Annotated in this window: 90 protein-coding genes, 2 tRNA genes and 2 rRNA genes (1 of these 94 running past the window's edge); 48 read left to right on the forward strand and 46 right to left on the reverse strand. The window is 68.5% G+C overall.

The window, feature by feature from the left end; all coding sequences use genetic code 11:
* From ACTIEW_RS01925 to ACTIEW_RS01945, 5 genes are all read left to right on the forward strand, one after another.
* A 23S ribosomal RNA gene (locus ACTIEW_RS01925) occupies positions 1–1,239 on the forward strand; it begins 1,550 nt to the left of the window's first position.
* Positions 1,240–1,321: 82 nt separating this feature from the next.
* Positions 1,322–1,436 (forward strand): 5S ribosomal RNA (gene rrf / locus ACTIEW_RS01930).
* 78 nt (positions 1,437–1,514) lie between these two features.
* Positions 1,515–1,591, forward strand: a tRNA-Met gene (locus ACTIEW_RS01935).
* Positions 1,592–1,761: 170 nt separating this feature from the next.
* Positions 1,762–2,136: a BlaI/MecI/CopY family transcriptional regulator gene (locus ACTIEW_RS01940; protein ID WP_439476210.1), complete on the forward strand. Its 375-nt coding sequence runs from the start codon at positions 1,762–1,764 to the stop codon at positions 2,134–2,136.
* Complete coding sequence (locus ACTIEW_RS01945; RefSeq protein WP_439476211.1) at positions 2,133–3,941, forward strand: M56 family metallopeptidase; 1,809 nt, start codon at positions 2,133–2,135, stop codon at positions 3,939–3,941. The genes ACTIEW_RS01940 and ACTIEW_RS01945 overlap by 4 nt, the downstream gene beginning before the upstream one ends.
* 49 nt (positions 3,942–3,990) lie before the next feature.
* Here the strand turns inward: ACTIEW_RS01945 and ileS are convergent, their stop codons facing one another.
* Positions 3,991–6,999: an isoleucine--tRNA ligase gene (gene ileS / locus ACTIEW_RS01950; RefSeq protein WP_439476212.1), complete on the reverse strand. Its 3,009-nt coding sequence runs from the start codon at positions 6,997–6,999 to the stop codon at positions 3,991–3,993.
* 223 nt (positions 7,000–7,222) lie between these two features.
* On the opposite strand from ileS, the gene ACTIEW_RS01955 reads away from it, so the two are divergent.
* From ACTIEW_RS01955 to ACTIEW_RS01965, 3 genes are read left to right on the forward strand one after another with little or no spacing between them, the layout of a single operon-like run.
* Positions 7,223–7,759 carry a DUF3828 domain-containing protein gene (locus tag ACTIEW_RS01955; RefSeq protein WP_439476213.1) on the forward strand — a complete coding sequence of 179 codons (537 nt, stop codon included), beginning with the start codon at positions 7,223–7,225 and terminating at the stop codon, positions 7,757–7,759.
* A gap of 40 nt (positions 7,760–7,799) precedes the next feature.
* On the forward strand, positions 7,800–8,045 hold the full coding sequence (locus ACTIEW_RS01960; RefSeq protein ID WP_439476214.1) for a hypothetical protein: 246 nt from the start codon (positions 7,800–7,802) through the stop codon (positions 8,043–8,045).
* A 20-nt stretch (positions 8,046–8,065) separates the two neighbouring features.
* Entirely contained in the window at positions 8,066–8,668 is a 603-nt protein-coding gene (locus ACTIEW_RS01965; protein ID WP_439476215.1) for an AAA family ATPase, read from the forward strand.
* Here ACTIEW_RS01965 and ACTIEW_RS01970 read toward each other — a convergent pair.
* The 4 genes from ACTIEW_RS01970 to ACTIEW_RS01985 are packed head-to-tail and all read right to left on the reverse strand — an operon-like array spanning position 8,629 to position 11,240.
* Positions 8,629–9,588: a bifunctional riboflavin kinase/FAD synthetase gene (locus tag ACTIEW_RS01970; protein ID WP_439476216.1), complete on the reverse strand. Its 960-nt coding sequence runs from the start codon at positions 9,586–9,588 to the stop codon at positions 8,629–8,631. The genes ACTIEW_RS01965 and ACTIEW_RS01970 overlap by 40 nt on opposite strands.
* Positions 9,589–9,595: 7 nt before the next feature.
* A complete protein-coding gene (locus ACTIEW_RS01975) occupies positions 9,596–10,057 on the reverse strand; it encodes a MaoC family dehydratase (RefSeq protein WP_439476217.1) in 462 nt (153 codons plus the stop codon).
* Between the two features lie 29 nt (positions 10,058–10,086).
* On the reverse strand, positions 10,087–10,956 hold the full coding sequence (locus ACTIEW_RS01980) for a TIGR01459 family HAD-type hydrolase (protein ID WP_439476218.1): 870 nt from the start codon (positions 10,954–10,956) through the stop codon (positions 10,087–10,089).
* Complete coding sequence (locus ACTIEW_RS01985; RefSeq protein ID WP_439476219.1) at positions 10,953–11,240, reverse strand: hypothetical protein; 288 nt, start codon at positions 11,238–11,240, stop codon at positions 10,953–10,955. The genes ACTIEW_RS01980 and ACTIEW_RS01985 overlap by 4 nt, the downstream gene beginning before the upstream one ends.
* Positions 11,241–12,012: 772 nt before the next feature.
* Here ACTIEW_RS01985 and ACTIEW_RS01990 point away from each other — a divergent pair.
* Complete coding sequence (locus tag ACTIEW_RS01990; RefSeq protein WP_439476220.1) at positions 12,013–12,360, forward strand: glycine zipper 2TM domain-containing protein; 348 nt, start codon at positions 12,013–12,015, stop codon at positions 12,358–12,360.
* On the opposite strand, the gene ACTIEW_RS01995 is transcribed toward ACTIEW_RS01990, so the two are convergent.
* From ACTIEW_RS01995 to tipF, 4 genes are all read right to left on the reverse strand, one after another.
* Positions 12,357–13,049 carry a 2OG-Fe(II) oxygenase gene (locus ACTIEW_RS01995; protein WP_439476221.1) on the reverse strand — a complete coding sequence of 231 codons (693 nt, stop codon included), beginning with the start codon at positions 13,047–13,049 and terminating at the stop codon, positions 12,357–12,359. The two genes, ACTIEW_RS01990 and ACTIEW_RS01995, sit on opposite strands and share 4 nt — an antisense overlap.
* A gap of 57 nt (positions 13,050–13,106) precedes the next feature.
* Complete coding sequence (locus ACTIEW_RS02000; RefSeq protein ID WP_439476222.1) at positions 13,107–13,313, reverse strand: hypothetical protein; 207 nt, start codon at positions 13,311–13,313, stop codon at positions 13,107–13,109.
* Between the two features lie 456 nt (positions 13,314–13,769).
* Positions 13,770–15,155 (reverse strand): SPFH domain-containing protein, encoded by a 1,386-nt coding sequence (locus tag ACTIEW_RS02005; protein WP_439476223.1) that lies wholly within the window; start codon positions 15,153–15,155, stop codon positions 13,770–13,772.
* A 160-nt stretch (positions 15,156–15,315) separates the two neighbouring features.
* Positions 15,316–16,584, reverse strand: a complete 1,269-nt coding sequence (gene tipF, locus ACTIEW_RS02010) for a flagella assembly cyclic-di-GMP phosphodiesterase TipF (protein WP_439476224.1) — start codon at positions 16,582–16,584, stop codon at positions 15,316–15,318.
* Between the two features lie 107 nt (positions 16,585–16,691).
* Here tipF and ACTIEW_RS02015 point away from each other — a divergent pair, with 107 nt between their 5' ends.
* Both ACTIEW_RS02015 and ACTIEW_RS02020 read left to right on the forward strand, forming a co-directional pair.
* A complete protein-coding gene (locus ACTIEW_RS02015; protein WP_439476225.1) occupies positions 16,692–17,462 on the forward strand; it encodes an SDR family NAD(P)-dependent oxidoreductase in 771 nt (256 codons plus the stop codon).
* Between the two features lie 40 nt (positions 17,463–17,502).
* The gene (locus tag ACTIEW_RS02020) at positions 17,503–18,423 is read left to right on the forward strand and encodes a lysophospholipid acyltransferase family protein (protein WP_439476226.1); all 921 of its coding nucleotides are present in this window, start codon (positions 17,503–17,505) and stop codon (positions 18,421–18,423) included.
* Here ACTIEW_RS02020 and ACTIEW_RS02025 read toward each other — a convergent pair.
* The 4 genes from ACTIEW_RS02025 to xseA all read right to left on the reverse strand — a co-directional run bounded on the left by ACTIEW_RS02025 (position 18,393) and on the right by xseA (position 21,698).
* Positions 18,393–18,905 (reverse strand): response regulator, encoded by a 513-nt coding sequence (locus tag ACTIEW_RS02025; RefSeq protein ID WP_439476227.1) that lies wholly within the window; start codon positions 18,903–18,905, stop codon positions 18,393–18,395. The genes ACTIEW_RS02020 and ACTIEW_RS02025 overlap by 31 nt on opposite strands.
* Positions 18,906–19,015: 110 nt before the next feature.
* Positions 19,016–19,846, reverse strand: a complete 831-nt coding sequence (locus tag ACTIEW_RS02030) for a M23 family metallopeptidase (protein ID WP_439476228.1) — start codon at positions 19,844–19,846, stop codon at positions 19,016–19,018.
* Entirely contained in the window at positions 19,843–20,043 is a 201-nt protein-coding gene (locus ACTIEW_RS02035) for a DUF2093 domain-containing protein (protein WP_439476229.1), read from the reverse strand. Before ACTIEW_RS02035 ends, ACTIEW_RS02030 begins: the two co-directional genes overlap by 4 nt.
* A gap of 47 nt (positions 20,044–20,090) precedes the next feature.
* Positions 20,091–21,698, reverse strand: coding sequence for an exodeoxyribonuclease VII large subunit (gene xseA, locus ACTIEW_RS02040; protein ID WP_439476230.1), 1,608 nt, complete (start codon positions 21,696–21,698; stop codon positions 20,091–20,093).
* A gap of 236 nt (positions 21,699–21,934) precedes the next feature.
* Here xseA and ACTIEW_RS02045 point away from each other — a divergent pair, with 236 nt between their 5' ends.
* The 6 genes from ACTIEW_RS02045 to trhA all read left to right on the forward strand — a co-directional run bounded on the left by ACTIEW_RS02045 (position 21,935) and on the right by trhA (position 25,451).
* Entirely contained in the window at positions 21,935–22,528 is a 594-nt protein-coding gene (locus ACTIEW_RS02045; protein ID WP_439476231.1) for a hypothetical protein, read from the forward strand.
* A 91-nt stretch (positions 22,529–22,619) separates the two neighbouring features.
* Positions 22,620–22,778 (forward strand): hypothetical protein, encoded by a 159-nt coding sequence (locus ACTIEW_RS02050; RefSeq protein WP_439476232.1) that lies wholly within the window; start codon positions 22,620–22,622, stop codon positions 22,776–22,778.
* 48 nt (positions 22,779–22,826) lie between these two features.
* On the forward strand, positions 22,827–24,101 hold the full coding sequence (purD, locus tag ACTIEW_RS02055) for a phosphoribosylamine--glycine ligase (protein WP_439476233.1): 1,275 nt from the start codon (positions 22,827–22,829) through the stop codon (positions 24,099–24,101).
* An 86-nt stretch (positions 24,102–24,187) separates the two neighbouring features.
* The gene (locus ACTIEW_RS02060; RefSeq protein WP_439476234.1) at positions 24,188–24,397 is read left to right on the forward strand and encodes a CopG family transcriptional regulator; all 210 of its coding nucleotides are present in this window, start codon (positions 24,188–24,190) and stop codon (positions 24,395–24,397) included.
* A complete protein-coding gene (locus ACTIEW_RS02065; RefSeq protein ID WP_439476235.1) occupies positions 24,385–24,660 on the forward strand; it encodes a type II toxin-antitoxin system RelE/ParE family toxin in 276 nt (91 codons plus the stop codon). The genes ACTIEW_RS02060 and ACTIEW_RS02065 overlap by 13 nt, the downstream gene beginning before the upstream one ends.
* A 131-nt stretch (positions 24,661–24,791) precedes the next feature.
* Positions 24,792–25,451 (forward strand): PAQR family membrane homeostasis protein TrhA, encoded by a 660-nt coding sequence (trhA, locus tag ACTIEW_RS02070; protein ID WP_439476236.1) that lies wholly within the window; start codon positions 24,792–24,794, stop codon positions 25,449–25,451.
* Between the two features lie 7 nt (positions 25,452–25,458).
* Here trhA and ACTIEW_RS02075 read toward each other — a convergent pair whose 3' ends face one another.
* Positions 25,459–26,157 carry a murein L,D-transpeptidase catalytic domain-containing protein gene (locus ACTIEW_RS02075; RefSeq protein ID WP_439476237.1) on the reverse strand — a complete coding sequence of 233 codons (699 nt, stop codon included), beginning with the start codon at positions 26,155–26,157 and terminating at the stop codon, positions 25,459–25,461.
* Positions 26,158–26,289: 132 nt separating this feature from the next.
* On the opposite strand from ACTIEW_RS02075, the gene ACTIEW_RS02080 reads away from it, so the two are divergent.
* Positions 26,290–27,600, forward strand: coding sequence for an amidohydrolase family protein (locus ACTIEW_RS02080; RefSeq protein WP_439476310.1), 1,311 nt, complete (start codon positions 26,290–26,292; stop codon positions 27,598–27,600).
* Between the two features lie 129 nt (positions 27,601–27,729).
* On the opposite strand, the gene lpxK is transcribed toward ACTIEW_RS02080, so the two are convergent.
* From lpxK to ACTIEW_RS02105, 5 genes are all read right to left on the reverse strand, one after another.
* Positions 27,730–28,752 carry a tetraacyldisaccharide 4'-kinase gene (gene lpxK, locus ACTIEW_RS02085; protein WP_439476238.1) on the reverse strand — a complete coding sequence of 341 codons (1,023 nt, stop codon included), beginning with the start codon at positions 28,750–28,752 and terminating at the stop codon, positions 27,730–27,732.
* Positions 28,749–30,044, reverse strand: coding sequence for a 3-deoxy-D-manno-octulosonic acid transferase (locus ACTIEW_RS02090; protein WP_439476239.1), 1,296 nt, complete (start codon positions 30,042–30,044; stop codon positions 28,749–28,751). Before ACTIEW_RS02090 ends, lpxK begins: the two co-directional genes overlap by 4 nt.
* Positions 30,041–30,730, reverse strand: coding sequence for a lysophospholipid acyltransferase family protein (locus tag ACTIEW_RS02095; RefSeq protein ID WP_439476240.1), 690 nt, complete (start codon positions 30,728–30,730; stop codon positions 30,041–30,043). The genes ACTIEW_RS02090 and ACTIEW_RS02095 overlap by 4 nt, the downstream gene beginning before the upstream one ends.
* The gene (locus ACTIEW_RS02100) at positions 30,727–32,562 is read right to left on the reverse strand and encodes an ABC transporter ATP-binding protein (protein WP_439476241.1); all 1,836 of its coding nucleotides are present in this window, start codon (positions 32,560–32,562) and stop codon (positions 30,727–30,729) included. The genes ACTIEW_RS02095 and ACTIEW_RS02100 overlap by 4 nt, the downstream gene beginning before the upstream one ends.
* A gap of 73 nt (positions 32,563–32,635) precedes the next feature.
* Complete coding sequence (locus tag ACTIEW_RS02105) at positions 32,636–33,706, reverse strand: winged helix-turn-helix domain-containing protein (RefSeq protein ID WP_439476242.1); 1,071 nt, start codon at positions 33,704–33,706, stop codon at positions 32,636–32,638.
* Positions 33,707–33,864: 158 nt separating this feature from the next.
* On the opposite strand from ACTIEW_RS02105, the gene ACTIEW_RS02110 reads away from it, so the two are divergent.
* Entirely contained in the window at positions 33,865–34,530 is a 666-nt protein-coding gene (locus tag ACTIEW_RS02110) for a fused DSP-PTPase phosphatase/NAD kinase-like protein (RefSeq protein WP_439476311.1), read from the forward strand.
* Between the two features lie 3 nt (positions 34,531–34,533).
* Here the strand turns inward: ACTIEW_RS02110 and ACTIEW_RS02115 are convergent, their stop codons facing one another.
* The 10 genes from ACTIEW_RS02115 to ACTIEW_RS02160 all read right to left on the reverse strand — a co-directional run bounded on the left by ACTIEW_RS02115 (position 34,534) and on the right by ACTIEW_RS02160 (position 43,253).
* A complete protein-coding gene (locus ACTIEW_RS02115) occupies positions 34,534–34,764 on the reverse strand; it encodes a hypothetical protein (RefSeq protein WP_439476243.1) in 231 nt (76 codons plus the stop codon).
* 85 nt (positions 34,765–34,849) lie between these two features.
* Positions 34,850–35,098, reverse strand: coding sequence for a DUF4170 domain-containing protein (locus ACTIEW_RS02120; protein ID WP_439476244.1), 249 nt, complete (start codon positions 35,096–35,098; stop codon positions 34,850–34,852).
* Between the two features lie 22 nt (positions 35,099–35,120).
* Positions 35,121–35,918: a 3'(2'),5'-bisphosphate nucleotidase CysQ gene (locus ACTIEW_RS02125; protein WP_439476245.1), complete on the reverse strand. Its 798-nt coding sequence runs from the start codon at positions 35,916–35,918 to the stop codon at positions 35,121–35,123.
* Positions 35,915–37,270: a TldD/PmbA family protein gene (locus tag ACTIEW_RS02130; RefSeq protein ID WP_439476246.1), complete on the reverse strand. Its 1,356-nt coding sequence runs from the start codon at positions 37,268–37,270 to the stop codon at positions 35,915–35,917. Before ACTIEW_RS02130 ends, ACTIEW_RS02125 begins: the two co-directional genes overlap by 4 nt.
* A gap of 54 nt (positions 37,271–37,324) precedes the next feature.
* The gene (locus ACTIEW_RS02135) at positions 37,325–37,732 is read right to left on the reverse strand and encodes an MAPEG family protein (RefSeq protein WP_439476247.1); all 408 of its coding nucleotides are present in this window, start codon (positions 37,730–37,732) and stop codon (positions 37,325–37,327) included.
* On the reverse strand, positions 37,729–39,558 hold the full coding sequence (locus tag ACTIEW_RS02140) for a M14 family metallopeptidase (RefSeq protein ID WP_439476248.1): 1,830 nt from the start codon (positions 39,556–39,558) through the stop codon (positions 37,729–37,731). Before ACTIEW_RS02140 ends, ACTIEW_RS02135 begins: the two co-directional genes overlap by 4 nt.
* Positions 39,559–39,608: 50 nt before the next feature.
* The gene (locus ACTIEW_RS02145) at positions 39,609–41,138 is read right to left on the reverse strand and encodes a UbiD family decarboxylase (RefSeq protein ID WP_439476249.1); all 1,530 of its coding nucleotides are present in this window, start codon (positions 41,136–41,138) and stop codon (positions 39,609–39,611) included.
* Between the two features lie 74 nt (positions 41,139–41,212).
* On the reverse strand, positions 41,213–41,452 hold the full coding sequence (locus ACTIEW_RS02150; RefSeq protein WP_439476250.1) for a helix-turn-helix domain-containing protein: 240 nt from the start codon (positions 41,450–41,452) through the stop codon (positions 41,213–41,215).
* Between the two features lie 46 nt (positions 41,453–41,498).
* The gene (locus ACTIEW_RS02155; protein WP_439476251.1) at positions 41,499–42,350 is read right to left on the reverse strand and encodes an aldo/keto reductase; all 852 of its coding nucleotides are present in this window, start codon (positions 42,348–42,350) and stop codon (positions 41,499–41,501) included.
* A 24-nt stretch (positions 42,351–42,374) separates the two neighbouring features.
* Positions 42,375–43,253, reverse strand: a complete 879-nt coding sequence (locus ACTIEW_RS02160) for an alpha/beta hydrolase family protein (protein ID WP_439476252.1) — start codon at positions 43,251–43,253, stop codon at positions 42,375–42,377.
* A 124-nt stretch (positions 43,254–43,377) separates the two neighbouring features.
* Between ACTIEW_RS02160 and ACTIEW_RS02165 the strand changes: the two genes are divergently transcribed.
* From ACTIEW_RS02165 to ACTIEW_RS02180, 4 genes are all read left to right on the forward strand, one after another.
* A complete protein-coding gene (locus ACTIEW_RS02165) occupies positions 43,378–43,614 on the forward strand; it encodes a DUF3297 family protein (protein ID WP_292062891.1) in 237 nt (78 codons plus the stop codon).
* Positions 43,615–43,718: 104 nt separating this feature from the next.
* Positions 43,719–45,152 carry a M20/M25/M40 family metallo-hydrolase gene (locus ACTIEW_RS02170; protein ID WP_439476253.1) on the forward strand — a complete coding sequence of 478 codons (1,434 nt, stop codon included), beginning with the start codon at positions 43,719–43,721 and terminating at the stop codon, positions 45,150–45,152.
* A 74-nt stretch (positions 45,153–45,226) separates the two neighbouring features.
* The gene (locus tag ACTIEW_RS02175) at positions 45,227–45,553 is read left to right on the forward strand and encodes a hypothetical protein (RefSeq protein WP_439476254.1); all 327 of its coding nucleotides are present in this window, start codon (positions 45,227–45,229) and stop codon (positions 45,551–45,553) included.
* Between the two features lie 51 nt (positions 45,554–45,604).
* Positions 45,605–45,689: transfer RNA gene (locus tag ACTIEW_RS02180), tRNA-Leu, on the forward strand.
* Positions 45,690–45,691: 2 nt separating this feature from the next.
* On the opposite strand, the gene ACTIEW_RS02185 is transcribed toward ACTIEW_RS02180, so the two are convergent.
* On the reverse strand, positions 45,692–45,874 hold the full coding sequence (locus ACTIEW_RS02185; RefSeq protein WP_300467388.1) for a DUF3606 domain-containing protein: 183 nt from the start codon (positions 45,872–45,874) through the stop codon (positions 45,692–45,694).
* Positions 45,875–46,027: 153 nt separating this feature from the next.
* Here ACTIEW_RS02185 and pyk point away from each other — a divergent pair, with 153 nt between their 5' ends.
* The 3 genes from pyk to ACTIEW_RS02200 all read left to right on the forward strand — a co-directional run bounded on the left by pyk (position 46,028) and on the right by ACTIEW_RS02200 (position 48,890).
* On the forward strand, positions 46,028–47,467 hold the full coding sequence (gene pyk, locus ACTIEW_RS02190; protein ID WP_439476255.1) for a pyruvate kinase: 1,440 nt from the start codon (positions 46,028–46,030) through the stop codon (positions 47,465–47,467).
* A 15-nt stretch (positions 47,468–47,482) separates the two neighbouring features.
* Positions 47,483–48,523, forward strand: coding sequence for a DNA adenine methylase (locus ACTIEW_RS02195; RefSeq protein WP_439476256.1), 1,041 nt, complete (start codon positions 47,483–47,485; stop codon positions 48,521–48,523).
* 121 nt (positions 48,524–48,644) lie between these two features.
* On the forward strand, positions 48,645–48,890 hold the full coding sequence (locus tag ACTIEW_RS02200; protein WP_439476257.1) for a hypothetical protein: 246 nt from the start codon (positions 48,645–48,647) through the stop codon (positions 48,888–48,890).
* Here ACTIEW_RS02200 and ACTIEW_RS02205 read toward each other — a convergent pair.
* From ACTIEW_RS02205 to ACTIEW_RS02220, 4 genes are all read right to left on the reverse strand, one after another.
* Positions 48,887–49,543 (reverse strand): ribonuclease HII, encoded by a 657-nt coding sequence (locus ACTIEW_RS02205; RefSeq protein ID WP_439476258.1) that lies wholly within the window; start codon positions 49,541–49,543, stop codon positions 48,887–48,889. The two genes, ACTIEW_RS02200 and ACTIEW_RS02205, sit on opposite strands and share 4 nt — an antisense overlap.
* A complete protein-coding gene (locus ACTIEW_RS02210; RefSeq protein WP_439476259.1) occupies positions 49,540–50,127 on the reverse strand; it encodes a DNA-3-methyladenine glycosylase I in 588 nt (195 codons plus the stop codon). Before ACTIEW_RS02210 ends, ACTIEW_RS02205 begins: the two co-directional genes overlap by 4 nt.
* 80 nt (positions 50,128–50,207) lie before the next feature.
* Complete coding sequence (locus ACTIEW_RS02215; RefSeq protein WP_439476260.1) at positions 50,208–50,561, reverse strand: hypothetical protein; 354 nt, start codon at positions 50,559–50,561, stop codon at positions 50,208–50,210.
* A 118-nt stretch (positions 50,562–50,679) separates the two neighbouring features.
* Entirely contained in the window at positions 50,680–51,345 is a 666-nt protein-coding gene (locus ACTIEW_RS02220; RefSeq protein ID WP_439476261.1) for a cyclase family protein, read from the reverse strand.
* 144 nt (positions 51,346–51,489) lie between these two features.
* Here ACTIEW_RS02220 and ACTIEW_RS02225 point away from each other — a divergent pair, with 144 nt between their 5' ends.
* The gene (locus ACTIEW_RS02225) at positions 51,490–51,906 is read left to right on the forward strand and encodes a hypothetical protein (protein ID WP_439476262.1); all 417 of its coding nucleotides are present in this window, start codon (positions 51,490–51,492) and stop codon (positions 51,904–51,906) included.
* A 6-nt stretch (positions 51,907–51,912) separates the two neighbouring features.
* On the opposite strand, the gene ygfZ is transcribed toward ACTIEW_RS02225, so the two are convergent.
* Positions 51,913–52,746: a CAF17-like 4Fe-4S cluster assembly/insertion protein YgfZ gene (gene ygfZ, locus ACTIEW_RS02230; protein WP_439476263.1), complete on the reverse strand. Its 834-nt coding sequence runs from the start codon at positions 52,744–52,746 to the stop codon at positions 51,913–51,915.
* Between the two features lie 48 nt (positions 52,747–52,794).
* Here ygfZ and ACTIEW_RS02235 point away from each other — a divergent pair, with 48 nt between their 5' ends.
* Both ACTIEW_RS02235 and ACTIEW_RS02240 read left to right on the forward strand, forming a co-directional pair.
* Positions 52,795–53,754, forward strand: coding sequence for a glycosyltransferase family 9 protein (locus ACTIEW_RS02235; RefSeq protein WP_439476264.1), 960 nt, complete (start codon positions 52,795–52,797; stop codon positions 53,752–53,754).
* 33 nt (positions 53,755–53,787) lie between these two features.
* Positions 53,788–55,119, forward strand: coding sequence for a dihydroorotase (locus tag ACTIEW_RS02240; protein WP_439476265.1), 1,332 nt, complete (start codon positions 53,788–53,790; stop codon positions 55,117–55,119).
* On the opposite strand, the gene ACTIEW_RS02245 is transcribed toward ACTIEW_RS02240, so the two are convergent.
* The 4 genes from ACTIEW_RS02245 to erpA all read right to left on the reverse strand — a co-directional run bounded on the left by ACTIEW_RS02245 (position 55,116) and on the right by erpA (position 58,094).
* Positions 55,116–56,042, reverse strand: a complete 927-nt coding sequence (locus ACTIEW_RS02245; RefSeq protein ID WP_439476266.1) for an alpha/beta hydrolase — start codon at positions 56,040–56,042, stop codon at positions 55,116–55,118. The two genes, ACTIEW_RS02240 and ACTIEW_RS02245, sit on opposite strands and share 4 nt — an antisense overlap.
* A 22-nt stretch (positions 56,043–56,064) precedes the next feature.
* Positions 56,065–56,742 carry an SdpI family protein gene (locus ACTIEW_RS02250; RefSeq protein WP_439476267.1) on the reverse strand — a complete coding sequence of 226 codons (678 nt, stop codon included), beginning with the start codon at positions 56,740–56,742 and terminating at the stop codon, positions 56,065–56,067.
* The gene (locus ACTIEW_RS02255; RefSeq protein WP_439476268.1) at positions 56,739–57,023 is read right to left on the reverse strand and encodes a metalloregulator ArsR/SmtB family transcription factor; all 285 of its coding nucleotides are present in this window, start codon (positions 57,021–57,023) and stop codon (positions 56,739–56,741) included. The genes ACTIEW_RS02250 and ACTIEW_RS02255 overlap by 4 nt, the downstream gene beginning before the upstream one ends.
* A gap of 693 nt (positions 57,024–57,716) precedes the next feature.
* The gene (gene erpA / locus ACTIEW_RS02260; protein ID WP_439476269.1) at positions 57,717–58,094 is read right to left on the reverse strand and encodes an iron-sulfur cluster insertion protein ErpA; all 378 of its coding nucleotides are present in this window, start codon (positions 58,092–58,094) and stop codon (positions 57,717–57,719) included.
* Between the two features lie 63 nt (positions 58,095–58,157).
* Between erpA and ACTIEW_RS02265 the strand changes: the two genes are divergently transcribed.
* From ACTIEW_RS02265 to lpxC, 13 genes are all read left to right on the forward strand, one after another.
* Positions 58,158–59,348 carry a deoxyguanosinetriphosphate triphosphohydrolase gene (locus ACTIEW_RS02265; protein ID WP_439476270.1) on the forward strand — a complete coding sequence of 397 codons (1,191 nt, stop codon included), beginning with the start codon at positions 58,158–58,160 and terminating at the stop codon, positions 59,346–59,348.
* Positions 59,349–59,613: 265 nt separating this feature from the next.
* The gene (locus ACTIEW_RS02270; RefSeq protein ID WP_439476271.1) at positions 59,614–60,354 is read left to right on the forward strand and encodes an SPOR domain-containing protein; all 741 of its coding nucleotides are present in this window, start codon (positions 59,614–59,616) and stop codon (positions 60,352–60,354) included.
* Positions 60,355–60,526: 172 nt separating this feature from the next.
* On the forward strand, positions 60,527–61,576 hold the full coding sequence (gene nagZ / locus ACTIEW_RS02275; protein WP_439476272.1) for a beta-N-acetylhexosaminidase: 1,050 nt from the start codon (positions 60,527–60,529) through the stop codon (positions 61,574–61,576).
* Entirely contained in the window at positions 61,573–62,391 is an 819-nt protein-coding gene (locus tag ACTIEW_RS02280; protein ID WP_439476273.1) for a segregation and condensation protein A, read from the forward strand. The genes nagZ and ACTIEW_RS02280 overlap by 4 nt, the downstream gene beginning before the upstream one ends.
* A 181-nt stretch (positions 62,392–62,572) precedes the next feature.
* Positions 62,573–63,232, forward strand: a complete 660-nt coding sequence (gene scpB, locus ACTIEW_RS02285) for an SMC-Scp complex subunit ScpB (RefSeq protein ID WP_439476274.1) — start codon at positions 62,573–62,575, stop codon at positions 63,230–63,232.
* A gap of 48 nt (positions 63,233–63,280) precedes the next feature.
* Entirely contained in the window at positions 63,281–64,711 is a 1,431-nt protein-coding gene (gene murC / locus ACTIEW_RS02290; RefSeq protein WP_439476275.1) for a UDP-N-acetylmuramate--L-alanine ligase, read from the forward strand.
* Between the two features lie 151 nt (positions 64,712–64,862).
* Positions 64,863–65,774 carry a UDP-N-acetylmuramate dehydrogenase gene (murB, locus tag ACTIEW_RS02295; RefSeq protein WP_439476276.1) on the forward strand — a complete coding sequence of 304 codons (912 nt, stop codon included), beginning with the start codon at positions 64,863–64,865 and terminating at the stop codon, positions 65,772–65,774.
* Between the two features lie 276 nt (positions 65,775–66,050).
* Entirely contained in the window at positions 66,051–66,986 is a 936-nt protein-coding gene (locus ACTIEW_RS02300; RefSeq protein WP_439476277.1) for a D-alanine--D-alanine ligase, read from the forward strand.
* Complete coding sequence (locus ACTIEW_RS02305; RefSeq protein ID WP_439476278.1) at positions 66,974–67,861, forward strand: cell division protein FtsQ/DivIB; 888 nt, start codon at positions 66,974–66,976, stop codon at positions 67,859–67,861. Before ACTIEW_RS02300 ends, ACTIEW_RS02305 begins: the two co-directional genes overlap by 13 nt.
* A gap of 14 nt (positions 67,862–67,875) precedes the next feature.
* Entirely contained in the window at positions 67,876–69,204 is a 1,329-nt protein-coding gene (gene ftsA / locus ACTIEW_RS02310) for a cell division protein FtsA (RefSeq protein ID WP_439476279.1), read from the forward strand.
* A gap of 211 nt (positions 69,205–69,415) precedes the next feature.
* The gene (locus ACTIEW_RS02315) at positions 69,416–72,736 is read left to right on the forward strand and encodes a TonB-dependent receptor domain-containing protein (RefSeq protein WP_439476280.1); all 3,321 of its coding nucleotides are present in this window, start codon (positions 69,416–69,418) and stop codon (positions 72,734–72,736) included.
* Between the two features lie 237 nt (positions 72,737–72,973).
* Positions 72,974–74,581, forward strand: coding sequence for a cell division protein FtsZ (gene ftsZ, locus ACTIEW_RS02320; protein ID WP_439476281.1), 1,608 nt, complete (start codon positions 72,974–72,976; stop codon positions 74,579–74,581).
* Between the two features lie 292 nt (positions 74,582–74,873).
* Positions 74,874–75,779 carry a UDP-3-O-acyl-N-acetylglucosamine deacetylase gene (lpxC, locus tag ACTIEW_RS02325; RefSeq protein WP_439476312.1) on the forward strand — a complete coding sequence of 302 codons (906 nt, stop codon included), beginning with the start codon at positions 74,874–74,876 and terminating at the stop codon, positions 75,777–75,779.
* Positions 75,780–75,791: 12 nt separating this feature from the next.
* On the opposite strand, the gene pgeF is transcribed toward lpxC, so the two are convergent.
* The 3 genes from pgeF to lgt are packed head-to-tail and all read right to left on the reverse strand — an operon-like array spanning position 75,792 to position 78,514.
* Positions 75,792–76,562 carry a peptidoglycan editing factor PgeF gene (gene pgeF / locus ACTIEW_RS02330; RefSeq protein WP_439476282.1) on the reverse strand — a complete coding sequence of 257 codons (771 nt, stop codon included), beginning with the start codon at positions 76,560–76,562 and terminating at the stop codon, positions 75,792–75,794.
* Positions 76,559–77,638: a class I SAM-dependent methyltransferase gene (locus ACTIEW_RS02335; protein WP_439476283.1), complete on the reverse strand. Its 1,080-nt coding sequence runs from the start codon at positions 77,636–77,638 to the stop codon at positions 76,559–76,561. Before ACTIEW_RS02335 ends, pgeF begins: the two co-directional genes overlap by 4 nt.
* Positions 77,639–77,644: 6 nt before the next feature.
* Positions 77,645–78,514 carry a prolipoprotein diacylglyceryl transferase gene (lgt, locus tag ACTIEW_RS02340; protein WP_439476284.1) on the reverse strand — a complete coding sequence of 290 codons (870 nt, stop codon included), beginning with the start codon at positions 78,512–78,514 and terminating at the stop codon, positions 77,645–77,647.
* Positions 78,515–78,699: 185 nt separating this feature from the next.
* Here lgt and ACTIEW_RS02345 point away from each other — a divergent pair, with 185 nt between their 5' ends.
* The 3 genes from ACTIEW_RS02345 (at position 78,700) to ACTIEW_RS02355 (ending at position 80,372) form a co-directional block, all read left to right on the forward strand.
* Positions 78,700–78,999 carry an accessory factor UbiK family protein gene (locus tag ACTIEW_RS02345; protein WP_439476285.1) on the forward strand — a complete coding sequence of 100 codons (300 nt, stop codon included), beginning with the start codon at positions 78,700–78,702 and terminating at the stop codon, positions 78,997–78,999.
* Between the two features lie 64 nt (positions 79,000–79,063).
* Positions 79,064–79,567 (forward strand): YbjN domain-containing protein, encoded by a 504-nt coding sequence (locus tag ACTIEW_RS02350; RefSeq protein ID WP_439476286.1) that lies wholly within the window; start codon positions 79,064–79,066, stop codon positions 79,565–79,567.
* Between the two features lie 4 nt (positions 79,568–79,571).
* Complete coding sequence (locus ACTIEW_RS02355) at positions 79,572–80,372, forward strand: pyrroline-5-carboxylate reductase family protein (RefSeq protein ID WP_439476287.1); 801 nt, start codon at positions 79,572–79,574, stop codon at positions 80,370–80,372.
* Here the strand turns inward: ACTIEW_RS02355 and ACTIEW_RS02360 are convergent.
* The 3 genes from ACTIEW_RS02360 to ACTIEW_RS02370 all read right to left on the reverse strand — a co-directional run bounded on the left by ACTIEW_RS02360 (position 80,369) and on the right by ACTIEW_RS02370 (position 83,125).
* On the reverse strand, positions 80,369–80,863 hold the full coding sequence (locus tag ACTIEW_RS02360) for a hypothetical protein (RefSeq protein WP_439476288.1): 495 nt from the start codon (positions 80,861–80,863) through the stop codon (positions 80,369–80,371). The genes ACTIEW_RS02355 and ACTIEW_RS02360 overlap by 4 nt on opposite strands.
* Positions 80,864–81,041: 178 nt before the next feature.
* Complete coding sequence (locus ACTIEW_RS02365; RefSeq protein ID WP_439476289.1) at positions 81,042–82,385, reverse strand: ATP-binding protein; 1,344 nt, start codon at positions 82,383–82,385, stop codon at positions 81,042–81,044.
* Positions 82,386–82,393: 8 nt separating this feature from the next.
* Positions 82,394–83,125 carry a response regulator gene (locus ACTIEW_RS02370; RefSeq protein WP_292066929.1) on the reverse strand — a complete coding sequence of 244 codons (732 nt, stop codon included), beginning with the start codon at positions 83,123–83,125 and terminating at the stop codon, positions 82,394–82,396.
* A gap of 88 nt (positions 83,126–83,213) precedes the next feature.
* Here ACTIEW_RS02370 and ACTIEW_RS02375 point away from each other — a divergent pair, with 88 nt between their 5' ends.
* Positions 83,214–84,092: a branched-chain amino acid aminotransferase gene (locus ACTIEW_RS02375; protein WP_439476290.1), complete on the forward strand. Its 879-nt coding sequence runs from the start codon at positions 83,214–83,216 to the stop codon at positions 84,090–84,092.
* Here the strand turns inward: ACTIEW_RS02375 and ACTIEW_RS02380 are convergent.
* Positions 84,089–84,985 (reverse strand): DUF4349 domain-containing protein, encoded by an 897-nt coding sequence (locus ACTIEW_RS02380; protein ID WP_439476291.1) that lies wholly within the window; start codon positions 84,983–84,985, stop codon positions 84,089–84,091. The two genes, ACTIEW_RS02375 and ACTIEW_RS02380, sit on opposite strands and share 4 nt — an antisense overlap.
* A gap of 161 nt (positions 84,986–85,146) precedes the next feature.
* Here ACTIEW_RS02380 and ACTIEW_RS02385 point away from each other — a divergent pair, with 161 nt between their 5' ends.
* Together ACTIEW_RS02385 and ACTIEW_RS02390 are read left to right on the forward strand one after the other, a co-directional pair.
* A complete protein-coding gene (locus ACTIEW_RS02385; RefSeq protein ID WP_439476292.1) occupies positions 85,147–86,415 on the forward strand; it encodes a NupC/NupG family nucleoside CNT transporter in 1,269 nt (422 codons plus the stop codon).
* A gap of 16 nt (positions 86,416–86,431) precedes the next feature.
* Positions 86,432–87,052: a glutathione S-transferase family protein gene (locus ACTIEW_RS02390; RefSeq protein ID WP_439476293.1), complete on the forward strand. Its 621-nt coding sequence runs from the start codon at positions 86,432–86,434 to the stop codon at positions 87,050–87,052.
* The last annotated feature ends 65 nt before the right edge of the window (positions 87,053–87,117 follow it).

Raw genomic sequence — 87,117 nt, forward strand, 5'->3', positions numbered from 1 at the left:
TGGTCAGGTAGAGCATACCAAGGCGCTTGAGAGAACTGTGCTGAAGGAACTCGGCAAATTGCACGCGTAACTTCGGAATAAGCGTGACTCACCTAGCGCAAGCTAGACTGAGTGGCACAAGCCAGGGGGTAGCGACTGTTTAGCAAAAACACAGGGCTCTGCGAAGCAGCAATGCGACGTATAGGGTCTGACGCCTGCCCGGTGCCTGAAGGTTAAAGGGAGTTGTGAAAGCGACGAACTGAAGCCCAGGTAAACGGCGGCCGTAACTATAACGGTCCTAAGGTAGCGAAATTCCTTGTCGGGTAAGTTCCGACCTGCACGAATGGCGTAACGACTTCCCCACTGTCTCCAGCACAGGCTCAGTGAAATTGAATTCCCCGTGAAGATGCGGGGTTCCCGCGGTCAGACGGAAAGACCCTATGAACCTTTACTATAGCTTCGCCTTGGCGTTAGCGACCGTATGTGTAGGATAGGTGGGAGACTATGAAACCGGGGCGCCAGCTCTGGTGGAGTCATCCTTGAAATACCACCCTTACTGTCGTTGACGTCTAACCGAGGGCCGTTATCCGGTCCCGGGACATGGCGTGGTGGGTAGTTTGACTGGGGCGGTCGCCTCCTAAAGTGTAACGGAGGCGCGCGATGGTGGGCTCAGACCGGTCGGAAATCGGTCGTCGAGTGCAATGGCATAAGCCCGCCTGACTGCGAGACTGACAAGTCGAGCAGAGACGAAAGTCGGCCATAGTGATCCGGTGGTCCCGCGTGGAAGGGCCATCGCTCAACGGATAAAAGGTACTCTAGGGATAACAGGCTGATTTTGCCCAAGAGTCCATATCGACGGCAAAGTTTGGCACCTCGATGTCGGCTCATCACATCCTGGGGCTGGAGCAGGTCCCAAGGGTTTGGCTGTTCGCCAATTAAAGTGGTACGTGAGCTGGGTTCAGAACGTCGTGAGACAGTTTGGTCCCTATCTGCCGTGGGTGTTCGAAGCTTGAGAGGATCTGTCCCTAGTACGAGAGGACCGGGATGGACATACCTCTGGTGGACCTGTCATGACGCCAGTTGTGCAGCAGGGTAGCTATGTATGGAATAGATAACCGCTGAAAGCATCTAAGCGGGAAACTAACCTCAAAACAAGGCTTCGCTGAGGATCGTGGAAGACTACCACGTTGATAGGCCAGGTGTGGAAGTGGGGCGACCCATGAAGCTTACTGGTACTAATAATCCGATCGGCTTGATCGTTTCTCAGCAAAACTCATTCGATTTTCTCGGCTAACTGCCGAGCTGACAATGTCTTCTCACAATCGTCTATCCGCCTGGTTGACCTGGTGGCTATGTCGGAGGTTCCCCACCCGATCCCATTCCGAACTCGGTCGTTAAGGCCTCCAGAGCCGATGGTACTTCGTCTCAAGGCGCGGGAGAGTAGGTCGCCGCCAGGTCTACCAGACGGATAGAAGATTGTGTTACGGGCCGTCGCCCGATCTCTCGAACAGCTCATCCTTTGCACTACCGTTTGCCGCGGGATGGAGCAGCCCGGTAGCTCGTCAGGCTCATAACCTGAAGGTCGCAGGTTCAAATCCTGCTCCCGCACCCAAGATCTAAAAGCCCCGCCCGGCACAGCCGGCGGGGCTTTTTGCTGTTTGGACCCAGGCGTTCCGCCAGCCGACATCCCCCCTTACCGCGAGTTCACCCCGCCGCCTCAATCTCGCCCCAGTCCGCTACAAACGTAGCGCGACAAATGTAGCGACGACCATAGGAGCCGGTGTGATCGAATCCCTGCCGCGACGCGAGCGAGAGGCCTTTGAGGTCCTGTGCCGTCTGGAGGAGGCCACCACGGGCGCCGTGCGCGTGGCGATGAGCGGCGATCTCAGCGACTCAGCGGTCCGGACCCTGCTGGCGCGGCTCGAGGCCAAGGGACTGGTCGGGCGTCGCTCGGCTGAGGACGGTTTGGTCTATCGTCCGATGCAGCGGCCGCAGGCGCTGGCGGCCGGGGCGCTACGGCGCACGGTCGACACCTTCTTCGCCGGCTCGGCCGTGTCCGCCGCGACCGCCCTGCTGGGCCTGACGCAGAAGCTGAAGCCCGAGGAGCTCGAGGCGCTGGAACGGGCGATTGAACAGGCCCGGGAGCGCGGCTCGTGAGCACCGCCCTGGTCCTTGAACTGCTGCTCAAGTCGGGCCTGATCGCCGGCGCGGGCCTGATGCTTGCGGCCGTTCTGCACCGACGGCCGGCCGCCGAGCGGGTCGACATCCTGCGGGCCACGGTCTGTTTGCTGATCGCCCTGCCGCTGGTCATGGCCATCGCGCCGGGCCTGTCGGTTCCGCTGTTGCCGCCGGCCGAGATCGCGGCCGCCCTGCCGACCCCGATTGTCTGGGCCGGAGCGGTGGAACCGGTCGAGGGCGTGGCCCTGTCCGGCTCAATCCTGTGGCCGTCGGCGGGAGATCTGGTGCTATGGGCCTGGGGCATCGGGGCCATGCTGGTGCTCGGCCGGTTCGGCGTGGGGGTCTGGACCCTGCGACGCTGGACGCAGCGAGGCCGCACCGTGACTGCGCCGGCCTGGACCGCGCCGCTGGCCCGGATGGCGCGCGCCCGCCGTCCGCGCCTGGTGGCGTCGTCGGCGATCGGCGCCCCGCTGAGCTGGGGGACACCGCCCGGCGTGGTGCTGATCGGCGAGGAGCAACTGGCACGGCCCGAGACCGCCCGCGCCGTCCTGGCTCATGAGCTGGCCCATCTTCAGCGCGGCGACTGGATCTACTTGATCCTGTCCCGGATCGCCCTGGGCCTGTTCTGGTTCAACCCGCTGGTCTGGAAGCTCCATGCCGTCCTGTCGGCCCGCAGCGAGGAGGCCGCGGATGCGGTCGCCCTCGGCGAGGTTGATCGCCGGACATACGCCCGCGCCCTTGTCGGCCTCGCCGCCGACTTCAACCCGCCCGCCTCCCTCGGCATGGCCGGACCTGTTGAAACCCTCACCCGAAGGATCGCCTGCATCATGAAGACCTCCGTTCCGCTTCGCCCCCGTCCACTCGCCATGGCCCTGGCTGTCGGCGCCCTGATCGGCGTCGCCACCCCGATCGCCGCGCTGGAATTGACTCCCCGCAGCCAGACCGAGTCACAAGCGCCGGCCGCGCCCGTGGCGGGGTCCGCTTCGGTCGACGCCGTCGATGTTGTTGACGCGGTCGCTCCCGTCGCCCCTGTTGCGGACGTCGATGCGGTCGACGCCGTCGCCGAGGTCGCGCCGGTTTCACCCGTGGCCTCTGACGGTGACTGGTTCGTGGGGCAGGACGCCTATGCGCCGCCGCCCCCGCCGCCCCCGCCGCCCCACCCGCCTCTGCCGCCCGCACCTCCGGCTCCGCCTGCGCCCTACGCGGCGATGGCGGCTCCGCCTGCCCCGCCCGCTCCGCCCGCGCCTCCTGCGCCGCCAGCCCGTGCCCCCCGCGCCTCAGGCTGGGTCCACAACAGCCGGCCGCTGACGGAACAGGAGCGTCAGGCCGTGGCCGAGGCCCGTCAGGCCGCCGTGGAGGCCCGGATCCATGCGCGGGAAGCCCGCCGGGAGGCCGTTGAGGCCCGGGCGCAGGCCCGCGCCCACGTCGCTGCCGCTCCCGAGGCGCGCACTCATTCGAGAGCCGCTATGGCCGAAGCCGACCGGGCGCGCGCCCAAGCGGGAGTCGCCCGCCAACACGCTGCTCGTGAGATGGCCAATGCGCGGGTGCATATGGCCCAGGGCGCGGATCAGATGGTCGCCGGGGCCCAGCAGATGCGCGAGGAATCGGCGCGCCTGCGGGACCCGGCCTATCGCGCGACGCAGATCGAGCGGGCGCGGGAACGCGGCGAGACAGTCACGGACGCCGAACTGCAGGCCCTGTCGCCCCGTTTGGCGAACCAGGCTGAACGGCTTGAGGCGCGGGCCGTGGAGCTGCGCGAACGCGCCGCCCGCCAACCGTCCTGATCCAGGAGGCGCGTCCGTCTGTTCCGGCGTCGCCGGAGCGGGCGGGCCGTCAGCTTCTTTGGGCGTCCCACCAGCGCACGGCGTCCGCATCGCGGGCGCTGAGCTCAGGATAGGCGGGATCGGAGCCGACGTCAGGCACGCGCCGCCATGAGCGGGCGCATTTCTTGTGCTCTGCCGGCTTGAACATGACCCAGACCCAGTCCGTGCCTTCCAATGCGTCGACCGTGACCGGCGTCTCCACTGCGGACTTGAAGCCGTGATTGTCAAACATCTGTTGCGAAAAGTTCTCGGGCACATCGCCCGGAATCACTGCTTCGCTCGTCCGGAAAATCTCGGCGGCATCCAAGTCACTAAACAGTTCTCTGACCCTTGCGTCCTTGATCATCACGACGGGTGCGGCATCGAGCGCCGACCCGATCCTCTTGGCGGCGCGAAGCGGTTCCAAGCTTGATGTGACCACGCGGGTAACCCGTTCGATGGTTTTCCACCGCTCCGCCTCCGCCTCGTTTCGCCACTCCCCCGGCGTTTCCGGGATCACTCGCGCGCAGTTGAAGCCGCCGTCGGGATATCGCGTGCCCCAGGCTTCTTCCATGGTGAAAGGGGTCAGGGGGGCCAGCCAGGCGGTCAGGCGCATGAAGACCTCATGCATCACCGTCCGCGCCGCGCGGCGGCGGATGGCGTCTGGGCGGTCGCAGTAGAGGCTGTCCTTGCGGATGTCGAAATACAGGGCCGACAGGTCGTTGGAGCAGAACTCCAGCACCGGGCGGACGACGTCCTGGAAACGGTACTCGGCGTAGGCCTTGCGAACGTCGCGATCGAGCTCCCACAGACGGTGCAGGATGAATTTCTCCAGCGGCGGCATCTGGTCGAGCGGCAGTCGCTCTTCCTCGTCGAAGCCGACCAGGGCGCCGAGCAGGTAGCGGACCGTGTTCCTCAGCTTGCGATAGGCGTCGACCGTGGTCTGCAGGATCTGTTTCCCGATCCGCTGGTCCTCGGCGTAGTCCACAAGGGCGACCCAGAGGCGCAGGATGTCGGCGCCCCACTCCTTGATGATCGTCGCGGGGTCGGTGGTGTTCCCCTTCGACTTGGACATCTTCTCCCCGTTCTCGTCCTGGGTGAAGCCGTGGGTCAGGACGGCGTCATAGGGGGCGCGGCCGCGGGTGCCGGCGCCTTCGAGCAGGTTGGACTGGAACCAGCCGCGGTGCTGATCCGAGCCCTCGAGATACAGGTCCGCCGGCCAGTGCGAGGGGCGGTCGCCGGTGTAGCCATGCGTCGGGTCGCGCGGCTCGAGGGTGAAGGCGTGGGTGCAGCCGGAGTCAAACCAGACGTCGAGGATGTCCTCGATCTTCTCGTAGCGGGCCGGGTCGTGGGCGCCGAGGAAGTCGGCGTCCGGGCGGGTGAACCAGGCGTCGGCGCCGCCCTCGGCCACGGCCGCGACGATGCGGGCGTCGACATCGGGGTCATGCAGCGGCTGGCCCGTCTGTTTGTCGACGAACATGGCCAGCGGCGTGCCCCAGGCGCGCTGGCGGCTGATCAGCCAGTCCGGGCGTCCCTCGACCATGGAACGGATGCGGTTGCGGCCCGCCTCGGGGTGGAAGGCGGTCTTGTCGATCGCCTCAAGCGCCCGCTCGCGCAGGGTGCCGTCGTTCTCCAGCGGCGTGTCCATGCGGATGAACCACTGCGGCGTGTTGCGGAAGATGATCGGGGCCTTGGAGCGCCAGCTGTGCGGATAGGAATGCTCCATCCGGCCGCGCGCTAGCAAAGCGCCGGCCTCGATCAGCTTTTCCATCACCGCGCCGTTGGCGGGCCCGAACTTGCCGGTCTTCTTGCCCTCGGTCTCCAGCACCTTGAGGCCGGCGAACAGGGGGACGTGGTCATAGTAGGCGCCGTCGGGATCGACCGTGTCGGGCACCTCGTGATGGCCGTGGGCCTTCCAGACTTCGAAGTCGTCGGCGCCGTGGCCGGGGGCGGTGTGCACAAAGCCGGTGCCGGCGTCGTCGGTGACGTGGTCGCCGGCCAGCAAGGGCACGGAGAAGCCGTAGCCGGGCGACAGCTCGGCGAGCGGGTGGGCGCATTCCAGGCCCGAGGGGTTCAGGTCATCGACGCGGGTCCAGGAGGCGATCTTCGCCGTCCTGAAGACATCCTCGGCGAGCTTGTCGGCCACGATCAGCCGGTCGCCCGGTTTGGCCCAGGGCTCGAACTCCAGCCCGGTCTCCATGGCCGTGACCTCATAGAGGCCATAGGCGATTTCGGGGCCGTAGCTGATGGCGCGGTTGGCCGGGATGGTCCAGGGCGTGGTGGTCCAGATCACCACGGCGGGCGTGGCGTGGCGGAAGGCCAGCAGCTCGTCGGGATGGTCGTCAGTCGCGGCGACGACAGGGAATTTGACCCAGACGGTCGGGCTCGTGTGGTCGTGGTATTCGATCTCGGCGTCGGCCAAGGCGGTGCGTTCGACCGGCGACCACATCACCGGCTTGGAGCCGCGATACAGCTGGCCCGAGTTCTTGAACTTGTGGAATTCCGCGACGATCGCCGCCTCGGTCGGGAAGTCCATGGTGGCGTAGCGGCCGGCCCAGTCGCCGAGGATGCCCAGCCGCTTGAACTGGGCCATCTGTACCTCAATCCAGCCGGCGGCGTACTCGCGACAGGCGGCCCGGAACTCGGCCTTGGAGACCTCGTCCTTGCGCTTGCCTTGGGCGCGGTAGCGTTCCTCGATCTTCCATTCGATCGGCAGGCCGTGGCAGTCCCAGCCGGGGACGTAGTCGACGTCGGCGCCGAGCAGGAAGCGGCTGCGGACGACGAAGTCTTTCAGCGTTTTGTTAAGGGCGTGGCCGATGTGGATGTCGCCGTTGGCGTAGGGCGGGCCGTCGTGGAGGACGTAGAGGGGGGCGCCCTCGGCCTGGCGCTGTTTGCGCAGCGCCGAATAGAGGTCGCCCCATTGCTCGATGATCGCCGGTTCCTTCTGCGGCAGGCCGCCGCGCATGGGGAAAGGCGTCTCGGGCAGGAAGACCGTCTCGCGGTAGTCGCGTCCGGTGGGCGTGTCGCTGGCGTCAGCCATGAAATCTCGTCTCGTCGTCTGTGATCGTTCGCGGAGTCTCGATGTCCCGGCGAGCACGGGGCCAGCGGCCCTGCGGCGCTACGCCGGGCGGCGAATCGAAATCGGGCGAAACACGCGGACGGTCATGGTGCGAACGGTCTAGCAGACCGGGAGGCCAGGACGCCAGCCGGGATTGCCAGTCGGGGGCGTCGGCGGGATAGTCGACCATCGCGGGAGGTTTCTGATGCGCCATGTCCTGATCGCCACCGCCATGCTGGCTGGCCTCGGCGCCTGTTCCCCCTCGGGGGAGGAGGCCGTCGAGCCGGCCGATGCACCCGCCGCCCTGCCGCCGGGGCGTCCGGCCATCTATGAGGCTGCGCGGGTCGGGCCCGAGGAGTTCGTGCGGGCCCTTTACGCCGTCCACGCCACGCCGGGCGCGAGCATGGGCGAGCCCCCTGCTCCTGGTCAGGACCCGATCTACGACCGGATGCTGAACGCTATGATCGGCGCGGATTTCGCCAAGGCGGCGGGCGAGGTTCCGACGCTGAACTATGACCCGATCTGCGACTGTCAGGACAGCGGGGGCTTCACCCTGGATTCCGTGACGGTCACCCGGTCGGGACCCGCCGCGGCCGAGGCGGCGGTGATCTTCACCAATGCGGGCGAGACGAAGCGGCAGACGCTGAAACTGGTCAAGGAGGGGCCGATGTGGAAGGTCTCCGACGTGCTGGTCCCCGGGCGGCCGTCGCTGACCGAGCAACTGATGGCCGCCATCAGCTGAACTTGCCAAGACCGCCGCCGGGGCCGATATTGGAGAGACGATGACGGACATCACCATCCAGCGTTCCGACAAGGGCAAACGCGCCGGCAAAAAACCGAAGGGCGTCACCCTGCGCCGCGTCACGGCGGCCAACGGCGAAAAGGTGACCATCCGCGCCATCGACGCCAACAGCCCGACCTTCGGCGAGGATCTGCTGTACGTGTTCAGCAAGAACGTCGAAGCCGCGCGGCGCGAGAACAAGGCGTTGCTGGGATCGCCGTCCGGCGCCCCGAAGCGCGGCGGGTAGGTCTGGCCACCCTCTGGATCGTGGCCGGGCCCAACGGGTCCGGTAAGAGCACCATCTATTCGATGCTGTCCGCGGAAGAGCCTTCCGGCTCGATCTGGATCATCAATCCAGACGTGCTGTCGAAGCGGATCGCCGATCAGGAAGCGTTGCCGCTGAATCCCGACGCCAATCTGGAGGCGGTGAAACGGATCGAGACGTGGCTGAGGGCGTCGATCCGGGCGCATCAGACGATCGGCGTGGAGACGGTGTTGTCGACGCCGAAATATCGCGACGTGGTCGCTGAGGCGCGGCGGTACGGATTCGCAGTCCGGGTGATCTTTGTCTTCCTCGACGAGGCGGATTTGAACGTCGAGCGGGTGGCCATCCGGGTCGAGAAGGGTGGGCATTCGGTGCCGGAGGACAAGATCCGGGATCGGCGCCGGCGGTCGTTCGAGCAGTTCGGCTGGTTTCTGCGGGAGGCCGACCGGGTCGAGGCCTATGACAATTCGGGCGCCGATCCGCGGCTGGTGCTGTCCAAGCATGGCGACGCATTGTGGATCGAGGACGATCTGATACCCGAGCTGGCCGATGCCGTGCATGAGGCCTATCCGGAATGGACGTCGCTGATCGACGGCGAGGACTGAGCCAGAACCGCACGCGCCGCCGCCGCGTCGGCGTTGATCCGTACCTTGAGAGCGTCGAGCCCGTCGAAGGCCATCTCGCCGCGCAGGAAGGCGACCAGTTCGGTCTCGACCGTCTGGCCGTAGAGGTCGCTGTCGAAGTCGAACAACCAGGCTTCGAGCAGGGGCTGGTCGACCTCGAACATGGGCCGGACGCCGAGGTTGGCGACGCCGTCGATCACCCGACCGTCCGGCAGGCGGGTGCGGGTGGCGTAGACTCCATAGGCCGGACGCATGTAGTCGCCCATCGCCACATTGGCGGTCGGGATGCCGATGGTGCGGCCGCGCTTGTCGCCGTGGATGACCTCGCCCTCGATGGCGAAGGGGCGGCCGAGGATGGCGGCGGCGCGGGGCATGTCGCCGGCCTTCAGCGCCTGGCGAACGCCGGAGGAGGAGAGTTTCAGCCCGTCGGGATCGTCGATGCGGTCGACGACGGTGACGCCGAAGCCCAGCGCTTCGCCGTGGCGGCGCAGGCCCTCGGGCGAACCGGTACGGCCCTTGCCGTAGGTGAAGTCGAAGCCGACGGCGGCGTGTGCGATTCCCAATCCGTCCGAGAGCACCTCGCGGGCGAAGGCCTCATCGGTCATCGCGGCCATGGCGGCGTCGAAGGGCAGCAGATAGAGGCGATTGACGCCCAGCGGGGCCAGGGCGCGGGCCATCTGACCGCTGGTCATCAGGCGGAAGGGGGCGGCGTCCGGCTGGAACCAGCGGCGGGGATGGGGGTCGAAACTGACCACGGCCAGCGGAGCGCCGAGGCGGTCGGCGGCGGCGCGGGCCTGGGCGATCACCGCCTGATGGCCACGATGGACGCCGTCAAAGGCGCCGATTGCGACGGCCGCGCCGCGAAGCCGCTCGGGCAGATCGCGCCAGTCGGTGACGATCACGACGAGGTCAGTCCTTTGCGGTGCGCCGGCGGCGGGGGACGCGGACCAGGGCGACGCCGTCCATGGCCAGCTTGCCGTCGACGAAGCCCTCGCAATCCAGCTCGACGCGGGCGCTTTCCGGATCGACGGACTTGACGCTGACCCGCACCAGAACCTCTTCGCCGATCCGCACCGGCATGTGGAAGCCGAGGGACTGGGACAGGTAGATGGCCCCGGCGCCGGGCAGGATGGTGCCGACGACGGCCGAGCCGAACGAAGCCGTCAGCAGGCCGTGGGCGATGCGGCCGCGATAGGCGGTCTTCGAGGCGAAGGCCTCATCCATATGCACGGGATTGAAGTCGTCCGAGGCGTCCGCGAACTGCTGGATGCGCTGTTCCGTGACGGGAATGATCTTCTCCGCCGTCATGCCGACGTGGAGTTCCTCGAGGATGTAGCCGCCGGAGGGGTGCTTCGTCACAATTTCGATCATGGCCCGGCCTTAGCGCGAATTGGGGCTGGTCACCACGTCAGATCGAGCGCGGCGTAGCGGGCCCAGGTGGTTTCAGCCTTCAGCAGATCGGCGGCGCGGGCCGGGTCAAGGCGGCCGTCGGGGCCGCGTGCGGCGTCGCCGTGGATGCCCTGGGCGATGAACAGACAGTCGAGAGCCTGACGGTTGGCGCCCAGAACGTCGGTGACCACGCCGTCGCCGATGCACAGCACGCGGGACCGGTCGACCGGCCGGTTGAGCAGCCGCTCGCCCTCGCTCAGGGCCAGGCCATAGATCGGGTCGAAGGGTTTGCCGGCCATGGTGACGCGGCCGCCGAGGCTTTCGTACAGGTCGGCCAGAGAGCCGCCGCAGTAAATCAGCCGGTCGCCGCGCTGGACCACGCGGTCCGGGTTGGCGCAGATCAGTTCGAGGTCGCGGGCGACTCCGGCGGACAGGCGGTCGCGATAGTCCTCGGGCGTCTCGGTCTCGTCATCGACCGGACCGGTGACCGAGATAAAGGCGGCGTCGGCGGCTCCCTCGGCGATACCGAGGCCGAGACCCTCATAGAGCGGCCAGTCGCGGTCGGGGCCGATGATCCAGGCAGGGCCGGGTGCGCGTTTGGCCAGCTCGGCGCGGGTGGCGTCGCCCGAGGTGACGACCGCGCGCCAGGCGTCCCGCGGCACATTCAGCGCATCGAGCTGGACGACGACGCCCGGCGCCGGGCGCGGCGAATTGGAGATCAGGATGACGTGGCCATGGTCGCGGTTGAACCGGCTCAGGGCCTCGCACGCCTCGGGCCAGCTTTCGCGGCCGTTATGGATCACACCCCAGACGTCGCAGAGCAGGAGGTCATAGTCGCCGACGATGTCGGACAGGCCAGAGAGGGCGTGGGGGAGGGTCATTTGGGGCTGATAGCGGTTTCGGGGGTGGGGGTGAAGGGAGCGTCGTCGGCCTCGTCGGCGTCTTCGTCCAGGTCAAGGAGGATCGCCTCCATCCGGAGCAGCGGCCTTGAAACGATGAAGTCGTTTCGATCGGGACGATGCCCGGCGCGGAACAGCTGCAGATACAGCATCTCCCGATCCGAAACCGGTTCGAACCGGCCCGTCTCCAGACCTTCGAGGCGAATGATCTGGAGGGTGCGGATATAGAGGCTGTCGGTCACTCGTCGGCGGCGGCTGCGGGGCATGAAGGGGCCTTTCGGTCGGGTTCTGAAGCAGAACGGGCATGGGTCATCGCCGCTTGCGGACAAGCGGTCGGGGAGGGCGCGGGGCGGCCGGGCCTCGCCCGGTGCCTTGATTGTTTTACCGTTTCGACGAAGCAGACCTGCCCCGCGCAGCCGTTTTCCACGCGCCCCGCCGGCTGGCGGCCGTTCTCGGGCCTCACCGGCTGCCCGGCCCGCCCTTGCGGGAAGACCGGACGGCGGAACGTGCTGACTGTGTCAGTAGCGGTTCCATCCCCAGGCGCGCGGCGAGCAAGCAGAGGCCATCCATCGACCTCCACGAGGACCCCCGGGCTCTCCTCCGCCCGGGCTTCATCGCTCGACCACAGCCCGCCGACATCGAGGAACGTGGATCCGACGCCCTCCCCACCGACGGGATGGGGCGCATTGTGGGAGGGGCCCTTCCTAAGGCGGGATGGGGACGCTGCAATTTTTTATTGGCCCGCGAAATCAGAGGGTTGGCGGCGGGGAATATGCTGACAATCGGAAAATAGTCAGCAGTCCAAACGCCCCAAACCGCTATCGTCATTCCGGCGAATGCCGGAACCCAGCGGCGCCGAAGGCGAACTGTTGGACGCAGCCGCGCTCCTGACAGGTTCGCGCTCGCGCGCGCCGCTGGGTTCCGGGTCTACGGCTTGCTTCGCTCGCCTTCGCTCGGAATGACGAAAGCGGGGAAGGGCCTCTGAGGAACGCCCCCGCCCGCCCGGCGTTCGATCTCCGGGGCAGAGGGAGAGACGGCATGCGTTCGATTCTGACAATGACGACAGTGGCGGCCTGCGGGCTGGTGCTGACGGGGTGCGCCACCATGCGCGACGACTACGCCTCGGCCTGCGAGCGCGACTATGCCCGCAATCGGGAATTCGCCACCGGAGCCGGGGCGGCGCTGGGCGCGGTGGTCGGGGCGGCGGTGGCCGGGCGCGACAACCGCGAGGAAGGGGCCGCCATCGGCGCCATCGCCGGGGCCCTGATCGGGCGCGAGTTGTCCGAGGAGGACGATCCCTGCGGCTATGGCTTCGGCGGCTACAACAGCGACTACCGCTACGGACGCGAGCGGGTGTACTGGCGCGACGACGGCCGGCGCTACTAGGCCGCGTCGTGGAAGATCAGGCCGAGGGTCATCCGTCTGCCTGACCGGATACGGCTGACGCCGTGGCGCATCTGCACGCGATAGTCGCCGCGCACGCCGGCGGCGGGTCGCTCGCGCACGGCGAAGACGACGCCATGGCCCTGTCGCAGCGGCACGACGTGGGCCTGTGACTGGCTGCGCGGTTTCTGTTCGACCAGCACCAGTTCACCGCCGTCGAAGTCCGCGCCGGGCGCGCTGAGCAGGACCGCGGTCTGAAGCGGGAAGACCAGGTCGCCGTAGAGGTCCTGATGCAGGCGGTTGTAGTCGCCGGGACCGTATTTCAACAGCAGGGAAGTCGGTCGGCTCTGGCCGGCGGCGTGACAGCGCGCGGTGAACGCATCGAGATCGGCGGGGAAGTCGGCGGGGCGGCCGAGGCGGGCGTTCCAGCCGTTGGCGACGGGGGCGAGGCCGGCGTAGAGGCGCCGCCGCAGGGCCGGGAGCGGATCGGGCAGGGGCTCGGCGAAATACTGGTACTCGCCCTCGCCGAAACCGTGGCGGTCCATGACGACGCGGCTCCGAAAACGGTCGGGCTCGGCGTAGAGGGCTTGCAGGGCGAGACAGGTCCGCGGCGTGAGCAGGGGGCCGGTCAGGGCCCAGCCCTGGCGGTCGAGGTCGGCGGCGATGGCCGGGAAGTCGAGGGCGTCGGTCATGGCGGCACAGACCGCGAACCGGGCGCGTCGTCTGGCGGTTTTCGGCGGTCGCGCCGGTCAGTCGAAGCGGAGGCCGACCTCGTCGCCGGACTGCCAGGCGACGGCGCACGGGCGGTCGACGGCGGCGATGCGCAGGATCAGCCGGCCGCTGATGCGGACGCCGCTGGTGGAGACGAGCCGGACTTTGGCGCCGCCCTCAGTGAGGTTGCGGACCACGACGTCGGCGCACTCATGATGGGCCCCGTGCAGGATCTGGCCCTTCATGGCCACGCGCGGGCGGGGCCGGCGTCGCGCGTCAGCGGGTGGGGCGTCGGGAGCGGTCATGACGGGGACAGTGTACGCCGCGCGGGTGGGGGAGGGGTTAAGAGGGTTTGGGAATGTCGAGCCCTGGTCATCCCGGACGACGCAAGGCGGCGATCCGGGACGGCGTTCGCCCATCGCACGGGCCTTCCGGAAATCGCGACGCGATTGTCCGGAAGACGGGTGGCCGCCGCGCTGTATTCTGACCCGTCTCCCGGATAGCTGCTGACGCAGCTTCCGGGAGGGCGAAGTGTGTAGGGCTGGCGTCCCGGCTCTCCGATTCGCTTCGGCCGGGATGACAGGGCGCCAAGGCCGTTGTCGGATTTAGAGCAGGAATGGCCGCTATGGTTGGGAAGCGGAAGTTGAGAGCGGTGCGGCTTACTGACATTCCCGTCGTCGGCCGAACGGACCTGAACAACGCTACTCTTTGGGCTTTGCAGCGCCCTTCGTCGCCCGCTCCACCACGGCCTTGCCAGCGTCCGTCTGAGCCAGCCCCTCCAGCATCGCGCCGAGGGCTTGGCCGCCCCTCGCGCTGAACACGTCAGTGATGCTGCTCATACCCCCGGGCACGTCGCCGCCAGTCACGATCACCTTGATGTCGGCGGCGCGCAGGGCCTCAGCCTGGGCGACACCCACGGCCTGCCCGGCTTTGATTTGCTCCACGCGCACCAGGTAGGTCTGGTAGCCGTCGTTTCCGCCGATCTCCTTGGCGAGTTCGATCTGCGTCGAGACCGGCGCCAGAAGCAGTAGCCGCTCGGCTTCGGCGCGGCTCTGGCCCTGCGCCAGTAATCCTTCGGCGTCGAGCTTCTGCTGTGCCAGCGTTCCTTGCGCGACCAACTCCAGCCGTTGACGTTCACCCTCCGCGGCGATGACCTGCTGTCGGCGCTGCCCCTCCGCCCGGATGATCGTGACCTCGCGCTCCTGAGCGGCCTGCACCTCCGCGACCCCCTTGGCGATGTCGGCGGAGCGCGTATCGGCGACCAGCTTCACATCCATCTCACGTTCGGTGGTGTCCTTCTGGGCGACCAAAACTTCCTGCTCGGCGACCTGCTTGGCGATGCCGACCTGCTTTTCCTGCTCGGCCGTCCGCATTCCGACCTGCTGCAGAGCGTCCTGCTTGTTCACCTCGACGATGCGTTCGGCTTCGATTTCCTTGGTCTGGGCAAATTGGCTGTTCATCGCCACGGCCTCCCGGCTCTCGCGGTCGATGCGGGATTTTTCCTTCGCCATGATGTTGGCGATGACCTGCGAATTGGCGCTGTCGCGGATGTCCATGAACTCGATGTTCTTGACCGTCTCGACGCCCCACGCCTGAAGCTGATTGTCGACCTGGGCGGTAAAGGCCTCGGCCAGGGTTGATCGGGCTTCGAGGATGTCTTCGAGCTTGTGGGTGGCCAGCACGTTCCGGACGGCGCCCTGAAGGATGCCGGACAGCTGGTGCTGCAGCTCGTCGAAATTGGCGACCTTTTCCGCCGCCGTGTCCGACTCTGCGATCCGCATGAACGCCTGCACATCCACGCGGAACGGGAGGCGCCCGGTGTCGTAGGCTTCGTAGTCTTTCAGGTTCACGTCAAATATGGAGACCGGGAACCTGGTCACCAGGACGCCGACCCTGGGCAGGAAGGCCGGCCACTCGTAGTAGACGTTTCCGGCCGACTGACTGGCGCCGTAGCTGACGCGAGACCGCCCGCGCTGGACGATGTGAACTTCGTTGGTCGGGACCACCCGGCGCAGGACAAGCGCGATCAGGAATCCAACGGCAAAGACGCCGAGCGCCACGCCGCCGGCAATGATATACATGTTCATGTGAATCCCCGATATTGGCCGGACTATGTCTATAAACCCCGGGCGCCGCAACTCTTGCGGGAGACTGCGCGCCCGCCGGATTGGCGGCTGGCGGTGGCTGCGGCAGGCCCCAAGGCGGACATCGCGAATGGCCGGGCAGGGTCGAAAGCCGACCCTATGCCTACCCGAACCTTCTCCTGTGGTCGGCACTCCGCAACGTCGAGCGGATGAAGTCCGCCGGCGGGTCGGTCTCGGCGAGGACGGCTTCCTTGATGGCGCGGGGTTCGCCGAAGAGGTGCCCCTGGCCCATGGTGATGTCGAGCTCGAGAATGTCGACGATCTGGCGCTCGCTCTCGCATTTCTCGGCGATCAGCTCGATGCCGTAGCGGCGGGTCACGCCGGCGAAATCGGCGGCGGAGATGTCGCGCAGGGCCGGCAGGGCCGAGGCCGCGTCCATGTCGAGCAGCTGTTCGATCAGCAGGTCGGCCGCCACCTTCATGAACTTTACATCCGATCTCTGCAGGTCGGCGAAGTCGAGGTCGAGGGTCTGGACTTTGTCGATCGAGAAGCGGAAGCCGAGGTCGGCCAGCTTGGCCATGTTACGGGCCTCGACCGCGCCGCGGGCGTCGAAGGTGGCCTGGCCCAGTTCGAAGATCAGGGCCTGGTTGAGGTCGCGGTTCTCCGAGAGGAAGTCGAGGAACTGGGGGAAGAAGGTCTCGTCGCCGAGCGAGGACAGGGCGACGTTGCAGAAGACGCCGACCTTGCGGTCCTGACGCGCGAGGCGACGGACGATCTGGGCGCAGCGGAACAGCAGCAGGTTGTCGATGGCGGGAACCAGGCCCTCGCCCTCGGCGACCGAGAGGTATTCGGCCGGCATCATGATGCGGTCGTCGGCGGCGCGCAGGCGGGTGAAGCTCTCGTAGAAGATGGTGCGGCGCTGGGGCAGGGAGACGACCGGCTGGAGGTAGAGGTCAACCCGGTTCTCGGCCAGGGCGTCATGGATGGTGGCCAGCAGGACGTTGGACTGTTCGCGGTGGCGGGCCTCGTACGGATTGCTCGGCGCCGGCTGGGCCACGCGGTGTTCGAGGGTCTCGCTCATCTGCTGGATCAGGGTCTCCAGCATGCGGACCTCGCCCGACAGGGCCTCGTTGGAGGTCACCGCGCCGGACTCGATGGCCTGGGCCAGTTCGGTCAGGGCGCCCTGCGTCGACTCCATGGCGTCGGCGAGCAGTCGGTGGGCTTCGCGAACCTGTTCGATCTCGTCGCGCAGGGCGGCCTTGTCGGCGCGGCCGGCGATGCCGGTGTGAACCGCGACCATCAGGGCCATGGTGGCGATGGCGCCCGCCGCGCCCGCCCCGGCGCCGAGACCCGCGCGCCACACGAAGGCGCCGACCGTCAGGGCCAGGAAGAGGTAGCCGAAGAACAGAAAGCCCTGGGTGAGTGCGCGCATTGGAAACGGATCGTCCGTCTTCCCGGATGGAATCGCCCGAGTATCAGGGTATCAGAGCAGAACGCCTAGGCTTTCGCACGAATTCTCCCCAATCTTCGAGGTTAACGATGGAATTGTTCGATCTGAGCGGCAAGGTCGCGGTCATCACCGGCTCGTCCAGGGGGATCGGCAAGGCGATCGCCGAGCGGATGGCCGAGCACGGCGCCCGGGTGGTGATCAGCTCGCGCAAGGCCGGGCCGTGCGACGAGGTCGCTTCGGCGATCAATGCCAAACACGGCGAGGGCCGCGCCATCGCCATCCCCGCCAACATCGCCTCCAAGGAGGAGCTGCAGCGGCTGGTGGACGAGACCAACGCCGCCTTCGGCCGGATCGACATCCTGGTCTGCAACGCCGCGACCAATCCCTATGCGGGGCCGATGGCGGGGATCAATGACGAGCAGTTCGGCAAGATCCTGCAGAACAATGTGGTGTCCAACCACTGGCTGATCCAGATGGTCGCGCCGCAGATGCTGGAACGGCGGGACGGGTCGGTGATCATCGTCTCGTCGATCGGCGGGTTACGCGGCAACGCCCTGATCGGCGCCTACAACATCTCCAAGGCGGCGGACATGCAGCTGGCGCGGAACCTCGCAGTCGAGTGGGGTCCGTCGAACGTGCGGGTCAACTGCATCGCGCCCGGCCTGGTGCAGACCGACTTCGCCAAATATCTGTGGGAGAACCCCGAGCTGCTGAAACAGGTCACGGACCCGGCGCCGCTGAAGCGGATCGGCCAGCCGGACGAGATCGCGGGAGCGGCGGTCTATCTGGCGGCGCCGGCCTCGGCATACATGACCGGCCAGACGCTGGTGGTGGACGGCGGGATCACCATTGCCTGGTGAGGCTCCCATCGATCCGTCCATCCCCGGGGCAAGCCCGAGGATGACGGGGGTGGGGAAATTTCGCCAGGACCTGATCTGGCGGCTGGAGGCGGCGGCGTTCGCCGGCTTCATCAGCTTCATGAGGCTGCTCGGGGTGGAGCGGGCCTCGGCGCTGGGCGGCTGGCTGCTGCGGACGCTGGGACCGAAGACGGGGACGCAGCGCACGGTGATGCGGAACCTGCAGATCGCCTTCCCCGACATGCCCGAGGCCGAACGCGAGCGGCTGGCGCTGGCGCAATGGGAACAGACCGGCCGGGCCTTCGCCGAAACGGCGGTGATGGACATTCTGGTCAAACAGAACCGCATCGAGGTGATCGGGCTGGAGCGGCTGCACGCCATTCGGGACAGTGGAAAGCCGGTGGTGTTCGCGGGTGGGCATTTCGCCAATATCGAGACCCTTGCGGCGACGATCACGGGCTCTGGCGTGCCGTGCCAGATCACCTATCGCGCGGCCAACAACCCCTATGTCGACGCCCAGATCATCGCGGCGCGGGCCCGCTACGGCGTCAAGCTGTTCGCGCCGAAGGGCGGGGACGGGGCGCGGGAGCTGCTGGCGGGGATGGCGCGGGGCGAGTCCGTGGCGCTGATGAACGACCAGAAATTCTCGGAAGGACCCGAAGTGAGCTTCTTCGGCCAACCGGTGAACGCGGCGCCCGGACCCAGCCGGCTGGCGCTGCGCTTCGGGACGGTGCTGCAGCCGATGTCGGTGGTGCGGCTGCCGGGGGTGCGGTTCCGGCTGACCGTCTATGAGCCCATTGAGCTGACGCAGACCGGCGACCGTCAGGCCGACATTGCGCGCGGCGTACAGGCGATCACCCGCTTCATCGAGGATCGGGTGCGCGAAAGTCCGGTCGACTGGTTCTGGGTCCACAAACGGTGGCCCGACCGGGTCTATGCCGCGCTGGAGTCGCCCTTGGCCTGATCCGAGGCGCGGCGCAGCGGGCCCCTGTAGTTCGACGCGGTGGAACGACGGCGGTCGGGGCCGAAATAGCCGTCGGTCTTGACGAACGGGCGGGGCTTGAAGATCACCGCCTGGATGCGGTCGAGGATGGCCTTGGCCGTGATCGGCTTGACCACGAACTCCGTCACTCCGGCGTCGCGCGCCTCATAGACGCGGCTCTTCTCCGAATGGCCGGTCATCATGATGATCGGCAGATAGGGATTGACGCTGTCGGGGCTGTTGCGGACCAGGCGGGTGAACTCGACCCCGTCCAGGGGGAACATGTTGAAGTCGACGATGGCCAGGTCGACTGCCTGCTCGCGCAGAATCTCCAGCCCGGCGGCGCCGTCAGCGGCCTCGCGAACCTTGCGCACGCCGGCCGACTGCAACACGGCAGACGTAATCGCCCGCATATGCTGGTTGTCGTCGACCAGCAGAACCTGGAGTGCCTGAAGAGATGACATAAAACGGGGCCGTGCCGGAATCGGCGGGAGGGCGCTCAATTTAGGGGGGGAATCGTCATCCGTCCATGACCGATCAACGTTCAGTCAGAGGGGTAACCGGTTACGCACGTTCAGGGTTTCACCAGCAGCGACGGATCGAGGTTGCGGTCGCGCCACTTCATGCGCCAGCACAGGTGCGGACCGGTCGCCCGACCGGTCATGCCGACACGGCCGATCGGGTCGCCGCGCCTCAATTCCTGGCCCGCCGCGACGTCGAGCCGGGACTGGTGGAGGTAGGCGGTAATCAGCCCCTGGCCGTGGTCGATCAGGACCAGCCCGCCCTCGAAATGCAACCCTGACTGGGCCAGCGCGACCCGTCCGGCGGCGGGCGCGCGGATCACTGTTCCCTGCGGCGCCGCCAGATCGATGCCGTAGTGGGGCCGCGCGGGCGTGCCGTTGAGGACCCGCTGGCTGCCCCAGCGGCTGGTGACGCGGAAGCCTTCCAGCGGCCAGACGAAGCCGTCGCGGAAATGGTCGGCGTCGATGCGGCTGGCGAACCCCTCGGTCTTGAGCACGACCTCGCGCCGGATGCGGGCCAGGAGTTCCGGGTCGGAGGGCTCGACCGTGGAGGGCGGCAGGCCGTTGACGCTGGTCGAAGGAAACAGGCCGCGGGCGATGTCGAGGGTCCGGCGGACGGCGCGGTCTCCGAGACGGGCCTCGATCTGGACGCTGCCGGGCGCGTCGCGGTCGAAGCCGATGAGGAAGGCTCCGTCGGCCGAGGCGGCGGTCAAGGATTCGCCGTCGACGAAAATCAGGGCGCGGGGCCAGGTCCGGCCCAGGGCGTGGCCGCCCTGGACGAAACGGCCGGTGAGGGTCAGCGCCTCGTCATCCTGCGCGCGCGCCGGACCGGCGGCGATCAGGGCGCCGGAGCCGAGAACGACACCCCGGCGGTTCAGGATCACGCGACCTGGCCCAGTCGCTGGAAGGCCTCGTCGGGACCGGCATAGGCCTCCTGAAGACTGACCGACCAGTAGCGCAGGGTCTCCAGCGGGATCGACTTGCCGCTGACCGCGCAGGTCACGAAGCGGCCGGGCTTGAGCACGGCGTATTCGCCGTCGCCATAGTGGAGTGTCGCCTTGGCGGTCTGGGTCCTGGGCATGGACGCAGGCTAACCCGCGGGTGCGGCTCGCGCCACGGCTTTCGCGCTTAAAACAGATCGCCCTGCCCGGGCGGCGGACCCTTGGCGCGGGGCTGGGAGGTCGGCGCTTTCGATGCCTGCGGCGGGGCGTCGCCGCCGTCGATCCGCGCGCCGCGCGATCCGTCGGCGAAGACGAGGCGGACGGCCTGGCCGTCGTGCAGGGCGGCGGCGGCGGCGATCATGGCGCCGTCCCCGGTCTCGACCCGGGCGAAGCCGGGCTTGGGGGTCTTCGGATTGAGACCGGCCAGGGCGCGGGCGAGGGCCGCCAGCCGCGCCGTGTCAGCGTCGAGCCGCCGGGGCAGGGCGACGAGCCGCGTTCCAACGGACTCGAGTCGGGCCGCCCGCTGGTCCAATCGGCGATACAGCGGCTCCGGCGACAGGCGGGAAAGGGCGCGCAGCAGGCGATGCTCATGGGCCTTCACATTGGCGCCGAGACCTGAGCCGAGGCGGGCGGACACGGACTCAAGCCGGTCCCGGCGTCGCTCCATGGCCCGGTCGAGCAGGGCGGGCGAGAGGCGTCCCGCGACGCCGACAAGGGCGCGCTCATGCAGGACGAGATTGCGCGTCAGGCCCGAGGCCAGCCGACTGCCGGCGTGGTCGAGGCGCTGCTGCGGCAGGGCAAGGACGTCCTCGGGCCGGGCGGGCAGACCGCGGGCGGCGGCGCGCAGGCGGGTGCGGCGATCCTCGAGGATGCGACCGCCGGCGCGGGCGAGGCGGCGATCCAGATCGGCGACGGCGTAGCGCAGGTCGGCCAGCACCGGGGTGGCGACCTCGGCGGCGCCCGTCGGCGTGGGCGCGCGGCGGTCCGAGACGAAGTCGATCAGGGTGGTGTCGGTCTCATGCCCGACGGCCGAGATGATCGGGATTGTGGCGGCGGCGACGGTGCGCGCCAGCCCCTCGTCATTAAAACACCACAGGTCCTCGACCGAGCCGCCGCCGCGGGCGACGATCAGGACGTCGGGGCGGGAGATCGCGCCGCCGGGCTTGAGAGCGTCGAAACCGCGGATGGCGTTGGCGACCTGGCCGCAGGCGGCGTCGCCCTGGACCACCACGGGCCAGACGATGACGCGGCACGGCCAGCGCTCGGCGATACGATGCAGGATGTCGCGGATCACCGCGCCGGTCGGGCTGGTGATGACGCCGACGACGGCGGGGAAGGTCGGGATGGGTTTTTTGCGGCCGGGCTCGAACAGGCCCTCGCCGGCCAGCTTCGCCTTCAGCCGCTCCAGCTGGGCCAGAAGGGCGCCGGCGCCTGCGGCCTCCATGGTCTCGATGACGATCTGGTAGGAGGAACGGGCGGGGTAGCTGGTGATCTTGCCGGTGACGATGACCTCCAGCCCGGATTCGGGCCGGACTCCCAGTCCGCGGACCGATCCCTTCCAGATGACGCCGTCGATGGCCGCCTTGTCGTCCTTGAGCGTCAGATAGACGTGGCCCGAGGCGTGGTGATTCACCTTGGAGATTTCGCCGCGCAGCCGGACATGGCCGAACCGGTCCTCGAGCGTGCGCTTGAGGGCGAACGACAGTTCCGAGACCGTCTGGGGCGGATTGTTGTCCCGCGCGGGCGGCGGCGGTTCGTCAGCCGGGCCCTCGAAGACGTAGGAGTCGTCGCTCATGCGGGCAGGGTAGCGGCCGGAGGCGGCGACGGGAATGGGGCGCGGGGCGGATGTCGGCGATGGTGGCGAAGCGGTTCGACCCCGATTGGAAGCAACCCGTTCGATGCCTATGTCTGGCTCGGGCAGACCGGAGACGCCCATGCTCCGGGCGGCCGCGGGGAGCGCCGGTCTCCTGACCGTTCGGGCTCTGAGGTCACGCGTCCGCAGGGCCGGGCGGCGGGGAAGGAAGGCAAGGCATGGCGAACCAGGACGAACGGAGCCGGGGCGAGGCGGGTCAGGGCGGGTCCGTCGGCTCGGGGGGGCGCCCGATCGAACTCAAGATCCGTGACATCGGTCAGCTGTTCCAGTCCCTGGATCCGCTGCCGTTCCGCGAGCGGGATCTGGACGCTGCGGTCGAGGAATATCTCGTCGCCTGGGCGCGCGAACAGGGCGGGTCGGCTCCGATCCGTATCCTGGTCCACCTGCCCGCCGAGGAGACCCGACGAGCGGAGGCCGGGCATATCGCGGATGCGATACGCAACTATTTCGCCTATCGCGCCGAGGTCGCCGGCTGGGAGCTGAACGAGCTGTTCCGCATAGGCCGCGCCTCACTCGTCATCGGCCTGACGGTGCTGGCCTTGTGCGTCGCCCTGGGGGCGGAGGTCAGCAGCCGGGTCGGAGAGGGATATGTGGGCCGGTTCTTCGACGAAGGCCTGATCATCCTGGGCTGGGTCGCCAACTGGCGCCCGATCCAGATCTTTCTGTATGACTGGTGGCCGTTGGTCCGCCGCCGCAGGCTGTATCAGCGCCTGGCCCGGGCGGTTATCGACCTCAGGTCGCTGCGGGCGTGAGGCCGACTACCCGACCCGGCGAACCGCCTCCGGGGGAGTCGGCCGGCCCCATCCGCTGGAACTCTCCGTCAATTGCGGCCATTGTCGTCTCATGGCCGATCCCCGTGACACCGATCCCGCCGACAGGGACCCCAGCGAAAGCGAGATGGGACGGCGCAGCCATGGGACGTCGATCAGCCCGTGGCTGGTCATCGGGGCGATCCTGGCGATCGCCGCGGCGGTCTATGCGATCTCCGCCATATTTGTCTGATGCGAACGGCGACTTGACCGCCTTCGCCGGTCCGGTCATTGCCCGCGCATGAATATCCTGCTGGTCGGATCAGGCGGACGCGAGCATGCCCTGGCGTGGAAAATCGCCCAGTCGCCGCTGACGCGGCGGCTGGTCATCGCGCCGGGCAATCCGGGCATGGAAAAGCTGGGCGAGCTCCGACCGATGAAGGTCACCGACGCTGACGGGCTGGCGGGGCTGGCGCGCGAGATCAAGGCCGATCTGGTGGTGGTCGGACCCGAAACGGCGCTGGAGGCCGGCCTGGCCGACCGGCTGGCGACGGCGGGCATTCCCTGTTTCGGACCGACCGCGAAGGCGGCGCAGCTGGAGACCTCCAAGGCTTTCTCCAAGGCCTTCATGGAGCGGCACGAAATCCCCACCGCGGGCTACGGCGTCTATGAGCGGCTGCACGAGGCGCGGCAGGCGCTGTCGGTGTTCAAGCCGCCCTATGTGATCAAGGCCGACGGTCTGGCGGCGGGCAAGGGCGTGGCCATCAGCCCGACCAAGCGCGACGCCGAGGGCGAAATCGAGCGGATGCTGGGCGGCCGGTTCGGAACAGCCGGGGCGCGGGTGGTGATCGAGGAATTCATGGACGGCGAGGAGGGCTCCCTGTTCGCCGTCTGCGATGGGACGCGCGCCGTGCTGCTGGGCGGGGCGCAGGATCACAAACGGGCCTATGACGGCGACCTGGGGCCGAACACGGGCGGGATGGGCAGCTATTCCCCGGCCCCGGTGTTCACGCCCGAGCTGGTCGAGGCGGCGGACCGGCTGGTCGTGCAGCCGGTGGTCGCGGCCATGGCGGCTGAAGGAATGCCCTATCGCGGGGTGCTGTACGCCGGGCTGATGGCGACCGAGGACGGGCCCAAGGTGGTCGAGTTCAACGCCCGCTTCGGCGACCCGGAATGCCAGGTGCTGATGATGCGGCTGGACGGGGACATCGTGCCCCTGTTGCTGGCCTGCGCGCGCGGCGACCTGACGAAGGCGCGGATGCCGGCGTTCAGCCCGGACACGGTGATCTGCGTGGTGCTGGCCGCCTCGGGCTATCCCGACAGTCCGCTGGAGGGGTCGATCATCCGCGGGGCCGAGCAGGATTTCGGCCCGCATGTGCAGGTGTTCCACGCGGGGACGCGGCGGCGCGCCGACGGCCAGCTGGCGGCGGCGGGGGGTCGGGTTCTGAACGTCTGCGCGCGCGGCAAGGATATCGCCGAGGCGCGGGCGCGGGCCTATGCCGTGGTCAAGAAGATCGACTGGCCGAGCGGGTTTCACCGCACGGACATCGGCTGGCGGGCGCTGGAGCGGGAGTAGGGTTCCGGTGTGGTGGCGGGCTACCCCGTCATCTCGCTAGGGTTGAAACTTGATGCGTCGATCTTCGGCCGTGATAGGATCGCCCAATGGACGAACCACCCAAAGAACTGAGCGAAGAGCCCGGCGTGTTCGATTTTGAGGACGTTTCCGCGGACGAGGCCGAGCTGGACGCGGCGACCCTCAGAGGTCTGGCGGACATCGAGGCCGGCCGCGTTGTGAGCCATGAGGCCGTCCTGCGCTGGGTCAAGTCCTGGTCGAGCCCCAATCCTCTGCCGCGTCCGAAGTGCGGCGAGTAATCTGGTCAGATCAGGCCCTCGCCGACCTCGAGACGATCAGTCTCTACCATGCGGAATCCAGCCCCCATGCGGCGGCGCGTTTTTTCACCCAGTTGAAGGAGGCCGGCGACAGCCTCGCTCTGTTCGCAGAGCGAGGACGCCCGTCAAGCCGAGGCACGCGCGAACTCACCTCGGTGAAACCCTACATCGTCAGATATTGGGTCGCTGAGGACCGGGTCTATATCGTCACAGTCCGCCACGCGGCCCGGCGACCGGAACCGTAGGCCAAGGCGACCGGCAACCGCTCCTGATCATCCTGATCTCATCTATCGCGCCAGTATTCCAACACCTCGGCGCATGCCATGTATCGTGATGATTCCGCCGCTGCGCGCGCGCCCGGAACAGAGGGAACCCCGTGACCGACGCCTTGCCGCCCGAGCCGCCGAGCCATTACCGCGACGGGAAGGAGCGGCTCGCCGATCTGATCGTGCATCTGACCGGGCTGGCGCTGGCGCTGGTGGGTGGGGGGATGTTGCTGGGGCTGGCGATCGGGACCGGCCATATCGGGCGGCTGACGGCGTCGGCCATCTATGCGGTCGGGCTGCTGACCATGCTGGGGCTGTCGACGGCCTATAATTTCGCCGCGCCACGTTTCCAGCCGCTGCTGCGGCGGTTTGACCACGCGGGCATCTTCATCATGATCGCCGGCTCCTATACGCCGTTCACGACCCAGCATCTGACCGGAGCCTGGGCCTGGGGGATGACCTCGGCGGTGTGGGCGACAGCGATCTTCGCCGCCCTCGCCAAGCTGTTGCTGCCGGGGTTGGGCAAGGGATTCTGGATCTTCGTCTATCTGGCGCTGGGCTGGCTGATGGTGATCGCCATCCAGCCGATCATGCAGAGCCTGGGCCTGGCGCCGCTGATCCTGATGGCGGTCGGGGGGCTGCTGTATTCGGTCGGGGTGGTCTTCTACGCCAACAAGGCGATGCGATACCGGCGCGCGATCTGGCACGGCCATGTCGTGGTGGCGGCGGCGGTGCACTGGGTGGCCGTGCTGCTGGCCGTGCTGAAATAGGGCGGCGTCAGGCCCAGGCGAACAGCAGGCGGCCTTCGCCCATGCGCTCGCGCAGGGCCGGCAGGTCGGCGTGGCCGACCGAGAAGCAGCCGTAGCTGCGGCCCAGCTTGCCCTCGCGGGCGAGGAAGGCCGGGTCGGCGTAGTCGGCGCCGTGGATGATGATGGCGCGCTCGCGGGCCATGTTGTTCGAGTATTCCAGCCCGTCGAGCAGGACGTTCGGTCCCTGCTGGGCGCCGTGGCTGGCGCCGGCGGTGGCGTAGGCTCCGACCGAGGACATATGGCTGTCGGGGTCGTTGCCGAAACTGGTGGCGAAGCCCGTGTGCGCCGGGTCGGATCCGCGGCCGTGGCTGGTCCGCATCAGGGTGACGGAGCCGCCTTCAAGGTCGACCTCGTACAGCCGCTCGTCGCCCGAGAATTTCTTGAAGTCGACCAGATACATGCGGTCGCGGCGTGTGATGCGGTGGCCGTGGATGTCGAGCGCTGCGGAAGCCCGTTCCATCAGTTCCTTGCGGACCTGGCCGCGCGGGTCGAGCGGACGGGTGGTGTTGAGCTGGGACGTGATGATCCGGGCCGGACGGGCCGGGAGCTGCGGACCAGTCGTGACGGTCACGAGCGGCTGAACGCTCGCCGTCTGGGCCGCCGCGGTGGCGCAGCCCGACAGCATCGCCACGCCGCCCAGAATGAAGCCTCGTCTCGCCAAGCGCATGCGACGCCCCTCGCACGGTTACAGAACAGGTCACAGGTTGTTTCAGTTCGTGACGGGTGTTTCAACCTGAGCCTTGGTCAAGACCCCCGGATGTGTAAGGTGCAAGCCTTGTTCCGGGAGGATTTCGTGAAGCTGATCACACCATTGCTCGCCGCCGCTACCCTGTTCGCCGCCACAAGCGTTGCCGCGCAAACGCCCGCACCGACAGCCGTTTCCCCTGTGGAGGGAACAACGTTCGTCCATGTGGGGCGGCTTCTGGCCGACCCGGCGACCGGTGTTGTGCAACGCGATAAAACTCTCGTGATCGAAGGGAACCGTGTCATCGAGGTACGCGACGGCTTCGTTGGAGCAGGTCGGATCGTCGATCTGCGCGGCTCCTTCGTGCTGCCGGGCCTGATCGACAGCCACGTCCACCTGACCGGCGAGCAGAACCCGAACAGCCGGCTGGAGGGGGTGACCCAGTCGGACGTCGACCAGGCCTTTGTCGGCGCTCGTTTCGCCCGGCGGACCCTGATGGCCGGTTTCACGACGGTCGCCGACCTCGGAGCAACCAACCAGACGATTTTCGCCCTGCGCGATGCGGTGCGCCGTGGCGATGTGGCCGGACCGCGGATCATCGCCTCGGGCGAGTCGGTCTCGGTCCATGGCGGCCATGGCGACGTCAACGGCTACCGCGAAGACATCATGCATATGTTCACCGGCGAGAGCATCTGCTCGGGCGCCGACGACTGCATGCGGGCGGTGCGGCTGCAGGTCCGGTCGGGCGCCGACATCATCAAGATCACGGCGACGGGCGGGGTTCTGTCGAACACGGCGGCCGGGTTGGGCCAGCAGTTCTCGGACGAGGAGCTGGCGGCCATCGTCGGCGCGGCGCACCGCATGGGCCGCCGGGTGACGGCCCATGCCCACGGGGTGGACGGGATCAACGCCTTCCTGCGGGCGGGCGGCGACTCGATCGAGCACGGAACCTATCTGGACGATGAATCGATCCGGCTGTTCCGGCGCGAGGGGACGTATCTGGTGCCCACCCTGCTGGCCGGGGATTTCGTTGGGCGGATCGCCTCGGGGCCGAACAATTTCTTCACCCCGGCGCAGACGGCCAAGGCGCTGGAGGCCGGGCCGAAGATGCTGGACATGGTCCGCCGCGCCCATGCGGGCGGAGTGCGGATCGCCTTCGGCACCGACTCGGGCGTTTCGGCCCACGGCGACAACGCCCAGGAGTTCGCCCTGTTGGTCCGGGCGGGGATGACGCCGCTGCAGACGATCCAGGCGGCCACGGTGAATGCGGCGGCGCATCTGCGGATCTCGCAGGACGCGGGACGGATCGCCACGGGCATGCCGGCCGATCTGATCGCCGTATCGGGCGATCCGCTGACCGATGTGACCGAGCTGGAGCGGGTCCAGTTCGTGATGCGCGGCGGGGTGGTTTACCGCGAAGAATGATCCTTCTCCCGTTGGGAGAAGGTGGCGCGCAGCGCCGGATGTGGGTCGGCTGGTTGAAGCGGCGAAGCCGCCCCCGGACAGTCGACCCTCACCCTTGAGCGCAAGAACGACGGCTGCGCCGCCGTGCGCTCAAGCCCTCTCCCGGTGGGAGAGGGCGGAGAGCAGCAAATGCTGAAATCCCGCCTCGTCCTCGAACGTCGCCTTGACCGGCCATGAGAGGACTCGCGCCCGCCATTCAGGGGGCAGGCGGAACCAGTCCTTTTCGGTGGTGACCAGACGGGCGTGGTGGCGCCCGGCGTGACTGGCGAGGAAGGCCAGGTCGGTCTCGCGGAAGGCGGCGTGGTCGGGGAAGGGGGCGAAGTCGATCAGTTCGGCCCCGGCGGCGTCGAGGGCGCGCTCGACCTTCCACGGCTTGGCGATGCCGGCGAAGGCGATGATGGGCCCCTTGGGCGGAGGCGCGGCGGGCATCAGCCGGGCGACGTGGACGGGCAGGTCGCCGAAGGCCTCCATCAGCCCGGGATCGACCCCCGGGGCGTCGGCGGGCAGCAGGACGACGACGGCGTCCGCGCGGGCCAGGCCGTGCCGGAGCTTCTCGCGCATCGGGCCGGACGGAAACACCGAGCCGTCGCCGAAGGGCCATTCGTCGTCGCGTGTTTCGCCATCGACGACGACGAGGCTGAGCGTCTTCTTCAGGGTCGGATTCTGGTGGGCGTCGTCGAGGACCAGAACCTGGGCGCCGGCCGCCGCCGCGGCGCGGGCTCCGGCGACGCGGTCATGGGCGATCCAGGTCGGGCCGCCCAGGGCCAGCATCAGGGGCTCGTCGCCGACATCGGCGGCGGTGTGGATGGCGGCGTCGACCTGCGTCGGTTGGCGCAACGATCCGCCGTAGCCGCGCGACAGGCCGTGGGCGTTGATCCCGGCCTCATGCAACAGGCGGATGGCCTCGCGGGTCACGGGGGTCTTGCCCGAGCCGCCGACGGTCAGATTGCCGACCGAGATGATCGGCACGCCCGGATCGACCGGGTCGGCGCGGGCGATGCGGCGAGCTGTGACGGCGGCCCAGATCCAGGACAGGGGCTTGAGCAGGATGCGGGTGACCGCGCCGTGGCGGGCGTCACGCGTGTACCACCAGCGGGGCGTATTCAGCTTCATCGGCGGCCTCGCTGCGGGGCGGGAGGCAGCAGGGGTGCGAGAGTCTCCCAAAGACGGTCCAGGCCTGAGCCTGCTTCGGCGGCGGCGCGACGGCCGCGCTCACCCATGGCCCTGGCGGAGTCAGAGTCGGCCAACAGGGGAGCGAGAATGGCGGGCAGGTCCCACGGGGCCTCGACCACCGTCAGGCCGCCTGACTGAACCAGAGCCTCGGTGACGGCGGCCCAGTTGGTCATGTCGGGGCCGGTGACGGCGGGCTTGCCGAGGCGCGCGGGCTCGAGCGGATTGTGGCCGCCGACCGGAGGCTTCTCCAGCGCGGCGGAGAAGGAGCCCCCCATGACCACCACATCGGCCAGCCGCAGGAACAGGCCCATCTCGCCGAGGGTGTCAGCGAGGTAGAGATCGGTGTCGCGGTCGGGCTCGCGGCCCTGCGAGCGCAGGGCGAAACGGTAGCCGTCGCGCTCAAGGGCGGCGGCGATCTCCGCGCTGCGGGCCGGATGGCGCGGGACGAGGATCAGGCACAGCCGATCGGTCAGCCGGTCGAGCGCGCGGACGAGAGCGATCTCCTCGCCGTCATGGGTGCTGGCCGCGACGACCACGGGCCGGTCGCCGATGGCGGCGCTGAGGCGGGTGAAGGCCGCGGCGTCATGCGGCGGGGCCTCGCCCGAAAGCTTGAGGTTCACATGGCCGTCGATCCGGGCGCCGAGACTGTGCAGCCGGGCGGCCGAGGTCTCGTCCTGCGGCAGGATGCGGTCGAAGGCGGAGAGGATTTCGCGGGCGGCGCCGGGGAAACGGCGCCAGCTGTCGACGGTCTTTTCGGTGATGCGGGCGCTGGCCAGAACCAGGTTCACGCCGCGTTCGCGGGCTTCGAGGATCAGATTGGGCCAGAGCTCGCTCTCGACGAAGACAGCCAGCGACGGCCGCCAATGGTCGAGGAAGGCGGCCACCGCGCCCGGCGTGTCGATCGGCGCGAACTGGTGGATGACGCCAGCCGGCAGCCGCTGGGCCAGCAGGGTCGCCGAGGTCAGGGTGCCGGAGGTGACGAGGATGCCGAGGTCGGGCCGATGGCGGCGCAACCGTTCGACCACGGGCAGGAGAGACAGGGTCTCGCCGACGCTGACGCCGTGCAGCCAGACGAGCTCGCCTTCGGGGCGGGCGACCGAGGCGCGGCCGAGGCGTTCGTCGACTCGAGCCGGATCTTCCTTGCCCTGTTTGGCGCGGGCGTCGAGCAGGCGCGGGGCCAGCGGCTCCAGCAGGCGGGTCAGCAGACGCCAGGCGATCAGGGCGGGGCTCACCGGGACGGTTCCAGCCCGGTGATGGCGTCGGCTTCAGCCTCGACCGCGGTCAGGCGCCGGGCCCAGTCGATCGCGACGTCGGCAAGCTCGGCGCCGTCCGGATAGCGGGTTGCCTCCCAGACGATGGCGCCGCGTCCGAACGGCAGGGGCACCAGAGCACCGTCCCAGCTGTTCAGCCGGATGGCGGGGTTGCACGACAAGCCGATCAGCAGCACCGGGGCGCCGGACAACCGGGCCAACAGCGGGAAGCCTTCAGCCATGACCCGGACCGGGCCGCGGGGGCCGTCGGGAGTGACGCCGAGGGCTCCGACCTTGAGCTGCTTCAAGCCGTCGCGCAGGGCCTGCGAACCGCCCTTGGCCCGGTCCGCCTTGTCCCTGTTGGCCGACGAGCCACGGATGGCGGGGATGCCGAGGCGGCCCACGGCCCGGGCGATGAACTGGCCGTCGGGGCTGAGCGAGATCAGGGCCTTGGCCGGCTGGGCCCGGTCCAGCGGCCAGCAGGCTGGGCTGAGGGCGATGCGAGAGTGCCAGAAAGCGCAGACCACGCCTCCTCCGTCGGCCCAGATCTGTTCCGCCGCGGTTGCATTGACCTGGGTCCAGCGGATGGTGGCGAAACAGAACCGCATCCAGCTGGCCAGCAGCCACGCGAGGACGCCCTGGATGTGAGGGTTGCGGAGGGGTCTCATATCACCGCCGCGACCGGGGCCCCGTCCAGCGACTGCTGCTTCGCAAGGCGCGAATACAGTCCGCCCTGTTTGACCAGTTCAGCGTGGTTCCCGGTCTCGACGACGCGGCCGGCCTCGATGACGTGGATGCGGTCGGAGTTGCGCACAGTCGACAGGCGGTGGGCGATCATCAGGGTGGCGCGGCCCTGCATCAGGCGTTCGAGGGCGGCCTGAACCAGGGCCTCGCTCTCGGTGTCGAGCGCGCTGGTGGCCTCGTCGAGCAGCAGGATGGGGGCGTCCTTGAGGAAGGCGCGGGCGATGGCGATGCGCTGGCGCTGGCCGCCCGACAGCCGCAGGCCCGCCTCACCGGCGCGGGTGGCGTAGCCCTCCGGCAGGGCCGTGATGAACTCATGGGCTGCGGCGGCCCGGGCCGCCGCGACGATGTCCTCCGCCGTGGCGCCGGGGCGGCCGTAGGCGATGTTCGCGGCCAGGGTGTCGTCGAACAGGAAGGGCTCCTGGGTCACCAGGGCGATCTTCGAGCGCAGGTCGTGCAGCTTGAGTTCGCGGATGTCGCGGCCATTGACGGTCACGGCCCCGGCGGTGACGTCATAGAAGCGCGGCAGCAGGCTGAGCAGGGTCGACTTGCCGCCGCCCGAGGGGCCGACGAGGGCCACGGTCTCGCCGGGCGCGACGGTCAGGGAGACGTCGGACAGGGTCGGGGCGCCGCCCTCCGCCGCGGGGGCGTAGGCGAAGGAGACGCGGTCAAAGGCCACGGTGACAGGGCCGTCCGCCAGGGGTGCGGCGTCGGGCGCCTCGCGGATTTCGGGCTCGATGTCGAGGGAGGAGAACAGGCGGCGGGCGGCGGTCAGGCCCTCCGACATCACGGTCTGCAGATTGGTCACCTGACGCAGCGACTGGCCGGCCGCCCCCAGCAGGGCGATGTAGGCGGCGAAGGCGCCGACGGTCATGCCCTCGTCCTGCGCCCGCCACCCGGCGTAGGCCATGACCGCAGCGACCACGATCATGGCCACGAGGTTGGAGAAGGGGCCGGCGAAGGCGCGGGAGTCGGCGCTCTTGATGACGTGGCGCTGGCGGCGGGCGACAACCTCGCCGACGCGGGCTTCCTCGGCCGACTCGCGGTTCTCGATCTTGATCAGGCGGACGCCGTCGAGATTCTCCATCAGGGCGGTGGAGAGGTTGGAGGTCTCGACCATGGCGCCTGTGGTGGCCTTGCGCATCCGTTTGCCAAAGCGGCGCAGTACCAGGGCGCTCAGGGGCGCGCCCAGCAGGACGACCAGGGTCAGCCGCCAGTCGCTCCAGGCCATGTAGGCGAGGACGGCGACCAGGGTCAGGGCGTGCTGGGTGTAGTTGACCACACCGTTGGTGAAGGCCTCTCGTACCAGATTGGCGTCGAACAGCACCGAGGAGACGAAGCCGCCCGAATGCTGGCTGCGCAGCCGGGCCAGGTCGGCGCGGATCATGGCTCCGAACAGCCGCACCTGGATGTCGCCGACGATGCCGTGACCCAGCCGGTTGACGAGGGCCGCCTGGCCGAGGGCGGCGGCGGTCCAGATCAGGCCGGCGCCGATGATGATGGCCGGTATCCAGACGAGCGCCTGCCCGGGAGGGACGGTGATGAAGTACCAGATGGTCACCGCCTCGCCGAGGAACAGGCCGTCGATGGCCGGCTCGAGCAGCTGAATCACCGTGGCCGCCATGATCCCCACCACGGCCGCGCAGGCGATCGACAGGAACAGTGGCGTCCGGTGATGCGAGAGATAGTCGCGCCAGATGCGCGCCAGCAGCGGGCGCAGCGGCTCTCGTTGGTCGGCGGCGGGGACAGGCGGCGTCATTGGTCCGAGGTCGGACGGCTGGGGCGGCAAGTCAAGCGGGGATGGCGCCCGCGGCTCCCCATGACGGCATCTGTCAGGCGCCGCCGCCGGAACGCCGCTGTACCAGAATGATGGTCCCGACGACGAAGCCGCAGAACAGGGCCCCTTCGAGGCCTCCGGTGACGGTCTGGCTGATGGGGCCGAAGTCCGCCTCGCCGAACAGGCCGCCGATCGGATCGAGGCTGAGGCGGGAGGTGGGGAACTGGCGGGCGAGCAGGTCGAGGCTGCCGCCCATCAGCCGCCCGCCGAGCAGGGGGATGAGGACGCCGACGGCTGCGCCGGTCAGCGCGGTGGCGGCGGCGGTGACCCTGAGCCCGAGCGAGCGGCCCGCACTCAGCCAGGTCCCGAATCCGATCGCGGCGCCCAGCAAGGCGCCCTCGCCGGCGCCGGTCATTCCGCCCGGAGATTGGCCGAACAGGAGGTTGAAGGCGTCGACGCCCAATAGCTTCACCACGGCCCCCACGACCAGACCGCCGAAGGCGCCGCCGATGATGCTGCCGAGCGAGGCGCGCCCCCAGGCGGTTCTCGCCGCCGCGATCCCGATGCCGACCCCGCCGCCGCCGATCACCCCGACCCCGGCGGTGAGGGCGATGAGGACGAACACGGTCGAGCTCGCCCCCATACCCGACTGCAAAGGCTGGGCGGCGCCGAGGCCGTAGAACAGGCCGCCGAGAACGCCGGCGGTCCCGCCGCCGATCATCCCGGCGCCGCCGAGCTGGAGAAACAGGGCCGATGACCCGGTCGGAGCCGCGGCGGGCGGTAACGCAGCCGGGGCTGAGGTCTCCACTCCGGAGTCGACAGGGGCGATGAAGCGGTAGCCGTGTTTGGGTACAGTCTCGATGAAGCGGGGTCGGGCCGCGTCATCGCCGAGCTGGCGCCGGATCGTCCGGATGCACTGGGTCAGGGCCTCGTCGGTGACGGGCACGCCATGCCAGACCTCGTCGAGGAACCGGTCCTTGGAGACCAGCTTGCCCTGTTCGCGCACCAGAAGGGACAGGGCGTCGAGATAGCGGGCGTTCAGGTCCACCGGGGCGCCGTCGCGCGTCAGCCGGCGGTCGCCGGGGTCGAGCAGGAAGCGGTCGAAGCGGAAACAGCCGGGGGCCATGGTTCAGCGATACCTCGGGCGTTGCACAGGCCGCTCACCCGGCGCGGCAGGCCGGGGACCGTCACCCATACGTGCGCGCAAGGCAATGGCGCCCGGAACGAACGCGGCAGACGGCGGAGGTGGATGACGGGCCGCCCGTGACCCGCTATCTGCGATCCATGGCGCGTTACGATCTCAGCACCCCGGGCGGCCGGTTCAAGGCGCGGTGGGACTATGTCTGGAAGGACCACGCCTTCCTGCGCCGGTGGTTCATGAACGGCCACTGGTTGGGGCCGGATCTGGTCCGGACCAACCAGCCGTCGCCCCGGCAGCTGGCGTACTGGAAGTCCAAGGGGATCAGGACGGTGATCAACCTGCGCGGGGCGCGGGACGAGGCTTACCATGCGCTGGAGAAGGACGCCTGCGAACGGCTGGGCCTGACCCTGATCGATGCGCCGCTGGACTCACGCGATCCGCCGCAGCGGGACCGGGTGCATCGGGCACGCGAGCTGTTCCGGACCATCGAATATCCGGTGCTGATCCACTGCAAGTCGGGGGCGGACCGGGCGGGGATGATGGCGGTCTTCTATCGCCACTTCCATCTGGGCGAGCCGATCTCCGAGGCGATCAAACAGCTGGACAAGCGATACCTGCACCATCGGGAGGGGCTGACGGGGGTGCTGGACTATACGCTGGAGAAATACCTGAAGGAGATCGAGCCCACGGGGGTGAGCTTCATCGACTGGGTCGATAGCGACGCCTATGACCCCAAGGCGATCAGGGCCGCGTTCAAGGCCGGCTGGTGGGGCACGATCCTGACCGAGAAGCTGCTGAAGCGGGAGTAGGCGTCAGCCCCAGGGACCGCGCGATTCGCCCTTTTCAGATGGCGACCCGGGTTCTCCGCCCCCGGCAGCGATTTCGGCGTCGCGACGCGCCTTGCGCTTGGCGTTCCAGGTCTTGAGCCACTGCGATTCACGGCGGTTGCCGCGCCAGACGCTGATCCACAGCACCAGCACCAGCAACAGCGAGACCAGGGAGGCGATCTCCTGTCCGTCGAAGGTTCGGCCGAAGAGGGTCAAGATCGGAGTTCCTGCAATGGAGCGTCGAGGTCAGACGCGGCAGTATAGTCCTGAAAGCACGCCGGGCCGAAACCCGGTTCCGCCGTCACTGGCCGTGCGCATCGCCGCGCGGGTCGATCATCCGGTGGGCGTGCAGGATGAAGAACCGCATATGGGCGTTGTCGACCGTGGCCTGGGCCCGGGCCTTCCAGGCCTTGCGGGCCTCTTCGTAGTTGGGGAAGGCGCCGACGAACTCGACCTGCGTCAGGTCGCGGAACACGGGGGCGTCGAGGTGGCGCAGCTCACCGCCGATGACGAGGTGGAGCAGCTGTGGGGAGTCGTTTTCGGCGGTCATGGGGAGTCCGGACATGGGGGAGCTAGCGGGGCGCCAGCGGAATAGGCGCTGTCCGCCGCACGATCAACGGGTGAAGCGCCGGAGCGCTGCATACCAGGCTGCTCTGGCGCGGATCGGCCTGGTTGAAGCGCCAGGCGTGGCCGTGGTGGTCGCTGACCCGGCCGCCGGCCTCCTCGACGATCAGGGCGCCGGCGCAGACGTCCCAGTCCCATTTGGGCGTCAGGTTGATCGCGGCGTCAAACGCCCCGGCGGCGACCAGCGCCATGCGGTAGGCGATGGCGTTGCGCTTCTCGAACCGCATGGCGGGCCAGGGTTCGAGCCAGTGCGGCCCCTCCATCAGCCGGGCGTCGGCCAGCACCGAGGCGTCGTCCAGATCGGTGGTGTCGGAGGCGGTGATCGGGCGGCCCTGCAACGAGGCGCCGCCGCCCAGGGTGGCGGTGAAGGTCTCGCCCAGAGCCGGGGCGTGGATGACCGCGGCGACGGGACGGCCGTCCTCGACGATGGCGATGGGAATGCACCACCACGGCTTGCCCTTCATATAGGCGACGGTGCCGTCGATGGGGTCGACCACGAAGATGCGGCGGTTCGACAGGCGGTCGGCGTTGTCGGCGGTTTCTTCCGACAGCCAGCCGTGGTCGGGCCGAGCCGAAAGCAGCGTTTCCTTGAGCAGCTGATCAACGGCCATGTCGGCGGATGTGACCGGAGACCCGCCGGACTTGGACCAGATCTTCAGCCCGGCGTCCCGTTCGGCGAGCGCCAGCCGTCCCGCAGTCTCGGCGGCGTCGCGGATCAGGTCGAGGTCTGCGGCCAGATTGCTCATTTGCCCGCGATGGCGACGCCGTCGAACATCAGCGACGGACTGTTGAAACTGCCGCGGAACTCAAGGTCCGAGCCGCGCTGGAGCCGCGTCCACAGGTCGGCGAGATTGCCGGCGACGGTGACGCCGCTGACCGGCCAGACGATCTCGCCATTCTCGAACCAGAAGCCCGAAACCCCGGCCGACCAGTCGCCGTTGTTGGCGTTCAGCGACGGACCGAACATGGAGGTGACCAGCAGGCCCGTTCGGGCGTCGGCCATCAGCCCGGCCAGATCGCGCTCGCCGGGCTCAAGGTGCAGGTTGTGGGTCGAGACGCCGGGCGGACCGGCGAGGCCGCGCGAGGCGTGGCCGGTGGAGGCGAGCCCCAGCTGGGCGGCGGCGGCGCTGTTGAGCAGCCAGGTGGTCAGGACGCCGTCCTGCACGATCGACTGGCGTGACACCGCCACGCCCTCGTCGTCGAAGGGAGTTGAGCCGAGGCCGCGGAGGCGGAAAGGGTCGTCGATCAGATCGACCCCTGCGGGCAGGATCCGCTGGCCGAGGCGGTCCTTCAGGAATGATGTGCCGCGCGCGATCGACGGACCGGAAATCGCGCCGAGGATGGGCGAGATGACCTGCGCAGCGATGCGGTTCTCGAAGATCACCGGGGCGGTGGTTGAGTCGATCTTGCGTGGGCCCGTGCGGGCGACGGCGCGACGCCCGGCGAAGTCGCCGATGGAGGCGGCCGAGGGCAGGTCGGACAGGTGACGCACGGCGCGATGCTCGCCGCCGCGTTCCATGGCTCCGTCCTTCTCGGCGATGACGCCGACGCCCAGCGAGAAGGCCGAGCCGTGATAGGCGCCGTCGAAGCCGTGCGAGGTGACCAGCCGCCAGCGGCTGGACGAGGCCGAGGCGTGGCCGCCTTCGGATTTTGCGACGCCGGGCACGGCCATGGCGGCGGCTTCGGTCCCGGCGGCCATGGCCTCGAGGTCGGCGGCGCTGCGCTCGGCGGGATCGAACAGGTCGAGGTCGGCGAAGGGGCCGCGGGCGAGGCGGTCCTGCGGCGCCAGGCCGGCCCAGGGGTCCTCGGGCGCCAGCCGGGCCATGGCCACCGCGCGCTCGACCAGACGGGCGCGGGTGGCGTCCGACAGGTCGGAGGCGGAGACGATGGCCTGACGCCGGCCGATGAAGACGCGCAGGCCGAGGTCGCGGCTCTCTTCGCGCTCTACCTCCTCGAGCGCGCCGTTGCGGACGCCGACGGACAGGGAGGCGCGCTCGGCGGAGACGGCCTCGGCGGCGTCGGCGCCGGCCCTCAGGGCGGCGGCGACCAGATCAGGCAGGAGGTCAGAAGGGGCGGCGGACGCGGTACGGTCAGGCATGCCCCGATATGGCCGGGAGGCTGAGTGGACGCAATGGCGCCCCGCGCAACCGGCTCACATCAACGGGCAGGCGATCAGGGCGGCGGCCGCGCCAAGCAGCGGCAGCCAGGTCAGGGTCATGCCGATCACCCGGCCCATGCCGGGGCCCGCGCCGTAGCGAAGCCCGGTGGCGTGGAACAGCCGGCCGACGAAGAAGGTCGCGCCGATCGCGTGCACCGACCAAGCCCCGCAGCCCGTCAGGGCCATCAGAATCAGGGCGCCGATCGCCAGCGGCGTATATTCAGCGGCGTTGCCAAACGCCCGCGTCGCCACGGTCATCGGCTCGGAGCCGCCGTCGCCGAACAGCACCTTGTGCTTGCGGCGGTTCATGACGACCCGCACGGACAGCACGACGAGCAGCAGGATCAGCAGGCCGGTCCAGAAGCCGGCGGCCTGCACGGAAGACATGGTCTGGAAATTCATCGGATTTCTCGCCCCACCGGATAAAGCCGGAAGCGATCATCATGGAACGGGGTTCGCTCATAGAACCACTGCAAGCGCGCGTTGCCGTCGGCGGCGAATTCCGGCTCGGCGGCCAGTTTCGCCTCGAACTCGGCCTTCAGCGCCGGATCGGCGGCCATCATGGCCTCGGCCAGCGGGGCGATGGCGTAGCCCTCGATATATTCGACGCGGCTGAGGACCTCAGGGAACAGGCCCCAGGCGAAGAAGCTCTCGGATGACTGCGGCTCGAGCAGCAGGACGACGATGTCGCCGAGCGGCTGGTCGGTGGGCACGCGGACCGAGCCGGCGGGGAAGGTCCAGTCCCGGCGCTCGGGCGTGACGCCGGCGACGGTGACCGGCACGTGGCCTTCATTGGGGCGGGTCGCCAGCTTGGGATCGACGAGGCGCAGCATGTCGAGATTGACGGTGCGGGCGGCGTCCAGCGTCTCCATCCGGACGCCGTGCAGGCGCAGGCGTTCGATGATGTCAGTGCGGTACGACGGCACCCAGTAGGCCTCGGGACGCTGAAGGGTCAGGGTCGGGCGCGAGCCGTAGAACGGCAGGGACCAGGGCTCGGGGTCAGCCACGCCCAGCCAGCGGATCTCCGGACGGCCCGAGGCGGGGCTGTCGTACATCTCGTAGCGGATGCCCTTGAAGGTCCGGGTGTAGGCCGGGGTCGGGTCGGGCGCGAAATTGGTCGGGATCTCGGCGGGCCGCAGGGCCGTATCGGCGGCGATCGCCGTGCGCAAGGCGGGGCCGTCGGCGGCCAGCCGGCGCATTGCGGCCTCCAGGAAGACGTAGGTCCCGAGCACGCGCTGCTCATAGGGTTTGAGGCTGTGGTTCTCGATCAGGATGGTCGGGACGTGGGCCGCAGAGCCCCAGCCGTTGGAGAAGCGCTCGCCGAGGCCGCCGTCCGACAGGCCGGCGCGCGGATCGGCGTCGACGCCGAAGACCAGCTCGCCGGGGATGTGGCCTTCCGCCTCGAGCGCGGCGTTGATCGCCGGCTTGAAGGCGTCGTCCAGCCAACGGGCGATGGCGGGCGAGCGCGACCAGACGCCGTTCTCGCCGTTGAAGCCGTAGGTGACGTCATACTGGTAATCCATGCCGTCGGTGACGTGGATGTCGACGTACAGATCGGGCCGGTATTTCAGCACCAGGCCGCGCACCGCCCGCATCTCGGGCTGGTCCAGTTTGAGGTAGTCGCGGTTGAGGTTCTGGTTGGTCGCCGTATTACGCCAGCCCTGGATGCGGGGGCCGCGCTGGTTCGGACGGCTGTAAGCGCTGGCGCGCTCGTGGCCGTCCACCGACAGGATGGGGATCAGGATCAGATTGACCCGGTCCAGCAGGTCGGCCTTGCCGTTGAAGGCGATGTCGCGGAGCAGCATCATGCCCGCGTCCTTGCCGTCGATCTCGCCCGGATGGATGCCGGCCTGGGCCAGCAGCACGGGCTTGGACGGGTCGAAGGCTGCGCCGTCCTTCGAGGCGATGACGGCGTAGATCGGACGACCCTCGGGGGAGACGCCGAACTGTTCGATGCGGATCAGGTCCGAGGCGGCGTCCAGCCGGTCGAACCAGGCGCGGGTGTCGGCGTAGTTCGGGCTTTCGTCGTGTCCGGCGTCGGCCTCGAAGGCCGTGACCCAGGGGTCCGGGGTGTCGCGCAGCAGAGCCCGGCTGGCGCCGTTCCAGGCGGGCGCGGGCGGCAGGAAGGACTGGTCCCACGGCGCGGCGCTGGGAACGGACGGGGACTGGGACATGACGGGACTCGATACGAGCGCGGCGAACGCGGCGATGATCAGGGCGGAGCGCATGATCCCCTCATCCGCCGTCTGTGCGCGCGAGGCAAGTCCGCGGGATCCGGCTATTTCCAGATCGGCTTTCCGTCGCCCGGCAGGCCCAGCCGCTCCCACATCTGCGACACCCGTTCGACGACGGCGTCGTCCATGCGGATCTCCTCGCCCCATTCGCGTTTCGTCTCGGGTGGCCATTTGTCGGTGGCGTCGAGGCCGATCTTGGAGCCGAGGCCGCTTTCGGGACTGGCGAAGTCGAGATAGTCGATCGGGGTGTTCTCGATGACGGTGATGTCGCGCGCCGGGTCCATCTTGGTCGAGATGGCCCACATGACCTGTTTCCAGTCGCGGGCGTCGATGTCGTCGTCCACGACGATGACCCATTTGGTGTACATGAACTGGCGCAGATAGCTCCAGACGCCCAGCATCACCCGCTTGGCGTGGCCGGGGTAGGCCTTCTTCATCGACACCACGGCGATGCGGTAGGAACAGCCCTCGGGCGGCAGCCAGAAGTCGGTGATCTCGGGGAACTGGGCCCGCAGCAGGGGGATGAAGACCTCGTTCAGCGCCTCGCCCAGCACCGAGGGCTCGTCCGGCGGGCGGCCGGTGAAGGTGGTCAGATAGATGGGGTCGCGGCGCATGGTGATGGCGCTGACCTGGAAGACCGGGAAGGTCTCGACCGAGTTGTAATAGCCGGTGTGGTCGCCGTAGGGGCCTTCGGGCGCGTGCTCGTCGAACAGGACGTGGCCCTCCAGCACGATTTCGGCGTGGGCCGGGACCATCAGCGGGATGGTCTTGCAGGGAACCAGCTCGGCCTTCTGGCCGCGCAGCAGGCCGGCGAACTGGTATTCCGACAGGGTGTCGGGCACGGGCGTGACCGCCGCCAGAATGGTGCCCGGATCGGCGCCGAGCACGACGGCGCAGGGCAGGGGGCCCTTCTTTCCGGCCTTCCTGTGCCGGGCGTAGTGCTGGGCTCCGCCGCGGTGGGCCAGCCAGCGCATGATGGCCTTGTCCTTGCCCAGTACCTGCATGCGGTAGATGCCGAGGTTAAAGTCGTCCTCGCGGTCGTCGGATGGCCCCTTGGTGACGACCAGGCCCCAGGTGATCAGCGGTGCGGGTTCGCCGGGCCAGCAGCCCTGGACGGGGAGGGCGGTCAGGTCGATCTGGTCGCCCTTGAACACGACCTGCTGCACCGGGGCCGACTTCACCACCTTGGGCCGCATCGACATCACCGTCTGGGCCAGCGGCAGCATCTCCATGGCGTCCGACAGGCCACGCGGCGGGGTCGGGTTGCGCAGGAAGGCCAGCAGTTCGCCGACCTCGCGCAGTTCGGCGGCGGTGGTGCGGGTCTTCTTGTCCATGGTTACGCCCATGGCCACGCGCTTCACCGTCCCGAACAGATTGGCCAAGCAGGGGATGGGGCTGATCGAACCGTCGGGCATGACGGGCTTTTCGAACAGCACGGCCGGGCCGCCGTTGCGCAGCAGCCGGGTCTGGATCTCGGTCATCTCCAGATGCGTCGAGACGGGCTCGGACACGCGGACCAGTTCGCCCTCGGCCTCCAGCATGGCCATGAAGTCGCGCAGGGATTTGTAGGCCAAGGGGAACGCTCCGTCAGAGCATCATGGATTAGGCGGGCGCGGGCGTCGTGTCACGCCATGGGGCGTGCGGCCTTTCAGTAGGCCCGCGTATCCGACACCAAGGCCCACAGCGGCAGGCGCAGGGCGCTGGTGGCGGCGCCGATCTGGGCAGTGGTCAGATGGGCGCGGCCGGCCTCGGCGCGGCGGGCGTCCTCGACCGGCATGCGCAGCGCGGCGGCTACGTCCTCGATGGCCATGCCGCGCGACTCTCGCCACCGCTTCAGCCTCGCGCCGACCGCTGCGTCGAGCGGATCGACGCCGGGAAAACCCAGCACCGAGCCCGTCTGTTCGCTCCTTTACGCGCCGACCAGGGGCGGCGCTTCAGGCCCATTCTTCATCCCAGCTGAACGACTTGTCGAGCCAGTCGCCGAGACGGCCGTCGGGACGGGCGAGGGCGTGGATGCGGTCCATCTCTTCGGATGAGAGCTGGAAGTCGAAGATGTCGAAACTTTCCTCGGCCCGGCTGACCTTGGAGGTGCGGGGAATGGCGATGATGTTCTGCTGGATCAGCCAGCGCAGGGTGACCTGACCGGCGGTCTTCCCGTGGGCGCGGCCGATCTCGATCAGGGTCGCATCGTCGGCGATCTTGCCCTGGGCGAGGGGCGACCAGGCGGTGATGGAGGAGCCCATTTCTCTTGCCGCGGACTTGAGCTTCGAGAGCTTGAGATAGGGGTGGTACTCGACCTGATTGGTGACCAGCTTCGCCTTCGAAAGGGCCTGGGCTTCGCGGAACTCGGCGGAGGGGAAGTTGGACAGGCCGATGGTCCGGGTCAGGCCCTGATCCTGCGCCTGGTTCAGGGCGCCGAGGGTCTCCGCGAACGACGGCTCATGCTTCGGCCAGTGCAACAACAGAAGGTCCGGCGTGAAGCCGAGGCTGGCGGCGCTCTCCCGCGCCTGTTTCAGCAGGCCCTCCCGGTCGAAATGGGCGACCCAGATCTTGGTGGTCAGCCAGATGTCCTCGCGGGCGACGTGGCCGGCGGCGATGGCGTCGCGGATACCGTCTCCGACCGCGGCCTCATTGTGATAGATCCAGGCCGTGTCGATGTGGCGATAGCCGATGCGCAGGGCCTCCGCGACCATGGTCCGGGCGACCTCGGACGACAGGTTCCAGGTGCCGAAACCCAGCAGGGGAATGGCGTGGCCGTCGACGGTGATGGCGGGCTGGTCGGTCATGGGACGCTCCGGAGGGGGAGCGGTTTAACTGGGGGGCGCGGCCGAAGGTTCAACCAGCCAGTCGAACATCTCGTCCCACAGCGGCTCCAGCCCTTTCCGGAAGGCGCCCTTGTGGCCGATGCGAGGGACGCCATAGTCGGCCGGGGCGCGGACCGCGACCTCGCGCGGGGCGTTGGGATAGATCTGCAGCAGGATGGGCGAGGTCTCCGGCGTGGCGATCGGATCGTCGGTGAAGATCCACGAGCGGATCGGGGCGGTCACGGCCTCGAAATGGTGCGGTCGCAGCGAGTCCTTCAGCTCGTCGAGGAAATAGGATTCCTTCAGGCACCAGCGCCGCCAGGTCTTCCAGACGCCAGCCGGCAGGTCCGTTCCGGCCCACAGGCCGCCGCCCTTGATATAGCCGTGCCGGATCAGGCTGAGAGGGCCGTAAGCGAGCCAGAAGAACAGCTCGAGCGGGTTGTAGGACCGGTGGTGACGACCCCACCAGCCGCTGCCGACCGAGACGAAGGCGTGGCGGGCGATGCGGTCATGATTGGGCATGAAGCCAAGGAAATGACCGCCGACGCTGTGGCCGACATGGACGACCGGCAGGCCGGGCGCGGCCTCGACCAGCGCCTCCAGGGCGGCGGGCATGTCGAGACGGCCCCAGTCGGGATAGTCCATCTCCATGGCGGCGAGGTCGTCAGGCCGCGAGCCGGCGATGCCGCGGAAATCATAGGTAAGGACGATCGCGCCCCGCGCCGCCAGATGCCGGGCGAACCGGTCATAGAAGCCCTTGGGAAAGCCGGTGCCCGAACTCACCAGAACCGCGACCGTCGGCGCCGCGGGCGAGACCAGACGCATCGCCAGCGGATAGCCGTCGGCGGCCTCGGTGATGAAGTCGTGGAAGACGGGATCGCTCATGTGAGGTCCGTAGTTATTCGCAACGAACCTAGCCGATTGACGCGGCGTCAGGTCAAGCGCTCTTGGAGCGGACGCCGTCCTCGGCTAAAGCCCGCGCCTTCTCCTGCTTTCCGGGCCTCTCGCCATGACCGATCTCCCCGACCGCCTGTCCGTCGATCCCGACAGCCCGTTCCACGACGCGGACCTGCTGGCGAAGGGAATCGGCGTCCGCTTCAAGGGCGAGGAAAAGACCAATGTCGAGGAGTACTGCATCTCGGAAAACTGGGTCCGTCTGGCCGTCGGCAACCGCGTCGACCGCCGGGGCAAGGCCCTGACCGTCAAGCTGCAGGGCCCGGTCGAGGCCTGGGTCAAGGGCGAGTAGGCCTGCGCGCCCTTATGGCGCTGTCGAAAAAACTCTGGCGCGGACCGCTTGTCCGCTCCCGTCGCAAGGTCCAGGTTCCGGCTCCCTCGAGTCCCGGAGTCGTCATGCGCCTGTCCGTTCGCCTTCTCGCCGCCAGCGCCCTGGTCCTGACCCTCGTTGCGGCGCCCGCCGTGGCCCAGGACGCCGCGACCATCGCGCGGGCCGGGACCATCCGCGACGCGGCGCTGAACCAGAATATCGCGCTGGACTACGTCACCCAGCTGACCACCCGGTTCGGCGCGCGGCCGGCGGGGTCGAAGGCCGAGCAGGACGCCTCGGCCTGGGCGGCCGACTATATGCGGACCCAAGGCTTCCAGAATGTGCGGATCGAGGAATTCCCGCTGGTGGGCTGGGAGCGGGGCGAGGAGAGCGCCTCGATCGTCGGCGCCCACCCGCAGCGGCTGGTCGTCGCCGCCCTCGGCCATTCGCCCGGCACCAACGGAGTTATCGAGGCCGAGGTGGTGCGGTTCGACAGCCTTGAGGCGCTGAACGCGGCCCCGGCCGGGTCGCTGACGGGCAAGATCGCCTATGTCGACGCCGGCCAGATGGTGCGGATGCAGGACGGTTCGGGCTATGGCCCGTTGACGCGCATCCGGGGCGCGGGACCCGCCGCCGCGGCGGCCAAGGGGGCGGTGGCCTTCATCATGCGCTCGGTCGGTTCGGACGATCACCGCATGCCGCACACCGGCACAACCCGATATATCGACGGCGTCGTGCCCCTGCCGGGCTTCGCCCTGGCCGCGCCGGACGCAGACATGGTCTCGCGCCTGATCGCCATGGGCGAGACGGTGCGCGTTCGTCTGTCCTCGACCGCGCATGTCTATGAGACCGTCAGCCAGAACGTCATCGGCGACATTGTCGGCCGCTCGCGGCCGAACGAGATCATCGTGCTGGGCTCGCACATGGACAGCTGGGATCTGGGCACGGGCGCCATCGACGACGGCGCGGGCGGCGCCATCACCCTGGCGGCGGCCAAGGCCATCGCCGGAAGCGGACGACGTCCAGCCCGGACCATCCGCGTGGTCCTGTACGGCTCGGAGGAGGTCGCCCAGCCCACCGACACGGGCAACGGCGGCGGCGCCTATCTGCGCGGCATCGGGACGGCGGTGGAGAACCACATCCTCGCGGGCGAGAGCGATTTCGGCGCCGACCGGGTCTATTCGCTCGGCCTGCCGCCCGGCGCGCAGGGCTCGGACTTCGCCCGGGCCGCGGCGCGGGTGCTGTATCCGATCGGCGTCCTGTCCTCGAACCAGCCGGAACTGAGCGGCGGCGCCGACATCGGCCCGCTGGCGGCTTCGGGCGTGCCGGTGTTCCGCCTCGATCAGGACGGAAGCCGCTATTTCGACCTGCACCACACCGCTGACGACACCCTGGACAAGATCGATCCGGCCCAGATGAGCCAGAATGTGGCCGCCTGGGCGGGGCTGATCTGGCTGGTTGCGGATTCGGACGTGGACTTCCGGGCGCTGCGGACAGCGGCGGCGGCCCCGGCGCCCTGATCGTCCCGCCACAACTTGACCGCCGGCCGTTTCACGTCAGAGTGGAGATGCTCAAAGGCAGGCTGGAGGCTTGGATGACGGACCCGGACACCACCACCATTTCGAACGTCGGGGCGACAAACGTCCACGTTCATGTCGCGCCGCAGGATACGGGTCTGGCGGTCGCGTCGCTGGTTCTGGGCGTCTTCGCCATCTGCACGGTGTGGATCCCGTTTGTCGGCCTGATCGCCTGGATCCTCGCCCCGCTCGGTCTGATCCTGGGCCTGGTGGCGTTGAAGCGTCCGGCCGGTCCGGGCCGGGGCGTGGCGATCGCGGGGATCGTCTGTTCGGCGATCGGTCTGCTGGGCTGCATCGGCTGGATCGTCCTGATCGGCGCGGTGGCCACGGTGGGCGTCGCCTGATCGCGACCACGTGGCCGAACGCCGCTGACGCTGCTAGATCACGCCGCAGCCGCGAGCGTGGCGAAACTGGTAGACGCAAGGGACTTAAAATCCCTCGACTTCGGTCATGCGGGTTCGACCCCCGCCGCTCGCACCAAGCTAGCGCTTCTTGCCCAGCTCTGCGGCGATGTCCTTGATCATGCGGCCGGCCTTGCGATGGGCGGCGGCCAGCTGATCGCGGGTGACGCCCCAGCGCTTCATCCAGTGCTCGACCGCCTGACGTTCGGACATGTCCAGCCGGTCCCGGTCGATGAAGCCGCGCTTGTCTTTCAGGCCCGCCATGGTCCGCTCCGTTGCACGGGGTGAGGTAGCGCGAAACGCGACGGCGCGCGACCGTTCGCCATAACTTCGTGTTTCTCGCAAAGAACCACCCTTAACCCGGCGCGGTTTCATGGGCACAAGGACGAATCGCCCCTCAGCCCCTATGGATATTCGATGAAAAGAGCCCGGCGCGCCCGTATCGTCGCGACCCTGGGACCCGCCAGCCGGGCGCCCGGCATGGTCAAGGCCCTGGCCCAGGCCGGGGTCGACGTCTTCCGCCTGAACTTCAGCCACGGCTCGCATGAGGATCATGCGGCGGCGCTGAAGGCGGTGCGCGGGGCGGAGCTGGCGCTGAAGCGGCCGCTGGGGGTGCTGGCCGACCTGCAGGGGCCCAAGCTGAGACTGGGCCGGTTCGCCAATGTCGAGATCGACGTCAAACCGGGCCACCGGATGCGTTTCGATCTCGATCCCACGCCGGGCGACGAGACCCGGGTGCAGATGCCGCATCCGGAGATCTTCAGGGCGCTGCGCACCGGCATGCTGTTGTTGCTCGACGACGGGCGGGTGCGGCTGCGGGTCAATGAGCGGAGCGACGACTGGGCCGACGTCACGGTTGAGAGCGGCTCGAAACTGTCGGACCGCAAGGGCGTGGCCGTGCCCGAGGCGGTGGTGCCGGTCTCGGCCCTGACGCCCAAGGACCGTGAGGACCTGGCCTTCGCCCTGCGCATCGGCGTCGACTGGGTGGCGCTGAGCTTCGTGCAGAAGGCCGAGGACATGGCCGAGCTGAAGCAGATCGTGAAAGGCCGCGCCGCCTGTCTGGCCAAGATCGAAAAGCCGCAGGCGCTGCTCGAGCTGGAGAGCATCCTCGACTACTGCGACGGGGTGATGGTCGCGCGCGGCGATCTGGGCGTGGAGCTGGAGCCCGAAGAAGTGCCGGTGGCCCAGAAGCAGATCATCCGCGCCGCCCGCCAGCGCGGCGTGCCGGTGATCGTGGCGACTCAGATGCTGGAGAGCATGACCTCGTCCCCGGCCCCCACCCGGGCTGAGGCCTCTGATGTGGCCAACGCCGCCTATGAGGGCGCCGACGCCCTGATGCTGTCGGCCGAGACGGCGTCGGGCGACTATCCGCTGGAATCGGTCGGGGTGATGAGCCGGATCATCGAACGGGTCGAGAAGGACCCGATGTGGCCCAGCCTGATGGACGCCGAACACGCCGGCATGGACGACATCGACGCCGACGCCCTGGTGGCCGCCGCGCGCAAGGCGGCTGAGGCGCAGTCGACGGCCTGTATCGTGGTCTTCACCACCCTCGGCGGGACGGCGCGGCGGATGGCGCGCGAGCGGCCGCTGCAGCCGGTGCTGGCCCTGACCCCCAATCCCGACACGGCCAGGCGGCTGGCCCTCGTCTGGGGACTGGAGACCCGGCTGGGCAAGGAGCCGACCTCGCTGGAGGACGTCACCGAAGACGCCGTCAACAGCGCCGTCGAATACGACATGGCGCAGCCGGGCCAGCGCATCCTGATCCTGGCCGGCACGCCCTTCGGCGCCCCGGGGGCTGCGAATCTGCTGCGACTGGCCCATGCTCCGGCGAAGGGCGCCAAGGGTCGCGCCTGATCCCCAACGGTCCGCATGATCAAATACATCGGCTCCAAGCGCGCCTTGCTGACGCAGATCGCCGCTGCGATCCGCGGGCAGTTGCCCGACGGCGGGACGGTCTGCGACCTGTTCTCCGGCTCCGCCCGGGTCGGCCATGCGCTGAAGGGGGCCGGTTTCCGGGTCTGGTCGAACGACCACAACGCCTATGCCCACGCCCTCGCCACCGCCTATGTGCAGGCCGACCGCGAACGCTGGCTTGAACGGGCCGAGGCGGTGCTGGCCGAGTTGCGGAGCGTGACGCCAGCGGCCGGCTGGTTCACGAAGGCCTTCTGCGAGGACGCCCGCTATTTCACGCCGGAGAACGGCGCGGTGATCGACTCCATGCGTGACCGGATCGCGGCCATGGCGCTGGAACCCGAACTGGAGGCGATCGCGCTCGTCAGTCTGATGGAGGCCGCCGACCGGGTGGATTCCACGGCGGGGCTGCAGATGGCCTATATGAAGCAGTGGGCGGCGCGGGCGCTGAAGCCTCTGGAGCTGCGCATGCCGGACATCCTGCCCGGCGTGGCGGGCGGTCCGTGCAAGGCGACGCGCCGGGATGCGGTGGATCTCGCTCCCGAGGTCGAGGCCGATCTGGTCTATCTGGACCCTCCGTACAACCAGCACTCCTACTTGGGGAACTACCACTGCTGGGAGAGTCTGGTGCTGTGGGACAGGCCCGAGACCTACGGGATCGCCAACAAGCGCATCGATGTCCGCACCCGCAAGAGCCCCTTCAACAGCAAGCCCGGCATCGCCCCCGCGCTGCAAGCCGTGATCGAAGGGCTGAAGGCGCCCAATCTGATCGTCTCGTTCAACGACGAGGGCTATCTGGGCCGCGACCAGCTGGTCGAGATGCTGTCGGGGCGCGGCGAGGTGCAGGTGATCGAGATCGCCCGCCCGCGTTACGTCGGCGCCCGCATCGGCATCCATAATCCGAAGGGCGAAAAGGTCGGGGCGGTGGGCCGGCTGAGGAACGTCGAATATCTGTTCGTGGTCAGCGAACGCCCTGTCCGCCTGGCGGACGCGGCCTAGACGCTCTCTCCTTCACCGCCGTCATCCTCGGGCCTGACCCAAGGATCACGGTCGGGGGAGAGGCGGTGTTGAGGGAACGCGGGTTTGACATTGTCGTTTAGCGGGCATGGAAATGTCATCCATGACCCCCGCCCGCCGTCCTGAAGGCGTCCGCGCCTGTGGCCGCGCCGCCGACGCCTTTGAAACCGTCGCCTGGCGTCCGCCGTCTTCAGCGCGGTTCGATACGCGGGTGGCCAATGATCCGGCGACGCCGGAGCCGACGCTGAAAGAACTGACCGCCGATCTGCCTGGCTGGGTGACGGTCGTGGCCGGCGGCCTGGTCGCGGCGCTGATGGGCGCGATGCTCGGCGGGGTCCTGGCCCTCTAGGCTTCCAGCAGGGCCCGGATCGGCGCCCAGCTGCGGCGGTGCGCAGGGCAGGGACCGAGCGCCTTCAGGGCGGCGGAATGGATCGGCGCGTTGTAGCCCTTGTGCCCGGCGAAGCCGTAACCCGGGTATTCCAAATCCAGCTCGACCATCAGCCGGTCACGCGCCGTCTTGGCCAGGATCGACGCCGCGCCAATCGACAGCGACAGTCCGTCGCCGCCGACAACCGTCTGCACGGCGCACGGCAGTTTGAACCTGTAGTTCCCGTCCACCAGCGCCGCGACGGGCTGGATCGCCATCGCCTCGATCGCCCGGCACATGGCCAGCCCCGTGGCGTGCAGGATGTTGTGGGCCTCGATCTCCTCGACCGAGGCGAAGCCGACGCCCCAGGCGACGGAGCGGGCCTTGATCTCTATCTCCAGCGCTTCGCGCCGGGCATGGGTCAGGGCCTTGGAATCGTCGATGCCCTCGGGCAGGTCGTCGGGGTTCAGGATCACCGCGCCGGCCGACACCGGTCCGGCCCACGGCCCGCGCCCGGCCTCGTCGACGCCGCAGACCGGACCGCCCGCGCTTTCGATCAGCAGGATTTCCAGCGTCAGGGTCGGGAAGGCGCGCGGAGGCTTTGCCGTTGCGGGGGATTTCGAAGGGATTTTCACGACGCGGCCATCGCACGAACCTGCCGGTGACGGAAGCACTCGACGCCGTGGTCGTTGACCATGCCGACCGCCTGCATGAAAGCATAGACGATCACAGGGCCGCAGAAGGTGAAGCCGCGCTGCTTCAGCGCCTTCGCCATGGCTTCGGATTCGAGCGTGGCGACCGGCCGTCCATCGCTATCGGGCCAGGCGTTCTGGATCGGCGCGCCGTCGACGAAGGACCACAGCCATGCGGAGAAGTCCTCTCCGCTGTCGCGCATCGCCAGCCAGATCCTCGCGCCCTTGATGGCGCTGTTGATCTTGGCGCGAGAGCGGATGATGCGTGCGTCGCCCAGAAGCCGCTCGATATCCGCCTCGCCATATGCCGCGATCTTCTCCGGATCGAAGCCGTCGAAGGCGTCGCGCATGCCTTCGCGCTTCCTCAGGATGGTGATCCAGGCCAGTCCGGCCTGGAAGCCGTCCAGCACCAGCTTCTCCCACAGGGCCCGGGCGTCGTACTCGGGCACGCCCCATTCCTCGTCGTGATAGGCGACGTACAGTGGGTCAGTCCCGCACCAGGCGCAGCGAGGAAGTGAGTCGGCCATGGGCGCAGGGTAGCGGATCGGGCGCAAAAAAGGGCCGCGCCCCGGAAGGCGCGGCCCTGATCTTCAGTCGGTCCGGTCGATCAGCCGGCGGTGTAGCGGTACTCGGTGATCTGGCAGACGTTGATCCGATAGCGGATCAGTTCGTCGCCATCGGCGAAGCGGGCCTTGAAGTCATAGAGGCAGGCGCCCGTACCGTCGTCGATGTTGATCCGGACCGAGGCGCCGGAGAGCAGCACGTCCTGTCCGAGAATGTCTTCCTGCCAGTCGGCCTCGCCCGAGTTCGAGGCGTAGAAATGGGTCATGGTGACGCCGGTGGCGTTGATGATGCGAACACGGCGGTCCTGACCGTCGTTGGACTGGAAGCCCATCGTCCCGAAAGCAACAGCCGATATGGCGGCCGCCAGTACGGCGCGGCGTGCGAAAGCCTTGAACATATTGCTGATCCTTTGAGGGATGCGCCCCCTGCGCCCATCCTGCGTATCACCGATGGGTGAACCGCGTCGAGAAGGTGGCGCGAAAATTCCACAGGCGCTGAAAATGTTCGAGTGCTCTTCAGCCCACTTCGGCGAACGCCCGTACCGGAAATGTCCCGAACGCCTTGATCTTCGGCGGGGCGGCGGTGAAGCGGAATCCGGCGTCCGGCAACAGTTCCAGTCCGCGCATGTGCTCGCAGATGGGGATGCCCGCCCTGAGCAGCAGGGTGTGCGCCGGCCGCGCCCGGGTGCGGGTGTCGTCGATATTGTGCGAGTCGATTCCCACGAGGGCCGCGCCCGCATCGACCAGCAGGGCCGCGGCGGCTTCGGTCAGGAAGGGATGATCCTCGAAATAGGCGTCGGTGCGCCAGTGCCGGGCCCAGCCGGTGTGGACCAGCACCGCCATGCCGCGCACGTCGAGCCCGGCGAACCGGTCGGCGTCGATCGCCTGAAGGTCGGGGACGCCGACGACCAGGCCGGGGAGGGCGGCGACGCGAGCGAGACCGACGTCGCTCAGGTCCTCGCCATCTGCGTAGCGGTGGAAGGGCGTGTCCAGATAGGTGCCGGTGTTGCCGACCATCTCGATGCGGCCGATCTGGAATTCGGTCCCGGCGTCGTAGTTGGCGCGCGACGCCTCCCGGCTCAGATGGTCGCAGACCAGCGGCGCGGGGAGGCCCTTGTAGGTGATCATGCCGGCCTCGATGGTGTGGCTGAGGTCGATCAGGCGGCGGGGCGAGTCGGGCATCCCGGCATTCTGACCGCTCCTGAGGCTTTTGTCCTCCGGGCGCGAGCAGGGTCGAATGGCGGGTTGGACGTCCTTCCCACAAACGCGGTAACCCTGTTTTATCGGCGGCCCTCGATCCGCCGCCAAACCCTCGGAGACGCGCTGGTGAAATCAGTGCCGTTCTGTCTGGCGGGGCTGCTGCTGACCGCGTCGCCGACGGCGGCGCAGTATCCGCCGCCCGCCGACTATCCCCTGCCACCGGGCCATGCACCGGTCGGGGTGTGCGAGATTCGGCCTGACGCCCCCTACATTAATCCCAGATTGCCGCTGGGCCGCGCGGCCTACGCCAATCGCCCCGCCTGCCGCACCACCTGGGCGCCGGGGTCCGCTGGGCCGGGGGTTTACGTCCAGGGTCCGCCGATTCAGGTCGAGGGTCCGCCGGTCAGCATAGGCGGCCTGATGATCTATCTGGTCCCGCCCGAGATCGTGGTTCACCCCTCGGAGGTGACCGTCGAGCCGCCGCAGGTCCATGGGGCCGAGGTCACGACGCCAGAGAGCACGGTCCCTGATACCGGCGAGTGAAGCCGGTCAGACCGCCAGCCCCGTCCACTCCGGCCGACGCACCGTGATCGGCCGCCCATCGACCGTCAGCGCGCCCTCCAGACGGTCCAGCCTCAGCAGGGCCATCGCCCCGCCTTCGCGACCGCTCAGCACCTCGCCGGCGCGGAGTTCGCCGTTCAGCACCTCGGCGCCGAAGGGCGGGGGCGGACCGTCGAAGACGATCGGCAGCATGCGGTTCTTGATGCTGCCGCGGCGTTTCATGCGCGAGGTGGTCTCCTGCCCGACGAAACAGCCTTTCTGGAAATCGATCCCGTTCAGGAGGTCGAAATTGGCCTCGATCGGATAGACCTTGTCCGAAGCGGCGTCAGCGGTCGGGTCGGGAACCCCGACGGACAGGCGATGGGCCTGCCAGTCGGCTTCGGTCGCGTCGGTTGCACCATCGCCGGAGAGGCTTCGGCCACCGAGGCTCGATGTCCGCGGGTCTGCGATGAAGCCTTCGGGCAGCGGCCCGTCCCAGGCCGCCAGAACCCGGCGATCGTCCGCTTCGGCCGCGACCTGGGCCCTCAGGCGATACATGGCCAGTCGCTGCAACAGGCTCTCGCGGCGGTCCGCGGCGACGTCCAGCACGACGGCGTCGGCCTCGCCCCACAGGAAGAGGTCGAACAGCAGCCGGCCCGGCGGCGAGAGCAGGGCGCCGAAGCGCAGCTCTCCCGGCTTCAGGGTCTCGACGTCCTGGGTCAGGAGGTTGTGCAGGAAGGGGCGGGCATCGGGACCCGAGACCCGGATCAGGGCGCGGCTGTCGAGGCGGGCGATGCGGGCGGTCATGGCACCTAGATAGGGCGCGTCGCGGCTGTGGGCCATGGCCGCATACCGTCTGCTGCGACGAGAGAATCCGTATACGGTCGATCCATGGCCGGACGGTTCCCCATCCTCTACATCGCCGAAGCGGATGCGAGCGACGCGATCCTGTCGTCGGGGGTGCTCGCCTGTATGGTCGAGGCCATGCCGCAGGCGAGCTTCACCGTGGTGGGCTCGCCGAAGAGCGCGCCCCTGTTCGCCGACACGCCCCGGCTGGACCGGCTGATCGTGCTGGAGCGCGACAGCCGGCTGGACTGGCTGGGTCTGTGGAACAAGGTGCGGGAGACGAAATGGGGGCTGGTCGTCGATATGCGCGGCACCACTCTGTCGGCCAAGCTGAAGCGGCAGAAGCGGGCCGTTCGCGGCGCCTGGGAGGCCGGAGTCCATGCGGTTGAGCAGGCGGCACGGGTGCTGCAGCTCGAGGACGTTCCGGCGCCGAAGCTGTTCGTATCGGAGGCAACCCGCGCCAAGGCGGACGCCTTGATCCCGGAGGAGGGCGTTCCGCTGCTGGCTATCGGCCCCGGCGCGGACTGGATGGGCAAGGTCTGGCCGTCGGAGCGCTACGCCAAGGTGGCGGTGGCGCTGGTCGGCGACGGCGGGCCGCTGGAGGGCGGGCGGGTGATCGTGGTGGGAGACGACAATGCCCGCGACGCGGCCCACGTCATCCGCCTGTCGCTGCCGCGCAATCGGGTGACCGAGCTGCAGGGCCGGCTGGGTCGGCTGGAGACGGTCGCGGCCCTCGGACGGGCGGCGCTCTATGTCGGGGCCGACACCATCTGGACCGATCTGGCCGTGGCCTCGGGGGTTCCGGTTGTGGCGGCCTTCGGGCCGTCGGACGAGGTGGAGCACGGGCCCTGGGGCGGGCTCGCGGTGCGGGGCCCGCGCTCGGTCGACGAGTTCCGCAAGATCGACCCCAACCTCAATCAGGCGATCCAGCATATGAACGATCTGCCCGCAGACCGGGTACTGGCGGCGGCGAAGAAGCTGTTGGCCGAGCGGGCGACGGCCTAGAACCTTGGGCCGCGCGGGGCTAAGGGACGGGACATGACCCAGAGCTATGACTTGATCGTCCGCGGCGGCGAAGTGGCCAATCACGCGGGGCGCGGCATGGCCGACGTCGGCGTCATCGACGGCAGGATCGCCTTCATCGGCGACCTGTCCCAAGCCAGCGCCGGCGAAACCGTGGATGCAAGAGGCCTGACCGTCCTGCCCGGCGTCATCGACACCCAGGTCCATTTCCGCGAGCCGGGGCTTGAGTGGAAGGAAGACCTCGAGAGCGGATCGCGGGCCGCCGCCCTTGGCGGCGTTGTCGCCGTGTTCGAAATGCCGAACACCGAGCCCTCCACCACCGACCCCGACGCCCTGGCCGACAAGCTGACGCGGGCCCGCGACCGGATGTGGACCGACCACGCCTTCTACATCGGCGGCACCCACGACAATGCGAAATACCTGGCCGAGCTGGAGCGGCTGCCGGGCTGCTGCGGGGTCAAGGTGTTCATGGGGGCTTCGACCGGGACCCTTCTGGTCGCCGACGACGACGGGGTGCGCGAGGTGCTGCGCCATGTGAAGCGGCGCGCCACCTTCCACTCCGAGGACGAATACCGGCTGGTCGAGCGGCGGCCGCTGGCCCGCGCGGGCGACTGGACCAGCCACCCCGAGGTCCGCGACGCTGAAAGCGCCATCATGTCGACCCGCCGCCTCGTGCGGCTGGCGCAGGAGACCGGCGCGCGCATCCATGTGCTGCACGTCACCACGGCCGAGGAGATCGCCTTCCTCGCCGATCACAAGGACGTCGCCACGGTCGAGGTCACGCCCCAGCATCTGACCCTCGAAGGGCCGGAGGCCTATGAGCGGCTCAAAGGGCTGGCGCAGATGAACCCGCCGATCCGCGAGGCGCGCCATGTCGCCGGCCTGTGGCGCGGGATCGAACAGGGCGTCGCCGACGTGCTGGGTTCCGACCACGCGCCGCATACGCTGGAGGAGAAGGCCCGGCCCTATCCGGCCTCGCCCTCGGGAATGCCGGGGGTTCAGACGCTGGTGCCGGTGATGCTGACGCATGTGGCGAACGGGCGGCTGTCGCTGGACCGGTTCATCGACCTGACCTCGCACGGGGCCAACCGGGTGTTCGGCATCGCCGGCAAGGGCCGGATGGCCGAGGGCTATGACGCCGACCTGACGCTGGTGGACCTGAAGGCGAAGCATGTCATCCGCCACGCTGACATGGCCAGCCGCTGCGGCTGGACGCCGTTCGACGGCTTCGAGGCGACAGGCAAGGCTGTGGCCACCATCGTGCGCGGCCGGGTGGTGATGAAGGACGGCGAGCTGGTCGGCTCGGCCCACGGGCGGCCGGTGCGGTTTCAGGAGACGCTGGTCTAGCGTGGCTGGAGAATGAAGCCGGCCACGTCGTCGACCACGCCGGGGGCGAGTGGCAGGGTCGGGTCGCTGTAGGTGGCGATGTTGGCGGCGCGGTCGGCGGGCGCGATCTTCAGCAGGTGATTGACTCCCTCCCAGGTCGCCAGACGGGCGTCGGGACGGGCCGCGGCCATGGCCCTCGCGTCGGTCAGGCCGACCTGGATGTCCGTCGTGCCCTGCCCGATCATCACCGGCCCGTCCCAGGCGGCGACCATCGCCGCGGGATCCAGCGGCAGCCACGAGATGATGTAGGGCTGGACCGAGGGGCGGAACAGGGCGGCCAGTTGCGGCGGGACGTCCGTGACCGCGCGTCCGGCCTCGAGCTCGGCGAGGATGGCCAGGGCCTGGCCCCGGAGGGGTTCGGGGGCGTTCGCCAGCTGCTCGCGCAGGACCGCGCCGATCGGCCGGCCCGCTCCGGACAGCAGCACGAGGCCGCAGACGGCGTCGTCTCCCCCGGCCACGGCGGCGAGCGCGACCAGCGCCCCCTCGCTGTGCCCGATCAGCCAGGCGCACGGCTGGCCGGTCAGCCGGGCGGTCTCGGCGGCCCAGGCTCGGGCGTCATCCGAGTAGTGGGTGAAGCGCAGGTCGGCTTCCGTCATTCCGCCGGCGGCGCTTGCGCCGATGCCCCGTTTGTCGGTGCGGACGGTGGCGACGCCCCGTTCGGCCAGCCCCTCGGCGAGCAGGCGGTAGCTGGAGGCCGAGACGCCGAGCGGGCTGTTCCCGTCCCGGTCGGTGGGACCGGAGCCGGCGATGATCAGGGCGGCGGCTTGGGTCGGACCTCCCGGCGTCAGCAGGGTCCCGTGCAGGGGCGCGGGTTCCGACGGCAGGGTGACCGGTGTCGCGACCGGGTCGGACAGGAGGGCGGCGGCGAGGATGAGGCTGAGCATGGCGGTCTCCGTGCGGTCGGGATCAGAAGGGCTGGCGGTCGGGATCGGTGCGCCAGACGCGCCAGCTCTCGACCACGGACCAGACGGCGGCGACGGCGACGGCGGTTAGGAGGGCGTAGAGGCCGAGAGGCGGGGGCGCGAAGGGGGCTGTGAGCAGCCCGACGAGGCCGATGAGGAAGAGGAGACGCCCGGCGAGCCGGTTGGAGCGCTCCCACGCCAGACGGCTCTTGTAGGCCCAGGGCGTGCGAACGCCGACGAAGGGATTGGGGCCGACCCGGCCGAGAAAGGCGCCGATGATCAGGAGGACGAGGCTCGTCATGGCCACGGGCACGGCGCCGTCGATATCGGTCGCGCCGGAAAGGCTGGCCGAGGCGATCAGAAGGCTGATGAGGGGAATGGTCAGGACCACGACGAGTTGGGCGTAACGCAGGGCGCGCCGGCGCGCCGGGTCGTCGGCGCGATCGACCGCGAAGGCCATGCCGCCGCCCAGCAGCAGGGTTAGGAGGGCAAGGCCGACGAGGAGGCCGCCGATCGCTTCTCGCGTGCCCCAGTCATCGGCCTGACCGGACGCGTTCCAGTGAACCGGCATCAGCTCTGTGGGGCCGGCGAAGATGGTCCAGACACCGAGGCCGCCGACCATGAGGCTGAGGACGACGGTGGCCAGATTGAGGGCCGAAAGGGATTTCCGTGGCGCGGTCATGTCTTGTCTCCCGAATCCTGGCGGCCGGAGCCGGTCATGGCCAGCAGGAAGGCGAGGGCCTCCTCCACGGCCGAAATCTCGAGCCGGTAGCGGATCGAGGCCCCCTCGCGCTCGGGTGAGACCAGACCGGCCTCCTTGAGCGCATTGAGATGGCCGGTGATCGTCGGCCAGCTCATGTCGAAGGCGGCGGCGATGTCGCCGGACGCCATCGGCCCCTTGCGCAGCATGTCGATGATGCGGCGACGCACAGGATGCGACAGGGCCTTGAACAGCAGGTTCATAAGGCAAGACGCTAATTAGGAATAACGCTAAATGCAAGAGGCTTTTGCGACGCGGCGAGGGAAGGCGTGCGGAGCGCCGGGCCCGCGCCCGGAGTTGTTTGTGTTTACCGTTTCGACGCAGACAGACGCTCCGCGCGGAGATTGATCGGAAGCTTGCGTCCGGTGGCGGTTTTATCGCCTTACCGCAGCGCCTCCGGCGGGCGGGCCGTGCTTGCGACACGGTCCCCGGACCGGGCGAGTATCCCCCTCGCCCCTGACATCCGTTTGGTTATCAGACCCCGGGCGTTGGCTGCCTTGCTCTGGCAGCCGGGAACCGGGCCCCCGCTTCTCCACATCCCGCCGCCAAAGGACGCAAGGCCTCTGCGCCTCCCCTGCGACGGAACGGGGGGAGTCTAGGAGGGGCTGTTCCTATGGCGGGATAGGGACGCTGTAATTTTTGGAAGGCGCGTGGAGTCAGAGGCTTGGCGGGGCGGGATATGCTGACAATCGGCGGATTGTGAGCGGCGCATTCCTGTCTCCTCCCCGTTCGCGCAGCGAATGGGGAGGTGGCGCGGCGCATCTTGCGCCGTGACGGAGGGGTGGCGGCGGGCGCCCCTCCACCATGCTTCGCATGGTCCCCCTCCCCATCGCTTCGCGACAGGGAGGAGACGCACAGCCAAGACCTTAGCGCACCTGCACCAGCGCCCGCCTCCCTCAGATCGAGAAGCTCACCCCGCACCCGCAGCTGGACGCCGCGTTGGGATTCCGCACTACGAATTGCGCGCCGGCGAGATCGTCGACGAAGGCGATCTCGGAGCCCTTGAGGAAGGGCAGGGAGATCGGGTCAACGATGGCCGTCTGGCCGGCGGCCTCGATGCGGATGTCGTCGGGCTCGGCGGCCTGGACCAGTTCGAACCGGTACTGGAAGCCGGAACAGCCGCCGCCGTCGACGGCGACGCGCAGCATCACCGCATGACCTTCGCTCTCGCCCAGTTCGGCCAGCCGTTTCGCGGCGCTGTCGGACAACGACAGGCCATGCCCGCCGGCGGACGGCGATATCTGGAACAGGGATGCGGATTGGACGGTGCTCACAGGGGGCTATATGAGGCGCGCAGGGCCGATCGGAAAGGCCCGCAGCCGAATGAGCAGCCGACGTTGATCCCCGAACGCGCCGCCTATGCCGAATACCCCGAGCACAGCCGCGGCCGGCTGACGCCCGAGCCGATCAGCCGCACGCGCAACGCCTACGCCCGCGACCGCGACCGGATCATCCACGCCACCGCCTTCCGCCGCCTGAAGGAGAAGACCCAGGTCTTCGTGGCGCATGAGGGCGATCACTACCGCACCCGCCTGACCCATTCGCTGGAGGTGGCCCAGATCGCGCGGTCGCTGGCCCACGCCCTGCGGCTGGACACCGACCTGGCCGAGACGGTGGCGCTGGCGCACGACCTGGGCCATCCGCCGTTCGGCCATGCCGGCGAGGACGAACTGCAGGCCCAGATGGCGCTTTGGGGCGGCTTCGACCACAACGTCCAGACCTTCCGCGTGGTGACCCGGCTGGAGCATCGCTATCCCCAGTTCGAGGGGCTGAACCTGAGCTGGGAGACCGTCGAGGGAGTGGTCAAGCACAACGGGCCGGTGTCGCACCGGCTGGATGAGCCGGCGTGGAAGGCCATCGCCGACTACACTCTGGATCATGGGGCGCCGGCCTGGGACCTGCGGCTGGATACCTTCGCCTCGCTGGAGGCGCAGGCGGCGGCGATCGCCGACGACATCGCCTACAACAATCACGACGTCGACGACGGGGTGCAGGCGGGGCTGTTCACCCTCGAGGACCTGAACGATGTGCCGCTGATCGGACCGGTGCTGCACGGGGTGCGCAGGGACTGGCCCGACCTCGACGACCGGATGATCCGCATCGAGGCGGTGCGGCGCATGATCGGGGCCATGGTCGAGGACGTGCTGGCCGAGACCGAGACGCGGATCGCGGCGGCGGGCGTCCGCTCGACCGAGGCCGTACGCACTGCCGGCCGAACCCTTGTGGCCTTTTCGCCCGGCATGCTGGCCGATCTGGGCGTGCTGCGGAAATTCCTGTTCGAGCGGATGTACCGCCACTATCGCGTCAACCGTACGCGCAGCCAGGCGCGGCGGCTGCTGGGCGAGATGTTCCAGCTGTTCATGGCCGAGCCCGCGACCCTGCCGCCCGAATGGTCGGGCCGGGCGGATGTGGCGGACGAGGCGAAACGGGCCCGGGCGGTGTGCGACTATATCGCCGGCATGACCGACCGTTACGCCATCGAGGAACACAGGAAGCTGTTCAGCCTCGACCTCGCGCTGGATTTGTAGGGGCGCCGCGCCCTCCGGTCGTCATCCTCGGACTCGATCCGAGGATCAGACCGTCCGGTGCGCGGTGGGAGGCGAACAGCGAGGTCGCGGGGCCGTCCCATACGCACAGCCCGGCTTTGCCTCTGGTCCTCGGGTCAAGCCCGAGGATGACGGGGTTGGGGACGACGGTGGAGAGATCGTTCTCCCGGCCTGAAAAAGGACTCGGACCGGGATAGAGTGTCCGTTCCGCGCGTCGATTCGCGCGGACCCGACGGAAGGCGCGGCCATGTCCAACGAAGATCCCTATCGTCCGAACCAGGGCCGCGACCGGGGCGCCTATACGCCGCCGACGGACGACGACCTGCCGTTCAACCGCGGCGGCTATGACGCGCGCCGGGCCGGCGGGGGAGGCGCGGCCAAGGCGCCGCCGATGACGCTGATCATCTCGGGCGTGGTGCTGCTGGTCCTGATCATCGCCGTGGTGGTCTATTACCGCGCCGGGCCGCGGTCTTCGAACGACGCCCCGCCGGCCGTGGGCACGCCGGTCGTGCAGATGAAGGCCGACGCCCCGCTGGAGGCCCAGCCGATCGATCCGGAAGCCGGCATCGACGTCTATGACGCCGCCGAGGCCCCGACCACCGCCCCGACCTTCACGCCGCCGCCCGAAGTCGCCCAGCCGCGTCCCGCGCCGCGTCCGGCCGGAACGACCGCGCCGGTCGCGCCGCGTCCGACACCCGTGACCCCGCCGGCGGCCAAGACCGAACCCCGCGCCCCGGCGACCGTCGGCGGGACCTCAAGCGTGCAGATCGGCGCCTTCTCGACGCCCAGTCTGGCGGATCGTGAGTTCGCCGCCATGGTCGGCCGCTATCCCCAGTTCACCGCCGGCGCCGACAAGCGGGTGCAGGAGGTCACGGCCTCGAACGGTTCAACCGTCTATCGCACCACCGTCACCGGCCTGAGCCGCGACCAGGCGACCGGCCTGTGCGACGCCATCAAGGCCGCCGGCGGCGACTGTTTCGTGCGCTGAGGGTGGGTTCCGATCGAGCCCATGGCCCACCTTCCCGCTCATCCCGGCGAATGCCGGGACCCGGATCACGAACGGGGCTGATGGCATTGAGCGCCGGACCCATTAATCCGGGTAGCGAGACCTCGCATCTGGGTCCCGGCATTCGCCGGGATGAGCGGTCAGGGGTAGCTCTGTGACGGCTGCGATGATCCTGGGCTGTAGCGGCCATCGGCTGACGGAGGCGGAACGGGCCTTCTTCGCCGAGGCGCGACCGTGGGGCTTCATCCTGTTCCGGCGCAATATCGACAGCCCGGAGCAGGTGCGGGCCCTGACGGACGAGTTGCGCGACAGCATCGGCGACGCCCTGGCTCCGATCCTGATCGACCAGGAAGGCGGCCGGGTGCAGCGGATGGGCCCGCCGCACTGGCGGAAATATCCGCCCGGCGAGGCCTATCTGGAGGCGACGAACGATCCGTTGGCGGCCCGCGAACTGGTCCGGCTGGGCGCGCGGCTGATGGCGCATGACCTGAAGGCGGTGGGGATCAATGTCGACTGCCTGCCGGTGCTCGACGTTCCGGTTTCCGGGGCTCACGACATCATTGGTGATCGGGCCTATGCCCGTGATCCCGCGACGGTCGCCCAACTCGGCCGGGCGGCGGCGGAGGGCCTGCTGGCCGGGGGCGTCCTGCCGGTGATCAAACACATGCCGGGGCACGGCCGCGCCTTCGCCGACAGCCACCACGCCCTGCCGGTGGTGCACGCCGATCTGGCGACGCTGGACGGTTGGGATTTCGCGCCGTTCAAGGCGCTGTCGGATATGCCGATGGCGATGACGGCGCATGTGGTGTTCGATGCGATCGATCCGAAACGGCCGGCGACGACCTCGAAGAAGGCGGTCCGGCTGATGCGGGATCATCTCGGTTTCGGCGGACTGATCATGACGGACGACCTGTCGATGAAGGCGCTGTCCGGGACGCTGCGGGAACGCGCCGAAGCGTCCTTGAAGGCGGGTTGCGACGTGGTCCTGCATTGCAACGGCGATCTCGACGAGATGCGGCAGGTCGCCGAAGGAACCGGCAAGCTGAAGGGCCGGGCGGCGAAGCGGGCTGCGGCGGCCATGGCGCGGGTCGTGAGCGCACCGGAGCCGCTGGATGAGCGCGAGGCGCGGGATCGGTTCGCCGCCATGCTGTCTGGCAAGCTGGATGCTGCGCGCGGCCCGGATGTGGGGGAGGCGCAGGCATGACGGATGCGTTCCAGCCCAATCTCGACTTCAGCGCCGCCGAACAGGTCGATGAGCGCGAGGCCTTCGTCGTCGACCTGGATGGTTATGAGGGGCCGCTGCATGTGCTGCTGGCGCTGGCGCGGACGCAGAAGGTCGATCTGCTGAAGCTGTCGATCACCCGGCTGGCGGAACAGTATCTGGCCTTCGTGCACGAGGCGCGGCGGCGGAATTTCTCGTTGGCGGCCGACTATCTCGTGATGGCCTCGTGGCTGGCCTATCTGAAGTCGCGCCTGCTGCTGCCGCGCACGGAGAAGGCGGGTGAGGAGATGCCCGCCGAGGAGATGGCCGCCGCCCTGGCCTTCCGGCTGCAAAAGCTGGAGGCGATGCGCAAGGCGGTCGAGGCGATCACCGCCCGGCCGCGGCTGAAGCGCGACGTCTTCACCCGGGGCGACCCGCAGGCGACGGTGATCATCCCGTCCGACCGCGTCGACGCCAGCCTGTATGAGCTTATGGCCGCCTATGTGACCCAGCGTCGGCGCGAGGAGCAGCGCCACTACAATCCCGGCCAGCGGGTCGAGGCTTTCGCGCTGGAAGCGGCGCGGGACTGGCTGCGGGACATTCTGCCCCGGCTTGAGCAATGGACCCCGCTGGATCAGGTGGCGCCCGCCCACAGCCGGTCGGACGGACCGACCCAGGCCAGCTTTACCGCCTCGACCCTGTCGGCCAGTCTGGAGCTGGTGAAGGAGGGGGCGATGGATGTGAAACAGACGGCCGCCTTCGCGGACCTGTATCTGAAGCGGCGCGGACGGGGTCAGGTGCTGGAGCTGGTGCCGTGATCCAGTTCGCACGCCGTTGTTTTCCGTCATCCTCGGGCTTGACCCGAGGATCAGAGGCGGCCGCGGGCTGTGCGTCGGGGGTGGCCCTCAGACTTGGCCGAACCCCCTGTCACCGCGCACCGGATGGTCTGATCCTCGGGTCAAGCCCGAGGATGACGGTTGGAAGGGTGGGGGTCAGCGTATGATCCAGTTCGCCCCGGACTACGGAGAGATCGAACGCCGCGTTGAGGCCCTGCTGTTCGCCGCAGCAGGACCGCTGTCGGCGGCCGAGATCGCGCGGCGGCTGCCCGAGGGGGCGGATGTCGGCGGGGCCATCTCGGCCCTGCGCGAACGCTATCAGGGGCGGGGGGTCGAGCTGGAGTGTGTCGCGGACCGCTGGGGTTTCCGCACCGCGCCGGACCTGTCCTTCCTGATGACCGAGGAGCGCGAGGAGCCGCGCCGGCTGTCCAAGGCCGCGCTCGAGACCCTGGCCATCATCGCCTATCACCAGCCCTGCACCCGGGCCGAGGTCGAGAGCGTGCGCGGCGTCTCCCTGTCGAGGGGCACGCTGGACCTGCTGCTGGAGATGGGCTTCGTGCGGCTGCGCGGACGGCGGCGGACGCCGGGACGGCCGGTGACATACGGCACCGCCGACCGGTTCCTGGAGCATTTCGGCCTGTCGAACCTGTATGACCTGCCCGGGGTGCAGGAGATGAAGGCGGCGGGATTGCTGGACCTGTCGATCCCGGTGGGGTTCGAGGTGCCGGACCCGTCGCGCGCCACGGACGGCGACGACGAGCCCTTGCTGCCCGGCGACGAGGACACGCCGGAGTTCGCGCAGGATTTTGTGGCTGAGGACTAACCACGTCGAGGTGTCGCAATCACTTCGAACCCTTGCTAAGCCGCTGGGATGATCGCTCGCCTTCGCCCCGTACCGTTCGACCTCGGCCCCGTGCATTTCGTGGGCATAGGCGGCATCGGCATGAGCGGCATCGCCGAGATCATGCTCAAGATCGGCTATTCGGTGCAGGGTTCCGACGCCAAGGCCAGCGCCAATACCGAGCGGCTGGAGAAGCTGGGCGCGCGGGTCTTCATCGGCCATGACGCGGCGCATATCGGCGACGGTGTTTCGGCGGTGGTCTATTCGACCGCGGTCAAGACGACCAATCCCGAGATGGTCGTCGCTCGAGAGCGCCGCATCCCGCTGGTCCGCCGGGCCGAGATGCTGGCCGAGCTGATGCGGCTGCAGTTCTCGATCGCGGTGGGGGGCACCCACGGCAAGACGACCACCACCTCCATGGTCGCGGCCATCCTCGACGCCGGCGGGCTGGATCCGACGGTGGTCAACGGCGGCATCATCAACGCCTATGGCACCAACGCCAAGGTCGGCGACGGCGACTGGATCGTGGTCGAGGCCGACGAGAGCGACGGCAGCTTCCTGCGACTGAAGTCGACGGTGGCCATCGTCACCAATATCGACCCCGAGCATCTCGATCACTACGGCGACTTCGACGGAGTGCGGAAGGCGTTCGTGGATTTCGTCGAGAACATCCCCTTCTACGGTTTCGCCGCCGTCTGCCTCGACCATCCCGAGGTGCAGCGGCTGGTGGCCTCGATCGATAACCGGCGGCTGGTGACCTATGGGGTCAATCCGCAGGCGATGGTCCGGGCCGACAATGTCGAGATGAAGCCGGACGGTTGCCGCTTCGATGTGCTGATCCAGCCGCAGGGGTTGGCCGCGCTGGACGAGCCGATCCGGATCACCGGTCTGCACCTGCCGATGGCCGGCTGGCACAATGTCTCCAATGCGCTGGCCGCCATCGCCGTGGCGCGCGAATTGGATGTGTCGGATGAGGCGATCCGCGCGGGACTGGCCGGGTTCGGCGGGGTGCGGCGGCGGTTCACCACCACCGGCATCGTCGGCGGAGTGCGGATCGTCGACGACTACGGCCATCACCCGGTGGAGATCGCCGCCGTGCTGAAGGCCGCGCGTCAGGTGGCCGAGGGTCGGGTCATCGCCGTGGTCCAGCCGCACCGTTTCACCCGGCTGGAATCGCTGATGGAGGAGTTCTCGACCTGCTTCTCGGACGCCGACGCGGTGTTCGTGGCTGATGTCTATGCGGCGGGCGAGGCGCCGATCGAGGGGATTGACAAGGACGCGCTGGTCGAGGGCGTGCGGCGGTTCGGCCACCGCTCGGTGCAGCCGCTCGAGAGCGTCGAGGCCCTGGCGGGTGTGATCGCGGCCGAGGCGAAGGACGGCGATCTGGTGGTGTTGCTGGGGGCGGGGGACATTACGCAGTGGGCCTATGCGCTGCCGGGGCAGCTGGAGGGGCTGGGTTGATGTCCCCCAATCCGCTCATCCCGGCGAAAGCCGGGACCCAGTTCTTTCGCTTGAGCATGGGCGGCCGGGACCACCCTTGGCGGGCCGTCACCTCCACTGAGCACCCAAAACACTGGGTCCCGGCGTTCGCCGGGATGAGCGGAATTTAGAAATGTCGTGGCGCGACACCCTTCCCCCCGTGCGCGGCAAGCTGCTGCGCGACGAGCCGCTCGGGGCGTTCACCTGGTTCCGGGTGGGCGGCCCTGCGGACGTCCTTTTCATGCCCGAGGACCAGGCCGATCTTGCGGACTTCCTGAAGGCGCTAGATCCCGGCGTACCGGTTACGCCGCTGGGCGTCGGGTCGAACGTGATCATCCGGGACGGCGGCGTCGAAGGCGTCGTAGTCCGGCTCGGTCGTGGCTTCAATCAGGTCCAGGTGCTGGATTCCATCAGCATCCACGCGGGAGCGGCCGTGCCAGACGCGATTCTGGCGCGCAAAGCCGCCGAGGCGGGGATCGCGGGGCTGGAGTTCTTTGCCGGCATTCCCGGCACGGTCGGCGGCGCTGTGGTGATGAATGCCGGTTGCTACGGCAGCGAGACGCAGGATGTGATCGCGACGGCGACGGTGGTTGATCGTAAGGGCAAGGTCTTCCTGATGGGAGACGGGTTCGACTATTCCTATCGTCATAGCGCCCTGCAGGATGCCGGACTGATTGTCCTTTCGGCGGTATTCGAAGGAACTGCAGGCGATCCCCCCGAGAGCAAGGCGAAGATCGCCGAAATCACCTCGCGCCGCGAACAGACCCAGCCCATCCGTGAGAAGACCGGGGGCTCGACGTTCAAGAACCCGCCGGGTCATTCGTCGTGGAAGCTGGTCGACGAGGCGGGTTGGCGCGGGAAGCTGTTCAGGGCGACCGGCGGCGGGGCCATGTTCAGCGAATTGCACAGCAATTTCATGATCAATCCCGGGGAGGCCACGGCTGCCGATATCGAGGGTCTCGGAGATGCCGTGCGCGCCGACGTGCTGGCGAAGACCGGAGTGCAGTTGGACTGGGAGATCAAGCGGATCGGGCGGTCGGGCTGAGGTCGATCTCCCCTTCCCCCTCGAGGGGGAAGGGGTCGGGGGATGGGGTGGAGGCAGGCTGCTTCAGGCGTTGGCGCGTGAGGCGGTGTCGAAGTCGTTCGCCGGAGCCGATCCGTTCTCACCTCCGGACATTGTGCCTCCACCCCACCCAACCCTCCCCCTCGAGGGGAGGGCTTTTTGAGGGGCGACCACCGGCATTTTTGCGGGCGAAAGCCGACTGGTTGACCGGCTGTTAAGGACGTTCGTCGCATTGCGGTGACTGTCCCGGAGCTTTGCATGACCCGCCCGTTCGCAGACCTGCACGTCGCCGTCCTGATGGGCGGGCTGTCGTCCGAACGGGAGGTGTCCCTGAGCTCGGGGAAGATGTGCGCCGATGCGCTGGAAGGGCAGGTGGCGCGGGTGAGCCGGGTCGACGCCGGGCGCGACCTGGCCCAGGTGCTGGCCGGGCTGAAACCCGATGTCGTGTTCAACGCCCTTCATGGCGCATGGGGCGAGGACGGCTGCGTCCAGGGCGTGCTGGAGACGCTGGCCATTCCCTATACCCATTCCGGGGTGCTGGCCTCGGCCCTGGCCATGGACAAGGACAGATCCAAGGCGGTGTTGAAAGCCGCGGGCGTCGTGGTGCCCGGCGGCGGGCTGTTCGACCGCTTCGAGGTCGCACGCACCCACGTCATTCCGCCGCCCTATGTGATCAAGCCGAACGCCGAGGGCTCGTCTGTCGGGGTCTATCTGGTGCGCGAGGGCGAGCCGCCGTGCGCGGCGCCGGGCGAGGCGGGCTGGACCTGGGGCGAGAAGGTCATGGTCGAGCCCTTCATCGCCGGCAAGGAGCTGGCCGTCACGGTGCTGGGGGAAAAGGCTGGGCCGCGGGCCCTGACCATCACCGACATCACCCCGACCAAGGGCTTCTATGACTATGAGGCCAAATACGCCCCGGGCGGCTCCAGCCACGTGCTGCCGGCGGTTCTGCCGCCGCATGTGTTCGAGGCGGCGTTGCGGGAATCCGAGCTGGCGCACACGGCCATGGGCTGCCGCGGCGTGTCGCGATCCGACTTTCGTTATGACGATATTAAGGACGAACTGGTCCTTCTGGAGGTCAATACCCAGCCCGGCATGACCCCGACCTCGCTCAGTCCCGAGCAGGCCGCCCATGTCGGGATGGACTATAAAGCTTTGGTACGGTGGATGGTGGAGGACGCCTCATGCCCGCGGTAGTTCGCGGCGGTCGGCGACAGAGTTCGAACCAGCCTGCAAAACGCGGCGCGGCTCCCAAATCCCAGGGACGCGGTCGCGCGCCGCGCAACGCCCAGGCCACGCCCGGGAAGATGGCGGCGCTGGGCCGGCTGGACCTGTCCCCCCGCGCAGTCGTGATTTCGATCGCCGCCGGCGTGCTGCTGCTCGCCGGCGTTCTGGCCACAGGCGCGCGGGCCGAGCGCATCGCCGCCTCGATCGGCCAGGGCATGGACGGCATGACCGCCGGCCTTGGTCTGAAGCTGGAAAAGGTCTTCATCGAGGGCGAGAGCCCTGAGGCCACCCGCGCCATCCAGCAGGCGGTGCAGCTTTCGGCCGATCAGCCGATGACCTCCATCGACCTCGACGCCGTGCGGGGGCGGGTCGAGGCGATCGGCTGGGTCAAGTCCGCCCGCGTTGTGCGCCTGTTGCCCGACACCCTGATCGTCCACGTCATCGAGCATGACCGGCTGGCCGTCTGGCAGACCGGCGGCGTGAACCAGGTCATCGACAGCCATGGTCAGGTCATCGCCGGGGCCGACGCCGGTCGCTATCCGAATCTGCCGCTGGTCGTCGGCAAGGGCGCCGAACTGGCCGCCTCCGAGGTCCTGCCCCTGATCGCCCAACGCCCGCGGCTGGCCAGCCGGGTCGAGGCCCTGGTGCGGGTCGATGAGCGCCGCTGGGACCTGCGTCTCAAGGACGGCAGTTTGATCCAGCTGCCCGCCTCCAACCAGGAGGCGGCCCTGATCCAGCTCGACGCGCTCGACCAGCGCGAACGGCTGCTGGAGCTGGGCTTCGCCCGCATTGACCTGAGAACGCCGGAGGAGGTCGCTGTCCGGCCCTCCGCCGGCGAAGCGTAGAGCGGGGAAGACGTATGACCGGACGATCTGTGGACAAGTCTGTGGATAGCACGGGCCAGAAGGCGGGCAGGGCGCCTGTGGTCGCCGCGCTCGACCTCGGCCAGTCCAAGGTCGCCTGTTTCATCATGAAGGCCGACGGCGTGCGCCACGCCGACCGCACCATCCGCGTCGCCGGGGCCGGGCACGTCCAGTCGCGCGGCGTGCGCGGCGGCGGCATCGTCAATATGGACGAGGCGGCCCAGGCCATCGGCCATGCCGTCGAGCGCGCCGAGCGGGCGGCCGGCTGCCCGGTCTCGGGCGTGGTCGTCACCACCGCCATCGGCCAGATGGCCAGCCATCGCGTCCAGGCCCGGGTCTCGTTGGGAGCCAATCCGGTCGGGGACGCCGATCTGGCGCGGGCCATCGGCATGGCCCTGGCCCAGATCCGCCTGCCCAACCGCCGGCCTATCCACGTCCTGCCTATCGCCTGGTCGGTCGATGGCGCGCGCGGCGTGCACGACCCGCGCTCGATGAAGGGCCATTCGCTGGGGCTGGACCTGCTGGTCGTGTCCATGGCGGAAAGCGCCTTCAACGGCCTGAGCCACTGTCTGGAACTGGCCCACCTCGATCTTCAGGGTGTGGCGGCGGCGCCCGTGGTGTCGTCGCTGGCGGCGCTGGAAGACGACGAGATGGATCTGGGCTGCGTCTGTATCGACATGGGCGGCGGCTCGACCTCGGCCGCGGTCTGGGGCGGGCGCTCGCTGCTGCATATCGAATCCCTCAACGTCGGCGGCGACCATGTCACCGCCGACATCGCCCGCGGCCTGTCGACCTCGCGGGCGGGGGCCGAGCGACTGAAGACCCTGCACGGCTCGGCCATGGCCAACGCCCATGAGGACCGCGAGATGCTGGAGGCCCCGCCGCGCGGCGAGGACGCCTCGGCCGGCCCCATCTTCGTCCAGCGCGCCATGCTGAAGACCGTCATCGCCCCGCGTGTCGAGGAGACGCTGGAACTGTTGCGCGACCGGCTGCGCAACGCCGGTGTCGGGCTGGAGCCCGGCGCGGGCCTGGTCCTGACCGGCGGCGCCAGCCAGCTGAACGGCGTGCGGGAGCTGGCGATCCGCGTGTTCGACCGCCCGGTGCGGCTGGGCAAGCCGCAACGGGCGCCCCACCTGGCGGACGCCGCCTCGGGCCCGGCCTTCTGTTCGGCGGCCGGCGTGCTTCTGCGCGCCGCCTATGGACCGCGCGAGGCGGTTTCCGCCCGCAAACTGATGTCCCGCCAGATTTCCGCCTCGGATGCGCCACGCGTCCACAAAGGCGGGATTGTGGCTCGTGCCGCGGGTTGGTTGCGCGAAAATCTCTGACGGCGGCGGTTCCGCGCATGCAGCGAGCCCGGTTTTTCCCCGACGTGGCGAGACTGTGTCCGGATTGTAACAACCACGGGCTGGATTGGTCGCCAAGAGGACACAATCCCTTGCCGTTGCCCGCTTTGCTGCTAGCGTGGAGGTCCGAAGCAGAATCCGTCGTCCGGCGGGCGCTGCGCATTGCATCCACAACGGTTGGGGCCCAATCACCATGCTTCTCAAGCGCAAGTACCTCTTTGGCACGACGATCCTCGCGGGCGTCATGGCCGTCACGGCTCCGGCCTTCGCCCAGGACCAGCTCCCGGGCGTCAACGTCCAGGGTCAGTCCGACCCGCAAGCCACCGAGATCGACGAAGTCGTCGTCACCGGTTCGCGCATCCGTCGTGACCCGACGAACGCTCCGACCCCGCTCATCCAGGTCTCGCGTGAAGCGCTGCTGAGCACCGGTCAGTCGACCGTGGTCGACTATCTGGCCACCATCCCGGCCCTGTCGAACTCGCTGGTTCCGTCCGACACCACCGGCTCGAACCTGAACGACGGCGGTCTGTCGTTCGCCAACCTGCGCTCGCTGGGCACCGGCCGGACGCTGACCCTGGTCGACGGTCGTCGCCACGTCGGCGCCGCCGCGGGCAACCTGGCTGTGGACATTGACTCCATTCCGCGCCTGCTGATCGAGACCATCGAGATCGTCACGGGCGGCGCCTCGTCGGTTTACGGCGCCGACGCCGTCTCCGGCGTGCTGAACTTCCAGCTGCGCCGCGACTTTGAAGGGCTCGAGATCGACGCCAACTACGGCATGATCAACCAGGACGGGCAGGCCAACAAGCGTATCTCGGCCCTGATCGGCACCAACCTGCTGGACGACCGTCTGAACCTGTATGCCTTCGGCGAATACGAAGACATCGATGAAGTCCAAAGCCTCGACATCGACTGGCTCGAGGCCGCCCACGCCTTCGTCGGCATCGACGCCGATCCGACCAACGCGCGGGACGACGGCGCTCTGGACGCCCAGGTGTTCAGCGGTGTTCGCACCCTGTCGCGTCCGCGCTGGGGCCAGACAACGCTCGCCAACTCGCAGCGTCCCAGCCCGCTGAACGATCCCGACGTGCCGCTGGCGTCCTGTACCTCTCTGACCAGCGCCAACTGCTACAGCCTCGACCCCACCAAGACCTACATCTACGAGGGCAGCACGGCTCGTCTGGCCAACTTCGGCCAGCGTATCGGCAACGTCGGTTCGAACCGCACGCTGAACATCGGCGGCGACGGTGAAAACCCGAACAATTTCGGCCAGGAAAGCCGCGTCGGGGAATCGACCTCGCAGCGTTACCAGGTCGGCGCCAATTTCGCGATCTTCGACAACGTCGATCTGTCGGCTGAATACAAGTTCATCACCGAAGACACCTTCGACGTCTCGCAGCCGACCTTCTTCGACATCTTCCTGAACGACGGCACCTATTTGTCGAACTGGACAAACCCGATCCGGTCGACGGCCGCCTTCGACCTGCGCTATACGGACAACGCCTATCTGCCGCAGAACGTGAAGGACGCGATCACGGCGAACATGGTCACCAACTGGACGGCCAACGCCAACACCGAAGGCACCGCCGCCACCACGACGGCGCGTCAGTGGGCCCGTCACGCCATCTTCGGCCCGCAGCGGACCCAGGACAACACGCGCGAAATCGAACGCTACGTTATCGCGCTGAGCGGCGACCTGGATCAGGTCGGCTTCATCAAGAACATCGACTGGGATCTGTCCTGGGTCTCGGGCGAAGCCCGCAACGAGAACGTGGAGCGCGGCGTTGACGTCCAACGCTTCGCCCTGGCCGCCGACGCGGTGGTCGATACGGCCGGCGTCGTCAACGGCCGTCCCGGCGAGATCGTCTGCCGCGCCCGTCGGATCGAACGGTCGGGGGCAGGTGACCTGGACGACTACTTCCGTGGCGTCTTCGGCGGCCGCACCGCTTACAACAACAACGCCGAGTTCAAGTCCGCGGTCGACAACTGCGTGCCGCTGAACGTGTTCGGCGCCGGCAACCAGAGCCAGGCGGCCCTGGACTATGTCGATGCTCACATCACCGTCAGCCACGTCAACCAGCAGGATCAGGGCCTCGCGGTCATCTCCGGCCAGCTCTGGGACTTCTGGGGCGCCGGCGAGATCGGCATGGCCATCGGCGCTGAATACCGCAAGGAATTCACTGAAGGCGTCGGCCGCTCGCGGACGACGGGCGACCGCTTTCTGTTCCTGAACACCGGCGCGGACTTCCTGCCCGCCGAGTACGAGTCGAAGGAATGGTTCGCCGAACTTTCGATCCCGTTGTTCCGCGACAGCTGGATGGGTGAGTATGCCGAACTCAGCGGTTCGTACCGCTCGTTCGACTACACCACCGCCGGCGAGGGCGACGTCTATGGCGTGAACCTGGTCTGGCGTCCGATTCAGGACATCGCCTTCAAGACCAGCTTCAACACCTCGTTCCGGGCGCCTAACCTGGCGGAAAACTTCGCCGGGGCGAGCCAGACCTTCGCCAACGGCTTCGTCGATCCCTGCACCACGCTGAACATCGCGGCGCAGAACGCGGAGATCCGGGCCAACCGGATCGCCAACTGTACGGCTCTGGCCACGGCCGCCGGCTTCTCCTTCGACTTCGCCGGCGCCACCGCGACCAACGCGGACGACTTCAACCCGATCTACTCCAGCGGCATCGCGGGCATTAACCGGGGCAACCCGAACCTGACGCCCGAAGAGTCGGAAAGCTTCACCTTCTCGACCGTGATCCAGCCTCGCTGGTTCCCGAACCTCAGCATCATTCTCGACTACTATGAGATTGAACTGGACCGCGTGATCGTGTCGCCGTCGGCCCCGGCTCTCGCGGCCAGCTGCGTCAGCGGCTCATCGCTGAACCCCGACGCCTGTAACTCGGTGTTCCGCTTCCACCCGACCATTCCGTTCGGCGTCGGCAACGTTTCGGGTCACCCGACTGGCGGCTTCATCCAGCAGCCGGTCAACCTGGCCCAGCTGACCACCCGTGGTCTGGACTTCTCGGCCCGCTACTCGCTGGACACCGAAGAAGTGTTCGGCCGCAACTGGGGTCGTTTCGACTACCGCGTGGGTGGTTTGTGGCTGATCGAGCAGGAGCAGTTCCTGAACGTGGCCGATCCGACCGACGGCACGGAACTGGGCAGCACGATCTTCTTCCCGCGTGTTCGCCTGACGTCGTCGCTGACCTGGTCGCCGAACGACATCTGGAGCGTCAACTGGAGCGTGGACTGGCAGACTGCCCAGGACAGCACCAACTTCCGCGACCAGATCGGCAACTTCGACAGCCGTCCGTTCAACACCTACGACACCGGCAACTTCGCCCGCCACGACTTCACGGTCCGGTGGAATGCCGCAGACGACCTGTCGATCCGCATGGGTGTGGTCAACGCCTTCGACGCCGAACAGCCCGACTACCTCGGTGGTTCGCTGCTCAGCAACATGGACCCCTACGGCACGCGCTTCTTCTTCGGCTTCAACTATCGCCCCTGGTAAGACCCGGAGGCTTCAAGACGGAAAGGGCGGCTCGCAAGAGCCGCCCTTTTTCGTTGGTCCACACGCTGAAAACTGCGCCCAAGGTTAACGAAATTCGTGGCCTGGGGCGCGACTCACCCTATTCGGTAACACTCTCTTAAGCAGAACGGGCGTTTCCTTAACGCGCTCATAACCAATGCGAAACGGCGGGGTTTTCGCATCGGACTGCGGGGCAGGGTCGGATAAGGTCGGAATAGAATGTCTCTCTCGCTGGTGCGTCCTCAAGCCACGGATCTGAAGCCGCGGATCGTTGTCTTCGGTGTGGGCGGCGCAGGCGGGAACGCCGTGAACAACATGATCGACGCGGGTCTGGAAGGCGTCGAGTTCGTCGTCGCCAATACCGACGCCCAGCATCTTTCGTTCGCCAAGACCGACCGTCGCATCCAGCTCGGAGAAACGATCACACAGGGCCTGGGCGCGGGCGCCCACCCTGAGGTCGGCATGAACGCCGCCGAGGAATCCGCCGAGGAAATCTACGGGCACCTGGAAGGCGCCCATATGGTCTTCATCACCGCCGGCATGGGCGGCGGCACCGGCACCGGCGCGGCCCCCGTCATCGCCAAATGCGCCCGCGACCGCGGCATCCTGACCGTCGGGGTGGTGACCAAGCCCTTCACCTTCGAAGGCCGTCACCGCATGCGCCTGGCCGACGCCGGCATCGCCGAGCTGCAACGCTATGTCGACACCCTGATCGTCATCCCGAACCAGAACCTGTTCCGCGTCGCCAATGAACGCACCACCTTCGCCGACGCCTTCGGCATGGCCGACCAGGTGCTGCATTCGGGCGTGCGCTCGATCACCGATCTGATGATCCTGCCCGGCCTGATCAACCTCGACTTCGCGGACGTCCGCGCCGTTATGTCCGAGATGGGCAAGGCGATGATGGGCACGGGCGAGGCCTCGGGCGAGGACCGGGCCCTGCAGGCCGCCCAGAACGCCATCGCCAACCCGCTGCTGGACGAGACCTCGCTGAAGGGCGCCAAGGCCGTGCTGGTGAACATCACCGGCGGCATGGACATGACCCTGCTGGAAGTCGACGAGGCCGCCAACGCCATCGCCGGCGAGGTGGACGCCGACGCCAACATCATCTTCGGCGCCGCCTTCGACCCGGCCCTGGACGGCAAGATCCGCGTCTCTGTCGTGGCCACAGGCATGGAAGACCTGGCCGCCGTGAAGGCCACGCCGAACGCCGCGACCTCGGTGTTCGACACCCGCCGCCCGACCCCGGCCCATGCCGCATCGCGCGCCGAGCCCGTGCGTCATGACGCCGCCCGGGATCTGGGCCGCGAGCCCGTCCGCGCCGAGGCGCCGCGCCAGGCGGAAGCCGCGCCGATCGTTCCGTCCTTTCAGTCCAGCCAGCCGACCTACGGAACCGCCGCCCGTGCGCCCGAACCCCGTTTCGAGCCGCGCCCGGAACCGGTGATCCACGTGGCCGAGGAACGCACCCTTGAGCCGATCGTCGATCCCTGGGTCGAGGAGTATGAGTCCGCGCCGCGCAGCCGCACGGTCGCCGAGGCCACCGCGCCGGTGGCGCAGGGCGACCTGTATATGGATCGCTCGGCCGCCGCTCAGCCGGCGCCGCAGCATGACGAGCCGGCCCACGGCGACTATGACGACCGGGACCACCGCAAGTCGGGGTGGAGCCTGTTCGGCCGCGGCAAGCGCCAGCCGACCCAGCCGACCTATCCGGCCCCGTCGCGCACGACCGAAATGCGCTCGACCAGCCAGACACAGCCGGCCCCCGAGCTCGGCGAAGCCGAGGATGATCTGGAAATCCCGTCCTTCCTGAGACGCCTGGCCAACTAGGGACCAGGTTCTGAGGAACAGGTTTTAGGGATTAAGGAAGGGCGGCTCGCAGGGGCCGCCCTTTTCGTTTGGCGATGGGGGTGGCGGAGAGTCGGCTTCCGGCGCCAGAACCTGGGTTCCCCCGATCCCTGATGCCTAAAACCTGATCCTCCGCACCTCGCGGGACGGAGAGGGTTACCAAAACCGAAACAATCCGAAACCCGACTTTCATTTCGCCCTTGCGATGCGGCGGCTAGACGGTTGCTGGGGCGAGTTCCGCACTCAGAGGCGGACAGCAAAAACTGCAATGAGTATGAGTTTGTCGGTCAGAATCGACCATCGCCAGAAGACGACCGTCGCCCCAGCGATCATCGCGGGCGTGGGCGTGCATACGGGCGACCGGGTGCGTCTGGCCGTGCGTCCGGCGCCGGCCGGCACGGGCATCGTCTTCGTGCGCACTGACATCAAGGACCGCGACAACCGTATTCCGGTCTCGGGCGAGGCTGTCGTCGACGCCCGCCTGAACACCATGATCCAGAACGCCGCCGGCGTTCGTCTCTCGACTATCGAACACCTGATGGCGGCCTTCGCCGCCCTGGGCGTGTCGAACGCCGTGGTCGAGGTGGACGGCCCCGAATTGCCGATCCTCGACGGTTCGGCGCTGCAGTTCGTCCAGCTGCTGGACCGCGCCGGCTTCCGCCGTCAGGAGGCCCCGGTCCGCTATATCGAGATCCTCGAGCCGATCCGGGTGCAGGAAGGCGACAAGACCGCCGCCCTGCTGCCCTGCGACCGCTATGAGATGCGGTTCGAGATCGACTTCGACACGCCTGTGATCGGCAATCAGGTGGTGGACTTCGTCGTCGACGAGCAAACCTTCCGCGATGAAATCATGGCTGCCCGCACCTTCGGCTTCGCCCATGAGGTCGAGGCCCTGCGCCGCGCCGGTCTGGCCCGCGGCGGCTCATTGGAGAACGCCGTGGTCATCGACGGCGACCAGATCCTGAACCCCGGCGGGCTGCGGATGGAACGCGAGTTCGTCAAGCACAAGGCGCTGGACGCCATCGGCGACCTGTATGTGCTGGGCGCGCCCCTGCTGGGCCGCTATGAGGGCGTCAAGGCGGGCCACCATATGAATAACCTGCTGGTTCGTGAACTGCTGGCCAATCCGCAGGCGTGGCGCGAGGTCACCCGCGTGCCCGAGCTGGCGATGGCGGGCTGATCAGCCCCCGGATCAGCCGAGGCTGATCGCGCTCATCAGCCGGCCGAAGTCGGCTTCACCCTCCAGGTACGCCCGCCGGTTCGAGTAGAACCGCGTCCCGTCCACGCGCGTGTCGTCGCCGGTCCAGGCGGCGTCGGCGACGCCGGCCTGTTCCAGCCGCCAAAGCACGAAGCCGGGGAGGTCGAACAGGCGTTTGTCGGCGCTTTGGCCGGGGGCGAAAAAGCGCGCCCCGCCCGGGTCGTGGTGGTCGAACCGGTCCTGGAAGTCGGCGCCGACCTCATAGGAGGCCTGGGCGATGCAGGGGCCGACGACCGCGACCATGCGGCGAGGTTGGGCGCCGAGGGCCTGCATGGCGGCGACGGTCGAATGGACGACGCCGTCCAGCGCGCCCTTCCAGCCCGCATGGGCCGCGCCGACGACGCCGGCCTCTGCATCCGCCAACAGAATGGGGGCGCAGTCGGCGGTCAGGACGGCGCAGATGACGCCGGGCGTGGCGGTGACTGTGGCGTCGCCCTCGGGGCGTTCGCCCTTCCAGCCGGTCTCGGCGACGCGGGCGACGGCGGAGTGAATCTGGAAACAGGCGGCGAGGTCATCGGGGACGCCGCCCATATGCGCGGCCACCCGTCGCCGGTTCTCTGCCACGGCGGCGGGGTCATCGGTCGAGCCGAGGCCCGTGTTCAGACTGTCATGGATGCCGGTCGAGACGCCGCCCTGGCGGGTGAAGAAACCGTGGCGGAGGCCGGTCCTGGCCAGCAGGGGATGGGTGACGGGGGTCAGCGTCATGGCAATGCCTCAAATCCCGGCACAATCAGCGAGCGCGGCGAGAAGATCGCGCAGGCCTTGAACAGCGCACCCATCTGGTCGTCGGCGGTCAGCCGGGCCAGCTGGCGGTCGACGATCGGGGCGGCGTCGGGCCGGCCGGCCTTCAGCCGGTCGGCGCGGGCCTCGATGCCGAGCAGGCCCAGGAACTCGCCCTGACCCATGGTTCCGGTGACGTCGGCTCCGGCGTGGATCGCGGCCTCGAGCACCGAGGGGAAGTCGGCCCATTGGGTCAGATCCACTTCGCCCGGCGTTTCCAGCGGGTCGACCTTCTGGTGGCGGCGCAGGCCCTGCAGTGTATCGCCGGCCTCGCGCCGGGCGCGGCCGTAGTCGATCAGCAGGGCGGCGCCGTTCGCGGCCCGGATCAGGGCGCCGACGTCCCGACCAAAGGCGGCCTGCTGGTCCGAAATCTCGACCGTCTGGCCGGGTTCGACCGCGAAGTCCGGGCGTTTGAAGCCGCCGGTGATCTTGACCAGACCAAAGGTGAGCTCACCTTCGTCGGTGACGCCGACACGGCGCTCGGCCCAGCCGTCCTCGGTTTTCACAAACTGGCGGGCGGGCAGGCAGTCCAGCACCTCATTGGCGATCAGGATCACCGGCGCGTCGGTCTCGATCCGGTCCAGCGACGCGACCCAGCGGGGATGGATGTCACTCTCGCCCAGCATTCGGCCCTGCGCCTCGCGCAGCGGCGGGCTGGGTTCGATCAGGATCAGGTCGACGGCGCGCAGGAACTCGGGGTCCAGCCGGGCGGCGCGCAGGGCGTCGGCCATCAGGGTTCCGTCGCCGGGCCCGACCTCGACCAGCCGGACCCGCTCAGGCGCGCCCAGCCGCCGCCACAGCTCGACCGCCCACAGGCCGATCAGCTCGCCGAACATCTGGCTGATCATGGGCGCGGTGATGAAGTCGCCGGTCGCGCCGATGGCCGGCCGGGTGGCGTAATAGCCACCCTCCGGGTCATGCAGGCAGCGGGAGACATAGTCGGCCACCGTCATCGGCCCGGTCAGGACGATCTCGCGCGCCAGACGGTCTTTCAGCGACATGGGGCGTCAGGCGGCGACCGGCGGCCGGCTCCAGGCGCGCCAGATCAGCCAGGCCCCGATGAGCATCATCGGAATCGACAGGATCATCCCCATGGTCAGGCCCAGCGGCAGATTCTCGAGGCCGGCGTCGGGCTGGCGGAAATTCTCGAGCGACGCCCGCGCCAGTCCGTAGCCGAACAGGAAGATGCCGGTGACATAGCCGGGCTTGGCCAGCAGCCGCCACTTGTAGATCGCCAACCAGAGGATGCCGAACATGGCCATGCCTTCAAGGCCGGCCTCATAGAGCTGGCTGGGGTGGCGGGTCACGTCGCCGGCGGGGCAGAAGCCGTACATTCGCTCGATGGTGGCGTTGCAGAACCGGACGCCCCAGGGAACGGTCGTCTCCCGTCCCCACAACTCGCCGTTGATGAAGTTGGCGATGCGGCCGAAGAACAGGCCGATCGGCACGGCCGGGGCGACGAGGTCGCCGAGGCTGAGCAGGCGGATCCTGGTCTTCGAGGCGAACCAGACAATCGCCAGCGACACCCCGATCAGGCCGCCGTGGAAGGACATGCCGCCGTCCCAGAGGCGCAGCAGGGCGAAGCGCTCGCCGAGGTCGGCGCCCGTGAACAGCTGTCCGTAGAGCTGCGGCTGATAGAACAGGGCGTACCCCAGCCGACCGCCGAGGATGATGCCGAGGGTGATCCACAGAATCAGGTCGTCGAGCTGGACCGTGGTGACCGGCGGCTTGCCGGGCCGCCAGAGGGCGTTGTCCTTCGCCAGACGGGCGGCGTACCACCAGCCGACGACGATGCCCGCGACATAGGCGAGGGCGTACCAGCGAATGTCCAGCGGACCGATGCTGAACAGGACCGGGTCGAACTCGGGGAATTGCACGGGCGCTCCTGCAGAAGGGTCTTCGCTTGCGGTTTAGCAAGCGCGGCCGCGCCCGTCCCTGAAATTTCCGCAATCACCCGCTGCCGCCCAAATCACGCCATCGGTCGCATCGACAGCAAGGTTTCGTTCACCATATCGGGTGAACCTTCCTTAACGACGCTCGCCTGTGCGAGCCGGAGAGTTCCATGCAGACCCGCAACCCCCTTCTCGACGAGTTCGCCAAGCTGACGACCGGGGCCATGGGCCTGGCCCAGGCGGCGGGGGAAGAGGCCAGGACGGCCTTTCGCGCGGGCACCGACCGGATGGCCGCCGACCTCGATCTGGTCCGCCGCGACGAGTTCGACGCCCTGAAAGCCGAGATCGCGGCTCTGCGCGCCGAGGTTGCGGCGCTGAAGTCGCCGGAGAAGTCGCCTGTAAAGACGGCAAAGAAGCCTGCCACGGGAACGTCCACAGGGCGCGTTCCCCCTCAGGACGCAGTCGGTTGAGCCGAATCTGCGAACCCGCCTACCGTCCCGACATGGGACGTGAGTCGCGCCCGGAGAGTGCCTGATGGACGCCGTACGGCCCGAAGAAGTCGATGTTCCCTACGATCCGCTGGATGTCGTGGAGCACGTCCTGGTGGCCGAAAACCTGCCGTTCGACCGCACCGACGAGGGCGATCTGGCCTTTGCGCTGGCCGGGGACTGGAAGGACTACGAGCTGTGGTTCGCCTGGCGGCCCGAGGGCGACTGCCTGCAACTGTGCTGTGCGCTGGACCTGCAGGCGTCCAAGGCGCGGCGTGGGGCGGCCTACGAACTGGTCGGCCTGATCAACCAGCGCACCTGGATGGGCCATTTCGAGGTCTGGGCCGACGACGGCGAGATCGTCTTCCGCCATTCGCTGGCCCTGCCGATGGGCGAACGCCCGACCCTGGCCCAGGCGGCCTCGATGATCGACGCCGCGGTCGAGGCGGCGGACCGCTACTATCCCGCCTTCGACTTCATGATCCGCGGCAACAAGAAGCCGCAGGACGCGATCGACTCCTGCCTGTTCGAGACCGTCGGCACGGCCTGAGGCCATGAACGCACACGCCAGAGCCGGAACCGTCGCCCTCGTCGGGTGCGGACGGCTGGGTTCCGCCATCCTTGAAGGCTGGCTGAAGACCGGCGCTGTCGCGGCGCGCGACCTGATCATCCTCACCCCGTCGGACAAGCCGTCCGCCGAGGCGGCGCGGGCGCAGGGCGCGCGGGTCAATCCGACCATCGACGTCCTGGTGGAGGCGCGGACGCTGGTGCTGGCGGTCAAGCCGGCGAAATGGCGCGAAGCCCTGACTCCGCTGGTCGGGGTGCTGAACCCCGAAGCCGTGATCGTGTCGGTGATGGCGGGCGTGGCGGCGGCGCACATCAGCGCCTTGGCGGGCCATCCTGTCGCGCGGGTCATGCCGACCACGGCGGTGGCGCAGGGTCGAGGCGTCGCGGCGCTGTGGTCGGTTCACGCCGTCGCCCGCGAGACGGCGCGTGGGCTGTTCGCGGGCATGGCCGAGGTCGTGGACCTGGATCTCGAAGCCCATATCGATGTCGCCACCGCCACGGCGGGTTCGGCGCCGGCCTTCATCCACGCCTTCGTGCAGGCGCTGGCCCGGGCGGGCGAGGCCGAGGGATTGTCAGTGGATGCGGCGACGCGGCTGGCGCGGGGCGCCTTGCGATCAGCCGGGGCGGGCGTCGAGACCGGAGAGGCGCTTGAGACCCTGATCGCCCGGATCGCTTCGCCGGGCGGCACGACGCGGGCGGGACTGGACGCCATGGCGGCGAGCGGCGACCTCGACCGGGCGGCCAGCGCCGCGGTCAGGGCCGCTGTGCAGCGGGCGCGTTCCTTCTAGCGCGTGACGTAGCGGCCGTCCGCCAAATTGCCGGCCAGCCGGCGATAGGCCCGGTCCGCGTCCGCCCAGGTGTTGATGCCGCGCACATCCGCCAGACTGCTGGAATACCAGTCGTACTGGACCGGCAGGGTGCGACCGTCGGCCGTGGTGATCCGGCCCTCGATGGTCGCGCCGCCGATCGAACGGCTGCGATGGCCATCCAGTCCGGGACGGTCGGCCATCTGCTGGAAGGTCGGCCGGTTGGGCCTGAGGTCGGTCAGCACCAGCTCGATCCGGGCGCCGTCGAGGTCGCCTTCGCGGGCGAGGGCGCGTCCGACCAGTTCGGCCAGCCGGTCCGCCTGTTCCTGAACCTCGCGCGGACCCAGTTCCTCGGCCTTGTCCTGAAGGTCGGGACCGAGGCTGACGCTGATCAAGGCGGGCTCGGCCATGGCCGGAGCGGCGCTGAAGGCCAGCACGGCGGCGAGCGGTGCGAAGCTGGCGAGTTTACGCATGATGTCCTCCAATGACCCTGTCGGGATCGAAGGTGGGCTCTACGGCTCCGCTTCGCAATCCTCCCCAGGCGAAGCGTCCGGGGAGGGGGACCGCGCGTAGCGGGGTGGAGGGGTCCTTTCCGCATCGGCCCCTCCACCATCCTTCGGATGGTCCCCCTCCCCCGATGGGGGAGGAATATCAGCCGGGCAGCCGGATCAGCGCCTTCAGCCCGCCCATATCGCTGCGTTCGAGGGTGATCTCGCCGCCGTGGCCGCGGGCCACGTCGCGCGCGATGGCGAGGCCGAGGCCTACGCCCTTGCGGTTCTGGTTGCGCGAGGCGTCGAGGCGGGAGAAGGGCCGGAACGCCTCCTCATGCATGTCTTCGGGAATGCCGGGGCCGTCGTCCTCGATCGCCACCTCCAGCCCGCCTGAGGGCAGGGGACGGGCGCTGAGGCGGACGTGCTCCCCATGAGCGGCGGCGTTGCCGGCCAGATTGGTCAGGGCGCGTTTGAAGGCCAGAGGACGCAGGGTGGCGGTCAGGTCGGCTGGGGCGACCACCTCAACCTCCGCACCGGCGCGGCGGACGTCCTCGGCCGCGGCCGCGAGCAGGTCGGGGATCGACACGGCTTGCGCCGCCTCTCCGGCTTCGCCACGGGCGAAGGCGAGGTATTCGTCGATCATATGCTCCATCTCGTCGAGATCGCCCTGCATCGCCTTGGCGCGCTTGAACGGGGGAGCCAGCGCCAGCTCCAGCCGGAGTCGGGTCAGGGGTGTGCGCAGGTCGTGGCTGACCGAGGCCAGAAGGGCGGTGCGCTGGTCGATATGACGCTGGATCCGCTCACGCATGGCGAGGAAGGCGTTGGCGGCGGCGCGAACCTCGCGCGCGCCATGCGGCTTGAAATGTTCGCTGGTCTCGCCCCGGCCGAAGGCCTCGGCGGCGTCGGCCAGCCGCTCGATTGCGCGGACCTGGTTGCGGATGAACAGGATGGCGACGCTCATCAGCAGGACAGTGGCGATCGTCAGCCACAGGACGAAGATGTGAGCCTGGGTGGCGACGGCGCGCTCGCGCGGGGCGATGATGCGCAGCACGCCCTCGGGCTGCTGCACCCGGATGTCGACATAGGCGGGATACTGGGTCGTCGAGAACCAGAAGGGCTGGTCCAGCCGCGTGGCCAGCGCCTGTTCGAGGGTGCGGTCGACGACGCCGATGGGGCCGCGCTCCTGCTCGCGGGGCAGCACTCCCTCCTCCTGCAGGGCGACCGACAGGGACATCGAGCGCTCGGCCCGTTCGGAGATGACGGCCATGTTTTCCGGCGTCGGGTCGTCGCGCCAGCTCTCGGCGGCCCAGGCGATGTCGCCGGCCAGGCCGTCGGACAGTCGGGCGGTCACCGTCTGCCAGTGCATGTCGAAAAAGGCCCAGGTGACGGCCACCTGCATGACCAGCACCGGCAGGACGATGATCAGCAGCGACCGACCCCACAGCGAGGTCGGCATCCGCCGCTGCAGGAACCGCGGCCAGAGGCTGGCGGGAAGCAGCCTCATCGCCTTCATCAGTCCGGGGCCAGCATATAGCCGACGCCGCGCACGGTCTGGAGGTAGCGCGGGTTCTTGGGGTCCGCCTCCAGCTTGCGGCGCAGGCGGGTGACCTGCACATCCACGGCCCGGCCTGTGATATCGGCGGTATCCGGCGACAGACTCATCCGCTCGACCGCCGAATGGGCGTGGATAGCCAGGGTCTTCAGCAACTGCGCCTCGGCCTCGGTCAGGCGTTGCAGCTTGCCGTCGCGCATCAGCTCCAGCCGCTCCATGTCGAACACCGCCGGTCCCAGCTTGATCTCGCGCGGGGTCAGGGGTTTGCCGCCGGTGCGGCGCAGGATGGCGTCGACGCGCAGGGCAAGCTCCCGCGGGTCGAACGGCTTGGACATATAGTCGTCGGCGCCCCGCGACAGGCCCTCGATCCGGTCGTCGGGATCGCCGCGCGCGGTCAGCAGGAGGACGGGCGTTTTCGAGGTCTCGGCCTTGGAGCGGACCCAGGTGGTCAGGTCGAAGCCGCTCTCGCCCGGCATCATCACGTCCAGCACCACCAGATCGAATTCGATCAGCTCCATCAGACGTTTGGCCGCTGCGGCATGGGCTGCGCCGGTGACGCGATAGCCTTCCCGGGCGAGGAATTCCTTCAGCAACTCGCGGATCCGGTCATCGTCGTCGACGACCAGCAGATGCCGGCCGGCGCCCGCGCCGGCGACCGGGCCGGACCGGCCATGGGAGCGGACGTCGCTCATGCCGAAGCGACCGAACAGCATGTCCAGGCGTTGACCTGAGCTATTCCGGCGGCTCTAACCCGGTGATCAGCGCGGGAGACGATATTCAATGGCCTTCGTTCCTATCGACGATCGTGACGGTTGGATCTGGTTTGACGGCGAATTTGTGCCCTGGCGGGAAGCCCGCGTGCATGTTTTGACCCACGCACTCCACTACGCGTCTTCGGTTTTTGAAGGCGAGCGAATGTACGATGGCCAGATCTTCAAATTGACGGAGCATACGAACCGTTTGTTCCGTTCGGCCGAGGTGCTCGACTTCCAGATTCCGTTCACGGTGGCGCAGATCAACGACGCCTGCAAGGAGACCTGCGTCCGAAACGGCCTGACCGACGCCTATGTGCGCCCGATCGCCTTCCGCGGGTCTGAACAGGTCAGCGTCTCGGCGCAGCAGACGCGCACCCGGGTGGCCATCGCGGTCTGGGACTGGCCCAGCTATTTCGACGCTGAAACCAAGGCGAAAGGCATCCGCCTGTGCTGGGCGCCCTACAAGCGTCCGTCGCCGGAAACCGCCCCGACCGAAGCCAAGGCGGCGGGCCTGTACATGATCGGCACCATCAACCGCCACTACGCTGAGGCCCGCGGCTATGCTGACGCCATGCTGCTGGACTGGCGCGGCTTCGTCGCCGAGGCGACCGGCGCCAATGTCTTCTTCGTGCAGGACGGCCGGCTGATCACCCCGCCCGCCGATGGGGCGATCCTGAACGGAATCACCCGCCAGACCGTGCTGGAAATGGTGGCGGCGCGCGGCCTTGAGGTCGAGGTGCGCCACATCCGGCCGGAAGAACTGGCCGGATTCAGCGAATGCTTCCTGTGCGGCACGGCGGCCGAGATCACCCCGGTGAGCGAGATCGGCGACGATCGCTTCACTCCGGGCGACCTCAGCCTCAGCCTGATGGACGAATACAGCCGGCTGGTGCGGGGCGGCTAGACTGACGGAGCCGGCTTCCGCCGACGCACGGCCCACCAGACGGCGCCGCCGATGACGACGATCGGCAGCAGCACCGAGCCGGCGGTGATCAGGATTGCCAACATGCCCATCGACAGGCCGAAGGCGTCGCCGAGCGCGCGGGCGACCGGGCGCGTCGGGCTGTCGGCGGCCATGACCCCGCCTTGGCGATAGTCGAGCGTCAGCCGGGCCGACTGGACCCGGTCGTTCAGCGCGCGCAGTTCGATCTGCTGGGCGTCGTACTGCTGCTGCAACTCAGCCAGCTGGCGTTCGATTTCGAGCCGCTGGGCCATCGTCCCACCGGACCGCGCCTGAAGTTGGCGAATGCGCTCGGCGAGGGAGGCGGTGGTCCTCGCGCCGGTCGTGGCCGTGTCGATGCCGCGGGTGACGTCCTCGCCGTCGGTGACGGCTTCGTCCAGACGGCCGCCGGCGTTCTGGGCGTCCAGCGCCAGACCGCTGCGGAAGCGGTTGATCCATTCGGGCTGACCGCGCAGTTCCAGCCGTCCGCCGGGCTCGCGCGCCGTCCAGTCGGCCTGGGCCGAGATGACCTGGCAGATGCCGGGCCCGGCCGAGACGCAGGCCAATTCGTGCCGGCTCATCATCTCGGCACCGCGATCACGCGGCAGGGACAGGGCGTAGCTGTAGGCGTAGGCGATCTGCGCCACAGGAGCGAGCGGGGCCGGGCGCGACGCGACCACTGGCGCAGGCGCGACGGGGTTCCGCGCGGTCGTGGCGGCGGCGTCCGCAGGCGCCTCGACCGCCGCGTCGGCGACGGGGGCCGCTTCGGTGGAATACTCTTCCGCCTTGTCACTCGCCGGCGAGCATCCGGCCAATACGATCAGGCCGGCCGAGGCCAGCGTCAGAGCCTTGCGCATCGTCATTCTCCCTGTCCCGTGATGATCACGGTTTCGTGATGACGCGCGTGGATCGCGACGGATTCAGGGCTGGAAACGAGCGAAACGGCGGCTTGCCATAATAGTCTGCGTGGCGTTCAACGGGACGGGGCCGGCGGGGGAGCCGGCGGGGAAATGAGTCCATGTTCAGCCTCCTGAATCTTCAGAGCCTGCTGGGGCTGGCTGTCATCGTGGCGGCCTGCTGGGGCCTGTCGGAGAACCGCAAGGCCTTTCCCTGGCGGCTGGCGCTGGGAGCGATCGCGGTCCAGGCGCTCCTCGTGCTGGTCCTGTTCAATCCGTTCTCACAGGTGTTTCTGGGTGGGATCAACGCGGCCGTCGGAGGCCTGACCGTGGCCTCGGCCAAGGGCGCGCAGTTCGTGTTCGGCTATCTGGCCGGCGGCGATCAGCCCTATTCGGTCGAGAACCCGCCCGCCCTGTTCACCTTCGCCTTCAACGTCCTGCCGATGATTCTGGTGATCTCGGCCCTGTCGGCGCTGCTGTGGCACTGGAAGATCCTGAAGTGGATCACCCACGGTTTCGGCATCCTGTTCCAGCGGACCATGGGTCTGGGCGGCGCCTCGGCTCTGGCGGTGGCGGCCAACATCTTCCTCGGCATGGTCGAGAGTCCGATTGTCATCCGCGCCTATCTGGACAAGCTGACGCGGTCGGAACTGTTCCTGATGATGGTGGTCGGACTGGCCACCGTCGCCGGTTCGACCATGGTCGCCTATGCCGCCATCTTGGCGCCGGTAATGCAGAACGCCGCCGGCCATGTGCTGGTGGCCTCGATCATCTCGGCGCCCGCGGGCGTGCTGCTGGCGCGCATCATCATTCCCGAGACGGCGGGCGAGGGCGGAGCCGGGGCCGACTATGGCTCGGCCCTGAAATACGACAGCGCCATCGACGCCATCGTCAAGGGCACGGCCGACGGCCTGATGGTGGTGCTGAACATCTCGGCGGTGCTGATCGTCTTTGTCGCCCTGATGGCCCTGATCAACGTCATGCTGGGCGGCTTCTGGCTGTTCGACGGCCCGGTGACGATCGAGCGCCTGCTCGGCTGGCTGTTCATGCCGGTCGCGTGGCTGGCCGGGGTCGAATGGGCCGAGGCCGGCAAGGCCGGCTGGCTGCTGGGCGTCAAGCTGACCCAGACGGAGTTCAAGGCCTTTATCGAGCTGGGCAATGTCCCGGCCGGCGAGATGAGCGGGCGGACCCGGATGCTGATGACCTATGCCCTGTGTGGCTTCGCCAACATCGGCTCGGTCGGCATCACGGTGACCGGGCTCAGCGTGCTGATGCCCGAGCGGCGCGAAGAGGTGCTGAGCATGGTCTGGAAGGCGCTGTTCGCCGGCTTTCTCGCCACCCTGATGGCGGCCGCCATTGTGGGCGCGTTGCCCGCCGCCATGTTCCGCTGAAGCCGGAGACCGACTGATGAAACTCTACACCTCCCACCGCGCGCCCAATCCGCGCCGGGTTCGCTGGGTGATGGCCGAGAAGGGGATCGAGGACGTCGAACTGGTCGAGGTCGACATCCTGACCGGCGAGCACAAGACGCCGGAATACCGCGCCCGGGTCGGCGTGCCGCATGTGCCGGCGCTGGAACTGGACGACGGGACCACGGTCTCGGAATCGGTGGCCATCGGGCGCTATCTGGAGGCCCTGTATCCCGAGCCCAACCTGTTCGGCCGCGATGCCCGCGAACAGGCGGTGATCGAGATGTGGACCCGCAGGTGCGAATTCTATCTGGCCAATCCGATCATGCTGAGCGTGCGCCACTCCCACCCGGCTCTGGCCGCGCTGGAGGCGGTCCAGATTCCGCAGCTGGCCGAGTACAACCGGGTCGCGGCCGAGAAATTCATGAAGACGCTGGACCGGCGGCTGGCCGACCATGAGTTCGTGGCCGCGGACCGGTTCACCATCGCCGACATCGTCGCCGTGGTCGGTCTGGATTTCGCCCGGCTGATCAAATACCGGCCGCCGGAGGAGCTGACCCATCTGGCGCGCTGGCTGGCGGACTGCCGGGCGCGGCCCGCGGCGGCGGCGGGCGCCTAGAACGAAATCGGGCTAGAGCGTGGCCCGTTTTGTTGGAATCGGGATTCCCAAATCGGTGGTGATCT

Origin of the sequence: Brevundimonas sp., from assembly GCF_051860745.1 — a bacterium.
In the GTDB taxonomy this organism is placed as follows: Bacteria; Pseudomonadota; Alphaproteobacteria; order Caulobacterales; family Caulobacteraceae; genus Brevundimonas.

Bases quoted from the DNA above. Each gene is read 5' to 3' on its own strand.
- ACTIEW_RS01985 (WP_439476219.1), bottom strand. From the start codon at position 11,240: ATGCCCCGCAGCCGCCGCCGACGAGTGACCGACAGCCTCTATATCCGC.
- ygfZ (WP_439476263.1), bottom strand. From the start codon at position 52,746: ATGGCCCACAGCCGCGACGCGCCCTATCTAGGTGCCATGACCGCCCGC.
- ACTIEW_RS02015 (WP_439476225.1), top strand. From the start codon at position 16,692: ATGGAATTGTTCGATCTGAGCGGCAAGGTCGCGGTCATCACCGGCTCG.
- xseA (WP_439476230.1), bottom strand. From the start codon at position 21,698: ATGAGCGACGACTCCTACGTCTTCGAGGGCCCGGCTGACGAACCGCCG.
- pyk (WP_439476255.1), top strand. From the start codon at position 46,028: ATGAAAAGAGCCCGGCGCGCCCGTATCGTCGCGACCCTGGGACCCGCC.
- ACTIEW_RS01975 (WP_439476217.1), bottom strand. From the start codon at position 10,057: ATGATCGAAATTGTGACGAAGCACCCCTCCGGCGGCTACATCCTCGAG.
- ileS (WP_439476212.1), bottom strand. From the start codon at position 6,999: ATGGCTGACGCCAGCGACACGCCCACCGGACGCGACTACCGCGAGACG.
- lpxC (WP_439476312.1), top strand. From the start codon at position 74,874: ATGAGTTTGTCGGTCAGAATCGACCATCGCCAGAAGACGACCGTCGCC.
- ACTIEW_RS02355 (WP_439476287.1), top strand. From the start codon at position 79,572: ATGAACGCACACGCCAGAGCCGGAACCGTCGCCCTCGTCGGGTGCGGA.
- ACTIEW_RS02175 (WP_439476254.1), top strand. From the start codon at position 45,227: ATGACGGACCCGGACACCACCACCATTTCGAACGTCGGGGCGACAAAC.
- ACTIEW_RS02270 (WP_439476271.1), top strand. From the start codon at position 59,614: ATGTCCAACGAAGATCCCTATCGTCCGAACCAGGGCCGCGACCGGGGC.
- ACTIEW_RS02305 (WP_439476278.1), top strand. From the start codon at position 66,974: ATGCCCGCGGTAGTTCGCGGCGGTCGGCGACAGAGTTCGAACCAGCCT.
- pgeF (WP_439476282.1), bottom strand. From the start codon at position 76,562: ATGACGCTGACCCCCGTCACCCATCCCCTGCTGGCCAGGACCGGCCTC.
- ACTIEW_RS02075 (WP_439476237.1), bottom strand. From the start codon at position 26,157: ATGCGCTTGGCGAGACGAGGCTTCATTCTGGGCGGCGTGGCGATGCTG.
- ACTIEW_RS02210 (WP_439476259.1), bottom strand. From the start codon at position 50,127: ATGGCCGACTCACTTCCTCGCTGCGCCTGGTGCGGGACTGACCCACTG.
- ACTIEW_RS02130 (WP_439476246.1), bottom strand. From the start codon at position 37,270: ATGCCTGACCGTACCGCGTCCGCCGCCCCTTCTGACCTCCTGCCTGAT.
- ACTIEW_RS02135 (WP_439476247.1), bottom strand. From the start codon at position 37,732: ATGAATTTCCAGACCATGTCTTCCGTGCAGGCCGCCGGCTTCTGGACC.
- ftsZ (WP_439476281.1), top strand. From the start codon at position 72,974: ATGTCTCTCTCGCTGGTGCGTCCTCAAGCCACGGATCTGAAGCCGCGG.
- ACTIEW_RS02020 (WP_439476226.1), top strand. From the start codon at position 17,503: ATGACGGGGGTGGGGAAATTTCGCCAGGACCTGATCTGGCGGCTGGAG.
- ACTIEW_RS02060 (WP_439476234.1), top strand. From the start codon at position 24,188: ATGGACGAACCACCCAAAGAACTGAGCGAAGAGCCCGGCGTGTTCGAT.
- ACTIEW_RS02140 (WP_439476248.1), bottom strand. From the start codon at position 39,558: ATGCGCTCCGCCCTGATCATCGCCGCGTTCGCCGCGCTCGTATCGAGT.
- ACTIEW_RS02220 (WP_439476261.1), bottom strand. From the start codon at position 51,345: ATGCCCGACTCGCCCCGCCGCCTGATCGACCTCAGCCACACCATCGAG.
- murC (WP_439476275.1), top strand. From the start codon at position 63,281: ATGATCGCTCGCCTTCGCCCCGTACCGTTCGACCTCGGCCCCGTGCAT.
- ACTIEW_RS02255 (WP_439476268.1), bottom strand. From the start codon at position 57,023: ATGAACCTGCTGTTCAAGGCCCTGTCGCATCCTGTGCGTCGCCGCATC.
- ACTIEW_RS02360 (WP_439476288.1), bottom strand. From the start codon at position 80,863: ATGCGTAAACTCGCCAGCTTCGCACCGCTCGCCGCCGTGCTGGCCTTC.
- ACTIEW_RS02000 (WP_439476222.1), bottom strand. From the start codon at position 13,313: ATGAAGGGCCAGATCCTGCACGGGGCCCATCATGAGTGCGCCGACGTC.
- ACTIEW_RS02245 (WP_439476266.1), bottom strand. From the start codon at position 56,042: ATGCTCAGCCTCATCCTCGCCGCCGCCCTCCTGTCCGACCCGGTCGCG.
- ACTIEW_RS02235 (WP_439476264.1), top strand. From the start codon at position 52,795: ATGGCCGGACGGTTCCCCATCCTCTACATCGCCGAAGCGGATGCGAGC.
- ACTIEW_RS02160 (WP_439476252.1), bottom strand. From the start codon at position 43,253: ATGAGCGATCCCGTCTTCCACGACTTCATCACCGAGGCCGCCGACGGC.
- ACTIEW_RS01960 (WP_439476214.1), top strand. From the start codon at position 7,800: ATGACGGACATCACCATCCAGCGTTCCGACAAGGGCAAACGCGCCGGC.
- ACTIEW_RS02165 (WP_292062891.1), top strand. From the start codon at position 43,378: ATGACCGATCTCCCCGACCGCCTGTCCGTCGATCCCGACAGCCCGTTC.
- ACTIEW_RS02170 (WP_439476253.1), top strand. From the start codon at position 43,719: ATGCGCCTGTCCGTTCGCCTTCTCGCCGCCAGCGCCCTGGTCCTGACC.
- ACTIEW_RS01995 (WP_439476221.1), bottom strand. From the start codon at position 13,049: ATGACCGACGCCCTCGACTTCCCGGCCATCGCCGCCGACCTCGACCGC.
- ACTIEW_RS02035 (WP_439476229.1), bottom strand. From the start codon at position 20,043: ATGCCCAGGACCCAGACCGCCAAGGCGACACTCCACTATGGCGACGGC.
- ACTIEW_RS02100 (WP_439476241.1), bottom strand. From the start codon at position 32,562: ATGACGCCGCCTGTCCCCGCCGCCGACCAACGAGAGCCGCTGCGCCCG.
- ACTIEW_RS02215 (WP_439476260.1), bottom strand. From the start codon at position 50,561: ATGTTCAAGGCTTTCGCACGCCGCGCCGTACTGGCGGCCGCCATATCG.
- ACTIEW_RS02195 (WP_439476256.1), top strand. From the start codon at position 47,483: ATGATCAAATACATCGGCTCCAAGCGCGCCTTGCTGACGCAGATCGCC.
- ACTIEW_RS02335 (WP_439476283.1), bottom strand. From the start codon at position 77,638: ATGTCGCTGAAAGACCGTCTGGCGCGCGAGATCGTCCTGACCGGGCCG.
- ACTIEW_RS02050 (WP_439476232.1), top strand. From the start codon at position 22,620: ATGGCCGATCCCCGTGACACCGATCCCGCCGACAGGGACCCCAGCGAA.
- scpB (WP_439476274.1), top strand. From the start codon at position 62,573: ATGATCCAGTTCGCCCCGGACTACGGAGAGATCGAACGCCGCGTTGAG.
- ACTIEW_RS02185 (WP_300467388.1), bottom strand. From the start codon at position 45,874: ATGGCGGGCCTGAAAGACAAGCGCGGCTTCATCGACCGGGACCGGCTG.
- ACTIEW_RS02380 (WP_439476291.1), bottom strand. From the start codon at position 84,985: ATGCGCAAGGCTCTGACGCTGGCCTCGGCCGGCCTGATCGTATTGGCC.
- ACTIEW_RS02390 (WP_439476293.1), top strand. From the start codon at position 86,432: ATGAAACTCTACACCTCCCACCGCGCGCCCAATCCGCGCCGGGTTCGC.
- ACTIEW_RS02375 (WP_439476290.1), top strand. From the start codon at position 83,214: ATGGCCTTCGTTCCTATCGACGATCGTGACGGTTGGATCTGGTTTGAC.
- ACTIEW_RS02300 (WP_439476277.1), top strand. From the start codon at position 66,051: ATGACCCGCCCGTTCGCAGACCTGCACGTCGCCGTCCTGATGGGCGGG.
- ftsA (WP_439476279.1), top strand. From the start codon at position 67,876: ATGACCGGACGATCTGTGGACAAGTCTGTGGATAGCACGGGCCAGAAG.
- ACTIEW_RS02250 (WP_439476267.1), bottom strand. From the start codon at position 56,742: ATGACCGCGCCACGGAAATCCCTTTCGGCCCTCAATCTGGCCACCGTC.
- ACTIEW_RS02365 (WP_439476289.1), bottom strand. From the start codon at position 82,385: ATGAGGCTGCTTCCCGCCAGCCTCTGGCCGCGGTTCCTGCAGCGGCGG.
- ACTIEW_RS02025 (WP_439476227.1), bottom strand. From the start codon at position 18,905: ATGTCATCTCTTCAGGCACTCCAGGTTCTGCTGGTCGACGACAACCAG.
- ACTIEW_RS02370 (WP_292066929.1), bottom strand. From the start codon at position 83,125: ATGAGCGACGTCCGCTCCCATGGCCGGTCCGGCCCGGTCGCCGGCGCG.
- ACTIEW_RS02105 (WP_439476242.1), bottom strand. From the start codon at position 33,706: ATGGCCCCCGGCTGTTTCCGCTTCGACCGCTTCCTGCTCGACCCCGGC.
- ACTIEW_RS02315 (WP_439476280.1), top strand. From the start codon at position 69,416: ATGCTTCTCAAGCGCAAGTACCTCTTTGGCACGACGATCCTCGCGGGC.
- tipF (WP_439476224.1), bottom strand. From the start codon at position 16,584: ATGCGCGCACTCACCCAGGGCTTTCTGTTCTTCGGCTACCTCTTCCTG.
- ACTIEW_RS01980 (WP_439476218.1), bottom strand. From the start codon at position 10,956: ATGACCCTCCCCCACGCCCTCTCTGGCCTGTCCGACATCGTCGGCGAC.
- ACTIEW_RS02200 (WP_439476257.1), top strand. From the start codon at position 48,645: ATGACCCCCGCCCGCCGTCCTGAAGGCGTCCGCGCCTGTGGCCGCGCC.
- ACTIEW_RS02345 (WP_439476285.1), top strand. From the start codon at position 78,700: ATGCAGACCCGCAACCCCCTTCTCGACGAGTTCGCCAAGCTGACGACC.
- lpxK (WP_439476238.1), bottom strand. From the start codon at position 28,752: ATGAAGCTGAATACGCCCCGCTGGTGGTACACGCGTGACGCCCGCCAC.
- ACTIEW_RS01955 (WP_439476213.1), top strand. From the start codon at position 7,223: ATGCGCCATGTCCTGATCGCCACCGCCATGCTGGCTGGCCTCGGCGCC.
- ACTIEW_RS02125 (WP_439476245.1), bottom strand. From the start codon at position 35,918: ATGAGCAATCTGGCCGCAGACCTCGACCTGATCCGCGACGCCGCCGAG.
- ACTIEW_RS02095 (WP_439476240.1), bottom strand. From the start codon at position 30,730: ATGAGACCCCTCCGCAACCCTCACATCCAGGGCGTCCTCGCGTGGCTG.
- ACTIEW_RS02110 (WP_439476311.1), top strand. From the start codon at position 33,865: ATGGCGCGTTACGATCTCAGCACCCCGGGCGGCCGGTTCAAGGCGCGG.
- ACTIEW_RS02005 (WP_439476223.1), bottom strand. From the start codon at position 15,155: ATGAACATGTATATCATTGCCGGCGGCGTGGCGCTCGGCGTCTTTGCC.
- murB (WP_439476276.1), top strand. From the start codon at position 64,863: ATGTCGTGGCGCGACACCCTTCCCCCCGTGCGCGGCAAGCTGCTGCGC.
- ACTIEW_RS02045 (WP_439476231.1), top strand. From the start codon at position 21,935: ATGGCGAACCAGGACGAACGGAGCCGGGGCGAGGCGGGTCAGGGCGGG.
- ACTIEW_RS02385 (WP_439476292.1), top strand. From the start codon at position 85,147: ATGTTCAGCCTCCTGAATCTTCAGAGCCTGCTGGGGCTGGCTGTCATC.
- ACTIEW_RS02350 (WP_439476286.1), top strand. From the start codon at position 79,064: ATGGACGCCGTACGGCCCGAAGAAGTCGATGTTCCCTACGATCCGCTG.
- ACTIEW_RS02280 (WP_439476273.1), top strand. From the start codon at position 61,573: ATGACGGATGCGTTCCAGCCCAATCTCGACTTCAGCGCCGCCGAACAG.
- ACTIEW_RS02155 (WP_439476251.1), bottom strand. From the start codon at position 42,350: ATGACCGACCAGCCCGCCATCACCGTCGACGGCCACGCCATTCCCCTG.
- ACTIEW_RS02240 (WP_439476265.1), top strand. From the start codon at position 53,788: ATGACCCAGAGCTATGACTTGATCGTCCGCGGCGGCGAAGTGGCCAAT.
- ACTIEW_RS01990 (WP_439476220.1), top strand. From the start codon at position 12,013: ATGCGTTCGATTCTGACAATGACGACAGTGGCGGCCTGCGGGCTGGTG.
- ACTIEW_RS02120 (WP_439476244.1), bottom strand. From the start codon at position 35,098: ATGACCGCCGAAAACGACTCCCCACAGCTGCTCCACCTCGTCATCGGC.
- purD (WP_439476233.1), top strand. From the start codon at position 22,827: ATGAATATCCTGCTGGTCGGATCAGGCGGACGCGAGCATGCCCTGGCG.